A 108,972-nucleotide genomic window follows, 5' to 3' on the forward strand; every position below is an offset into this window, starting at 1 on the left:
AAGGTGCCGCCAAGCAACAAAAATTGCTCTGGCATTGCTTGATCGTGGTGGATGAATTGCGGAAACAAGGCAGTATAAAATGCAATGGCTTTTGGATTACTCACGCCAACAATATAGGCTTCGCGAAATAGCTTTTTGCGACTGATTGTATCAAGTTGGGGGGGAGCATCGTTGCTTAAACTCAGGGTTCGGCTGGCAAGCCAAGACTTTAAGCCAAGATAAATAAGGTAGATCCCGCCGACGACTTTGATCGCCGTGAACATCACTGTGGATGCTAAGATAATTGCGCCGAGGCCCGCCGCCGATAAGCTGGCCAAGCAGAGCATCGCGGTGATATTGCCCAGGATCCCACTGAGGGAATAATTCACACCATAGTTGGCGGCGTTTTTTACCACCAACAATACTGCGGGACCGGGTGAAAAGGTAGCCGCCAAACAGAGTAATAAAAATAGCCAATAATCCATATTGTTTCTCCTATATTGTGCTCTTCGGTGGTGCTGAGTTGACAGCGCTGATTAAGCGCGCTGACTCAACAACATACCGCCGCCCATGGTGATCAGCAATCCGCCGGTTACTTTAGCCACCCGTCGCTCAAAGTTCTGGAAAGAAAAGCGCTTGCCTAAATAGCCGATGGCGTATGCGTAGCTCAGGTGAACACTGGTCACAATGCAACAAATGCTGATAAACATCAGATAAAACTGCCCTTCGGTGGCTTGTTCGGTATTCAGAAATTGTGGGAGGAAGGCCGATAGAAAAATTAAGGTTTTCGGGTTACTGGCGGACACGCTAAAGGCTTCGATAAACAAGGCCCAGAGAGAGCGTTGACTCTGTGGCTTGGGGCTTGGGCTGGTATGGCTTGAAACGTTAAGGGATCTGAGGCTTTTGATCCCGAGATATATTAAGTAAATACCGCCCAGCAGCTTCATGACCATAAACCAAAAAGGAAGGGCTTGGATCAGTTGTCCAATACCAATGGCAACTAAATAAACGATGATCGCTTGGCAGCTTAAATTCCCGAGAATGGTGATGAAGGCCGATTGCCACCCCCGTTGAATGCTGTTTTTTAGCACTAATAATACATTGGGTCCCGGCGACAGGGTGGTGATCAAATAGGCCAGACAGAACATCAGCCAGAGATGTAGATCCATTCGATTATTCCTAAATAACAGGATGACTTTTAAGCATTGAACCACCCCCTTCGCTCAACTTGTGTGTTGCTGAGAAAATGTGCAAATTCACGAGGGTATGCTTGCATTAAATGCCAAGGCGAGAGTGATAGCAAGTGCTTATTTCGCTAAAATAATCAAAGAGTAAGCACTTGTTTACCAACAAAAGCGGAGCCTTTGGCGAGACTGACTATGATTGCTTGTTTTGGCAGTTTTTTATGTTTTAGCGGCAACTTTGTCAGCGCCAAAGCAGCGCAATCTCGTTTAAGACAAATTGCGCTTATCAGCTTTGGTAGAGTGACAGCTTGAGGACTCTCGCCTTTGATTCGCCGTAACAATGTTTTGTAGTAAGGCGACAGAGTCAGTTTAGCTTGCCAAAAACTCCAAGGCTGGCGAGGTTTTTGTTGGAATAAATTCAGTCACCTCATATTCAGCTAGTTGATGGATCTTGAAAGGGTCCTCGGCCAAGATCGCATCTAGGGCGGTGCGGCTATCGGCTTGCGCGAGGATCACTCCACCGGTGCGCGGTACTTTGCGACCAGACGCCAGAAATACTCCGGCGGCGTAGTGGCGATCTAAATATTGGATATGGGCATCTAAGTGTGTTTCTACGTCTGCTAAATCGCAGATGTAGTTCAGTGAAACAATAAACATCTTGCTCCTTTGCGGGTGCGGTTGGTGATGAGTAAGGACGCTTGAAATGTGCGTGATTTCAGCTTCAATTTATTACTTTCAAGCCTAAGTTTCAAGCGCTTGCAGTGATATAGCTCCGCTCTGCTTTGACTCAGTTAAGTTTGATTTATTTGAACACTTGGCAGCGTATTTTCCTGATGCTTTCTCTGCTAGCTACTGTTTTGTGACTCGATTAAATTTATTTTAAGCAAATGAGGTGTCATGCAGTCGGCAATATTGCCGCTATTTACGGTTTTGGCGGACTGACAACAGTATTAATTTCACGACGGCTTGTTTATGCTAGAGCCATCTTATGTGACTGGTAGCTATCTATGTTTAAAAAATTCTCTGTTTATAGCGCAATTTGTTGTTTGTTTTGGGTGATACCCAGTTTGGCAGACCAGCTTCAGCCGGAAAAAGTCGCCACCCTTGTTCTCGAAAATGGCGCACGAGTGCAACTCAACGACGATTTCACTTGGGAGTATGTGTTTGTAAAGTCTGCTAATGAGGTGAGTGGCCAAGCGACAAAGAGTGCTGCTTTAGCGACTGTAGAAGCTGTCGAAAAGCCAGCCGCTGGGTCGGCTACGGAGCTTTCTGCTCCCTCGGTAAGTTTGAGTTCGGCGGCCATCGCTCAGGCCGATCTATTGAAGTCTACGGCTAAAAATGGGGTGAAGGTGAGTTTGCTGAGTAGCCAGTGGGATGCTCAGGATCGCCTGGGTTTAAACTTTGAATTGGTAAATACCGGCAGTAAAAATTATGTGCAGGTTGCACTAGCAGTGAGCCTATTTGCAGATTCGGGTGATTTGCTGAGTAAGCAAGAGCTAAAGGTTTGGCAAGCCATCTTTAGACTGCCCGAGAGTTATTTGCGTAAGGGACAAACTCGCAACAGTGACACCATCTGGTTGGAAGGTGTTGATAAAGCGCAGTGGCAAAAACAATTGCTGACGCTGAAAATAACCGAGATGGACTCTCGCTGATTTGATGATTTACAACTCATGCTATGAGATTTGCTTGTTACTGGCCTAGCAGGTCATATCAATCCTTTATCGTGAATTACTTGCGCTGATGCTTTTGAAAACGCCAGAGCTTGTTACTTTTTTGAGTTCAGCCTATGTCCATGTCGACTCCTGATCGGCGAGCCTCGCCTGAATAAACAAGCTGTGCGAGGCTTCACTTGTGCTAAATCATCTGCTGATGGGCTGCGATGAGCTTCAGTATTTCGGTTTGCCTTTAGCGTCCCAATAAACTTCATGTTTCGGTCATATAACTGACACTTTTCCAGCCTAGTCTTGAATTCGAAATTGCACGCGAGTGCAAAGCATCGATCACTAGAATTAATCAAGACAAGGAGAATCCAATGTTCCAACGGACACTAATGGCCAGCACCCTGATGCTCGCTTCGCTGGCTGTAAATGCTGATGAGCTGGTGATTGCAGCTCGTGATAGTAGTTATGGAGACGCCATGCAGTATGTGGTGGACCAGTATGAGAAAGCCCACCCAGACACCAATATTACTCTGGTCAAGCGTCCCAGTAAGGGCTTGTACGAAAGTGTGGTGCTGTCGATGCGTGAAAAAACCGGTCACTATGATGTGATTCTAATGGATGACACCTGGGCGCCGGAGTTTTTTGCAAACCAGTGGCTAAGCCCGCTATCCGATGCCGTCGCCGATCCGGATTTTGTTCAGGCACCGTTCAATATTGGCCGTTATCCAGATGCCAAGGGCTCGGTCTATGCCTTACCCATGGTGGGGAATGTTGCCATGTTTGCCTGGAACCGTGCGTTGTTTGAGAAAAATCATTTGAGTCAGCCCCAATCTTGGTCAGAGGTATTGGCGGCGGCGAAGACGATTAGTCAAAGCGCAGACGTGAAGGGCTTGGTTTTCCGAGGTGTGAAAGGCAACCCGATTGTGACCGGTTTTTTACCGATCCTTTGGGGCTATGGTGCCAATGTGGTCGATTCATCAGGCAAGGCAAGCTTAGACTCGCCGCAAGCCAAACAGGCCTTAGAAACCTTCCTTGCCATGAAGCAATACGCGCCGCGTGGTGTTGAAGTGTATAACGCCGATGAAGTTCGTGATGCTTTACAAAAAGGCAGCGTCTCCATGGCTATTGAAGTGTGGCCTGCCTGGGTGCCAAATCTGGACAATGCAAGCGTGTCGAATGTGGTGGGCGAGATGGAAATTATGGCGCCCCCTGCAGAGGTAGGTCAGCCTTCCCCGATGTTGGGGATTTGGCAATTGGCGATTCCTGCTGATGCCAAGCATAAATCACAAGCCGAAGCCTTCCTGAGGTTTGCCACCAGCGCTGATATTCAGAAAGATTTGGCGCTTCACTACGGTATACCGCCTACCCGTACCAGCACGTATTTCGATAAAGATGTGGTTGCTAAATATCGTTGGTACCCACAACAAGCCGCAGCATTGAAAACCGGTAAAGCACGTCCACGCATTCAAAACTGGGCAGAAGTAGAGAGTGTACTCGGTGATTTCTTGCAAATGGCGATGATGGGGCAAATGTCGGCCGAACAAGCCTTAAAGCAGGCGCAACGTCGCATTGAGCGAATGATTAAAGGTTAATTTTGTTGGATACAGGCCTTGTAAGCTGTGCTGGCAAGGCCTTGTTGGATCGGGTGTATGTTATTTGAAAATCGTAAGCAATTAGCTCTGTTGCTATTGCCAGGCTGTATTATTTTGGGCTTGTTAACCATTTATCCGCTGGCTTCGGTGTTGCTGAACGCCTTTGGTCATGCCGATCCGCACAGCGGCAGCTTCCGCTTTGTGGGTTTGGCAAATTTTGCTGAATTATTTGACGACTTTTTCTTTATTGGGGCGATTAAAAATACCTTTGTTTTTACACTGGTGGCCTCGATTTCTCAGGTGCTATTGGGCTTGTTCTTAGCCTTATTATTTCATCGACAGTTTCCGGGCCGCCGCTTTGCTTTACCAATGATTATCTATCCGATGATGTTATCGACTTTAGTTTGCTCATCCATTTGGCGTTCTTGGTATCACTATGACTATGGTTTACTTAACCATTTGCTGGTGATGGTTGGGCTTGCGCCTCAAGAGTGGTTGTTCAATCCGGATCTTGCCCTGTACTCAATTGCGCTGGTGGATACCTGGCAATGGACGCCGATGGCATTTTTGATCATTTTGGCGGGCCTACAGTCGATCCCCAAGGATATTGGTGAGGCTGCGCGGGTGGATGGTGCGAAAGGTTGGCGTTCGTTGCTTTACATTACCTTACCGCTGATCCAAAAACAGCTGATGCTGGCATTTTTGCTGCGCTCCATCGATACCTTTAAATTGTTCGATAAAGTTTATGTGATGACTGGCGGCGGACCGGGCAATGCCACCGAAACCCTGTCGATGTTTGTTTATAAGTATGGTTTTCGTTTCTTTGATTTAGGGATGGCCAGTGCCTCGGCGCTGGTGATGTTGAGCATCTCCTTAGTGATGACTTTGCTTTATGCCCGAAAAGTCATGCAAGGAGGAAAGTGATGAATACAAAGTTTCATGGCGTGCTGGTTTGGTTCATCGTATTGCTGTTTATCATGCCGGTTTTGTGGATGTTTGGCACGGCGTTGAAGCCACCGGGTGAAATCCTGCGCGCCAGTGCCAGCATTTTGCCAAGGCAGCCGAGTTTTAGCGCTTTCGCGGCGCTTTGGCAGGGGGATTTACCGCGTTTGGTGGCCAATACTTTATTGATTTCGGTGTCGGCCACGGTGATATCGCTGGTGGTGGCTTTTACGGCCGCATATGCACTGGTGCGTTATCGTTTTCCTGCCAGCTTGGATAAGTTGTTCTTGTTTGCGGTTTTGGTGATCAAGATGATGCCGCCGATTGTGGTGGCGATCCCGCTGTATTCTTTGATGAACCAGATTGGTCTGCTAAATAGCAAATTGGGCTTGGTATTGGCTTATCAGGTATATACCTTGCCATTTTGTATTTGGATGTTGCTTGGCTTTGTGCGCGATATTCCCATAGAAATTGAAGAGGCAGGCGCGATGGACGGTGCCCGTTTGCTCAAACGCCTTGCTTATATTGTGTTTCCGCTGTGTGCGCCGGGTTTGGTGGCAACCTCGATATTTGCCATGATTTTAGGTTGGAATGAATTCTTGTTTTCCTTGTTGTTCATTCATACCCCAGACAAGTTCACGCTCCCTTTGTTTATTGCCAATTTTATGACCGAGGACGGCACCGCATGGGGGCCGCTGATGGCTGTGGGAATTGTTTCTTCGTTACCGATGCTGGCCTTAGCCAGCTATATGCAGCGTTATTTATTGCGTGGCTTTTCAATGGGCTTGAAATAGGAGGCACAACATGAAAAAACTAGAGTTACATCAAGTGAACAAAGCCTATGGCGATAACACGGTGCTGCCCAATATCAATCTTACGGTAGATGAGGGCGAGTTTGTGGTATTTGTAGGGCCTTCGGGTTGCGGTAAGTCGACTTTACTAAGGATGATCGCTGGTTTGGAGTCAATCACTGACGGGCAAATTAGCCTCAACGGACGAAGTCTGAATGGGGTGCATCCCGCCGATCGCAAAGTCGCCATGGTATTTCAGTCTTACGCTTTGTACCCGCACCTGTCGGTAGCAAAAAACATGGCTTTTCCGCTGAAGATGGCCGGAATGGATAAGGCCAGTATCGCCCAGCGGGTGAGTGACACTGCCGACAAATTGCAGCTGACGCCATTGCTCGATCGCTTACCGGGAGAACTCTCTGGTGGGCAGCGTCAGCGAGTCGCCATTGGCCGAGCCATCGTTCGCGATCCGCAGTTGTTTCTATTTGATGAACCGCTATCCAATTTAGATGCGAAATTGCGGAGTGAAATGCGGATCCATCTTAAACAGCTCCATCAAAGCTTACAGTCAACCATGATTTATGTCACTCATGATCAGGTGGAAGCGATGACGCTGGCGGATAAAATTGTGGTGCTTAATCAGGGGAGAATAGAGCAAGTCGGCTCACCGGAGACTTTATATCATCAGCCCGCAAATAAGTTTGTTGCGACTTTTATTGGGTCGCCGATGATGAACTTTATCCAGCGAGACGATTTTCAGAGGATTAGTCCTCACACCGCGCTGCCTGCTTCGGTGACAAGCCTGGGGCTCCGACCCAATCAGGTGTTGATAGATGCGCTTGCCCCAGACTGTGAAATGCAGATCGAGCTGATCGAGCCGCTGGGGCATTCACGCTTATACCATGGCCAATTGAACGGTCAGCCATTTTTGGTGGAAAGTGATTGTTATTATCGCTTAGCTGACTATTTACCACTTAACTTTGCGAATTCGGTGTTGCATTGCTTCGCTAGTGATGGGCAACGAATTGCAGGCTTGAATGACGCTCAAGCGGTTGGAGCCTTCGATGCCGCATAGTTTTCAACTGGAAGTATTGGGTATCGGCAATGCCTACGACGGTGAGCGAACCAGTGCTAGCCTATTGCTTGAAGAAAATGATTTTCGACTGTTGCTTGACTGCGGGCCAACGGTACCGGCAGCGATTTTTCATCGAAACATGGATCCTGATGCCATTGATGCGATTTATATTACCCATACTCATCCGGATCACTGTTTAGGCTTGAGCTGCTTATTAAATTGGATGGATGCTAAAAAACGCAAGCGGCCATTGCTGTTGATTGCCCAAGCGGAACAATGGCCAGTGCTGGAGCCATTGTTGGCATTCTCCCATTGGCCAGAACCTACGCTCGGATTTGTGATTGAGCGGCAAAATAGCGAATCGCTGTTGGCGATTGGTCCATGGCAAATTGAAACGTCTGTGACCCGTCACGCGGTTGCAAACCTGAGCTTGCAGCTGCGAACTTCGTGGGGGCATCGTTTGTTTTATTCGGGCGATGGTAGCTTGTCTCACAAGGGGCAGCAGTTGGCTGCGCAGAGTAATTGGGTTTTCCTTGAGTGCGAAACACTCAGTCCTCACCCCAGTCATGGGTGTTGGCTGGATATTCAAAAGCTTACTCATAAGCCGGGTAGCCAATGGCGTTTGTATCATATCGACCCCCAATATCGACCTCAGTTGTCGGCCTTGGTGCGTCATATTGCGCACCTAGACCTTGCCGAAGAGGGACAACAGTTGGTGAGCGAAAAATCTGGAGTTATAGATGTTGCCTGAACAATTCGACCATCAATTAAAGGTCGCTTTATCCATCGCCGAACAGGCGGGAGCGATTGCGCTGCAATGGTTTGCCCAACGTGATGCACTAATTATTAGCAGTAAGGGACATCATGATTGGGTTTCACAAGCCGACCAATTGGTGGAACAGCATATTCGAGAAGCCTTGCAGACTGCCTTTCCCGAGCAGCATATACTCGGTGAAGAGAGTGGTGGCGAGTTTTGCTTGCCTTGCTGGGTGGTCGATCCGATTGATGGCACCACTAATTTTTTATATGGTCAGGCTGATTTTGTGGTGAGTATTGCCTTGGTTGATCAGCAAGGGCCGGTGCTTGGGATTATTTATGCGCCGGTGCATCAGCGGATGTTTTATGCTGTGCGAGGGCAGGGGGCTTTTGAGCGTAAAGCGAGCCAGCTGCTGCCTTTGCAGAGTCGGGCGGCAGCTCAGCAGCAGTTGGTGATTGGTTTAAATCTTAATTACCAGGCAGGGATCCCGGAGCGTTATCTGCGACATAGCCAACAAGTGATCGCGCAGGGGCATCAGGTGCGAGTCAGCGGCTCAGCAGCGTGGACGCTCACTCAAGTCGCTTGTGGTGAGTTAGATGCTTGTTATATGGGACAGGTGAACATTTGGGATGTGATGGCAGCTCAGTTTATTTGTGAGTTAGCAGGGCTTGAAATCGCGCCCTATTTAAGCAAGCAGATGACTGGCCCTGTGTGGGCTTGGCCCAAAGGCTCACCCCTCGCGACTTGGCTAAACCATGAAGACATCATTCATCCGGACTGAGAGCTGCCTGAATATGAATAAAAAAGTAACCGCTGCGGATGTTGCAGCACATGTTGGCGTATCTCGCTCTGCTGTTTCTCGTGCCTTCACGGCGGGGGCCAGTGTTCATCCGAAAAAGCGGGCGAAGATTTTAGCAGCCGCTAAAGAACTTAGTTATCAGCCTAATTTTTTTGCGCGCACCCTCAGTACCCCTGTATCGCGTCAGCGCTCGAACTTGGTGGCGATCCTGATTAGTGATTTTTCGAACCCTTATCAGTCGTATTTGTTTGAACAACTATCAACCGCATTACAGCAAAGTGGTAAGCAACCGATGTTGTTAAATGTGAAGCAGGCTGAAGATATGGATGCGGCGATTCTTCGCCTATCGGGTTATCAGGTTGATGGTGTGATCGCGGTGATGGGCTCGTTACCTGCGACTAGTTTTAACCAGTGTCTTAAGCTGTCACTGCCCTTGGTGACTTTAGGTCGTGCTGACGAGCGGGGCTTGATCCCTTCGGTTCAGACCGACAATTTAACCGCGGGTCGCTTAGCGGCCCAGCATTTTGTGTCGCAGGGTTTAACCGAGCTTGGTTTTGTCGCGGGGCGTGCCGATGGGCAAGCATCGCTCGAGCGTTATCAAGGTTTTAAAGAAGCCTTAACGGAACATGGCATCCCAGCACCGTTATTGCTCGAAGCTGGACGTTATGCTTATGCCGCCGGTTATGCCTTAGCGGCGCGCGAGCTTACATCGTTACGGCAATTAGCGGGCGTTTTTTGTGCCTCAGATGCTTTAGCGATGGGTTTAATGGATTGTTGTCGAGAGCATGCTGACTTGACCATACCTAAACAACTTAAAGTGATCGGCTGTGATGATGTTCCACAAGCCGCATGGCAAGGGTATCAACTGAGTACGGTTGCTCAGCCAGTGGAGCAAATGGTGGCGCAAGTGTTACTGTTATTGCAACGAATGTGGGATGGTGATCAGAAGATTTGCAGTATGAATCGATTGGCGCCGAGTTTAATCATCCGCCAAACTTAAGTTTTATCGCGTTGAGCAAGCACCTACGATGGCTTAAATCTGATAGGTAGAATCAAGGTTGATATCAAGCATGAAGCTATCAGGTTCTCGATTTTTCCTGATAACTTCATGGCTTAGTGCGTTGATGAATTGCGTTTATGCGCTGGGAGGCGTGTAGCCTTCGATATCTACTTCGCCATCTTCAAAGAGGTATTTCACCATTTCAGCTTGTAATAACTCTCGATCATCCAGATTCATTAAATTTAACTTTTTCTCGTTGATCAGCATGGTTTGCTTTTTCTGCCACTGGGTCCAGGCTTCTTTGCTGATGTTGTCGAAGACTCGTTTGCCAACTTCACCGGGGATCAATTGAAAATCTAAACCTTCGGCTTGTTTTTTTAAACGTTGGCAAAATACAGTTCTGGCCATAATTATCCCTTATTGTTTGCTACATGGCGGCTTACGCGGCCCTGAGGCGTTTTTGTGATCGCGTTTGCGCCAAGCTTTGGTGGCTTGCTGCATGTTATACCAAAGTTGCCGTCTGGCTGCCATGACTAGTGTGCAGGTGCTGGCGCAAAACCGCTATTGATGATTGAACGATAGTGGCATTTACTTTGAGTCGTTTGCATCGTTTTGACAGAAATGACTCAGCTATAGAAAAACCTATACTTTTTAGGGGGGAGTCTCATAATGGCTTTATGATTGAAACGCGGAGATATTTCATCTAGATGGCGATTAAAACGGGCAGCTTAGGTCAGGCTTTGAGTCATAAATCGACCAGCCTGAGTAATGAAATCCTTGCCGCTATTCTTAATAGTGCCGAAGATTTAATTACCGGGCAAGGTTGGCTCGATAAGGTCAATGTTCTCTTGGAAGAGTTGGGAAAGGTGACTTCTGTGAGTCGGGTATGGATCTTTCAAACGCTTGACTTACAAGATGATTACATTCTGCAAGATTATGTTTTTGAATGGGCTGCTGCCGAAAAGTATGTGCAAATTAAGCAGTCTCGGTTTAATTATTTTAAATCGATGTTAAAAGAGCCGGAGTATTCAGAGCTAGTTGAAAGCCGCAAACGGGGTGAGTATCAACAGGTGCTTCCTAAATTACTGCCTGAGTCTTGGTTGAAAAGTCACCTCGAAAGTCAGCAAGTCTTATCGATGTTAACCATTCCGATCATTGTTGAAAATCGCTGGTGGGGAACCTTGGGTTTAGATGATTGTGAGCGCGAATACGACTGGTCTCTTAACGAAATCACCTTGCTTAAAACCGCCAGTTATTTTATCTCTAGTGCGGTGGTTCGGGATAATTTTAGAGCCAAGAAACATCAGCTGGATATCTTAAAACAGAATATGGCTTGTAGTAGCTGGGAGTTTGATCGTCGGCGTGGCTATTTATGGTGTAGCTCTGAGGTCTTAAGTAGCAGCTCCGAGGTTGTGCGTAATCAACATTTTACCCCGCGGGAATGGATGAAGCGGATCCACCCCGCTTACCGTAAGCAGTTTCTGAAAGATGCACGCGAGTATTTTAGATCACAAGGGCGTACCTTACGTTGTGATCTAAAGATTATGAAGAATGATGGCAGCTACTGTTGGATAGACATCTCCGCCAATTTATCGACCGATAGCACTCTACATGATAGTTCTATCGCTGGTATTTGTTGGGATATTTCCGAGCGAAAACAGCAAGAACAACAATTACTTTTACAAGCGACGACCGATCCGCTCACCGGGCTGATGAATCGTCGTAAAATGGAGTCGCAGTTGCAGATCTTGATGTACGATAATGCGCAGCGGCAACAAAATTTTTCCTTGGCGGTACTTGATATCGACCACTTTAAGCTAGTGAATGACCGCCATGGGCACAGCGTTGGTGATCAGGTCTTACAACACTTTGCGAAAGTCTGTCATCAATCGCTGCGTAAGCAAGATTATTTTGCGCGGGTCGGTGGAGAAGAGTTTGTCGTGTTACTTCCCAATACTGGTCAGGATGATGCCGATTCTATCTGTCAGCGGATCTGTGAAACGATCCGCAGCACGCCCTTTGCAAACGAGCAGGGAGCGATTCAATACTCGGTGTCTATTGGCTTCACCACCCTCAGCGATGCCAGCCTAAACGCTCAGCAGATGATTGATGCGGCAGACCGCGCGCTTTATCAGGCGAAACAAACCGGACGAGCAAAAGTGGTGAGCAGTCAAGCACTAGAGCTTTAAACGGCTGGACTTGCTTTGGGTGCTCCGTCGATGGAATAAGCAGCGCATGGATTGACGGTGCTTGGGCCATCTTAAGTTGAGAGCCAAACTAATCCAGCATAGGGTTTTGATTTGATGGCTTCAAGACGACTGGATAAATTGCCCACATGAATTTCTAATTTGTGCCCATCAGGGTCAAGGATGTAGCGTGATTGGCCTTCACTCTTGTTTACTTTCCATTGTGTTACCGCATGGCATGCTAAGCGTTTACAAAAAGGCTCAAAGTCTGATGAAGAGATATCAAAGGCAAGATGTGTGTAATCATCTTTCGGGCATGGCTTATCCGATGAAAGACAAAACCATAGGTCTCCAAGGGAAAGGTAAGCGCCATCATTCCATTTTACATGTCCTTTGAAGCCGAGCACTTCAATATAGAACTTTAGTGATTGTTCTAAATCGCTCACCGCGAGCGTGATATGGTTCAGGCCTAAAAGCATCTGTTACTCCCACAACATAAGCGTCTTCAGTTCGCGCAAGGTATCGCACTGTAGTGCTCAAGTAAAACTGGCCACGGTTTTATAGTTTTTCCAGTACAACTTTTCCGCCTGATCCGGTGGCAACATCTTGTTGTGCTGATGTGGCCTGACTAGGCTGAAATATCCTACGATATAATCCTTTATTGCGTGCTTGGCTTCTAAAAATGCTCGGTAGCCTAGCTCTGGTATCGATTCTGTTTTCAAACTTCTAAATAAATACTCCATCAGTGCAGTATCCTAACCATTTCCGCGGCGACTCATGCTCGGTTTGATTTGGCATCGGTATTTGTAGTTAGGCAAAGCATAGGCTGATAAATGCTCGTATGGAGGCTGGTAATGTATCAATTGGTCTTCTAAGACCGAGAGCTTGCGAAGTTCGAGATACAGAATGCTTGAAGTTAAAGTTTTGGCAAACATCCATTCCAGAAGAGGAGTCTATTTCTATCCACAAATTAAACTTATGTAAACGGAGAAGAGCCGAAAAACGAATCAATTTTGGCGTTGCCGATGAATCTACTGGCAACACCAAATCTAAGCTCAGCGGTTTGCTTTAATTTGCCGCTTCTATGGTGCCTTTGAAGGTGGTGTTTAAGAAGTCCTTTATCTCTTGAGAGTGATAAATCGAGATAATCTTTTGAAATACTTCCTTGTTTTTGTCTTCATCTCGCGCGGCCACAACCATCACGGCTAAAGGCGCGTCTTTTGGCTCCAAGTAAATACCTTGTTTCTTAGGATCTAGTCCTGCAGACATCACGTAGTTCATGGTAATTACCGCAGCATCTACATCGTCAAGTGTGCGTGGCAGTTGAGCGGCATCGACTTCGACAAATCGAATACTTTTTGGATTGCTGATAATATCTTGCAACGAAGCACTGAAGCCAAGGTTTTCTTTTAGCGAAATCAAGCCTGCATCTTCGAGTAGTAATAGCCCACGGCCGCCATTGGTTGGATCGTTTGGAATCGCAATTCGAGCATGCTCTGGGATTGCGTCAAGCGTTGTGTACTTGTTAGAGTAAACGCCCATACGCATCAAAATGGAACGACCAATAGAGACTAAGTGACTATTGTGACTGTCGTTAAAGTTATCGAGAAACGGCTGATGTTGATAGCTATTAAGGTCGATGCTTCCATCGCTTAGCGCGGCGTTAGGGGTGATATAGTCTGAGAACTCAACTACTTGAATGTTGATCCCTTGTTTTGCTGCTTGTTTGGCGACCGCTTCAACAACTTGTGCATGTGGGCCAACTGTTGCGCCAATTTTGATAAGCGATTCGTCTTTTTGCCCACATCCTGTTACGCCGAATACGAGTGTTAATGCCAACAGCGATGTTGTGATTTTTTTGTAGCTTTTCATGATAATCCCATTTAAATAACAAAAGACATTCAGATGTCTAGACGCCCATAATATCGATTAACGTGATTTGGTCAATAGCTTTTTAAAAGTGAAGTCAAATTGAGCTTATTACGATGTAAAATGCGTTTGTTTGCTAGGGGTTTACGCGACAAAAAGAGAGCTACTGATATAACTAGAAGAGCTAAACGAGCTTAGCTTGAAGGCTAAGAGTAAAGCTCCTTATGTAACAATCTTAATCATATTGATGCTCCTAAACTTATCCATAAGATAAGGTCTTCTTGCAAACTATGGAGCAAAAACGTGTTTCGCTATAACACGCTTCTGGACAAAAGCTTGCTAGAGCATTCACTTATTCAATTGGTAAGGCCTGAACCTGAAAATCAATCCGCAGCCGTCATGGGAATGCAAAGGCGCTAATCGACCGTTGTATTTTAAACACTTTCAGGAAGCGCCCTGTGCGGAGCCGCATGCAGGGTGTTGTATGGGGGGAGGCTAGAGACCCCCGGCTACCCGATTAGGTGAAGTCTGCAAGTTGGTACTTTAACTTTGGTAACATTCTTTTTTGCGGGATACTTTTCACCTCACCAATTCTCACGGCACCTTTATGAAGGTAAAACCCTTCGGCATCAGGATCTGATATGATGCTGAACTCCTAATCTTCAAACGATTACACTCTCGAAGTATCTCTTCAAAAACTAGATTTGCTATCCCTTTTCCTGCAATCTCAGGTCATAACCATAGATGATCTAGTTCATCAGAGTTGGCTCTTTTAATAGCAAAAAAACCAACTGTTTTAGAGTCTAGTAAAACAACCTTCACAAAATTCTCTGCAATATATCCTTCTTCAATCCTAAGGTCTTTCGCCAAATCTCTAACTGCTCTCTTGAATAGCCCCAATAGCCTTTGGACTCAATTGCTATATCGCTTAATAGCTGTGACTGTTCAGGAACAGCATCACTAAACTCAATCATTTTCCTCCATATTATCTAACGCCTCATTACGACCTTTTACGCACAGGAAATATGTCCATGCAAGCAATATTATTTGCAGGGGCGCACGAATTAGTAAATAAACAGGCCCCCATTGATGCCCACCAAGACCAATACTATTTGATGCCGCATAAATATTTGCTGGAAAGAAAATAACAAGAACTACAATAGCAAGCTTTGCTGCAATAGGTTGATATCTTGGGAAAAAAAGAGCAATGGCTATCAATAGCTCAAGAAAACCAGTGATATAGACTAATGCTAGGCGGTAAGGAACCCAAGGCGGTAGCATTTCCACCATTCCTTCCGTTTTAAGAAGGTGGCCAAAGAAGAAGAATGTAAATGCTATTCCCAATCCCCAACTGGCATGCTTGGTAACATTCAAAGGCCTGTCGTTAAACTTTGAATAAACAAAGGCGATGCTCAACGGACAGGACAACAGCAAAAGGGTGATTATTGGAGTTACCATCGTTCCCTCATGAGGTCATAAAGCCTAAATAATGGTCAAATATCAGTTGGTTAAAATAAGCGCCGTAGGAGTAAAAACCAACTGTTATGTGTCCTGATTAATTTGCTTATTATGTGTTCCATGTAAATATGCTTGCGTGAAAATATAAGAGACATACAGATATAGCAATGACACAAGCTGACTGTTGATTTTTACCAAGTTTTATTACTTTAACAGCCTCAAGAATACTTGCAACTAAACAAAGAGCTACCCCTGTGCCAATTAATATATAAGTTGAATTCTTATCTATTAAATAGAATGGGGTTGGCTCAGCGCCCACACCCGAGGTAGCGTTATGAAAGGAGCCAGAAATAAGCTCAGAATACTTGCTATTCATTCTGCTGAATCGGCATTCTCGAAACCTGAGTTGGTTAAGAGAGTTACGAGAACAGTCAGAATTATTAGCACAACACTAGATACTTCATCCGATCGGACTTAGGTGCGGTGGCGCAAAATTAGCAGCCGTCATTGGAATGCAAAGGCGCTAATAGGCCATTGTATTTTAAACATTTTCAGGAAGTGCTCTGTGCGGAGCCGCATGCAAGGGGTTGTGGGGGGGAGGCTAGATACCTCCGGCTACCCGATTAACTGGCTAAACTTCAAATGTGAGAAAGTGCATAAGTAAATCAATATCAACTTGCTCAGACTGTGTGTAATTTCCCCCAACTAAACCAAAAATTGCAGACTGCCAAAACTTCAGAGCGGCTTCATTGCCAATTAGCACTCGGATTTGCCATTGACCTGAAAACTGCGCTGTCACCAATTTCAGAGCTTGTTTTCCGACACCTTGTCCCTTGAACTTTCGTAGTACAAAGAACTGCTCAACATCGTAAAATTGCCTGTTAGTTGGGTACTTTCGAACCAGAACAAAACCAGCTAACTCAGTATCAGCGTAAATAAAGTATGGAACATGATCTTCCTGCTTCCAATATACATCCAAGCTGCTTTTATTAAACGTAAAGTGACCATTCTCATTCGGAGACCAGCCCATATGCTCAGACATATCATAAATATAATATGGGAACAGACTCTCAAGAATATGACGAGATTTTGCTCCAATTTTTGCTAGAGATACTTCCATTTTAGTCCTTGCCAGTTAGGCATAATGATTACCCTGGTGAAAGTGTCGACGCTCCTGCGTTTATCGTGGGTTTGTCAAACTAGAGCCACACTGTTAGATACAAGTCATAACAGAACAGGAGATCGATATGTTTAAATCTAACTCGTTTTTCATTGGACTAGACGTTCACAAAGAAACCACAGATGTCGCTTATTGTATTGATAACTCGAGAGATGAGCCTATTTACCATGGCACCATCCCCACCAATATTCGTTCTTTCAACAAACTTATCAAAAAATACAAAGGCTTGGCTACTCATCTTTGTGTAGTTTATGAAGTAGGACCCTGTGGATTTTGGCTTTATCGTCATTTGGTGAACCTATCTAAGAAAAGTATCCCATGAGACTGCGATAAATACGGGAGAATCCGAAAACAGGCGGGAGAATTTGATTTACTATTTGAAACGTCCTTTAACATATTGAAAATGCGATGTTTATGAACTTTTTTGTCGAATATAAACTTTTACCGCATGAATTAAGCAGATAGTGACAATAAGCAAAAGACCTAATGGTACTGAAAAGAACAACCACTTCACCGACCTGTCAAAAATACGAGTCATGAAGTTAGACTGCTCCTGAATCGTAGCAACCCAGTTTAGAGCTAAAAATGCTAGAACTGTAAAAATGGCACCTACTAATGCTCCGGCCTGCCAAAACATGTTGAATAGCGCCTTGATACCTTCCTTCTCATGTTTATTCACAGCAATCTCCATTGGGGATTTTGACAATTATTTTCATCAGCACTATACATAGTGACAATTAAGTAAATATACAACGTAGGTGTGTATGGACAACAACGTAATGGTCGTTATCTACAAATGTGCCAGTTTATTAAGTGGTACAGGGCTTTGTTGGATGGGCTATAGCCTGTTTCTCAAAGGAATAACTAAGAGCGCTGGCGACTTTGATGGAGAGTATAAAGACGCAAAGGTAACACTAAGGAATGGAGCCCCCGGCCTTTATTTTGCTATTTTAGGAACCGTAGTCTTAGGATTAACTTTATATAGAGGTGTGAAATTAGAGTCATTGTTGATCACTGAAAATAAGCAGCTTGAACAACTTCAACAAAAACTAACTAACAATGATGAAGCAACCTTAGCCACAGCAACAAAGCTAAACCAGTTAGCCCAAAACTATAAAGGTATATCGACACAGGTGATAACTATGTCAACCACCTTATCAGCAACCAAACTCCCTGAAACGTTTAACCTACCAAAATTGGAGCCTAGGAATTTTTCTGATATTAAGCCTGTACCCAAAGATCTACTAGACCGACTAAACTCGTCTGAATCAATCCCCAAATAGCCCTAGCTGCATTTTGTCTTTGATGCGCTTTTGCATTTGTTTGGTTACGGAGTAGATCCATTGTTCGGATACACCGTATTTTTTGGCTAAAAATTTGTGATTCTTGCCATTAAACTCGCGGAAGATGGAATGGTGAAGAATAAACTAGACACCCATTCTAAAAACAAAAACCTTTCACTCTCTCGATAGCCAAGATTACGCTTTTAACTCCCATCATCTTCGCCGAGTAGCGCAAATGAACAAGGGAGCAAAGTTGAAGTCTGTTTGAGCGTAGTGTTTACTTCAACGCCCTTGTGAGTGAGCAACGGAGGATCTAAGAAGATGCAGGGTGGCCTTTCTTTTGTATACTAAGCTTTAGCCAAGCAAGCTTAGTATATCGCCGTCAGGGCGAAACCCTCACTAACAGATCTATCCAAAACTAAATGATAAAAACGAGACTAACAGCTCCCCAAAAAAATAAGTTAACTCACTTTGGGGCAGAAATTTTTCAGCCCGATCAGGCTGAAATAAAGATGGACATTTCCGAGTTACAAACTAAAACACAATCTGACTGTTCGGTTCACCTCTGATATTGCAAACCATGCGCTAAACAGACATGAATGTGGACCAATTCACTTATACACTGATTGACAAACAAAGCGGCAAGTGCCAACCTGTATTTATGAATATGACGCCTAACTTCCAACGAATTATTATCATCATTTCTTAAGAAATGGTGGGATAGTTAGTGCAACTAAATTTTAAGACCCGCCTAAGAGGCGGGTTTTTTGTACTTACCTCTTAGGATCTTAAGTTAAGAGGTAAATATGAGTTCTAAACAAAAACAGGCATCTCCATCAACAAGTTTTTCTTTTGTGGATGCTGAGCATGACATGCTGCAATTCTGGGAAACGCACAGCGTATTCCAGGCATCTCTGGAGCAGTCAAAAGATAAACCTAAGTTCGTATTTTACGATGGTCCTCCCTTTGCTACAGGGTTACCCCACCACGGCCATTTAGTTGCTTCCACTATCAAAGACATAATCCCTCGCTATCAAACCATGCTTGGACATTACGTTGAAAGGCGATTTGGCTGGGATTGTCATGGTCTTCCTATCGAGCATGAGATAGACAAATCATTGGGGATGTCTGCTAAGGAAGCGGTAGAGAAGTTTGGTATCGCTAAATATAACGACGAATGCCGTGGTATCGTTCAACGGTATACACAGGAGTGGGAGAAAACAATAACCCGCCTAGGCCGTTGGGTAGATTTCGATAATGACTATCGAACTCTGGAACCCTGGTATATGGAATCCGTATGGTGGGTGTTTAAGCAGCTGTGGGATAGAGGTTTGGTTTATCAGGGGGAAAAGGTTGTCGCCTACTCAACAGAACTCGAAACCGTGTTATCAAACTTTGAGGCAACATCGAACTACAAAGATGTGCAAGACCCCGCAATTTCGGTACTGTTTAAACTAGAAGACGAAGATGGTTATCTCGCAGCATGGACGACAACACCTTGGACCTTACCTTCAAATCTTGCTCTCTGCGTAAATCCTGACTTTGATTACGTTAAGGTGTTCGACCAGTCTGTAGGTAAAAAGTTTTGGATTGCTAAAGAGTTATTAGAGAGTTTTACTAAAGGACATTCAGTCGAAGTGCTCGCTACCACTAAGGGGTCAGATCTTGCAGGTAAATCCTATACGCCTATCTTTCCTTACTTTGTACAGAACAAAGCCAAAGGTGCGTTTAAAGTCCTCGCGGATACTTTTGTATCGCAGGAAAGTGGTACTGGTATTGTCCATATCGCCCCCGCTTTTGGTGAGGAAGATCAACGAGTCTGCCGTGAAAACGGTGTCGAGGCTAGTGTGTGTCCGCTGGATAGCCGAGGTCGCTTTACTGGGGAAGTGAGTGATTTTGCCAACGTTTATGTGAAAGATGCTGATAAATCGATAATTCAGGCCATTAAGGAACGAGGGCTGTTGTATCGGCATGACACGTTAATGCACCGTTATCCCTTTTGCCCTCGCTCTGATACACCAATCATCTATCGAACGGTGCCTTCATGGTATATCGGTGTAACCCAACTGAGAGGCAAACTTGTTAAAAACAACCACCAGATCAAATGGGTGCCAGAACATATCCAGCAGGGTCGAATGGGCAAATGGCTGGAAAATGCGATTGATTGGGCGGTTTCAAGAAATCGATATTGGGGGACGCCACTGCCTATCTGGATAAATGATGTTACAGAAAAACCATACTGTGTTGGATCTATCGAAGAGCTGACGTCTTTAACCGGGGCTCAAATTGAAGACTTGCATAGGGATCATATCGACCATTTAACTTTTACTTTAGCCGGAGAGGATGGTGTATATCGTAGGATACCGGAAGTCTTTGATTGTTGGTTTGAGTCAGGCTCAATGCCCTATGCGCAGGTTCATTATCCATTCGAGAACAAGCAAGAGTTTGAAGCAAGTTTTCCTGCATCGTTTATCGCTGAAGGGGTAGATCAGACTCGAGGATGGTTCTATACCTTACAAGTGTTAAGCGAGTGTCTGTTCGGTAAACCCGCTTTCACCAATGTCATTGTTAACGGCATTGTGATGGCGGAAGACGGTAAGAAAATGTCTAAACGGCTAAAAAACTACACAGCTCCCGATATCCTAATGGAACAGTACGGTGCCGATGCGTTGCGATTGTACCTGATCAATTCTGGTCTGGTAAAAGCCGAGGAACAGAAATTTTCTGATAAAGGCGTTCAGGAAATGGTGAGACAGGTACTGCTCCCTTGGTATAACGGATTTAAGTTCTTTAAAACCTATGCTGATATCGACGGATGGAAAGTCGAAGGCTCCGCGCCGAGAAACAACGTACTTGATCAGTGGATTGTTTCTCGTTTGGAAAGTTTGAAAGAAAAAGTGAACGCTGAAATGCAGGCGTACCATTTGTATGAAGTGGTACCACCTTTGTTTGAGTTTTTGGAAGATTTAACCAACTGGTATATTCGTCTGAACCGTTCGCGTTACTGGCAACCTGAAATGAATAAGGACAAGGAGAGCGCTTACGCCACCCTTTATCATTGTCTAGACACGTTTACGACGTTAATGGCACCGTTTGCCCCTTTCTTGTCGGAGTTCATTTATCAACAGCTTAAAGAGTATGACGAGAATGCGCAGCGACCATTGTCGGTACATTTGCGTCGTTATCCTCAAACAATCGAGGAGCTCAGGGTGCCCGATCTCGAGACAAGTGTTCAGAGTTTTCAACATTTGATCATCATGGGCCGACAAATGAGAAATGATATTAAAGTAAAGCTAAAAACACCTTTGAGCCAGGCAACGGTGCTGCACCGAGATAAAACAGTGCTGGATGACATTCGACGTTTGTCTGATTACATAAAAGCGGAGCTTAACTTTAAGTCCTTAAGTTTTAGTACGGAGGAAGGAAAATTTATCGACCTTTACGCGAAGGCAAACTTTCCAGCACTGGGAAAACGTCTGGGTAAGCAAATGAAACACTATGCCAATCTGATTGCTAACCTTGTACCGACTGATATTGTTCAACTTCAGCAAGTTGGGTTTCTGGAAATTGATGGACAACGCTTTTCCGAAGAAGAAATTGTCATCTACAGAAAGGCGAAGGAGGGGGTAAACGCGGTTTCTAACCGTTATATCTCTATGGAGTTTGAACCTAACCTCACAGAAGAGTTGGTTGCAGAAGGGATGATTCGAGAAGTTGTGAGCCGTATTCAGAAACTGAGAAAGTCCTCCGGTTTTGGTGTGACGGATAAGATTTCGGTGTCTATGAACACATCAGATCACGTAAGAAATTGGATAGAAAAGTACTTAAGATATTTGCAGACAGAGACTTTAGCTACACATGTGGATTTTCAGTTACCTACAAATACAGGTGAACAGTACGTTTTAGAGATGGGAGCAGTCAGTATTTCAGTCGCAAAAATCAAAGTTGACTAGCGTCTACAACCGGAAAAGTGCGGCGTTTGCAATAACGCCGCCTTTCAATGAATCGATAGATAATTTCGAGGTAGAATTACGGAAAGGTTCTGTATAAGTTCCCAAAGTACAGATTAGATTAATTTGGTCTACTGCTGTACTGGCTAGGTGGTCAGTTCGTTGGGGCTAAGAAGGTTTGGGGCAGAAGTTCGTTAGATCAATATATCTGTTCCGTGCGATGACTGCCTGACTAATCTATCTAATTGGAATCACCAGACGAATCACGCAGGGGCCCTTCAATTTGGAATACCGAAACGCCAAATGGTCGAGCTATAAATCGCACCGTTAGACCCTGTAAATAATTCTGTGTAACTGCTTTGGGTTACAAGTAATCAGTAAGTCGGTCTTCAAACATAATCATAAAGCGATTGAGAGCCTGTCGCCAGTTTCTTATTGGCATCGACCAGCGTTTCGATGCATCCATAATTGCAAGATAGACAACTTTCCTCGCTGATTCATCCGTGGGGAATAGCTTACGCTTCTTTGTCGCTTTGCGTATCACACTGTTCAAGGACTCTATCGCATTCGTCGTGTAAATGGCTTTACGAATGTCCTGAGGGTAGCTGAACAATGTATTTAAATTATCCCAATGCGCTGTCCAAGAGCGGCTTATCTGTGGGTATTTATCATCCCACTGGTCACCAAATTGTTCGAGGGCCAGAAGCGCTTCTTCCTCGGTATTCGACTGGTAAATACCTTTGAGATCTGCCGTTACAGCCTTGTAGTCTTTCCAAGGGACATACTTCATTGAATTGCGCACCATGTGGACGATACAGAGCTGTATTTGGGTTTTTGGGAATACGGCATTAATAGCATCTGGAAAGCCCTTCAAGCCATCAACACAAGCGATAAGAATGTCGTTGATACCTCGAGTCTGGAGTTCAGTGAGAACGCTGAGCCAGAACTTCGCACCTTCCGTTTCAGATATCCACATCCCTAAAAGTTCTTTCTGACCTTCGATATTTACGCCCAGAGCCAAGTAAATCGCCTTATTGACGAGCTGTTTGTTTTGGCGGATTTTCACCACGATGCAATCAAGGTAGACGATGGGATAGACTGCATCCAGTGGCCGTGATTGCCATTCAACAACCTGCTCTAGAACTGAGTCGGTAACTTTAGATATGAGGCTTGCAGAGACATCAGCATCGTACATTTCTTTGAACGTAGCGACGATTTCACGAGTTGTCATGCCTTTGGCGTAAAGGCTTAATATCTTGTCATCCATCGATTGAAATCGAGTTTGATGCTTACGAACAAGCTTCGGTTCAAACGAGGCATCTCGGTCTCGAGGTACATCCAGTTCAATCTCACCATCGTCGGTGATCAAGGTCTTGGATGAATAACCATTACGACTATTCTTATCGGGCTTTTCAGCGTGTTTCTGATAACCGAGGTGGTCATCAAGCTCAGCATTTAACGCTGTCTCAACAGTCACCTTGGTTAACATTTTACGAAAGTCATCTAGATCTGAAGGGGTCTTGATTGACTTAGCGGCTTCACGAGCAAATGCTTCGAGAGCTTTCTTATCCATGTTGCTTATCCTTAGCCTGTTCAGGCCTAATTATAAGCAATTACACAATTTAATTTACAGGCTCCACCGTTAAGATTTAAAACAAACAATCTGTACGGAGATACATTCTGTTCACCGTTTTTAACGGTAATAATTGTCCCAGCCACGAGTATCAAATGGAATTTGTTTACCTTGCACATCTATATGCAAATAACCTAGCTTTGCGCCAACAACCGTTTTCGAACGAGCAATTGGCATCACAATCGCGTCTATCATCTTTTGAGCATCAGATTTTGAAGCGGGTTTATATACCAAAGCTACTTTATTACCTATCTTCATGCACTTACGGCTATAGGTTATATCTTTATCACCAACTTGACCACAAGCCTGACTTCTAAGTTTGTCTTTCGCTCTGAGAAGGCTTTGCCCCATGTGTGTTGGTGAAATTTTTGACCTATATATTTCGACTACGTCAGTTCTATCCTTCTTGTTTGAAGGCTAGTCAAAAGGTGGTGAAAGGAAACTCCCATTTTCTTTCGTCTTATAAGTTAACTTATTTAATGTTCGCTCTGAATAACCATTCATTGTCAACTAGCTATTAATTGTTGCGAAATGTCTCTAATCACAGGAAAGACCGATAGCAATAACAATAAAGACATAGACATGTTAAACCAGCGTAGAAAGTTATCGTTCTTCAGTTTTTGTTGGAGGAAAGAACCAAACAGTAACCAAACACCTACGCATGGTAATGAAACGAAGAAAAAGGTTGTAGCAATGGTTATGTTTTGGATTGTGTATTGCTCTCCTATGGTTGTGAATGTAGAAATTGCTCCAATAGCAACTACCCATGCCTTGGCATTGACCCACTGAAAGGCCGCTCCTTTCAAAAAAACCAGCGGCCTGGCCTGTTGATCGCCAATATCAACTGAACCAGTTCTGGCTATAAGCCAGGCCAAATAAAGCAAATATGTTGTCCCAATTATCTTTATGATTAAGCTCAGTTGGGGAAACAGTGTAAAAAGACGACCGAACCCCAATCCGACTACTAGGAGCATAACTGTAAAACCGATACAAATGCCTGTCAGTAAAGGCACACTCTTTCGTACGCCAAAGTTTAGTCCCGATGTCATGACCAGAATGTTATTGGGGCCTGGTGTAACTGAAGAAGAGATAGCAAATAACGCTATAGAAATCATGTATTCCAATTTAATTTCCTTTTAATGTTTAGTGTTCGCTTTCATTTTATCAATTACGACAAATTCATAAGCACTTTAATGAACGATGGTTTTTTATATTGAACGAACAAGCGTGAGCTGTCAAAAAAACGTACGTTTGATATAATGAACATAAATTTTACGGCTAATCTGTCCTATGAATAGAAATGACCCACCTATTGCACAAATTGCAGCTACGTTAAATTCAGAAAGAAGACGTTCTGGGCTAAGCATTGCGGAGGTTGCCAGACAGGCAAAAATTGCAAAATCAACGTTGTCTCAATTGGAAAACGGCTTTGGGAATCCAAGTATCGAAACGTTATGGTCTATTTGTAACGTACTTGGTATCCCAGTCTCGCACTTGCTTGAATCACCGAGGCAAAAAACCAAAATCATTCGCTATGGTGAAGGAGCGACGGTCGTCTCAAAGCGTAAAAATTATCAAGCTACTTTGCTTGCAGCATGTCCGCCTAATGTAAGTCGAGATATATACTGGATTGAAGTTGAACCTGGAGAGCCCCATTACTCGGAGCCTCACAATCAGGGCGTAATCGAACACGTTGTTATTACCAAAGGGAAGGCTCAGCTCGGCTTGGTTTCAGAAAGTTACGAACTTAATGAAGGCGATTACATTTCTTACCCTGGAGACTTACCGCATTTGTTTGAAGCCTTACAAGAAGGAACAAGAGCAATGCTGATTTCAGAGCACCGATAAAACGTCTACTTAAGGGGAGTATTAGCCACTAGAGAGACATGCTGTTAAGTAGCATAAAAATTCAATCGTGATTTGTGGTTCTCGGATAGATTGTGCTGACTTTTGCCCATTTTCTCCCACATTAGACACTGCAATAAGAGGCGCCTGATTGCATTTTGGGGTACTAACAGCTATTCGATGATATCTAAATTAGAAGAATCGCTGGCAGGTCTTTGTCCAAGAGTGAGTCAGTGGTATTGGCAAAACCGTGGTATTGTCGTTTGTTATGCATTTTCTACAGACACCCACATAATTTCGGTATCTATACCTAAAAACTCGTACGCCGCCATTGTTTTTTTAACAAAGCTCTCATCTCTTGAAACTAGAACTTTTGCAAATGAACCTATCGAAGCATGTCCTTGGTCACTCATCGCTGCAGTGAAACGTCGCTCTCTATGTGTTTTTGAATCAGGATAATACCCGATGATATTTAAATGGTTATATATCGCGGTGACTTTTTGAAAGTTGAAATATGGCTTCTCTGGATAAATCGGGTTCGTTCTGATAGAGAAGAAATCCTCTAAAGTCCAATTTAAGTCTTTGTACTCATTTTTGTGCTTATAAAGCTCCCATATTTGCTCAAGAACCTTTGGTGGCGATATGTTGTTTAACTCTTTTGGTCCAATGCCCATAGCATATCTGAACGCTTTAACGCCGGACCAGTCTTCTTCATTTTCAACGTTTGAAGACATAATACTTGTAGATTGATCTAAGGTCGATTCCATATGGATTTTAGACAAGGATGAATATGCATCAATTGATTCAGCTACTATCGGATTAGCCTGTCTGATAACATCTGCTTGTTCTTGAAGGTGATCTAACAGACCAGAAAAGGCACCCAACTGTTCATTTTTTAGAACCTCAAAATCGTCCCCTTTACGACCACCGTGAGTTTTGAGTAAGCTTTGCATCATTGACTGAATCAGCTCTTCGTACACAGGCTCTTGACTACAATACTCAGCATAAGCCTCGTAAGGGTCCCTTTTAGAGACCGTAGCCTCATCAGTAACTTCAAATGCGCTGGTCATCCTTTGCTTTATCTGAAAAGCATCAAGCTCTACTAAAACATCAAGAAACTTTTTTGCATAGTCGCCAGAGCGCTTAATTTCTTTTAGAGTCTCATCGGAGTAAACTATTTGATAGTTGTCCTTAATCGAGTATGCAAAGTCGATCATTCCATGTTTTACAAAAATATCGAGAATGTTTTGATCGAGATAGGCAAGTGTTTTTCCTTGATACCTTGGATAGTCTGTCATTTGTCCTCCGAATGCATAACGCCTAAATCAGGTGCGCCTTAGGCGTCACCTGAATTACTTGTGTACGCCGAGCATGGGCATGAACTAATGAGGTGAAAGTCCTCTGTAGGAAGGTCACCGTTTAATAACACTTTGATTATTAAACGCTAACTACTAGCGAATGGCAAGGGCATAACTGCGAGGGAATGTCTGAAGGAAGCCGGACGCCTTTTTATCTAAAGAGAGGGCGAGCTGATGAACAAGAACATTAATAAACTAGACCCCCATTCTAAAAACAAAAAACTTTCACACTCTCGATAGCCAAGATTACGCTTTTAAATCCCATCATCTTCGCCGAGTAGCGCAAATGAACAAGGGGCCAAAGTTGAAGTCTGTTTGAGCGTAGCGAGTTACTTCAACGCCCTTGAGAATGAGCAACGCAGGGTTTAAGAAGATGCAGGGCGAGCTTTCTTTTTGCTTCGTTTTTCTTTGCTCGTCAAAGAAAAATGACGTCGCCGTAGGCGAAAGCTTTTACCCCGTTGCTAACGCAGAACGGGGCTGCTATGAGATAGCTCATTATAAGAAAAGCGATGTCTTGACAATCTGGTGAATTGAGCTAACTCACTTTGAAGCAAAAACCTTTCACTCTCTCGATAGCCAAGATTACGCTTTTAAATCCCATCATCTTCGCCGAGTCGCGCAAATGAACAAGGGAGTAAAGTTGAAGTCTGTTTGAGCGTAGCAAGCTACTTCAACGCCCTTGTGAGTGAGCAACGGAGGATCTAAGAAGGTGCTGGATGGCCTTTCTTTTGTATACTTTTCTTTGGCCAGCAAAGAAAAGTATATCGCCGTCAGGGCGAAACCCTCACTAACAGATCGATCCAAAACTAAATGATAAAAACGAGACTAACAGCTCCCCAAAAAAATAAGTTAACTCATTTTGGGGCAAAAACGATTTAGCACAAAAAAGGTCGGTTAATCGCTGCTGCTTCTCATTCTTCCTGCTGATTGCTGAGTCAGCCATAAGTTTCATGAATCGTTATCACCTTGGGTGAAAGCGGTGAAGAATCAAGCAAAAGCCCCATCATCAACGAGTGCTTAAGGGCTACAAGCATTCACGCAGATTTTCTCTTAAGCTGGGTTGCTGTTATTGCGACTGACCCAATAGGCGTGACTGAATCAATGCATTGCTCAGAGCAATTAAAGGGCGGTTTTTTCCTGTCTATTTTTATGCGGTTTAGGGGATTTGAATTTCGCTTCAGCGTTTAAGTATTGTTTGAGCTAAAAGCGCTTGCCGATACTTAGGCGTAATAAATCGGCGTCGTCTTGGTGGCCTTGATAATCCATCACCCGGCTAAGGCTGAGACCAAAGTAGCCCGAATCAAAAAAATGCCAAGCAGGGAAGTAGTTCACGCCAAAGCTAATTATGCCTTTCAAGTCGTAAGCGCTGCGGTGTTCTATTTTGTCTTGCGCGAGGTAGCCGCCCGCCCCAATTCGCCCTTCGAAATGACTCCCTAGCGGGACTATTTTCCAAAGCTGACTGGTAAAGCCGTGTCGACTGCTGGCCCCGTTGTTACCGCCTTCATCGATATAAGCCAAGGATAAGGCAAGATGATGATTAAAGTGTTTTGCCATATCGATACTGTAACCAATGGTGGTGGTTGGTCCGCCATGGTTAATTTTGGTGTTAACCAGAGATATCGACAAATCGTTGAGCCACGCGGAAGAGGCTGGTCTGCTTTGGTGATTTGCGTTATCTATATCAAAGCCCAAACCAATCAGCAAGGAATTGCTATGTGGGCGATTTGGCACCAAGTAACTATTAAGTTGCAAACGAAGTTGGGCGCTTTGGCTTAAATAGGAAAGTGGATAGATAACGCTAAGGGTGCTCATTGCACCGAGTCGTTTTTCGTTTAGTTCAAGGCCTGAGTGATCAACGGTGGTATTAAAGGACATGTAAGGGCCTGCACCGATCTCGAAGCGGAAGCTATCTGTTGGAACGTAGATGTAGCTGACATGAGTTGAAAAACCATCTCGGTGGTGATTATAGGCGTGGCCTTCGTTGGCATGAACGAGATCGACTCGCCAACTTTGAGCAAAGTGCTGGGCGAAGCGAATATCAAAGGAACGGAAGTGCTGTTTTTTTTGCTCGTCGGTCACGTCATCCTCTAGGTAGGTGATACCACTGCCACCTGCCATTGAAAAGTAGCTCTCTGCGCTGTGGGCGCTTCGTGTTTTTGCGGTGAGGGGCAATGAGCACAGCATGAGCCACAGGCTTATCATGAGTGGCTTGCTGGTTAACAGTTGAACAATGGCGTGGCTAGATAAAATCATGGATCATTTTTGTAAGTGTTTTAATTTAATTAAAACAGCCGCTTGGCTACTATTAGACTGAAATTCAGCTTAGCTTTAATTTGATGGTTTTGTCACTGAAGAAATTAAAGAAATTAAAGATGAGTTACTTTTCACTGTGCTCGGCCGATGTGGGTCGTGACGGTTTGGTGCATCATTCGCGGTGATCTTGTGTCGTGCGGTTTTAGTTCTAGAGGGTCAGTTTACGAGTGGCGCAGACTGACCTACTTTATGCATCTAAGGTTTACTGGGGCTCATTTAGCGCTGATTTCACCACGACTCTTATCGTTCCTCTTCCCGCAGCGTGAGCACCTCATAGTCTACAGGGGTGACTAAGATGGTGTGTTCCGATTGTGCAGAAAGTTTTTTGTCACGGGTGACGACGGTCCAGCCATCTTTTTTGGTTTTAACTTTTGCGGAACCTTGATTGACCATCGGTTCGATGGTGAAAATCATGCCCTCTTTTAGCTCAAGGCCTCGGTTTGGCGTACCGTAATGCAGCACTTGTGGTGCTTCGTGCATTGCTTGCCCTATCCCGTGGCCACAGTATTCTTTCACGATACTATAGCCACGGCGTTCCGCATATTGTTGAATCGCATGGCCAATATCGCCAAGTTTAGCGCCTGGCTTCACTTGTTTAATTCCAGCCCACATTGCCTCATAGGTGGCTTGGGCCAGCTTTTTAGCTGCCGGTGACGCTTCTGGCATGAGATACATCTTGCTTGAGTCTGCAATAAAACCATTTTTCTCTAAGGTAATATCTAAGTTAATGATGTCGGTCCTTTTTAATCGCTGACTAGGCGTTGGAACCCCATGACATACCACTTCATTGATTGAAGAGTTTAAAACATATTGATAACCATATTGGCCTTTGCTCGCTGGCCGAGCATTAAGATCATTGACAATAAAATGTTCTACTTTGTCATTTATTTCTAGGGTAGAGAGGCCGGGTTTAAGGTAGCGGTCTAACATCTGAAAGACCTGTGTCAGTAGGTGCCCGGCATGGCGCATTAATTCAATTTCACTTGCCGATTTAATCTTTACGCCATTATTCATCGGTATGCGCTTCTTGTATGGCGACTTTGGCGACAGAGACCTCTGCTGATTTGAGTAGTTCTGAGACGATTTGATTGAATGAGCGTTGCGGATGAAGCTCGGCTAGCATCCCAATGCGGATCCAGAATTCAGCTTGTGAATTGATCGAGCGTGACATGACAGAACTGGCTTTTCGGATTTCTTGATGGAGTTCTTCGGAAATTTTAACAATACCCATTTTATATGATTCGCTTGCGAAACGTATACGAATCATATATCTATTTCGTCATGAGTCAAGATCATTGGGGGTGAGTCATTGGTGGCGGCTTGCTAAATATTGTTCTCTATTAAAGGGTAAGCCGCTGAATCACAGGCCGACCACTAAGCATTGAAGTTAGCTTGAATGAAGCGCCCAAAATACCAGCACTTAGTGAAATGTACTGGCATTTTGAGGCTTGATGCTTTGACTCTATTTACATATTTTTTAAGATGAATTTTTTGATTGGGGTGGGTAAGCCGCGCGCTTCGAGTTCACTTAATGAGACCCAATGTTGTTCCAGATGTGGTTCATTTATTTGATCAACGGACCAAACCTGCGCCTCTAATTTATAGTGAGTAAAGGTGTGTTTAAAGTTTCCTTTTAATTCAGCGCCGATCAACACTGGGTCTAGATGGACCTGCGGTAGGCACCACAGCGCCCCCCAAATCCCCCCTTCACCACGCCGCTCTAGCAAAATCTTTCCCTGCTCTTCTACCCATAAAAAATGACCGGGTTTGGTGGGGATCACCTTTTTCGGTTTTGCGGTGGGTAGCTGGTCGACTCGTTGGCTTAGAAATGCTGCGCAGCAATCGATAAAGGCACAGTCTTCACAAAGTGGTTTCTTGGGTTTACAGTGGGTTGCCCCCATGTCCAGCAGGCCTTGAGCAAAGGCGCGATTGTGTTGTTGAGGGGTGTAAGTTTCGGCAAGCTGCCACAGTTGCCGGTCAACTTTGCTGGTGCCGGGGACGCCCTCTATTCCAAATAGGCGGCAGAATAGGCGTTTTACGTTGCCATCGACAATTGGACCGTAACGATTATAAGCAAAGGAAGCAATGGCTCCGGCGGTGTAACGACCCACACCGGGGATCTGTTGCAAGGTGTTCACATCTTCTGGGAATTTCCCCTGGCATTCGCTTTGAATATAAATGGCGGCTTTGCGCAGGTTACGAGCGCGAGAATAGTAGCCCAATCCTTGCCAATGGCTCATTACTTGGTCTTCAGTGGCTGCGGCTAAGATCTGCACATTGGGGAAACTTTGCATCCAGCGCTCAAAATAAGGGATCACCGTTTTCACCTGGGTTTGCTGCAGCATAATTTCCGAGACCAGCACCCGATAGGGGCTTGGATCTTGCTGCCAAGGTAAATCATGACGGCCGTGCTGCTTTTGCCAAGCGATTAATCGTTGTTGAAAGTCATCTGAATTCAGCGGGGGATTATTCATTGCCATTGTTTCTCAGTCGCTAGCTTGGAGTCTGAAGGATTAAGGAGCAAAGTGCCTCGGGCTTGATTGAAGCCCCAAGTTTTATGTTTGCGAAAACCGGTTAGCTCATATAGTGGGTCGGTAGAGCGGTGGTACTTTTCATCACTTCCATGGAAAAAGCCGAACTGACGTCGGTAAAAGCCAGCCGCTCGATGAGCTTTTTATACACTTGATCGTAATCATCGATGCTGGGTACCACCACTTGCAGTAAATAATCGACGCTGCCACTCATTCGATGGGCCTCGATAATCTCTGGAATATCCTCGATGGCCTGTTTAAAGAGTGCCAGCCATTGAGGGTCGTGTTGGGCGGTGCGAACACTGACAAACACCGTGACCCCAAGGTTTAATTTTTGGCGGTCGAGCAGTGCCACCTTATGGCGAATAAAACCGGCATTTTCCAATTTTTGTACCCGTCGCCAGCAAGGCGTTGCGGATAAACCGACCCGTTCGGCGATCTCATTTAAGGGAATGCTCACATCCCGTTGCAATAGATTGAGGATTAACTTGTCTTTACTATCTAGTTTCATTTTTCGTTTATGGATGCAAATTGGAAATGAAATACTATTTTCTCCCGCTTTTATCGAACAAACAACCCTTTTATTTATAAGGCTACTGCTCGAAGATTTTAAAAATACTCGCTGGGGCAGAGCAGAATCGATGACCTTGAAAGCGGTGACATACTCTCGGCTCATTGCACTCGTTTAAACTTTCTAACGCCAGATCTCTCCAAGTGTTTCTGAGGTTCCGCTCTCTCACATATGCTGAGTGATGCTTTGTCGACTAAAGGTATTAGAGCGATGCTATGGGCTCTTAGGTTTGTAGCTTTTAAGTTGCTCTGTAACAGCCGAACTTAGGATTTTTGTTTGGTGAAATGAATTAGATCAAATAACATCGGTTCATAAGTACGAGGCATGATAGGCGATTAACGGGGAAACTGCATATTGGAAATTAAAATTGCTAAAAAAGAAAATGCTGAACTGATACTTCATTTTATAAAGGCCTTGGCTATCGCCGAAGGGTTTCCCTTCGAAGTCACGGTGACTCAAGAGGACCTGGAAAATAATCTATTGAGTTCAACGTCTAATGCTGAGGCCATTATTTTTTATGTTAACAATAAACCCTGTGGATTTGCAGTGTATTACTATACATTCTCGACAACCACAGGACAGCGCGGTTTACATTTGGATGATTTATATATTGAACCCGCTTATCAAGGTCAAGGATTTGGCAAACATGTTCTGGTTTACTTGTCACATTTAGCCATCGAGAATCAGTGTGCTCGTTTCGAATGGTGGGCCTTAAAAACAAATGATGCCGCGATAAAGTTTTATAAAAATATAGGTGCCCACAAACTTGAAGAAATCAGCGTTTTTCGCTTAGATCTTCAGGGGATTTTGAGTTTGTCTGATGGTGAGCCAATCAGCAATCAATGAGTGACAAGTCACCGTTCATCGATGGGGCACGTTAAAGCGAGGCATCTCAGAAATGTGCGTTTACGACATTCCCCCCTCACCGAGCGTCTAGGAAGTTTAAAATGAAACCCTTATTTCAAGTAGCTAAAAACAAGGATTTTGCCGAGCGTTTGACTCGTCAAAATATGCAAGCTTATTACCAGCAACTTGGGATCCTCTGGGATCAGGCAGCCTTCGATATAAATTGGCATGAGTTTGAAAATTATGAGATTGCTGTAAATCGATGTCCTGTAGGTATGCTTCGTATCAGCCACGATGAGCTTGCTTATTATATTCGAGACCTTCAAATTGAGCCGACTTGGCAGGGGCAAGGTTTGGGCTCTCAAGCGCTCAGTTATGCAATTGAGCTTGCTAGAAAAGCTGATGTCCGATTGCTGAGGTTGTGTGTGTTTGAGACGAATCCGGCGCTTGCTTTATACCAGCGTAAAGGATTTCGGATCTGCAAAACAGAGAGGTATATCCACTATATGGCACGCGAGCTTAACTAAGCCAAAATAATCCCACCGCTCCAGTGACTTGTTTGCTTATTCACAGGCGATACGGTTGGCTTGGCTCTCTTGGCTGAGCATGATCACTTCCCCATTCAGACTAAGGGCCATTATTTAGTGCCACCCGCCTAAAGTTCGCTAATGGAGAATGTGGCTGTCTTTGCTATCTATTGCTGGTCATTCTTTTTTGTTCGCTGATGCGTTCTTGAAGGCGGGGCTTGTTTATTAATATTCATACTCATCAAAGCGATAATCAATACAAATTCAATCTTTATTTATATTAATGGTTTTGGTTTTTATTTAGGGTTGATTTAAATTCTAGTTTAAAATGTTTTGGTTTAAGAGTAATAACTTAAAGCGCAAGTTTTGAATTCATCTCAACTATTTATCTATATTTAACATGTTTTTATCTTAATGTGTCTCTTTACTTGATAATGAAATGATGTTCTTTTTTGTATTCTTGAATATAGGTGCTATTTATTAAATTCATGGTCACAAAAATTATAATTAATATCTTTTTATCTTGTTTCATATTCAGTGAAATAATATCGTGGCCTGGTTCGGGCAAGTTTTTCTTCGGGTCTTAAACCCTTTGTTTTACGGTGGGTAATTAAAATAAACGTATTGAGGTTCTATGCTGAAAACAATCTATTTCCTTTGTTTTATCTCTCTGGCGAGCTTTGCAAAACCACTGAGAATTCCCGATACATCAGCGGGCAATATCTTTCCTGCGGTATTGGCTCAAGAAATCGTCAAGCGGAGTGAGCTTTACGACAGCGTTGCCTACCCTTACGGGGCTGTCGGCGATGTCGTCATTACCAAGGCAGTGGCCGATCTGAATGATGGGGGATTAGATTTAATATGGACGGCCACCTCTGCTGAGCGAGAGCAGGAATTAACTGCGATTTATTTCCCTATTTTCCGCGGCATCATCGGGATGCGCCTAGGGATTATTAAACAGCAAAATCGCCAGCGCTTTAGTCAGGTTAACAGTTGGGATGAGATGCGGGAGTATATTCCGTGCCAGGGTAAGCTATGGGCCGACACCGCCATTTTGGAAGCAAATGGGGTGAAGGTGGCCAAAAGTTTGGGTTATCCGAATATCTTTGCGATGGTCGAAGCGGAACGCTGTGATTATTTTCCTCGGGGAATTTTTGAACCTTGGGGAGAGCTGCAACGGGAAGCTCAGTATAATTTAACTGTCGATCCCTATGTGATGCTGCGTTATAAAATGCCACTGTTGTTCTTTGTAAAAAAAGACAATCAGCATTTAGCGGAGCACTTATACGGCATTTTACAGCAGATGTTTGAAGACGGCAGCTATCAGGCCTTATTTCTCAATCACCCAGACGTGAAAAATGCTTTGCAGCAAGGTCAGTTGGCGCAACGCCGTATCTTTGATTTAGACAACCCTTACTTAACTGAAAAAGTGCGAGCCATCCCCCAAGAGTTTTGGTTTGACCCCGTTGTTGGAAATTAATTTATGAAAACTATTACCGCTAAACTCTCTAGTTTACTTGTTGCGACTATCCTGATTGTGGGCCTGCTGGTTGTGGGCGTGTTGTACTGGAATAGCAATGCCAGCCTGACTCAGCAATACGAGCATCAAAAACAAGCCCTAAGCAAACAAATGAGTATTATTCTAAATGAACCGATATTTGTTTATGACTTGGATGTCATTCAAGCGATTATTAATTCTTTCAGTGATGATTCAATGATTGTCGGCATTAAAGTCAGCGATCAACGTGGTAAGTTGATGGCGAAAAGTGTGACTCGTCAAGCCAGTGTTGATGATAATTTAATCATACCGATGGCGTGGGACGGCAAAGCCACCGGTCAAATTGAAGTTGCAGTGACGCGTCAAGTCATGGACTCCGCCTTAATCCAGAAATTACATCAAGAGATTCTCACCATCGTTGTCATGGCGGCTCTAATTCTAATATTAATGATCGTATCGCTGCGTCAGTTAGTGATCCGTCCCTTAGCGGATGTAAATATCATGCTGGCCGGAATTGCCGAAGGTGATGGCGATTTAACCGCCCGGATCCCACTCCAGAGTGATGATGAAATTGGCCAGCTAAGTCGCAGTTTTAATAGTTTTATTCAAACCGTGCAACACATTGTGCAGGATATGGCGGATGCAGCCAGTCACTTAGAGCTGGTATCCGAAAATGTGCGGATGATTAACGATAAAAGCACCGCCAATACCATCGAGCAGACTGAGCTCACCAGCACCTCTTTGGGCAATCTTCAGCAACTGGGAATTGCCACCAAAGACATTGCCGGGAATGCCGCAAATACTGCCAGTAAAACGCAGCAGGCGTATCAACTTTCCATCGAAGGACATCGGGCCATTGATGATAATATTGCTCAGGTAACAGCGCTGGTTGATAACTTAGATAAGACTGCTGAAGATGTAAGTAACCTGAAACAAGTGAGTGATAATATTGGTAGTGTATTAGATGTGATTAAAGGCATTGCCGAACAAACCAACCTCTTGGCCTTGAATGCGGCCATTGAGGCCGCACGGGCAGGGGAGTTGGGACGTGGTTTTGCCGTGGTGGCCGATGAAGTAAGGGCGCTTGCCAGAAAAACCCACCAATCAACCACTGAAATTGAACAAATTATCGGTAATCTGCAAACTCAGGCCGAAACTTCTTATCAAGCCACGCGAGCGGGCAAGGTGATGGTGAGCGAAACCATCAAGTCGGCGCAGGGCACGGGTGAGTCTTTGGTTCAGATTAAGCAAGAAATGAGTTCGGTGAATGACATGGTGAACATGATAGCCAGCGCCAGTGAGGAGCAAGCCAATGTGACCAATGCGGTCACCAAGGATGTGGAATCGTTGAGCCAAGGTACGGCGTCGTTGAGTCAGGACAGTAAGCAGTTACAACAAGCCACTGAAGACTTGCTTGAGGTGAGCGTTCAAATGGTACAACAGGTGAATCGTTTTAAATATAAGTAAGCTGCGTTGAGCGAAGCATTGTGCTGTTTATGCGGATATCTCGCTGAAAGGGGGCATCGATAGGCCCCCTTTTATATGTCTATGAGCTGTTAATCGAACTCGCGGTATGTTTGGCCATATTTATGCGTCACCAACTTTGCAGCATTGCTGCTCAGCCATTTGAGGCGCAATGGTGATCTTACTGTTCGTTGCCTGAGGGATTACCGATGAACGCCAAGACCTTGCTTGAACGTTTTTTAATCATTGAAGACCTTCGCCAAGATTGAAAAACTAAGCCAAAATAGTCGCGCCGCTCCAGCTTGTTTGCTTATTCACAGGCGCTACGGTTGGCTTGGCTCTATCGGCAGAGCATGATCACTTCCCCATTCAGACCAAGAGCCATCATAAAGTGCCACCTGCGTGTAGTTCGCTAATAAGGCTGCAACTAAGCCAATACAAGCGGTAATGCCGGAGCCACAAGAGAACACCAGTGGCTTGGAAGTATCTTGTATTACTGCAGAGAACAAGGCTTGTAGCTCGCTTGAACTTTTGTACTTATGCTCATCAAGGGTTTGCTCGAAAGGCAGATTGAGCGACTTGGGAATATGTCCGCTTCGAACGCCTGGTCTTGGTTCTTGCGCTGCGCCAGTAAATCGCCCAGAAGCGCGAACATCAATCACACTAAAGTCTTGGCGAGTAAGATTAGCAAGGACTTGTTGCTTGAAAACCAGAGCATCAGTCGAAAAACTTAATGGGGGATAGCTTCCTGAGTGAGCCTTCGTGCGGTATTCCGTGGCGCTTGGGTAGTTGTGTTTCAGCCATTCAGGGAGACCACCGTCTAGTATATAGACCTTCGCGAGGCCAAAAGACTTGAGGATCCACCATGCCCTTGGCGACGAGTAGATCCCTTGGTTATCATATACTACGATGGTGGTGTTGGCGGTGATCCCAAGACTCTCCATCAGCTTCGATACTTGCGTGGATGATGGAAATGCGTGGATCTGCGGACTTGAATGGTCGACTAGCTCGTTAGACAAATCCACATAGTAACTGTTGGGAATGACTGATAATGTCTCATAAACGATAGCTTCTTTCCCAACCACGGATTTCATGCTGACATCGATAATCCTCAGATCATCATCAGCGAGTCGTTGGTATAAACTGGCTGCCGAAATTAATAGACGGTCCATCCTTCCTCCAAAAAAGTTAACGCCACAAGTCTGGTTGTTTCATATCGCTGGCAACAAAGCCCATCAAGCGCCACTCAGGATGGGATATGCGAACGACAAATCTTACAACACCAGCCTGCATAAATGCACAAAAATACTTTAACTTTCTTATGCTTGAAACCAAAAAATAATGTGCTGGTCCAGTCTTGCGGATGCTTGAATGGCGGTCGATAGTAAGCGCTTAGGCTATTCGTGACTGATGTTTAGCAGGATTGATTGTTGGCTTGAGAAAATGAGCCTTCAATCCCGGCTTTGTTCAACGGGGGCATTTGCTGGTCGAGGAGCAATTAATATAAAACGGGGCTGAGGGTTCTTGAGCGATCGCTTTCAGAGCGGGGTCAATGTCGCCTCGCTTCAAATGGCGGGCGTGCTGGAACAAGTGCTTGCTTGAGCGTATGGTTATTGTTTATCAAGTTATTAGCGAATAAAAGGAAGTCAGCTGATGCCGCAGATCCAATCCATCGGGGTGATCCATTCTCCCTACCAGTGTTTAGAAGATATGCCGATCCAACCCAAGGGGGCGAGTGAGGTCAAAGGTGAGATCGTGTTAGACCCGCAATACGCCGAGGGGCTGGCCGATCTGGAAGGATTCTCGCATATTTACCTGATTTATCACTTTCACAAAGCCATTCGCACCGAGTTGCGGGTGACGCCTTTCATGGATACTCAGCCCCGCGGGGTGTTTTCTACTCGCTCACCGCTACGACCTAATCACATTGGTATGTCGGTGCTTGAGGTGAGTCAGGTGGTGGGCAATCGGATCTATGTACAGGGTATCGATATCCTCGATGGCACGCCCTTATTGGATATTAAACCCTATATTGCCAAGTTTGATGCGGTAGCACAGAGCCGCTCGGGTTGGCTGCAAGCTAGCGAGCAAGAGATTGTTAATAAGCGTTCTGACCAGCGCTTTGTTTAATTAAGAGCGCGTGTTCGAAAATGAAAGGAGTGGATATCTTAGAATTCAGACCTCGCTGCGAGCATTGTCTTGTTCGTCTATGCTCGTCAGCGGAAGGTTTGTCCCATTTTGTGGAAGTGCTTGCGTCTGGACAGCTCCGACTCTCGCGGGATGAGATTAGAGATATGATGTGCTTGATGCTCCGATGAGTCTTAGGTTTGTGTTTAAGCCAGTCGGGCCGCATCTTCAGCAGCAGTTGTTTGTGTTGCTCTGAGGAAGGCCGTTAATGGGGCTCTAGGGTGAGGTCGTGCTCAAGCGCACACTCAATCGGCTAAAAAAAATCTAAACGTTTGGCGATTTCCTGCCAGCGTTTGATCCGCTGTTCACTATTGGGGGAGCGCTTAGCAACCGCATCTACCAGCATATTGGTGGTGAGCACTATTCCCCAAGTGGATTCTAAAAATAACCCAGATTTAGATTTTGAATAAATAATATGGGCTCCATATTCAACTGCCCAATGGCAAAACTCATCGGTGATGATGACAATTTGGATCCCTTCTCTTTGAGCTTCTTCACAGAGTTTGCGACTTTCTGCTGCGTAAGGCACCACATCTAAAATCACTAAAGCATGGTAGCCTTGTTGGGAGTGCGGCACCTCTGCAAGCCATTCTGCCAGCATACTATCGTGAGGTGAAAGGTATTGCACCGAGTCGCGAGCCAAAGATAAGCGACGACTAAAGTCTTCCGCTGCGCCGCGTATAGATTGAAACCCGGAAACATAAACTTTGCTGGCTGCACTCACGCAAGCAACTAGGCTTTGCCAATGTTCGGTTTCAAATTGCTCATATAAACGCATCATTGCTTGCAGCTCATGTTTGAAATTTTCTCGGTAAAAAGAGTCAACGGGTAGGCGTTGGTTGTCACTTTCTTGTATCGGGATCACTTCTTTTTGCAAGGCTTCCTTGAGGGATGCGATCCCTTGATAGCCAGCCCGCTTTAGAAAACGACTCACGGTAATTTGGCTCACGGCTGCTTTCTCGGCGATGGAAGCCCCAGTCTCGTAACTGATTCGGTCTAGGTTTAATAGAATGAATTGTGCGACTCTCGCTTCTGACTTGGTGGCTTTAGGGATTAAAGCTTGTATTTTTTGAGCGGTGTTGTTGGCGATAAACTCGGGTTTTGAAGAAAAAGTATTTTTCAAAATATTGTCTCCTGTGTCATTAACAATTTATTGCATCATCTCTGTGCGAAACCAAGGCCGATATATCCAAGTTAGTGCATAAATATACAGTTGAACAGTGCTTGCTAGAGAGTTGTTTTTATAACCTATTGATTTTCAAGTTAAAATAATATGTTACGAATCTAACATATATTGATATTGAAATAATCATGCCTAACCATAGAATGAAGGGGTGGTGTTTTTATAAACAAATTAACTGTTTTTCAATCAACAAAGGTGAGCTCATGAACTGTTCAATTTCTAGAAAAAGAGGTCATATGCTGAAAACTGCTTTGCTTGCGACAAGTCTCGCATGCGCTGCTTTTAGCTATTCCCAAGTTGCGTCGGCAGAAGAGACCTTAAACCTTTACAACTGGGGAGAATATATCAACCCAGAGGTGCTCAGCCGCTTTACTGAATCGACTGGAATTAAAGTGAAGTTAGACACTTATTCTTCTAATGAAGAGTTGCTCGCTAAATTACAGGCCGGTGCGACGGGCTACGATATTGTGTTTCCTTCGGTACACATGCAAGACATTATGGCGCAGCTTCATTTACTCGAAAAAACTCATATTAATCAGTACTCGGGTTTTAAGCATATCGATAGCGCTTTTCTTACCGCAGAATCTGACCCCAAAGGAGAATACTGCTTGCCTTACGCTTGGGGTACCGTGGGGATCCTCTATAACAAGAAGTTGGTTCCAGAGCTGAATTCTTGGGATGATTTCTTCGCGTTACCCAAGCAAGGTAAAAATATCGCCATGTTGGATGAGATGCGCGAAGTTATTAGTGTAGGTTTGATCACTCATGGTAAAAGTGTCAACAGTACTGACCGAGATGATTTAAAAGTAGCGCAAGACTATATCATTCAACAAAAAGGTAATATTTCAGCCTTTACTTATGACAGCATTCCGATGGTGCAATCCGGTGATATTGCTGCTGCTCAATGGTATGTCGGAGCAATGTTATATGTATTTGAGAATCCCGATGAGCTGGCGTATGTGATCCCCGAGGAAGGTGCGACCAAATACCAAGAGAATATGTGTGTGCTTAAAAGTGCTCCGAATAAAGCGAACGCCCAAAAATTCTTAGAATTTTTTACCCAGCCTGAAATTGCCGCCTTAAATGCCAAGCAGCAAACCAACGGCACGATGAACAAAGATGCGATTGAATTGTTGCCTGACTATTTACGTAATAATCCGAGTATTAACCCACCGGCTTCGGTGAGAGCCAAACTACAAATGTTTAAGGAATTAGGTAAAGGCATTAAGTTGTATGACAGAGCTTGGACCAAAATCCGTACTTCTTCTTAATCGTTTGCAGCATGCGGGCTTGCCCGCTTTTCTTATTTTTTGAGGTTGTTTATGTCTACTGCGGTACCAGTCCCTGAATATGTCCGAATTCGTCGCGCTCATCGTCAGTTCATTACGCCCGAAGGGGGAGTGATACATGCTTTGGATTCGGTGGATTTGTCTATTGCCCAGAGTGAATTTATCACCTTGCTTGGTCCTTCTGGGTGTGGGAAAACGACCTTATTGAAAATAGTGGCTGGTTTCGAAGAGATCGACAGTGGCGATATTCTGCTGGATGGTCAATCGATTATTGGCAAGCCTGCGCATAAGCGGCCGGTGAATACCGTGTTTCAGTCCTATGCTTTATTTCCTCATCTGTCGGTGGGAGACAATGTGGGTTATGGTCTGGATGTCGCAAAGGTGGCAAAAACCGAGCGTAACCGACGTGTGGCAGAGGCCTTAGAGATGGTGGGTTTAGCTGGGATCGAAAAACGTAATCCAGCACAACTGTCTGGTGGCCAGCAGCAGCGAGTCGCCTTAGCTCGAGCCATCATTAACCGTCCTAAGTTACTGTTGTTAGATGAACCCTTGTCAGCCTTAGATAAAAACTTGCGTTTAAAAATGCAAATTGAATTAAAAAATCTACAAACAGAATTAGGGATCTGCTTTATTTTTGTCACCCATGACCAAGAAGAGGCCTTGACCATGTCTGACCGTATTGTGGTGTTGAACGGTGGCAAGGTTCAGCAGGTTGGTACGCCAGATGAGATATACCATCGCCCGAAAAATAACTTTGTGGCGACCTTCATTGGTGAAAGTAATATCTTTACCGGAAAAGTCGTCGAGCAAGACCAGCAGGGCATTCAAATTGATTGTGGTGGCTTGCGAATACACAGTACAGACGCTGAGGCATCGTTAGGCCAACCGATGACCTTATTGCTTCGTCCCGAGCAAATGTCGCTAACGCCACCTCTTGATTCGCAACAGCTTGCGAGTTTAAGCATGACCCTTGATCAAGTGGTATTTATTGGCAGCGATTATCAATTGCATGGGCACTTGTCGAATGGCTTTCAGTTATCGGCCTTAGTGCGCCAACATGCCACTCCTTTGGCACAAGGTGATCAAGTTGTGCTTTATTATCAGCCCAAGGCAGTGCATACCATTCCTGAATCAGCCGTTGGGAGTAAGCCATGAGTGTGTTTATTCGAGCACGCCAGCGGCTGATGTTAGCTGGTTTGCTGGCTCCAACGACTTTGTTTCTTGGGATATTTTTTCTGATCCCACTCGGTATTATGTTGCTCTATAGCTTCTTGGAACCGGGCCTGTATGGGGGCGTGGAGTGGAATTTTTATCATTGGAATTACGGTCGGGTTTTTGGCTGGGCCGATGGTGTTTATGAAGAGTTTGACTCGGTTTACCTTGAGATCTTATTACGTTCGATTGGGCTCGCGAGTGCAACGGTGATTTGCACCCTGGTGATTTGTTATCCCGTTGCTTTTTGGGTCGCTACTTTAACGGCAAAACAGAAGTCGTTCTTTATCTTCCTTATTACTTTGCCATTTTTTGCAAGTATGGTGGTTAGGTTATATGCCTGGGTACTGATTTTGCGTAATTCCGGTTTTGCCAATCAGTTCTTACAGGCGGCGGGCATTATTACTGAGCCCTTAAATCTGATGTTTTCAGGCACCGCGGTCATCATTGGCATGGTGTATATCTTTATTCCATTTATGTTTTTACCGATTTATTCCAGTGTTGAAAAACTAGACATGAGCTTGTTGCAAGCATCCCAAGATTTAGGCGCGACCCCATTTACCACCTTTAGACGAGTGGTCCTTCCGATGACCATTCCCGGGATTGTCGCAGGTTCTATCTTGGTCTTTATTCCTAGTCTCGGCAATTTTGTGGTGCCTGACTTATTGGGCGGCGCCAAGGTGATGATGATTGGCAACATGGTGGAGCAACAGTTTTTATATGCTCGCAATTGGCCCTTTGGCGCGACCTTGTCGATGGTGATTATCTTCTTGATGCTGGCCATTCTGTCGTTTTATTTGTTTGTCTCCGCCAAAAAAGTACAGCAACCTTAGGAACTGATGATGAAGAAGCAAACTGCATTAGGCCGTTTATTATCTGTATATAGTACGTTCTTCTTTGTATTTTTGTATGCCCCCGTGCTGCTTATTGTGATTTATTCATTTAACTCAAATCCGATTAATATCATGATTTGGGACGGCTTTACCTTTGATTGGTATCGCAGTATTTTTGGCGCGCAGACCCACTTAGCGGATTCAAATAGCTATGTGAATTCAACCGCACAATTATTGAATGCCCTGAAAAATAGTTTACAAGTGGCTTGTAGCGCCACATTGATCGCGACCCTATTGGGGACTAGCGCAGCCATCGCCATTTCACGTTTTCGTTTTAAATTACAAGGATTTTACCGGTTACTGTTATTTGTTCCGATGGTGATGCCTGACATTGTATTAGGCATTGCGTTGCTGATTTTCTTCGTTGGTGCCGGTTTCACGCTGGGCAATACGACGATTATTATTGGCCATTGCACCTTTTTGAGCAGCTATGTGTTTGTGGTCGTAAGCGCTCGCTTAGCTGGCATGGATCCGAAGATAGAGTCGGCCTCTGCCGATCTGGGGGCAAATGAATGGCAAACTTTTCGCCGTATCACCTTACCTCTCATTTTACCGGGTGTTATTGGCGGTGCCATGCTTAGTTTCATTATTTCGATGGACGATTTGGTGATTACTTGTTTTATTAGTGGGGTGGACTCCACGACTTTACCGGTATTTATCTTAGGTATGATCCGTCGCGGGATTAAACCCGAAATTAACGCCATTGCTACTTTGATGCTGTTGTTTTCTGTTGCTATCGCCTCGATCGGTATTTATTTCAAATCTAAGAACTCAAGTGATTAAGGAGAGTATGGGCAATATGATGTCTAAACGACGAGCAAGAGAGTTAGGTCTTCCCTTTCCTGGACGTACTGGCCCTAACAATGCGATTACCGATGTTGCAGGCGTTTTAGTTGGTTATCAAACCATCAGAAACGAACAGCCCCTCTCTCCGGCATGCACCGGGGTTACGGCTATCTTGCCACATGGGCGAAGTCATACTCCAAGGCCTGTATGGGCTGGCATGTATGCCTTAAACGGGAATGGTGAAATGACCGGGACTCACTGGATCCAAGATGGAGGTTACTTCACGGGTCCGATTATGATTACCAATTCGCATGGTGTGGGGATGACCCACCATGCGGCGGTGAAGTGGATGATTCAGCAGTATCAAGCGGTGTGGCAGGGGCATCACCTATGGGCAATGCCGGTTGTCGCCGAAACCTTTGATGGTATTTTGAATGATATTAATGCGCTGCATATTACCGAACAGGATGCGCTGGCTGCTTTGAATAATGCCGCGGCTGGAAAAATTGCCGAAGGAAATGTTGGTGGGGGAACCGGAATGATTGCCTATGATTTCAAAGGCGGCACCGGAACATCGTCGCGTTTGGTCGAAGTGGATGGGCAGACTTACACGGTAGCCGCTTTAGTGCAGGCAAATCATGGCATTCGTCCTTGGTTTAATGTACTCGGTGCGCCATTAGGTAAAGTGATGACCGAAGATCGGATCCATAGCAAGCATGAGCAGGGCTCAATTATCGTGATTTTGGCAACCGATGCACCGATGTTACCGCATCAGCTGAAGCGGATGGCGAAGCGGGCGGCGATTGGCATTGGTCGCAATGGTTCTCCGGGAGGAAACAATTCGGGGGATATTTTTCTTGCCTTTAGCACCGCAAATCAACAAGAAATGCCGCAATTATCCGGGCCCATGCGCACCATGCATTGTTTAAACGATGAGGTTTTTGATGATTTTTATCTGGCCAGTGTCGAAGCAATCGAAGAGTCGGTGATTAATGCGATGGTTGCTGCTGAAGACGTACCAACCTTTAAACAACCTGCGGGGCAAATTTGCAAGGCGATTGATCCCCAGCGTTTGACACAGTTAGTTAGAAGTTTTCACGCCACTGGTATAAATCTGAGCTGAGTATACTTTTATCTTCCTTAGATAAATGCCACCGGGTGCCTTGATTTAGCCTTTTCAAAATTCAGTCGACTTGAGTTTTTCAATGGGCAAAGCTTGCACAAAGGCCAGAACTTTGGATAATGCCAGCCCTGTTCTACATTTAGAACGTCCCTGCAATTTCTTAGTCTGGAATTATCATGAGTGAGCAAGATCAAAACCCGGCTCCTGAGGCCCCTCAAGAGCAAGCCGAAGACAAACGACTTCGTAAAATTCGTAGCTTTGTAAAACGAGAAGGTCGTTTAACCAAGCGCCAGGAAAATGCGCTCACCGAGTTTTGGCCAACCTTGGGTCTGGATCATCAGGCCGCAAACTATTCGCTGGCGCAGGTATTTGGTCGCGATGCGAAAACTGTACTCGAAATTGGTTTTGGTATGGGCGCCTCTTTGGTGGAGATGGCGAAGCATGCGCCTGAGACTAATTTTATTGGCATTGAAGTGCATCGCCCTGGGGTGGGTGCTTGTTTGGCCGATGCAGTGGATGCGCAGATCGACAATCTGCGGGTCTTTGAACACGATGCAGTAGAAGTTTTAAACGATAGTATTCCAGACAACAGCCTCGATACGGTGCAACTGTTCTTTCCCGACCCTTGGCATAAATCACGTCATCACAAACGGCGCATTGTTCAGCCAGAATTTGTTGAATTGCTGCGTAATAAACTCAAAATTGGCGGTGTATTTCATATGGCGACCGACTGGCAGCATTACGCCGAGCATATGTTAGAAGTGATGCAGGCGGCGCCAGGCTATCGCAATACTTCTGAAACTAACGATTATGTACCGCGTCCGGATTGGCGTCCCTTAACCAAGTTTGAAAACCGCGGCCATCGTTTAGGCCACGGGGTGTGGGATTTGATCTTCGCTCGCGAAGCCTAAAGCCTAATTTAATCGGTAAAGCAATTCAGTAGGTCGTTTAGAAATAAACGGCCTTTTTTTGTGACCTGCCAGCTAGTGGCATTTTCTTCCAGCAAGGTTTGTTGCTTGGCACTGTCGAGTGAGTTTTCCAACGCGCTTAAACTTAAGCCTGTTAAGTTCACAAACTCGCTTTTCGGGATGGCTTCAAACAGGCGCAGCCGATTTAAGAAGTACTCAAAGGCTAAATCTTGGTTTGCCACTGGCCATTGTTTATAGAGGAATTCCCGCTGCGGATCTAAGTAGCCTTTCGGGTGTTTTAGCTTCTCGGTTCTGAATAAATGCTGAGTCTGCAAATCAGTGATTTTGCCGTGCGCTCCGCAACCAATACCTAAGTAATCGCCAAAGCGCCAGTAGTTGAGGTTGTGTTGTGAGCGATCTCCATCGCGGCAATAGGCCGACACTTCGTATTGTGCATAGCCAGCCTGAGCTAATTGCTGCTGTCCCTGCTCGAAAATATCCCACAACAGATCTTCGTTGGGTAAGGCGGGCGGTCGTGATGCAAAGGCGGTATTGGCTTCAATGGTGAGTTGATACCAGGACAGGTGGCTGGGGCCAAGCGCAAAGGCTTGCTGTAGATCTTGCATCGCTTGCTCAAGGCTTTGCTTAGGCAGGCCATGCATTAAATCGAGGTTGATCCGTTTAAAGCCAGCTTGCTGCGCATATTCGAAGGCCCGCAGCGCCTCTTCGCCGCTGTGGATCCGCCCCAGTTTGCTTAAATGGCTTTGTTGAAAGCTTTGTACGCCAATCGACAAACGATTCACGCCCGCTTGAAAGTAGCCTTTAAAGCGGTCTGCTTCGGCGGTGCCCGGGTTGGCCTCCATGGTGACTTCGGTGTCGGGCTCAAGCTGCAAATGTTGCTTGATTCCCTGCAGCAAGCGCGCAATCGCTTCGGCAGACAGCAGGCTTGGTGTGCCGCCACCAATAAAGATACTGTGTAAGGGGCGCCCTTGTAGTGTGGGGAAACGTGCTAAGTCTTGTTCAAGGTCAGCCAGAAGCGCACTGATGTATGCCGCTTCTGGTAAGTCTTGCTTTAAGCCATGGGAGTTGAAATCACAATAGGGGCATTTTTGAACACACCAAGGGATGTGAACATACAGACTTAATGGCGGCGCAAGACTTAACATACGCAATGATTAAGCTGTGCTAATAATTCTCTAAGGGCTTGGCCTCGGTGACTTAAGGCGTTTTTCTCTGCCTTGCTGAGCTGGGCGGAGGTGGACTGGTGTTCGGCAACCCAAAATACCGGATCATAACCGAAGCCGCCTTCACCGTGGATCTGCTCGGTGATTTGGCCGCGCCATTTACCATGACAAATCAGCGGGGCTGGGTCATCGGCATGGCGTAAATACACCAATACGCAGTGAAACTCTGCACCGCGTTGCGACTCGGGCACGTCTTTTAGTGCTGCGAGTAATTTTAGTACGTTGTCGTGATCACTGGCGTTGCTGCCAGCATAACGTGAAGAATATAGTCCCGGCGCACCATTAAGATAATCCACTGCTAAACCAGAGTCGTCGGCAATAGCGGGTAAACCGGTGATTTTTGCCGCATGGCGGGCTTTAATAATGGCATTTTCTACAAAGGTGGTGCCGGTTTCTTCGGCGTCCACAATGGCAAATTCACTTTGCGCCACAATTTGTTTTTGTAAGGGTTTGAGTAACTCGGAAAGTTCGGCAACTTTACCGGGATTACCGGTGGCCAAGACAACTTTTTGCATGGGAAACCTTTGTCTGTGTCGATGTGAGCCTAAGTGTAATCGAAGGGCTTGCTTGCCAAAAGCCCTAATCGCCTGCTTGATCGATATTGGCTTATTCTACATAAAATTTATGATTGAATTTAAGCCGCTGCTGTTTAGGGCCTTCACCAATCAAGATCTCAAAGCGAAAGGTTTCCTCGTTGCTAAAACGCAGTTGCGCAAGGTAGTAGACTGAATCGCCTTCACGAACTTCTTGGAATTCTAATTGATTTTGATTGCCAATTAAGTTTTGCGCGGTTCCCGATATTTTGACCGCTAGAGCTGGCTTCCCTTTTGCTTTTGCATCTAACACTGTGATGTTAATTAAGCCTTTGTAGCGACTACGTTCCAGTTGGTACACCTTGGCGACTTCGGCGGGAATAAAAGTGGAGTTTAGGGCCATATAGTGGACTTCATAGTCACCTAACAAGACTTTTTGTTCAGCCTGGCTGGGAAAGGCAAACAGTAGCAGGCTACTGACAAAGCTAAACAATAGATACTTACGCATGATGCTAACCTTTTAAAAAACTTTGGTTTTAGTATAGAAATAAAATGTGGGTCATTGCTTACATTAAGTTGGCAATTATTTCAGGAATAATTTGTGGCGATGTTACTTCAATGGTTTTGTGTCGGCCCAAATCACCGCGAATAATGCTTACTTGCGACTTCGCCACCTTGCATTGCTTGGCAATAAATTTACTCAGGTGCTGGTTGGCTTTACCATCGATAGGGGGGGCCGTAATGGCGATTTTAAGTTCTTCGCCATGTAGACCGACGATGGCATCGCGACTCGCTTTGGGTTGCACGTAAACCTGCAAACGCAGGTTTACGCCTTCCATCGACACTGCTGGCATTTACAGCAGGCTCCAAAGCGGGATCCAACCACTAATCAATAAGTTTAAAAAGTTCAAGGCAACAAACAAGACTAAGACCGAGAGATCGAGTCCGCCGATTGCTGGAATAATCCGGCGAATGGGCGAGAGCATCGGTTCTGTGAGTTGCCCTAGTACATATTCTACCGGGCTACGACCTTGGCTCACCCAACTTAAAATCGCGCGGAGTAGCAGCACCCAAAAGATCATATAGCCGGCTTCTTTCAGAGTATTGAGTAGCGCAATGAGTGGCAGTTGCGGCCAGCTAATCCCGCCAGACATTTGCATTAAAAGAGCCCATTTCACTGCGGCAACAAATACTGCCAATAATACTGCTGCCCAATCAACACCAGCAAATCCGGGAATAATTCGACGGATGGGGACCACGATAGGGTTGGTGGCTTTAACAATAAACTGGCTCAATGGGTTATAAAAATCAGCACGAGCCATTTGTAGCCAAACTCGCAGCAATACCACCATCAGGTAGAGGTTGAATACAACTTCAATTAAATAACTAAACGCTTGCATAAGATCCTCTGATTAATTAAAACAAACTTTCCATTTCACGCCCACGCGCAATGGCGGCGTCCATGGCTTGACCGACGATACGCGGTAATTGCTGTTCTTCAAACACGCGAATGGCTTCGGCAGTCGTGCCTCCCTTAGATGTAACATTGGCCCGAAGGGTCGTTAAATCAAGGTCTGGATTAGCCGCGACCAGTTCAGCGCTACCTAAAGCCGATTGTTGCACCAATTGGCGCGCCTGCTCAGGACTAAAACCTAAGTGTTCGGCATGTTGTTGCATGGCTTCCATGAACAAGAAAAAATAAGCAGGTGCACTACCAGCTGCGGCAATAATGTGGTTAATTTGATCTTCTTGTTGTACCCAGCAAGTCTCTCCAACCGCTTGCATCAGTTGCTCTGCTGCTGCGCTTTGTTGGGCGCTTACATCGCTAGGAGCATACAGTCCAGTCATGCCTCGGCCCACTAAGGCTGGTGTATTCGGCATGGTTCTTACAATGGCGGTTTTTTCACCGAGTAGGTTTTTTAAACGTGCGATACTGATACCCGCTGCGATGGAGATAAATAGTTTGTTGGATAAATCGCCGCTTTGCTTGGCCAGATCTTCACAAACGATCGCCATGAGCTGTGGTTTTACCGCTAAAACAATCACATCACTTTGGGCGGTGGCTTGTGCATTATTGTCGGTCACTGGTATCGCAAACTCTTGTTGCAGCTTCTGCTGTTGTTCAAGGTTTGGATCACTGGCGGTGATATTACTTGCGTCGGTGCCATTAGCGATCAGGCCGCCAATTAAACTACTGGCCATGTTGCCGCCACCGATAAACGCAATTCGAACTGTCATGTTGTTGTTCCTTGTTGTTTAGCCACGCTGGCCAAATATAGCACTGCCTATACGTACCATGGTACTGCCATGGTTAATCGCATCTTGCATGTCGCCACTCATGCCCATGGAAAGGGTATCGACACTAGCATATTGCTGCTGTAGTTGAGAAAACTTTTCAGCCATTGCTTTAAATTGTTGGTCTAGTCGCTGATCATTATCGAGTTTCTGCGGAATGGCCATTAAGCCTCGTAAAGTCAAATTGGGTAAGCTGGCAACATAAGCTGCCAACTCATCCACTTGCGTGAGGCTTAGTCCCGATTTTGCCGATTCTTGACTAATATTAACTTGTAAGCACACTTGAAGCGGTGCCATTTTGTTGGGACGTTGTGCATTCAGGCGCTCGGCTATTTTGTCCCGCGCTAGGGTTTGCATCCAGTCGAAGTGTTCTGCAACCAAGCGAGTCTTATTTGATTGTAAGGGGCCAATAAAGTGCCACTCTATCGGATCTTTTAGCCAAGTTTGTTGTCGACTTTGAACGATTTTATCGACGCCTTCTTGGACATAGTTTTCACCAAATAAGCGTTGTCCAGCTTGGTAGGCTGCAGCAATGTCGCTCAGCGGTTTGGTTTTACTGACCGCCAGCAAAGCTACACTATTTGGCGGACGATGTGCTTGAGCTAACGCTTGCTGAATTTCTTGGTTAACAAATTGAAGTGCTTGGGTAATACTGCTCATAGTCTCAACATCGGGGAAATGAATAAATGGATGTTACTGAATTACTAGCCTTTAGTGTAAAACATAACGCGTCTGATCTACACCTATCTGCGGAATTACCACCAATGATTCGAGTGGATGGGGAAGTCAGAAAGATTAATTTGCCCGCCTTAGAGCATAAACAGGTACATAGTCTAATTTATGACATCATGAATGATAAGCAGCGTAAAGAATATGAGGAAAACTTGGAAATCGATTTTTCCTTTGAAGTTCCCGGTATTGCGCGCTTCAGGGTGAATGCATTTCAACAGAGTAGAGGCTCGGCGGCGGTATTTCGGACGATTCCCTCCGAGGTGCTGACTTTAGACCAGCTGGCTGCCCCCGCAATTTTTAGACAAATTTCTGAACACCCGCGTGGATTAGTGCTGGTGACTGGCCCCACTGGCTCAGGTAAATCAACCACCTTGGCGGCGATGATTGATTATATTAATGAGCAGCGTCATGAACACATTTTAACCATTGAAGACCCCATTGAATTTGTCCATAAAAATAAAAATTGTTTGATTAACCAACGTGAAGTACATCGAGATACCCATAGTTTCACTAATGCCTTACGTTCAGCCCTACGTGAAGATCCAGACATTATTTTAGTCGGTGAATTAAGGGATTTAGAAACCATTCGCTTAGCGCTGACTGCCGCTGAAACTGGGCATTTGGTGTTTGGTACGCTGCATACCACCTCGGCGGCGAAAACCATTGACCGGGTGATTGATGTCTTCCCTGCAGCAGAAAAAGACATGGTTCGCTCGATGTTATCTGAATCTTTAAGGGCGGTCATTGCGCAAACCCTACTGAAAAAACTTGGCGGTGGGCGAGTGGCTGCCCACGAGATTATGGTTGGTATTCCAGCGATTCGGAACTTGATCCGCGAAGACAAGGTGGCACAGATGTATTCGGTGATCCAAACCGGTATGGCCCATGGAATGCAAACCCTTGATCAAAATTTAAAAGAATTAGTCAATCAAGGTTTGGTGGCTTATAACGATGCGAAAGCGAAAGCGGCTGATCCCAATAACTTTTAGGAGCTTCGATGTTACTTGATCAATTATTGCGAGAGATGTCGGAGCGCAAGGCCTCCGATTTGTATATATCGGTAGGCGTTCCTCCTAGCGCCAAGATTAGTGGGCGTTTACAGCCGCTCAGTGAACAACCAGTGAAGCCTGAACAAGTAATGGCAATGTTGTCCAGCATTCGGAGTGAGTCGCAGCTGCAGGCATTTCTGCAGGAGCTCGAAGCTAACTTTGCAATTGCTCGTCAAGGTTTGGGCCGTTATCGGGTGAGCGCATTTTTCCAGCGTGAACAGCCGAGTATGGTGATCCGCCGGATTGAAACTGAAATCCCCAGTTTCGAACAGCTACAATTGCCTCCAATTCTGAAAGAAGTTGGCTTGTCAAAACGAGGCTTAATCTTATTTGTAGGGGCAACTGGTGCGGGTAAGTCGACCACCCAAGCCAGTATGATTGATTACCGCAACCATCATTCAAGTGGACATATTTTAACCATTGAAGATCCGGTGGAATTTATGCACAAACACGCTGGCTGCATTGTTAATCAGCGTGAAGTGGGGATCGATACCCCTTCTTTTGAAGAGGCCTTGAAGAACTCTTTGCGTCAGGCGCCGGATGTTATTTTAATCGGTGAAATTCGAACCCGTGAAACCATGGAATTTGCGCTGCAATTCTCCGAAACCGGTCATCTGTGTATGGCGACCTTACATGCCAACAACGCCAACCAAGCTCTGGATAGAATCATGCATTTAGTACCAGAAGAGCGGCATCGGCAATTGTGTTTTGATCTTTCTTTTAACCTGCGAGCGATTGTCGCGCAGCAGCTGGTTCCGGTGAAAGACGGGAGTAGCCGCCGTGGCGTATTTGAAATCTTGTTAAATACGCCGCTCGCTGCCGACATTATTCGCAAGGGTGATATGCATAAACTGAAAGACCTCATGAATCGGTCGCGAGAGCAGGGCATGCTGACCTTCGATCAGAGCCTGTTTGATCTCTATGAAAGTGGCGTAATTGGTTACGCCGAAGCGATTGCGCATGCCGATTCGCCAAATGATTTAAGGTTGATGATTAAATTGCAAGGCAGTGATAAATCTAATAACTTAGACAGCGGAATGTTAGACGGTGTGACCGTCGATTATTAGGACAAAGGAGCATTATGTTAGCGGTTATTTCACCAGCTAAAACCTTAGATTTTAGTTCAGCAGTACCTTGCACTAAAGCCACCCGCCCAGCGATGTTAGCGCATAGCGCAAAGTTGATTGAGGTGGCTCGGCAATTGAGTCCTGCGGAGATTGCTAGTCTAATGAAAATTAGTGATAAGTTGGCGGGGTTAAATGCGGCACGCTTTGCAGAGTGGTCCGCTGATTTACCGGAAGACCTCGCTCGGCAGGCAATTTTTGCCTTTAAAGGTGATGTTTATACTGGTTTAGATGCTTATCGTTTAGATGCGTCGCAACTTGATCATGCGCAGCAGCATCTGCGGATCTTATCTGGCCTATATGGTTGCCTCCGCCCCCTCGATCTGATGATGGCCTACCGTTTGGAAATGGGGATTAAGTTGGCGAATGAGCGTGGTAGTAACTTATACCAGTTCTGGGGAGAGCTAATTACTGAACAGTTAAATTTAGCCCTGGAACAGCAAGCAGATAATGTTTTGCTAAACTTAGCCTCCAACGAGTATTTCAAAGCGGTAAAACTTAAATCACTGAATGCTCGAGTGGTGACCCCTGTATTTAAAGATCAGAAAAATGGTCAGTACAAGATCATTAGTTTTTATGCTAAAAAAGCGCGAGGTTTAATGGCCCGTTATCTGCTGGAACAAAAGCCTAATAATCTCGAGCAACTCTGTGCTTTTAATGCTGATGGTTACTATTTTGATGAAGCGAGTTCCGATGCTAACCATTTAACGTTCTTACGTGATCACGCTTAATTTGCTTTAAACTTAGGGCTTATGTATCGCGAGAGTTTCGGCGTTTTTATTGATTCACTTGTTATCTTGGAAAAGCCCTGCCAATATTGAATATAACTGCCATGAAGAGCAGTTTTTGGTAATAGCTAACTTATTTTTGCTCAAGGTTGTCGACAGAGAAGTCGAAAAAGTCCATATGGAGAGAGTATGAAAAATAAGATTGTAGTGGTCATGGCATTGTTGGGTGTTGCAACATTGTCAGGTTGTTCGAATGCACCTAAAGGGGATGCTGGGATTATTTGCCCAGCCATTGGTGGCGGTCTTGGTGCCTTGATTGGTGGTGGTGCTGGCGCTGTCGGTGGCGTTATTACTGGGGCGATGTTCTGCGCCAATCCAGATCAAGATGGTGATGGAGTCATTAATAGTCAAGATGAATGTCCAGATACCCCCGCCGGTACTGTGGTTGATGAACGCGGTTGTGCTGCAGTTGAAGAGGCCGTCGTTGAACAAGCTGTTGTAGAAGAAGCTGTGGTTGTAGAACAAGTAGCGGTGGTCGCGGCTGCTGCAGTGTTGATCCCAGAAGGCTGTGAACAATATGTGATGGTTGATGGCGATAAAGTGATGGGCTTCAAACACGTTCTTTTTGGTTTCAACAAAGATAAGTATAGCCAAGCAGAGCAAGCTAAAGTAGATTGTATCGCCGATACAATTATGGCTAACGATCTGACGATTGATGCCGTGGGTTACACCGACAGTGTCGGTAATGCCGATTACAATATGGCTTTGAGTCAACGCCGAGCAAATAACGTTGCCGATGCATTGCGAGCCTCAGGGGTAAGCGCCAGTACGACTATCGAGAAAGGTAAAGGGGCTGCGGCACCAGTTGCCAGTAATGCAACTGAAGCGGGTCGCGCAGACAATCGCCGAGTTGAAGTTCGGGTTTATCACTAAGTAACAAGCAACGAAGAGACAATGAAAAGCCACGCATTGCGTGGCTTTTTTGTTGTCGTGGGTTACTTGGCTTTTTTGGCTAGTTTTTTTGCGCGCCCTTTAGCGCGTTTTTTCGCCAATTTTTTATCGACAACGGTTTTTGGTTTTTTCTTTTTCGCCGGGGCCGCAGATATTTTATGAGTGGGGCGTAGACCTTCGATCACTCGACGCTTAATCGGCTCTTCGGTGTAGCGTTCGGCCTTGGCTAAGGCGCTCATGTCATGCGCCTCGACTAAGTTGATCGCTATCCCTTTGCGGCCTGCACGCGCAGTACGTCCTATTCGGTGCACATAAACATCTGGGGTGTGTGGCAAGTCGTAGTTAAATACATGACTAATTTCAGGGACATCAAGTCCGCGTGCTGCAACATCGGTGGCAATCAGGAATTTCACTTCGCCATCACGAAAGGCTTGCATTGCTTGATTACGTTTATCTTGTGCCATTTCACCACGTAAATAGGACGCTTTAATATCATCACTTTGTAGGCGCTCGGCTAAGGCGTATAAACGTTCTCGGGTTTTTACAAATACTACGCTACGTTCGATGTCTTCATTTAATAGGTAGTGGCGCAATAGTTGGTATTTGTGTTCAGCATCATCACAGAAATGAACAATCTGTTGGATCTTGGCTCGTTCTCTGCGTGGTGGCTCAACTTCGATCTGCTGAGGATTGCTCATTACTTTTTCAGCAAAACGTAGCAGCCCGGCACCTTCTAAGGTGGCGGAAAATAAAGCGGTTTGGCTACGTTCACTGGTGGCATCGCTGATGGTCTCCATGTCATTAATGAAACCCATGTCTAACATGCGATCAGCTTCATCGAGGATCAAGACTTCAATGGCTTGGCAATCAAATACTTTGTAGGTGATGTATTCCATTAAACGGCCAGGAGTCGCTATCACAATATCAATGTTGCCCTTGAGCTGTTCGGCGTGGACGTCATATTTGACCCCGCCGGTAATATCCATGATGCTTAGTCTGGTATGCGCGGTTGCTTGGCGAGCTTGCTCGGCCACCTGCATTGCGAGTTCTCGGGTCGGAGTTAAAATTAACACACGACCAGGACCTGCTTTACGGCGCGGATAATCCAGCAGATGCTGAATTGCCGGCAGCAAAAATGCCAAGGTTTTGCCGGTGCCAGTGGGGGCACTGGCTAATACATCTCGACCGTCTAGCATCGCTGGGATGGTTTGTTGTTGGATTGTGGTGGCTTTAGTTAAGCCCATATCTTCAACCGCGTGTAAAATTTGTGGGTCGAGGTCGAGGTCTTCAAAGGTCATTGGAAAATCTGCCAGTTTGTGAGGCGCCATCGACTTGAACCAAAAGCGCGGGTCATTTACATTCGCGGCATAGTATAGCGCCAAACTAAGGCAAGCAAGAAGTGATCAATCATAATCAATGTTCGGGTTTCACTTTTAAGCAGTTTCATGTGGCTCATGATCGCTGCGCGATGAAGGTGGGAACCGATGGGATTTTACTCGCGGCATGGCTAACTCTGCCAGCGGAGTGTCGACTGCTCGATGTAGGATGTGGCACTGGCTTAATCAGTTTGATGTTGGCGCAACGTATGCTGGGCAATGTTCAGATTGATGCCATCGACATTGACGCAGATGCTTGCCAGCAGACTCGACAAAATGTTGCCCATAGTCCTTGGCCAGAAGCGATTCAAGTTTTTCATCAGAGTATGCAACAGTTTAGTTGTGCGCAGCCCTATTCGTTAATTGTATCGAACCCGCCTTATTTCCCCGCTGGACAGGTGTTTGAGCATAAACGTCAGCAAGCTCGGCATGATGGCGACTTGAGCGCAGAGCAGTTTTTTAGCGCGCTCCAGTCATTGTCTGATGTGCAAACTCGAGTTGGCTTAATTTTGCCTTGTACCGAGGCACCACGCTGGTTGACTTGTGCGGCAACCAAAGGCTGGTTGGTTGAGCGTAAGGCAATGGTTCGTTCATTGCCGCATAAGGCACCGATCCGAATGTTGTTATTATTGTCGAAACAGGTTCATATTCCGGCTCATAGTGAACAAATTCTTATCTATCAAGAAGATAAAAATTATAGTCCACAATATGTATCGCTTTGTAGAGATTTCTACCTAAACATGTAGAGTTTTTGGTTATTGCTAGAGATCAAAGTTCACCAATTCAGCTTGATTCACTGCTTTTATGTTTTATTTGCGTAATATATACTCCGCGGTTAATTGAGGATGCGGTGATTAACACGGGGGATACACATGTCCAAAGCACTTGGCTCATGGAACACGATGAGTTTAGGCTTAATGCTTTTTGCTTTCTTTTTAGGGGCCGGAAACTTAATTTTTCCGCCGATGGCCGGCATGTTAGCGGGAGATAATTTGCTGTTATCGATGTTGGGCTTCTTAGTGACAGCTGTAGGGCTTCCCTTGTTAGGTTTGTTAGCGATAGCCAAGGCAGGTGGTGGAATTGTGCAGTTGGGTCGCTACTTGCCAAGTCAAATTGCTAATTTAATCGCGCTCTCGATTTATTTAGTCTTGGTTCCCATGTTCGGGATCCCCCGTACCTGTTTGGTTGCCTATGAACTTGGTTTTGTCCCCCTGGTTGAAAATGCTAGCCAGCTAACGCTGATGGCTTATTCTTTGTTTTATTTTATTGCTGCATTATTTTTTATTTTGCGTCGTGGCGGGTTAATTGACTCGGTTGGTAAAGTGATTACTCCGCTGTTGGTTATTTGTATTGCAGTGATTGGCGTTACGTTATTTAGCCACCCTTTTGCCGAGATAGCGCCAGCCCAGCAGGGCTTTGCCGAAATGCCATTTGGTCAAGGTTTTATCGATGGTTATAACACCATGGATGCGCTTGCCGCTTTGATGTTTGGGGTATTGATGGTCGATGCCTTAAATAACAAAGGTGTGACTGATCAACGTCAGCAATTTGGCTATTTGGTGAAAGCCAGCTTGATTGCTGCTTTAGGACTCTCTCTGTTTTATGTGGTGTTGTTTTACTTAGGGGCTACCGCGACGGGGGTGGCGCTGGGTGCGAACAACGGCGGTGAAATTATTGTTGCCTACGTGAAAGTATTATTTGGTCCTCAAGGCCAATGGTTGTTGGCTGCCGTGGTGAGTCTTGCATGTTTTACTACGGCTATTGGTGGGGTGTCTTCTTTCGCGACTTACCTGAGTGATAATACCAAGATCTCTTATAAATATATTGCAATTATGAGTGTGGCTTGTTGTGCCTTGGTCGCCAATATTGGACTCAATCAGTTATTGCTGGTATCGATCCCCATCTTGATTGGGATCTATCCGGTGGCGGTTGCTTTAATTGCTTTCAACATGCTGGTGACTTGGTTTAAGCGTCCCAAAATGACGGCGCGATTGATGGTTGGGGTCGCGGCATTGTTTGGGCTTCTCGACGCCATTAAAGCGACAGGGGTGAATATGGACGCATTTAATATTCTACCTGGATTTAGCCAAGGATTTGCATGGCTACTGCCTACGCTCGCAGCTGTGATTGTGAGCCTGTTGGTCGGGCCTCAAAAGGAACGGCTTGCGGAAACGGCCTAATACAGCTGTTTGGTGTAACAGGCCACTATGATTGTGGCCGATACCCGAAGTTTGGTTGTAATTTTAAGCGTTCGTCATGCTTTGTGCTTGTGTGGCAACCATGCAAGCCGCTGCAATGCATGTTACTCAAACGATATTAAAATAGTTGCTTAGCGGTCTACCAAAGTACGGAGATAGTCTTGGAAATTGACTTTGCTTTGTCAGTATCTATAAGGTTTGGGTGAGTTTAGTCAGAAACATATCCTAAAATTCGAAGAACAATCATTTGCCCTATTTATCAGAGATAACTCGAGTGAGTGATTGCTGGTTTAACGGGTGTTATTTTGTCACCTCAATTCAAATCAGGTTTCTTTAGTTGTCTGCTCTTTGAGAAATCACCGCATCGTTAGTCTGCTATTGGCTCAAGTTGAGAGCGAAGCTAAGCGCAGCGATATTCCAAATGTTATCGTCGATACTTATACATTCTAGGCCCCACATTTTACGAGTCATTTGGGTTTGTAGACATAGGGCGCTATACCGATTATTTAGTGAAAGGTGTAGACAAAATTTTTACCAAAGGCGCTTAGAAAACAACTAACGAATCAGCCGATGTTCCTTTCTTTAGTCAATCTGTAATATGCTTTTTACGGGCCAAAGCTTGCGACTGTTATCAAGGTGAATCGCCCCGACAAATTCGCAGGCAGGTTTATTTGAGTTATGCTGCCCGAGTATCGGGCAACTGTCGATAGTAGTTTTCTTCGTATTCTGCTGGCGGTATATCACCAATCGAACTCAGCAGCCGTCTGTTGTTGAACCCGTCAACCCAGTCCTGTGTAGCCAGTTCAACCTGCTCCAAAAAAACCGGGTACTGGTTTATTGAACATAATGGAAAAATCGTAGGAGGAGCTTCACCGCTGCCTGCTGAACCAGATGTATGTGAATTGTAAAAACTGTATTTTTTAGCACCAATAGAGGACATGATTTCACTAAGTGAAGGACGGTTCGTACAGCTCTTTAAACAAACCAAAGCGCTCGCTTATCCACCATTAATTTAATGGCTGGCCCTCAGTATATTGTTGATCGGGCCAAGTAAATCACAAGTGGCAGCAGCCTCATAAGTTTTGCTTAGCCCTACATGACGGTGCTCGATGTGAGTGCAGTAAGGTCTGGTTAAGCAATGCCTAATTGTTGCAGTTCTTGGCTTAATTGCTGGCACCAGCTGGCAATGCGCTGGTCGCTGAGATCATATTGATTTTCGTCATCTAAAGCTAAACCATAGAAAAACTCTCCATCTTCTGTGAGCGCTTTAGAGACCTCGAACTCATAGCCTTGGTTTGGCCAAAAGCCGATAAAATTCGCGCCAGAAGGGGCGAGTTGTTCAAACAACATGCCCATGGCATCTAAAAACCATTCGCAGTAACCCACTTGATCACCTAAGCCAAACAGAGCGATGGTTTTATTTTTCAGGTCGAGTGTTTCAAGATTGTCCCAGACGGCTTCCCAATCTTCCTGTAATTCGCCATAATCCCAAGTAGAAATACCCAGAATAAGTACCGAATAATCGCTCATTTTCTGAATATCACAGTCTTTCACATTAAATAGATCTACTTGGTCTTCGCCAAATTCAGCTTGAATTTTTTCGGCGGCCATTTCGGTATAACAAGTAGATGAGCCATAAAAGAGGCCAATACGCATGGGTAAACGTCCTTTCGCGTTGGTTTGCAGCGCGGGCAGTGTAGCAAAAGCTTTCAGCAACACCAATATACTCATTTGCAGATTAGTAATCACAGTGAAGCAATATGCCAAGTAAAAATATTCCTGATAGTTCGATGGTTTATCTAGACCGATTTATTGAGCAGTTATGGTTTGAATATAATTTAGCTGATAATACGCTGCTTTCTTATCGTAACGACCTCCAGCAACTGGCGTTATTTTTGACCAAGCAAGGCCTGTTTCTAGAGCGAGCCTCGGCTTTAGATTTACAAGCATTTATTAGTGCACGGTATGAGCAAGGGCAAAAAGCTAGCTCTGCGGCTCGGCAATTATCAACCTTGCGCCGTTTTTATCGTTTTTTGTTACAGCAGCAGCTACGCGAGGATGATCCCACCGCACTATTGGTACAGCCAAAGTTGGCTAAGCATCTGCCAGGAACACTCAGTGAGGCCGAGGTGGACCTTTTGTTGGCTCAGCCACAGCTTGATGATCCGATCCAGCATCGAGATTTAGCCATGCTGGAAGTGTTGTATGCCACCGGTTTACGAGTGACTGAATTGGTTGGCCTGCAAATGGAGCAAGTAAGCTTGCGCCAAGGTTTGGTGAGAGTCGTTGGCAAAGGCGGTAAGGAGCGTTTGGTTCCCTTAGGTGAGCAAGCGGTGGACTGTTTAGAAGGCTATCTACGTCAATCACGGCCCTTATTACTTAAAACTGAGAGTGATGTATTGTTCCCTAGTGCGCGAGGCTGTCAGATGACGCGGCAAACCTTTTGGCACCGGATTAAACGTTACGCAGGCTTAGCTGGCATATCCGAGGGTTTATCGCCACATACCCTGCGTCATGCCTTTGCCACTCACTTGCTGAACCATGGTGCAGACCTAAGGGTGGTTCAAATGTTGTTAGGGCACAGTGACCTATCCACCACGCAAATTTATACGCATGTGGCTAACGAGCGTTTACGTTCGGTCTATGATCAGCATCACCCGCGAGCGTGAGCAACAAGTTTGCATTTATTCAATAGAGACGGTAAGTTTTGCAGAGTTTACTCGGTCTGCTACTACAAGTTCTAATTCGGAGAAGATCTAATGAAGTTATCAAAGGCCCTGGTATTGTCGCTAAGCTTACTTGGTTTGAGTGTTAGTCAAGCTTGGAGCAATAGCAGTACTGAAATAAGTGGTGGCGAGCAAAGCAAAGCGCCTAGTCGTGTATCGGCTCAGTTAGATTTGACTAAAATCCAGCAACTGATCGCTGCTCGTCTTGGGGTTAATATTGACTCTATTGCCGAAACTCCCTTGGCGGGAATTTACGAAGTCGTCAGTAGTCAGGGGATTTTTTATGTGAGTCAAGATGGTAACTACTTGTTGCAAGGCAGCTTGTTTGATTTGGTGAATCGAGTCAATTTAACTGACCAAAGTATGTCTGCGGTACGACTTAAGCAGTTAGCCAATTTTGAAGATGATATGATCACCTTTAAGGCTAAAGATGAAAAATATGTGATTACCGTATTCACTGATACCAGCTGTGGTTATTGTCGTAAGTTGCATAGTGAGTTATACACTTATCAAGAGAAAAATCCCGATACCAATAAGATTGAGCAGTTACCGGGTTATACCGATTTAGGCATTACGGTACGTTACTTAGCCTTCCCGCGGGGTGGTTTACAGTCACCTGCTTACCATACGATGCAAAATGTATGGTGTGCCGATGACAAAGCTGCAGCCTTAAGCTCGGCTAAACAAGGGGGGGCGATTGCGCAGGTTTCCTGTAAGGAAGATGTGATTGAGCAATATCACTTAGGTGAGGCTTTTGGTGTTCGTGGGACACCAGCGATGGTATTGCAAGATGGCAGAATGCTACCTGGTTATCGTCCGCCAGCAGCCCTGCTGGAATTATTACAACGTAGCTAAGTATTGTAGGCTCCTTAGGAGCCTTTTTTATGAGTCCTATTTTGCCCCCTATGTAGAGTACAAAATTACGTGTTATTACGTCGTCGAGAGCAGCTAGATAGCCAGGCTTTACCAGCCGAATGGCCTGAATTACTGAAGCAGATTTATTTACGTCGTGGGGTGCGCAGCGCCGCCGATGTGGAGCGCCGAGCTCAGGCATTGTTACCGTTTAAGGGCTTAAACGGTATGAATGAGGCGGTCAAGCTATTGATTGATCACTTAGCCAATGGCCGTAAAATTTTGGTGGTGGGTGATTTTGATGCCGATGGAGCCACTAGTACTGCCTTACTTATGGCTGGCTTACCGTTGTTTGGCTTTCAATCACTGGATTTCATTGTGCCTAATCGCTTTGAATATGGCTATGGTTTAAGCCCTGAAATCGTCGAGCTTGCGGCGGCTAAAGGTGCGCAGCTGATCATTACCGTAGACAACGGTATTTCAAGTATCGCGGGGGTGGATAAGGCGCAAGCTTTGGGGATCCCGGTCTTAATCACCGATCATCATCTACCTGGCGAACATTTGCCAAAGGCTGCGGCCATTGTGAATCCCAATTTGTCGGCGTGCGCCTTTCCCAGTAAGAACTTAGCGGGTGTTGGGGTGGCATTTTATTTGTTGATGGCTTTACGCAGTAAGATGCGTGAACTTGATTTATTTACTCAACAAGCGATCGCAGAACCTAATATTGCGAATTTACTCGATTTGGTTGCCTTGGGCACGGTGGCGGATGTGGTGCCGCTAGACAGCAATAATCGCATTTTGGTGCATCAAGGTTTACAGCGGATCCGTGCCGGAGTGTGTCGGCCTGGGATCCAAGCCTTAATTGAAGTCTCGGGGCGTAACAAGAGCAACATGGTGGCTAGCGATCTCGGTTTTGCGATTGGTCCGCGTTTAAATGCAGTGGGCCGCTTAGACGACATGAGTTTGGGGATTCATTGTTTGTTGAGTGATGATATTCACCATGCTCGGCAATTAGCGAGTGAAATGGATAGTCTTAATAGTGAGCGTAAAGACATTGAACAAAGTATGCAGCAAGAGGCACAAGTGATTGTTAATCAACTGCGTTTAGATAGTGAGAGCTTACCTAAGGCGCTGTGTTTATATCAGGCTGACTGGCATCAAGGAGTGGTTGGTTTAGTCGCATCACGAATTAAAGAGCAGTATTACCGTCCGGTATTTGCTTTTGCCGACGGTGACAAGGGCGAAGTAAAAGGCTCGGGGCGCTCAGTCGCAGGGGTTCATTTACGTGACTTATTGGAGCGAATTGACACTCAGAATCCGGGCTTGATTAGTAAATTTGGCGGCCATGCAATGGCGGCTGGTTTATCTTTACCTCAGACTCGCTTGGCCGAATTTAAAGCTTGCTTGGAGCAAACCTCTAGCGATTTTGTTGATGAGGATTGTTTAACCCATACTCTATGGAGTGATGGTGAATTGCCAGCTGAATATCAGGTATTGTCGTTTGCCGAGATGCTTCGCGAAGCTGGGCCTTGGGGACAAGGTTTCCCAGAACCGCTATTTGATGGCCATTTCGAACTATGTAGCCAGCGGGTTGTAGGGGAAAAGCACTTGAAGATGAGTGTGAAATTACCTGGAATGTCACAGGAAATTGATGCGATAGCTTTTAATGTGGATCGTAGTGTGTGGCCAAATGCTGCGTTGAAGCAGGTGCAATTAATTTATAAACTGGATGTAAATGAATTTCGTGGGCGACGTAGTTTGCAGTTGCTGGTCGAGCATTTACAAGCGCTATAGGCTCTGTTTAGAAAGCCTTGAAATGAAAGAAAGAGGAAAACCATGAGTGCAGCGTTAATAGTTATTTGTCCCAGCTGTCAAGCGGGTAATCGTGTTCCTCAAGCACGTATGTCCGAGCAAGCGAAGTGTGGTAAATGTTCTCAGGACTTATTTGCGGGGAAAGCCATTGAGGTCGATGAAGCCGCTTTGGCTCGTCATTTAAAGGGAGACTTACCGGTGCTTGTCGACTTTTGGGCGCCTTGGTGTGGCCCATGTAAGAGTATGGCTCCGGCCTATCAGCAAGCGGCTCAGCAGTTTGCGCATCGAGCTCAGTTTTTGAAAGTGAACACTGAAATATTGCCAGTCTTGGCGCAGCGTTATCAGATCCGCTCTATCCCGACCTTAATTTGTTTTAAAGGTGGTAAATTACTGGCTCAGCAAGCCGGGGCTTTGCCCGCGCAAGCGCTGTCACAATGGATAGAACAGCAGTTGTAAATAGCCAAGCCTGATGATCCCTGTCATAACTTAGTGTGGGGGTTCCGCTTCGGTTTGTCTTTCATTAACATGAGGGTGAGTAGGATCTTACTGGGCACCATTAGTAATAAGCCTGCACCGATGATCCCGGCGATAATTTGTACCCCTTGAACGCCCCTGTCAACACTGATGCTGGTAAACATAGCCAGCGCGACGCCTAACAGTACTAGCGTTAAGCCAAGCCCAATACTGATGTACAATAGCCACTTCCAGTTTGTTTCACTCATCACTTTGTCCTTTTCATCATCAGCTGATTTTATTATTCAGACATAGCTCGCGATTAACCTTGCGTTGGCGCAGTTTATTGGAGATTTTTTGTTACCAGCCTGTTTTATTATTTTGGCTTGGTATTGGTATCGTTAGCGATTCAGTTTGTATTGGCGCTTCTTATTGAGGCTCAGTGGCGTTTTGTCATACTTCCTTTAGCGACGAGGGTGTCGAGAATAGCGATGTCACCTTGCCATTGGAGTTTGCCGCTGACTCGCCAGAGAGAACCGATGGCTGGTGGCTGGGGGAGGTTTGCCAAGATTTGTAATTCAAGAGCGGAACCATCGGTGGTGATGGCCTTCAAGTTGTAGTGGCTGGGGGATGTTTTCCGACTCGCTAGTAGGCGAATATTGCCACGACTCAGCCCTTGAAAAGTCTGGCTCAGGGCCTGTTCTAAGCGGGGGAGCTGAGAGGTTTGAAACGGGCTATCAGGTGACCAGGTGTAGTAACAAAATACACCAATAAATAAGACCATCACCAAAGGTAAGCGTTTATCGATATGTCGGGGATCTTTAGACATTTTGGGGTCCTCGTTGTGATGCTCAAGGTGCAGGCTTAGACTCGCAGCTGATTAACTGAAAGGCTAGCGCCCGTTGGTGATTTAAGCTACTTCTCTCTGCGAGGTTAACTTACCCACTAGTGATCCGTTTTGTTCAAAACTTTACGAGCAGTGGACTAGTTTATAGCATGTTTAGGCTATAAATTATCCAGTTAAGTGGCCTGATATGGGCATCTCATTAAGCTTAATTGTCACTTTGCTGGGATGCTTCTCGATTGCTGGTTAACGAGTTATTACTTCCTAAATGCTAGGTGTGTACATTTAAATTTTATATGCTTATCTAAAAAACCATCTACGGCATTTTGTCACCAATTAATCATCTGCTTTGGGGGGAGCGATTCAGCTATTCATTCTAATCTAAGGGCTTCTTCTGCTATGTTGAAATTTTATGGGCGTTATTTATTTTCTGAAAGAGAACTGCGTCTGCCTTTACTAAAGACTAAGCTATTTATCTGATTTGATAGACTAAATTTAATTTATCCTTGTTTTATTTTTTGTTTTTGATTTTGATCTTTACGTTTTTTGTTTGTTATTTAAAGTCTTGTGACTTTTATTTTGCCTTCTAAATTTAAACGTTTTTCAGATGAGTTTAAAAGTGGCCCCTAAAAAACCGATGATTAAATTCAAGGTCAATCATTGATTGCGAATCTTCTTGATGAATTAAGTGGCTCATATATTTCATTATATATCAGTGTGTTGGGGGTTTTGTTGTGGTTGTATTAATTGGGGGGGGGGATTGTTTTTTATTATGTGATGTAAATCATTTAGACCTTTTTCTCTTAATGATTAATTTATAGTCACCTGTTTTATCCTTGAGTTACTCGTTACTTTTTGTTTAGGAATGTTTTATAAAATCATTAGTGTGAAATAGCTCAACATTCCCAAATTACCCTGTTGATTTCCTACTCACTTTATACAACTATTGATTATCGAAATAACGGTTTGTTTTTTTAGATCCGCTATTTTGTTTTGTATTTTTTTTGTGGGTGATAGGTTTTTAGTTCTTGTGGGAGGTTGTATTTAATCCTAAATATATAAGTTTTAAATTGTTTTTTATGTATTTTTATAATGGCTTTAAATCTGTTGGGTGTGTTCATTAAAATAAGATCATAAGAAATGATATTATCAAGTTGTAGCATGATGTATATGCAGATTTGTCATTCCTTTACATGAATTTGAATAGGATTTGAGATGATAATGCAAGCGAAGAAATATTCTTTATTTACATTGAAGGCGACAGCGATTGCTGTGTCTTTGTATACAGCGGGGGCTTTAGCCAACGGCGGTTTTGCTACTCAAAATGGTGGAACGACTGGGGGACAAGGTGGTGCGGTTGTTTATGCCAGTACCGGTACCCAAATTCACGAAGCCTTATGTAATCGAGCCTCTAGTGATACGCCTATTATTATTAGAGTTGAGGGCACTATTAATCACGGTAATACCAGTCAAGTATCTGGCGATAGTTGTAATACAGCAGCAGATAAAATTGAACTAAAAGAAGTCAGTAATATTAGTATTATTGGGGTCGGTAGTGGCGCTTTATTTGATGAGCTCGGTATTCATCTACGAGCGGCATCAAACATTATTATTCAAAATGTTCACGTTCGGAATGTTAAAAAATCAGGCTCACCAACCTCTAATGGTGGGGATGCCATTGGTATGGAGAGTAATGTATATAACGTCTGGGTGGATCACGTCACATTAGAGGCCAGCGGCGGAGAAAGTGACGGCTATGATGCCTTATTTGATATGAAAGCCACCACCAAGTATGTCACGCTATCTTACAGTATATTACGCAATTCTGGACGGGGTGGTTTGGTTGGCTCTAGCGATAGTGATGACACCAATGGTCCAGTGACCTTTCATCACAACTATTACCAAAATATTAACTCTCGCACTCCCTTGCTTAGACACGCAACGGCTCACTCTTACAACAATTACTATGATGGTTTAATCTCTTCGGGAATGAATCCTCGAATTGGCGGCCAAATTCGTGCTGAAAATAACTATGTGAAAGATTCTAGCGATCCTTTAGGGACTTTCTATACCAATGATATGGGTTATTGGCAGGTGAGTGGCAATATATGGGACAACGTGAGTTGGTCGTCTGACGATGATAAGTCACACCCCGCTGGACCGAACCCTGTTTCAACCACTTCTATTAGTATTCCGTATAGTTACTTGATGGATGACGCAAGTTGTGTTCCTGCCTTGGTGTTAGCGGCTGCCGGGGCAAATAAAGGCCTGGCTGTGTCTGACGGGAGCTGTTCACCGACGGATCCGACTGACCCAACCGATCCAACTGACCCAACCGATCCGACCGATCCTACGGTTCCTGGTGATGGCGAGAATCTTGCTTTAAACGCTGCCGCAGATGGTAGTTCTAAAGCCAGTGGTACCAGTTACGGTAATGTGATTGATGGTGACACCGCTACCTATTGGGCCCCTTCTGGCTCAACCGGTACCATTAACGTTAAAAATCTAAATACCACTATCAACGCCGTAAGAATTGTTCCATCTTCAGGCACCGAGGGGCGGATTAGTTCTTGGGCATTAGTGAACTATGACACGGGTGAAACTTTGGCAAATGGCGGTACGGTGCCAGATGTAATTACTTTCTCTGACGTCAGCTTGAACAAGCTGAGCTTTGTGATTCAGGCTGCGAGCGCAAGCCCGCAAATCGCCGAGTTTGAAGTTTATAATGGCTATACCAGTGGGGGTTCCGATGGCGGAAGCTCGGTGGTGAATGGTACCGTGAATGGCACCTACAAAATTTCACCATTGCATAGTGCGAAAGCGCTTGATGTTGCCAACTGTGGTAGCAGTAATGGAACGAATGTGCAGCAATTTAGTTGGTTAGCTAACGATTGCCAGAAGTTTGTTATCTCTAACGTGGATGGTATTTGGCATCGTATTTCGCCAGTGAATGCTTCAACGAAAGGGGTAGAAGTGGCTTCTTCTTCAACCAGTGCAGCAGCCAATGTACAACTCTATGATTACTGGGGTGGTGCGAATCAACAGTTCCGCTTCCAAGCTGCAGGTTCAGGTAAATGGAGAATCATTAACCGAAATAGTGAGTTGTGTTTAGATGTGGCGTCTAAGTCAGCGGCTGATGGTGCTAATATCATCCAATATACTTGTAAGGCGGGTGCTGAAAATCAGATGTTTGTTTTAGAGCGTCAGTAATTCTTTAACTTGAGTTTTAGCTTGTGCTTAAAAGCCGCTCTGTGAAATAACAGAGCGGCTTTTTTTGATGTCGCAAATCGACATGGGCGAAACCATCGCGTTTCGGTAACTCCGCGTGTCAGTCAAGGTTTGGCTTGCTTAACTGTCGTCATCTTCACCATCGCTACCTTTTTTAAACATCGATAAATTTAAAGATTGGGGAGTTCCTAGCCAATAGGCGTACTCGGTATGATCGCGTAAGTTATTACCGGTTTGGGCATGCACCAAAATGTTTAAGTCTTGGCGTTGTGCTTCTAACCAAGGAATGAGCTGTTCAAAATGTTGTTCTGAGAAACTAAGCTGGCAACTCCAATGTGGGTGAGGGCCAACTAAGGTTTGATGCACTCTCCCCATTTTAATCGCGCATTTTTGCGCGGCCTGTTGGCATAGCTGTGTCGCAAATTCGAGGCTCGTAGCATCGAAATACACGTGGGCGTGATAGTGTTTATGGACATTTTGGGGAAAGTAGGGATTCAAGTTGAGCGATCCTTCGGTGATGAATGACATGATTACATTGTTGTACTAATTGATGAGACTTGCTATATAATTGCTCACTTCGTCGCCAAGGGCGGTGTTGTAACACTAACTAATGAGGTGAACATGAGTCACAAAAACAAACGGGCTAAGCAGCTTGCCCATGCGCATGGCCGAGGCCAGATCAATGATAATGCGCTTAAAGCTTTAGTCACCAGTCCACTGTTTAAAAGCAAAGTGGAGCGGCCTAAAAAGGGTAAAGGTTCATATAACAGAAAGGGGCATCAGCTGAAGGGCGATGCTCCTTTTAACATTTTGACTTGCAACTTACTTAAGCAGTCATCAGTAGGTGTTGCAGTTCTTTAAGTGAATTCACTTCGTGCTTAGGCGCAATCCCTTCAGGTTTAGCATGACCATGTCGGTTCAACCAACAAGTATCAATACCTGCGTTAATCCCGCCTTGAATATCCGAGTGCAGATTGTCCCCCACCATTAAAATAGAGTCTTTTGCAGGATGCTTCATGTGCTTAAAGGCATGATTAAAAATATCAACATGCGGTTTAGCGATACCGACTTGTTCGGAAATAACCAGTGGGAAAAAATAGCTTTTTAAACCAGTGCGTTCTAAACGGATCGTTTGTAAGGCGGTGAACCCGTTGGTGATGATCCCCATTTTGACTTTGCCCGATAAAGCATCTAGAAGTTCTTTGGCTCCCGGTAATAAGCTGCAAATGTCGGCCATGGCATTTAAAAAGGCACTATTTAGTTGTTGTGGATGAAGTCCTAACTTGGCCGCCCATTGGCTAAAGCGCTGCTGCTGGAGTTCGCGAGCGGATATTTTTCCGGCCTGATAGTCGACCCAAAGCGGTAAATTAACGGTTTGATAGTGTTGATAGTCTTGCTCATTAAAGTTAACCCCATAGCGTGAGAACATCAGTCTGAGCCCCGCAAAGGCATCAAAGTTGAATAGCGTTTCATCAGCGTCAAATAGGATCCATTGGTATTTCATTCTCTGCGCACCTTACAACTTAACAGGCGACTTATGCTGGGCTAAGTGACTCATATTGTCAAAAATGTTTTACAGAACAAGGCGATTCAGTTGATGGCTGAGGGGCTTCGACTTCACCAGAAAATCTGCGATTCTTAACGAAGCCTTTAAACCTGCATCCATTGCTGATTTAACTCCGTTTAAGCTGGCCTTATAACTTGCAATTAACCCAAAAAGGAGTACAATTCCGCGGCTTCAATTAGCGGGACTCCCATTTAGGGACCTTAAATTTTTTAACTAGTATGAGGACGATATGGTTACCATTCGTTTGCAACGTGGCGGCGCAAAAAAGCGTCCATTCTATCAAGTAGTTGTTACTGATAGCCGTAATTCACGTGACGGTCGTTTCATTGAAAAATTAGGTTTTTTCAATCCGATTGCTCGTGGTCAAGAAGAGCGTATTCGCTTAGAACAAGACCGCATTGATCACTGGGTTGGCCAAGGCGCTGCGGTTTCTAACCGTGTAGCTAAGCTAATCAAAGATTCAAAAGCAGCATAATTCAGTCTTTTTTAGTGGAGTTAAGATGAGCAATAAAGAACAGCCCATCGTGATAGGTCGCTTAGGTGCCGTTTACGGTATTAAAGGGTGGCTTAAAGTTAACTCGTTCACTGAAGATGCGGAAGCTGTTTTTAACTATCAACCTTGGTTGATAGGTCGTTCTGGTGACTATACTTCGATTGAAGTGACAGAATGGCGGCGACACAGTAAATCTTTCATCGTGAAGCTTGCGGGCTTTGATGTGAGAGAACAAGCTCAGAGTTTAACCGGGATGGATATTGCGGCTTCGCCGGAGGTTCTACCGGAGCTATCTGATGATGAATATTACTGGCGTGACCTGATGGACATGAAAGTGGTGAATCGCAGTGGCTATGACTTAGGACATGTGACCGATTTAATGGAAACAGGTTCGAATGATGTCTTGGTTGTGAAAGCCAATTTAAAAGATGCCTTTGGCAAAAAGGAACGGTTAATCCCGTTCGTAGAGTCTCAGATAATTGATAACATCGATCGCGAGTCTCAAACTATTACTGTTGATTGGGATCCTAGTTTTTAGGTTCCTTTATGGCTGAGCAGACACCACAGTTGTGGGTGGGAATAGTGAGTCTATTTCCGGAAATGTTTCATGCTATAAGCGAGTACGGTGTGACTGGGCGTGCGGTAAAACGTGGCTTAGTTAAGATTGAGTGTTGGAATCCGCGTGATTTCACTCATGATCGTCATCGTACGGTGGACGACCGGCCTTACGGCGGTGGCCCTGGTATGTTAATGATGGTACAGCCCTTACGGGATGCGATTCATGCTGCTAAACAGGCTGCTGGTGATGGGGTTAAGGTGATCTATATGTCACCGCAAGGGCGTACCTTGAAGCAAGATGGAGTAATGGAGTTAGCTCAACAGCAAAAGCTGATTATAGTTGCGGGTCGCTATGAAGGCATTGATGAACGCTTAATTCAAGCCGAAGTTGATGAAGAATGGTCGATTGGTGATTATGTGTTAAGTGGTGGTGAGCTGCCAGCAATGAATATGATAGACGCCGTCTCGCGGTTAATTCCGGGAGTTTTGGGGGATAAAGCTTCAGCTGAGCAGGATTCATTCTCTGATGGATTGTTGGATTGTCCACATTATACTCGTCCAGAAGTTTTGGATGGGCAGGCGGTACCTCCGGTACTGCTCAGTGGAAACCATAAAAAAATTGAAGAGTGGCGCTACAAACAAGCACTTGGGCGAACCTATTTGAGGCGACCGGAGTTATTGGAGAATCTAGCTCTGACTGACAAGCAAGAAAAGATTCTTGCTGAGTTCATCCAAGAGCAAACGCCCTTGGATAATAAATAAAGATTCAGTTAATTCTAGGAAATAGTAATGAGCAATATTATTAAACAGCTCGAAGAAGAGCAATTGAAGCAAGACGTACCTGCGTTCGCTCCTGGTGACACAGTAGTTGTACAGGTAAAGGTAAAAGAAGGTAATCGTGAGCGTCTACAGGCGTTTGAAGGCGTAGTAATTGCTAAGCGTAACCGTGGTTTACACTCAGCATTTACGGTTCGTAAAATTTCAAACGGTGAAGGCGTTGAGCGTGCATTCCAAACTCATAGCCCGCTAGTTGAGAGTATTACTGTTAAGCGTCGTGGTGACGTTCGTCGTGCTAAACTTTACTACTTACGTGAACTTTCTGGTAAGAAAGCCCGTATTAAAGAAAAGTTGGCGACGAAGTAAGTCTACTTCTTCGAGAAAAAAGCCCGCGTATGCGGGCTTTTTTGTGCGCGAGTCTAGGCGATTTCTAAGACTGAGTTGTCACCACCAACACCACTGTTCTGATAGCTATCTGCGAGCCAATCGTTGTCATAGGTTTCGGTCCCATCAGCTAAGCACAGTTTATATTTAAACTGATAGCTTGCTTGTTGGTCCGTGGGAACATTGACCACGACTTTAAATTTGCCATTTTTGAGTTTGGTTAGCTCTATCGGCTGCCACTCATTAAATTCGGCAATTAAATAGATCTGCGCGGCGTCTTGGGTGGCTTCCTTTTCAATTTCAAAGGTGACCTTTACTTCAGGTTTGGACTTTAGATATTGCTTTTTTAAGGGCATGCTATTCTCCTCCGAGAGATAAAATAAATCCGTATACATTGTGACCAATAGTGATTCTTTCAAAAAAGTGAGAGCTTGGTCAATAGTAGATTGGTTTTTTTAAAGTTGAAAGTATTGTCGAAGGATCTCTTGAGTAAACACAGTTTTAAGGTAATAACCTCGAGGAAGTACTTGAATTAGGCTGCCATTGGGTCCTATGGCGGCAGTTCTTGCCTTGTTATTTGCGGCCTTAGGACGTAATTGTAGTACCTGTCCTTGGCGTGCCGTTATTTGTTCAATTTGGCCGAAGCTAATCATCTCCATTTGCTCTTCCCAATCAGCTTGGAGTTGCTGGTTTTGCTCTGCTGAAGGGCTCCACAAAATTGGGTTTGCGACAATCCGTTGCGGGATAGGGATGCTTCGTTCTGCCAATATGGGGATCCACAATACTCGCGAAAGCTTATTGTAGACATTGCTATGATGCCAAGTCAGCCCTGCCACATTAGTGAGCGGCGTAATACATACATAAGTACTTTCCAGAGGTTTACCTTGTGCATCAATTGGGATCGTTTTTAATTCGATGCCTAGTTCGGGAAAGTCTTGAATCGGCTTGCTGCCAGCGCTTGCCCCTAGGCACCATTCAATCAGTTGACCCCCCCAGCCTTTTTGACGTTTAAAGTTAGCGGGAATGCTAAAGCCTTCACGTAATGCTAATTCACCAAGACTCAGTCCGGCTAAGGATTGGGCGCGAGCGTAGAGTTCGGCTTCACTATTTGGTTTGCTGATCATGGCTTCGTTAACTGTGGGTAAAAGGCTATTGTATAGAAGCTGCGCAGTAAATGCAGCCGCTTATCCAATAGCCATAACTATAGTGTAACTTATTGATTATTAGCGGCTTTATTTTTTCTCTTTGAATCGCTTGGTGGATAGTTAAACGTTATTCATAGCTAATTTAGACTTACAAACAACCTTATCCACATTATCTATGGATAACTATTGTTAATTGTTATTAACTAGTATTTTATACACAGAAAGTCTCTATTTAACTCAGGATGTCTATAATTAAGGCGATCTGATGAGAATAAACACGTTTTATGGAGATGTGTTGGTTTTTTAAACAATTAAAGTTATGAACAGTGCGAATCTAGATAAACTTGAAAAATCATTTCCCATTTTAAATTAAGTTTTTGATTTTTAATGTTATTTTGTATTTTATGTATATTGTTTTTTAGATTTTTATTGTTTGAATATGTTAGTTTTGGGCTTTATCCCAAGTTATACACAGTTTTTCTCACAGATAAATCGAATAACTTTGCTTAAGCGGGTGTTATTACAATTTTGTTCCTTTGTGATAAGCGTATTTGCCGAGCTTGACGATCTGTGAAAGAATCACTTATCTATAGTTTTTAGCTGAAGGTTGTTTCAGTGATTGATGGGGATGGTTATCGCCCCAACGTCGGCATCGTTATTTGTAATCAGCGTGGTCAGGTATTGTGGGCACGTAGATATGGTCAACATTCATGGCAGTTTCCCCAAGGTGGCGTTGATGAAGGGGAATCGGCTGAACAAGCGATGTATCGTGAGTTGCATGAAGAAGTAGGCTTGCTGCCGCAAGATGTAAAAATTTTGGCAACAACCAAACATTGGCTGCGTTATAAATTACCGAAGCGCTTAATTCGTTGGGATAGTCCGCCAGTTTGTATCGGACAAAAACAAAAGTGGTTTTTACTGCGTCTAGTGGGTCAAGAATCTAGTATTAAATTTGATTGTTGTGGACACCCAGAGTTCGATGATTGGCGCTGGGTGAGTTTTTGGTATCCGGTTCGGCAAGTCGTATCATTTAAACGAGAAGTATATCGTCGTGCTCTCAAAGAGTTTGTGATTTCGGCAATGCCTTATCACCGTACAGATAAGGTACCAAATAAAGATAAACGGCGACGTTTTAAGAAACGTAAAGGAGCTTAAGAAGTGTTAGCAGAGTTACGTGCCATTGTTGAACAGGTAAGCAATGCCGATACTCTCGACAGTGCTTTGGCTATTTTAGTTACGAAGATCCGTTATACGATGCAAACCGATTGTTGTTCGGTATATGTCATGGATCATCAACAAAAACGCTTAGTTCTGCGAGCGACAGAAGGCCTAGCCGCCAGCGCTATTGGTAAGGCGGCAATGCCCCTTGGCGAAGGCGTGGTTGGTCAGGTGGCCTTACGCGAAGAGCCGATCAACTTGGCCGATGCTCGGCTTAATCCGCATTTTAAATATCTTCCTGAAACTGCGGAAGAAGGGTTCTTTTCTTTCTTAGGTACGCCGATTACCCATCAGCGTAAGGTACTGGGCGTATTGGTCGTCCAGCAATCAGAGGCGCGAAGCTTTGATCAGAGTGAAGAGTCATTCTTGGTGACTTTGGCGACTCATTTAGCGGGAGTCCTCGCGAATTCTGATCTACACGCGGTGCTTAATGCGCCCTCCAAGAAAAAGAAATGGGCCGAGGCGATTAAGGCTGGTTCCAGTTCGAGTGGTATTGCGATTGCTAAAGCTTGGTTAAACCGTTCAACCGGGGCGCTTGAACAGCAACGGATTGAGCAGTGTGAAGATGTTGATATTGAGTTACAACGTTTTAATGGTGCCTTAGATATTGCTCGGGATGAGTTTCATAGTCTGGCGATTAAATTGTCTGAGCAGTTACCAAAAGACGTCGCGTCAATTTTTGATTTTTATCAACAGATGTTAGCTGACGCTAGCTTGGCCGGAGATATTCGTGCAAAAATAACTCAAGGTTATTATGTCGAATCAGCTTTGCGTTTGGTCGTTGAACACTATGTTAATTTATTTGCCGAGATGAACGACCCCTATTTGAAGGAGCGGGCAATTGACGTTAAAGACGTTGGTTTACGTTTATTACACGCTTTGCAAATGGGACCTAGTGCTGGCTTGTTACCCTCGGAACCCGTGATTGTGGTTGCTGAAGAGGTGACCGCGACAATGTTTGCTCAGGTGCCTCGGCATTTACTCGCTGGCGTCGTGTCGCAACGCGGTGCGGCGAATTCTCATGCTGCTATTCTGGCTCGAGCCTTGGGGGTGCCAGCCTTAATGGGCTTGAGTTTCGATGTGAATAAGTTGCAAGACTGTGAATTATTGCTAGATGGTTATTCGGCGGAGTTATTTGTAGAGCCAGACCAACTCTTAAAAGACGAGTACAATAAGCTTCTTGCCCAAGAAGATCAGCTTAATAGTCTGGTTCAGCAGAAATTGGATAAACCAGCAGTCACTCAAGATGGCTTAGCCATTGAGTTATTAATTAACGCAGGTTTGAGTGCTGACAGCGATATTGCAATTAATGCGGGTGCCGATGGCGTCGGTTTATATCGCACAGAAGTGCCATTTTTGATGCAAGATCGTTTTCCTTCTGAAGAAGAGCAATTTGTTCGTTATCGCGATATCTTAAGCAGTTATCAAGGTAAGAATGTTTGTATGCGTACCCTCGATGTGGGGGGCGATAAACAGTTACCTTATTTCCCTATTGTTGAAGAAAACCCATTTTTGGGATGGCGTGGTATCCGACTGACGTTAGATCACCCTGAAATTTTCTTGGTGCAAGCGAGAGCGATGTTTCGAGCTGCCATCGAATGCGGTAATTTGTCGATCATGTTACCCATGATTAGTAGTTTGAACGAAGTCGATGAGTCTTCTCGTTTGCTGGAACAAGCCTGGGCAGAAGTGGTTGAAGAACTTAGTTTAGAGGAACCGCCAGAACCGCCGAAATATGGGGTGATGTTGGAAGTCCCTTCGGTGTTGTTTTTGTTGCCAGAGTTAGCGCAGCGCGTTGATTTTTGGTCGGTGGGCAGCAATGACCTAACCCAGTATTTATTAGCGGTGGATCGTAATAATACCCGAGTCGCTGAATTGTTTGATACCTTTCATCCGGCGGTCGTGAGAGCGCTGAAGCACATAATTGAACAAGCCAATTTGTATGATGTTCCAGTGAGTTTTTGTGGTGAACTGGCAGGGGACCCTGTGGGCGCTTTATTGGTGCTGGTTCTGGGGTATAGTCGTTTAAGTATGAGTAGTTTTAATCTGGCTAAAATTAAATACATTGTTCGTCATGTGAAGCAGGCCGATTTTGCTCAGTTACAAGAAAAGGTATTGGCGAGTCAAACGGGGTCGGCAATTTACCAGATACTTTATGACTACTTAGATAAGCAACAGTTATCGCAGTTTGTTCGTGTAAGTAAACATTAATGGATAAGCTTGCTTGATACGCTTGTTTCATCTTGTGATTCACTGCAAAATGCCCTTTCTTTATATTCGTTAAATAGAGCTACTTATTGTGTCTACTCCTTTGGTGTTTCCTAAGATTGATCCGATTGCTATTAGTATTGGCCCATTAGACGTGCGTTGGTACGGCTTAATGTACTTACTTGGATTTATGTTTGCGATGTGGTTAGGTAATCGCATGGCTGATAAAGCTGGCAGCGGCTGGACTCGCGCCGAAGTTAGTGATTTGTTATTTTATGGTTTTCTCGGAGTGATTCTTGGCGGACGGGTTGGTTACGTGATGTTTTATCAGTTACCACTATTTTTAGACAACCCACTTTATCTATTTAAAATCTGGGAAGGTGGAATGTCTTTCCACGGCGGTTTACTCGGCGTGATTACCGCGATGTTTTGGTTTGCGCGACATACCAAACGTCATTTCTTTACCGTCTCCGATTTTATCGCGCCTTTGATCCCGTTTGGCTTAGCGACTGGGCGGATCGGCAATTTTTTAAATGGCGAGTTATGGGGACGACCAACTGATATGCCTTGGGGCATGATATTTCCCTCGGGCGGATTAGTCGCTCGTCATCCCTCGCAACTATACGAGTTTGCTCTTGAAGGGATTGCACTACTGCTCATCTTATTGATTTACGCAAAACGTAAGCCACCCATGGGGGCTATTTCTGGAGCATTTCTACTCACTTATGGCTGTTTTCGTTTCACTATAGAGTTTTTCCGTGAGCCCGACAGTCAGCTCGGTTTACTCAGTTTTGGGATGAGCATGGGACAATTGTTATCTCTACCGATGGTGATTGTTGGCGCATTATTTATCACCTGGGCCTATCGACGTCACTCTAATGAGAGCAAAGCATGAAACAGTATTTAGACTTATGTCAACGGATTGTTGAACAGGGAACTTGGGTTGAAAATGAGCGCACCGGTAAGCGTTGTTTGACGGTGATTAATGCTGATCTCGAATATGACGTAGCAAATAATGAATTTCCCCTGGTGACCACTCGTAAGAGCTATTGGAAGGCGGCCATTGCTGAATTGCTCGGCTATATTCGGGGTCTGAATGATGCTGCCGAGTTTAAAGCCTTAGGTACGCCAACTTGGTTAGCCAATGCCAACGAAAATCAGGCATGGTTAAACAACCCTGCTCGCAAAGGCGAAAATGATATGGGGCGAGTATATGGTGTTCAGGGCCGTTCTTGGCTTAAACCCGATGGTGGAGAAGTTGATCAACTGCGTAAGATTGTGGATGACTTAAGCCAGGGGATTGATGATCGCGGTGAGATCTTATCGTTTTACAACCCAGGGGAGTTTCATCTTGGTTGTTTGCGTCCTTGTATGCATACTCATACCTTTTCCTTGCTTGGAGATAGTCTTTACTTAACTTCTAGTCAGCGCTCTTGTGATGTGCCTTTAGGACAAAATTTCAATCAAATTCAAGTCTTTACTTTTTTGGCTTTGATGGCGCAGATTACCGGTCACAAACCTGGTAAGGCTTACCATAAGATTGTTAACGCTCACATTTATGAAGACCAACTGGCGTTGATGAAAGAGGTGCAACTGAAGCGGGAGCCCTTTGCGGCTCCAAAGTTGCATATTAATCCGAAGATCAAAACATTGGAAGATTTGGAAACTTGGGTCACTCTTGATGATTTTGAGGTCAGTGGCTATCAGTATCATGACCCTATCGCCTACCCATTTTCGGTGTAATCAGCGACTGCTATTGGTTGTTATATGGGGGCGGCCTTAAGTTTGGCCGCCGCTATTTTTGCAAGTCTCCTTTAAGTCTTTAACCTGCCATCTCGCACCTATTTGAGCGTATGAGCCATTTTAAGTTCTTTTCTCTTTCTGCATTTAATTTTCCTTCTCTTTCGGATCTAGCGCTCAGCTAAATCTCACTCGTCATCTACAGTCAAAATAGATCTTTATGCCGAACATTGCTGTATAAACTACAGTCTATCTTCTTTATTATCGGAAATACCGATGCTTAGGCTCATTAGAAGTGAATATCAATTACTTGCTCGCTGGGTAAAATAACCATTCTTTTTTTAGTGGGCTGTTATGAAACAATTTATTGATCGTTTTTTAAGATTAGAAGCTGCTGGTGGTATTTTGTTGATGGTGGCTGCGGTATTGGCTTTAGTGATGGCCAATACCGCTTGGTTATCTCCTGTCTATTTCTCTTTTCTCGAGACTCCTTTGCAGCTGAGGATCGCTGAATTAGATATCAATAAACCTTTGCTGTTGTGGATTAATGATGGCTTGATGGCGATTTTTTTCTTAGTCATCGGTTTAGAAGTTAAACGCGAACTCATCGAAGGAGCGCTTTCTTCGAAAGAACAAGCATTGTTGCCAGTGGTTGCTGCGGTTGGTGGCATGCTGGTGCCAGCGGCGATTTATTTAATATTTAATGGCACTGATCCGGAGTTGGCGAAAGGTTGGGCGATCCCTGCGGCAACCGATATTGCTTTTGCCCTAGGGGTCATGGCTTTATTAGGTAAACGTGTTCCAGCGAGCCTAAAAGTATTCCTCTTGGCTCTGGCGATCAGTGATGATCTTGGCGTGATTGTAGTCATCGCACTATTTTATACCAGTGAATTGGCGATTATTCCGGCGCTTTGGGCGTTAGCGGCAAGTGCTGGTTTGTTATTGTTGAATCGTCGAGGTTACGGAGGCTTAAGCGCTTATTTACTGCTCGGCGCTGTGCTTTGGGTGGCGGTATTAAAATCTGGGGTTCATGCGACCTTAGCTGGGGTCATTGTTGGCTTTATGATCCCCTTGAAAGCGAAAACCGGTGGTTCACCGCTAAAGACACTTGAGCATGCCCTACATCCAGCTTCGAGTTTTATTATTGTGCCTATTTTTGCTTTTGCCAACGCAGGTGTCCCTCTCACTGGCATTAGCTTGGCGAGTTTTCAAAGCCCGCTTGCTTTAGGGATTATTCTGGGCTTGTTGGTGGGTAAACCTTTAGGCATATACGTTTGTTGTCGTTTAGCCATCAGGGCTGGTTTTGCAAAGTTGCCCGCTGGTGCGAATAATCAACAGTTATTTGCGACAGCTGTGTTATGTGGAATTGGCTTTACCATGTCAATATTCATTTCCTCACTTGCCTTTAACGGGCAAAGTGAATTGATAGCTTTATCCCGTTTAGCTATATTGTGTGGGTCGGTACTTGCTGCATTGATTGGCTATGGCTTATTACATGGCTCGACTCGTAAAGAAGCTAAAAGTTTGCGCAACTCTGCGCAAACTAGGCTGGGTCAATCATGGGAAAATTCCTCCATTTAGCAAGGGGAAAGGTCATTTAAAATCATCAACGCAATCCCCAGAGGGGATTGCTTTTAGGTCATACATGTCGCATTTAAACTATAACCACCTTTACTATTTTTGGATGACCTGCAAACGAGGGTCGGTGACGGCTGCCGCAGAAGCCTTATTTATTACACCACAAACCGTTACCGGCCAAATTAAACAACTTGAGCAACGTCTTGCTGGGGAATTATTCACTCGGCGCGGTCCGAAAATCACTCGGACCGAGCTAGGTCAGTTGGTTTATAAATATGCTGACCGAATGTTTAGTTTAAGCTACGAAATGCTGGATATTGTGAATTATTCACAACAAGAAAAGTTGTTATTTGAAGTCGGAGTGGCCGATGCATTATCTAAGCGTTTGGCGAGTCGGATCTTATTATCTACGGTGCCGCCTGATGGTGATATTCGTTTACGTTGCGTGGAATCGACTCACGAATTACTGCTGTCGCAACTCGCTGAACATAAGTTGGATGTGATTTTATCCGACTGCGGCTTAGATCATGCGAAGCAAGAGGGGGTACTCAGTAAAAAATTAGGCGAAAGCAGTATTGCTTTTTTCGCCAACGAACCCTTACCTTTGTTGCCTTTTCCAGCCTGTTTAGAGCAGCGTAGCTTGTTATTGCCTGGTCGCCGAAGTGCTTTGGGTCGTAAATTATGGGCTTGGTTTGAGCAATTGGGTTTAAAGGTATCGGTATTGGCTGAATTTGATGATGCCGCGTTAATGAAAGCATTTGGCGAATATACCGATGGTATTTTTATTGCTCCTGCAATTTACACTGGAGATATGTTGGCCAATCCTAATACCCGTTTACTAGGCGTTACCGATGATCTCAAAGAAGAATATCATCTGTTATTTGCCGAACGGATGATTCAACATCCTTCGGTGAGGCGCTTATGTAATACCGATTTTTCGCAGCTGTTTGCCGATGAAAAACATCAACATAGTCTGGATGTAATACAGAGCCTCGGCGGTTAAAATTTAGGTTTTACAAGATAATCCTCTTCTCAAAAAGCAATCTTTACCATTCCTCAAATATAAATGATAGCTTTCGTGATAAATATCAAATTTATCACTAAGTTGTTTGTGTTTATTTGATGTTTGACGAGTTTATCGACTTCGTTGCTTCTTAATTGAAGGTATACCCGCTAGTGTTGCTAAAACTATAAAGTAACGTCGAAGGTTCGCTTACATCTCAAAGCGAATTCCGGTTTATATAATAAGTGTTGGCGTCAAGGCGACTAGCATACTGAATGTTTCTGATAACTCTGCGTAATGGCTTAATCACTTCGCCTGTTCGCTTTTGAGCTGAAGTACAGAAGCCTTGTGGAGTAGAGTCCATCTCAACTTCTACTTCACAAGTGATGCCTTAGGCATCAAATACGCAGGATCCAACCGTTATAGGGCAATTAAATATAATCGGCTTAACGGCCTACAAACCCATGTTTGGCTTCTGCATTTTAATCAGCAAGTAAAGCGTATCGAATAGCTATGTCTATGGCTATGGTGCGGGAAAGGAAGCAAATCATGAAAAAGATGTTCGCCATCACGATGGTGGCAGCGTCGGTCTCTGCGCATGCAGAAATCGCTGCAACTCATATTTACCATAATCACATGCCCAATTTCTGGCCTTATTACGATGTCAGTGAATACGATAATCTTGCGGTCGGGGAGGCGGTTCGCTATGCCTACGACGGTCAAGTGATTAACTTAAAACAAAACCCGCCAGCAAATTATAGTTTTTTTATTCCAAGCTCCGGGGCGCCGATGCCTCATGATGATTTGGTCTCGTATTATCAGCATCATGCTAAAACAGGCGCCTACCTGAGTTGGCCCATGGATACCGCGAAGTCTAATCATGGTAATCATCCACAGAGCCAAACTCATGTCACCATGTCGGCCGCGGTGATCAATAACGTACAAAGTTTTGCCGAGTTGGCTAATTTAGACGGATATAACCTAGGTTGGGGAGCGCATTGGCGAGAGGTTCAAGCGAATACTAAAACCTCAGGCGGTTTTAATGCATTAGATACCATTCACTTCTCTGGTCACCATACAATGGGGCCTTTAGTGGGTAATGAGTACTTTCTAAAAGATTTGATTTATCAAAATGTAACTTTAGCGCAAGATTATTTTCTAGGTGACGCCTTTAAGTCATCGAAAGGTTTCTTCCCGACTGAGCTCGGCTTTTCCGAGCGGATCATCCCAGTGTTAAATAAACTGGGGATTGAATGGTCGGTATTGGGTAATGTGCATTATTCCCGAACCCTACGTGATTATCCCTATTTAAATGATCCGGGGGTCGATACTTTAATTTCTCCACCGAATCGAGCGGACTTACAGAATGAAAGTAATATCGGGGCGTGGACCGAGTTGCACATGTTTAATGAACAGCAAAACACCATTAATAAATTTCCCTTCGCCTCGATCCCTCATTGGGTGCAGTATGTCGATCCTGAAAGCGGTGAGCAATACAAAGTTGCCGGTATTCCGGTTGAACAAGCGAGCTCTTGGGAAGAAGGATATCAGTGTAAAGTGACCGCTGATGTCATTAAACCATTTGTTGATGATGCGGCAAGCTTAGGGCGGACTCAGTTCTTTACCATTGCGCACGATGGTGATAATTCTTCTGGCTGTGCTGGTGATGGAAACACTTGGGCGAATTCGGGGAATGTAACTTATGCGGATACTACGGTTCGAGGTATGGGGGTAGAGGAATATTTGGCCGCGCACCCGATCCCTGCCGAGGATGTGGTACATGTTCAAGATGGCTCGTGGATCGATACTCGAGACTCTTCCGCAGATCCAACTTGGTATCATTGGCATATTCCAATGGGGGTTTGGAAGGGGCAAATGGCGGACTTTAACACCGCCAATGGCACCGACTTTGTCGCCACGCGTGAGCATATGGTCTCACTCGAATTGGGATATCATTATTTAGAACGTAATTTTGCGTTGCTTCAAGCCGCGGAGAACTATGCCAAGACCGCTGAGCAAATTTGGTTGGATAATAACCCTAATTATTGGAGCCCAAGTACCGAACGTGACCATCAAGTGACCTACCCAGGTAATCAATTGAATCCCTGGATGATGTCGTTTCCGCTGAAAGGAGATCCTGCGAACAATTACGCGGGTGGGGCTAATCCTGCGGAGCTAGGCTGGTACTTCTTATTAGCATCGATTGATTCGGGCTTTGGTTATTATGATGAGAATATTGATGATGGGGTGAAACCCACAGTGTCGTTTAATCAATCGCTACACTTCTCTGTTCCCTATGTGGAAGCAAATCTGAGTCAGGATAAAACTGGGCCTTCTTTATGGTGGCCGCAGCGCTACCCTTATAATCCAGGCAGCGCCAACGCGAGTAAGGCCGAGGGTTGGGCGAAGGTTTACGCCGATACTAAATTTGCCATCTATACCTATGGCTACGATGTGAGTGATATTCAAGACATCAAGGTAAAGGTTCGGGTACATAAGGATAAGTGGGCAACAGCCACCGATAAAACCTTTAAATTATACGATCCGAGTGCCCATAGTAGCGATCCAAATGTTGACCCTTCACGGGTTGGCGAGTGGCAGACTTTTGCGATGAGTGAACGGGATTTAAGTGCCGATATCAACGGCGTGAGCTGGCAGCCATCGGGCAAGGAAATATTTGAGGTGGTTCCGGCAGACAAAATCGGCAACATGTACTTCAGCTATATCGAGGACTTTCAAGAGCAGCTACTTGATTACTATATTGAAGCGCGCGATAGCAAAGGTAATATCACGCGTTCGGCTATTCAACAAGTTTATGTTGGCGCGGGTCAGTTCAGTCACGTCGATGGTAAGCTGGTGGAAGATGTCAACGGTAGCGTTGCAGGTGAAGCAATGTTCTTTACCGATGATGTGATTATTGGAGATGCTCGTCCAGTTGCTGATATTGATGCAAGTGATGCAGAGGTCGCACATGGGACAGTGGTTACCCTAAGCGCTGCCGGTTCAACGGATAGTGAAGGCCCTATTGCGAGCTATCTTTGGAGCACTGGTGAAACGACGCCGACAATTACACTCACTCTGAATGAGCGGACTACCATTTCAGTCACCGTGACCGATAGTGTGGGGCAAAAAGCGTCTACCAGTGTGAGCTATCGGATCATTGGACAAACTGTCACTTCCAGCGTGTACTACCAGGACAGCAATGGTTGGGGACAAGTGTGTTTGCATTACAGTATTGATGGCGGATTAACTTGGACAACGGCACCGGGAGTGGCAATGCAAAGTCTTGCTGATAATTGGTATCGCTTAAGCATTGATTTAGACAATGCTGATCAGCTTGAATTTGTCGCGAACAGTTGTAGTGGCGCTTGGGATAATAATGGGGGGGCTAATTACAGTGCAGGTGAAGGTGATTGGCAGGTTGCCGGTGGCGTGATTTTAGCAGGGATCCCCGATGGCGTTGACGGTAATATCGCCCCAGTGGCGGTGATATCTCCTGCTAGCCATACGGTGGCAGTCGGCACCGAGGTGACTTTAAGTGCTGCGGGGTCTAGCGATAGTGACGGAAGCATTAGCAGCTATGCTTGGAGTACTGGTGAAACCAGCCAAAGCATTACACTTACGGTGACTGAAACGCAAACTATTACGCTGACCGTGACCGACGATGCCGGGAAAACGAATACCGCTTCGGTGACCTTAAATGTTGCTGAAAATGTATTGCCAATTGCGGTGATTAGTCCCGCCAGTCAAACCGTGATTGCCGGTAGTGTGGTGACCTTAAGTGCGGCAGGTTCTTTCGATGAAGACGGTCAAGTGCTTAGCTATTTATGGAGCACTGGCGAAACCACCGCGGAGATTGACGTTACTGTTAATCAAAGCATGACGGTCGGGCTTACGGTCACGGATAATGATGAGGGGCAAGCCTCAACAGAAGTGCTCTTGAGTCTTGCGACGGAAAATTTCGCTGCTAATTTTGAGCAACTTTACTTCCGTGGCACTGCGAATGGTTGGCAAAGCTCAGCGATGAGCCTCATCGCGGATCATACTTGGCAAGTATTGGTTGATTTTGATGGCCAAACAGAGCAACGCTTTAAGTTTGATGTTAATGGTGATTGGAGTCAAAACTATGGGGATAACAATAGTGATGGCGTGTTAGAGCAAAGCGGCGGTGATATTTTCACTGCGGTCTCTGGCGTTTATTGGGTTGAAGTGAATGATCAAGAGCTTGCTTATCGCATTGTTGAGCAGAATGTAAATCAAGCACCAACTGCGGTGATCACTGCGTCTGCAACACAAATCGATATTGGTCAAAGCATTAGCTATAGTGCCGCAGCCTCTAGTGACAGTGATGGCAGCATTACCGGTTACTTGTGGAGTAATGGTGCAAATACTGAAACCACGACCATCACTTACGATGCCGTAGGCTCTTATGAGCTTAGCTTAACGGTTACTGACGATGGCGATAAAACCGGTCAAGCGTCGGTGTTCGTGACAGTAGTGGACCCCAATGCCAACTTCGTTGCTAATTTCGAGAACTTGTATTTTCGAGGCACCGCTAATGCTTGGCAAAATACCGCAATGAGCTTAGTCAGAGATAACATCTGGCAAGTGACTATCAGTTTTGATGGGCAAAGCGGACAGCGTTTCAAGTTCGATACGGTTGGAGATTGGTCTTATAACCTCGGTGATAATGAAGCCGATGGTATCCTGGAAGAAGCGGGGGCCGATATTTATACCGATGTTGTTGGCGATTATTTACTGGAATTAGATGATTTGAGTATGACTTATTCGCTCACTGCTTTGTAACGGAGTCGGAACGATAAATGAGCCGCTTTCGAGCGGCTTTTTTATGTTCAATACCGCGGCCATGGCGACTCCATTGCTCGATCCAGCTAGCTGAATTTGGTCATTTCACGTATAGTTTGGATAATTAATATTTTAGAGTTTGCAGATGAATATACAAAATATGCAGAAAAATGCTGAACCAGCATTGAAGCTACTAAAAGCCTTGGCGAATCAGAACCGCTTGATGATTTTGTGTCATTTGTTAGAAGGGGAGTTAACAGTTGGTGAATTAAATCAACGAGTTGAATTAAGCCAATCAGCTTTATCTCAGCATTTAGCTTGGTTAAGAAAAGATCAGTTGGTGATGACTCGTAAAGAATCGCAAACCATTTATTATGCTTTAGCGAGTAAAGAGGCAAAAGCAGTTCTGGTTCAGCTTCATGATTTATACTGTGCGGATTAAGTTTCTTCTTAATTTCACCAATAAAAAAACCGACTTAAAGTCGGTTTTTTTGTTCAAGCACCTTAAATTAAAGTGCGTTGATTTTAGCCACAATGCGGCTCTTATGGCGAGCTGCTTTGTTTTTGCTGATCAAACCTTTAGACGCGTAACGGTCTAGGATAGGTTGAGCAACAGTGTATGCTGCTTGAGCTGCATCTTTATCGCCTGCGTCGATAGCTGCAATAACTTTTTTCAAATTAGTGCGCATCATGGAGCGACGGCTAGCGTTATGTTGACGACGCGTTTCAGCTTGGATAGCGCGTTTTTTAGCTGACTTAGTATTAGCCAAGGTTAACTCCTGAACTTTGTCTTGGAATTATGAATTTAAAGGCCGTGGAATATGCCCGTTTTTCATGTTTATGTCAAACAATTTTTAACCAACTATAAAATCCAAGCAAGTAAAACCTAACTAAACGTTATGGTCGTAGCATCGATCTCTATAGGCGGGTAAACTGTGGCGCGATTCTACCAGCATTTTTAATGTTAGGGCAGAGGAATTTGTATAAATTGGCTACAGGACAGTGCATTGAGTAGAACCTTGTTAAAATCGGGCGCCATTGTGAGCGGTATGACTTTGATTTCTCGGGTGTTAGGTTTGGTTCGTGATGTGGTGATTGCGAATTTGATGGGGGCAGGCGTTGCCGCTGATGTATTTTTCTTTGCGAACAAAATACCAAACTTTTTACGTCGATTATTTGCCGAAGGTGCGTTTGCTCAAGCCTTTGTCCCGGTGCTGACCGAGTACAAACAAAATAATCGTGAAGATGAAGTGCGTTTGTTGATTGCCAAGGTAAGTGGCACGCTAGGTTTAGCGGTTACCATTGTGACTCTATTTGGCATTATTGGCTCGCCATTAATCGCGGCCTTGTTTGGCACGGGATGGTTTATTTCTTGGCTACAAGATGGGCCCGATGCAGCAAAATTTGAATTATCGGCTTTTCTTTTAAAAATTACTTTTCCTTATTTATGGTTTGTCACCTTTACTGGTTTATCTGGGGCCATTTTAAATGCCTTTGGCCGTTTTGCCGTGGCTGCTTTCACTCCCGTGTTATTGAACGTCGCAGTGATTGGTTTTGCGCTTGTTGTGTCTCCGCATCTTGAGCAGCCGGAAATCGGTTTGGCGATGGGGGTCTTTTTTGGTGGTCTGATCCAGTTCTTGTTTCAGCTGCCTTTTTTGTTGAAACTAAATTTATTGAGTAAACCTCAATGGGGCTGGAAGCACCCAGGGGTGACGAAGATCCGAACCTTGATGATCCCTGCTTTATTTGGGGTGTCGGTGAGTCAAATCAACTTGCTATTAGATACCTTGATCGCGAGCTTTTTGGTTACGGGCTCAATCTCATGGTTGTATTACTCCGATCGTTTATTAGAGTTTCCTCTCGGCTTGTTCGGCATTGCTATTGCCACGGTGATCTTACCAAGCTTGTCGCAACGCCATGTGGATAGCGATCCAAAACAGTTTCAGCAAACCATGGATTGGGCTGTACGTATGGTGTGCTTCTTGGGGATTCCGGCAACCGTGGGCATGGCGCTATTGGCACAACCCATTCTACAGGTGTTATTTATGCGTGGTGCCTTTGACCCTCAAGATGTCCTCAACGCATCCTATAGTCTGGTGGCTTATAGTGGTGGCTTACTATTTTTCATGTTGGTTAAAATTTTAGCGCCAGGCTATTACTCCCGACAAGATACTAAAACCCCTGTTAAATATGGCATCATCGCGATGGTCAGTAACATGGGGCTTAATTTGATTTTTGCGATCCCCTACGGATATGTTGGCCTTGCCATTGCGACCGCTTTATCTGCAGTATTGAATGCTAGTCTGTTATATCGAGGTTTACACCTTCAAGGGGTGTATCAGATGAGTCGCGCCAGTGCTTGGTGTATTGCTCGCATTCTCCTTGCATCGATTGTGATGGGGGCTGCGATTGCTTGGCTGTCACCAACAACAGAACAATGGTTTAGCCTCGCTTGGCATAGCAGTATGTTGCATTTGCTCAGCTATATTGGCGTTGCGGTCATCGTATATCTTATTTTACTGTTTGCTTTGGGGATCCGATTAGCTCACCTGAAAAGCAGTTTCGGGGCTGTAACTGGCGGCTAAACAAGCTATAATCCGTCGGTTTTTGATGAAATAGGCGCCGGAATGGAGTTAATTCGCGGTATATGCAATATAAAAGCACGTCATTATGGCTGTGCTTTGAGCATTGGTAATTTTGATGGTGTTCATTTAGGTCACCAGCAAGTCATTAAACGTTTAGTCGAACAGGCTCGCCAGCGAGGTCTGCCCGCTGTGGTGATGATTTTCGAGCCCCAGCCCTTAGAGGTTTTTGCTAAACGCCAAGCGCCCGCTCGAATTAGCCGCTTTCGTGATAAATACCAACAGTTGAAAACGTTGGGTGTAGACCGGCTACTTGTGGTCCGTTTCAATCAAGTATTTGCGGAACTGAGCGCCGATTATTTTGTACGCCAGTTGTTAGTTGAATTGCTGGGTATTCAATACCTTGCTGTTGGCGATGATTTTCGCTTCGGTAAGGCGCGTGCTGGTGATTTTTCGAGCTTACAAGTTGCGGGGCAACGTTACGGTTTTGATGTAACGGCAACTCACTCGTTTTGTATTAATCATCAACGAGTCAGCAGTACTGGTTTACGTCAGTATTTAGCAGAGTCTGATTTTAATACTGTTGGGCAGTTATTAGGACGAAAGTTTAGTTTTAATGGCAAAGTCATTCACGGTCAAAAGTTAGGACGTCAATTGGGGTTTGCCACCGCTAATTTAAAAGTGGCTCGTCATGTATGCCCTATTCACGGGGTATTTGCGGTTAAAGCTTATGTTCAGCAGCTGCCTGAACATCGATTTTCTGGCATTGCTAACATCGGTTGGCGGCCGACTGCAAATGGTAAAGATTTATTGGTAGAGGCCCATTTATTTGAGTTTGATGCCAACCTGTATGGCCAACGTTTAGTGGTTGAGCCGCAGTTGAAAATAAGAGATGAACAAAAATTTGATTCGCTTGACGCACTGAAAGCTCAGGTGAATCTCGATATTAAGCGAGCAAAAGCCTACTATGGCCTTGCAGAGTAACCGACTGGAAAAGTAATTCGATGAGCGACTATAAAGATACTCTTAATCTACCCAATACCGAGTTCCCAATGCGTGGTAATTTGGCAAACCGTGAACCTGCAATGCTAAAGCGTTGGAGTGAAAAGGATCTATACGGCCAAATTAGGCTGGCCAAAAAGGGTAAGAAGAGCTTTATTTTACACGATGGCCCTCCTTACGCGAATGGCAATATTCACTTGGGCCACGCGGTGAATAAGGTGCTAAAAGATATTATCGTGAAATCGAAAACCCTGTCTGATTACGATTCGCCTTATATTCCTGGCTGGGACTGCCATGGTTTGCCTATCGAGTTACAGGTTGAGAAAAAAGTCGGTAAGCCGGGTAAAAAAGTGACGGCAGCCGAGTTTCGTCAAAAATGTCGTGAATATGCCGCTAAACAAATTGATGGTCAGCGTCAGGATTTTATTCGGATGGGGATTCTTGGCGATTGGGCTAATCCTTACCTCACCATGAATTTTGATACCGAAGCGAACATTATTCGTGCCTTGGCAAAAATCATTGACAATGGGCACCTCATGCAAGGCTCTAAACCAGTACATTGGTGTACTGATTGTGGTAGCGCCTTGGCAGAAGCGGAAGTGGAGTACGAAGATAAAAATTCTCCTGCGATTGATGTGCGTTTCGCTGTGGTTGATGAAGCGGCGTTGCTGGCAAAATTTGATCATCCACAAGGTGCCGATGGTGAAGGTCCAATTTCTGCGGTGATTTGGACCACTACGCCTTGGACCTTGCCTGCGAACCGCGCCGTGGCTGTGAATGCACATCTTGAATATGTGCTGGTTCAAATTGAAACCGAGGATGGCAAACAGCGGGTTATTTTGGCGCGTGAGTTAATGGAGCAGTGTGTTGAGCGTTTTGGCGCAATTCACTTTCATGCGCTTGGGTATTGCCAGGGGGCTGCGCTTGAACTGATTCAAGTGAAGCATCCGTTCTACAATTTTGAAGTGCCGATTATTCTCGGCGACCACGTGACCACTGAATCGGGTACTGGTTGTGTACATACCGCTCCTGGCCACGGTCAAGAAGATTTCGCAGTCGGTCAAAAGTATGGCTTAGAAGTTGCAAATCCAGTAGGTGACAATGGTGTGTTTCTTGCCGACACCGAGTTTTTTGCAGGTCAGCATGTATTTAAAGCCAATGACAATGTTGTAGAAAAGCTGAAAGAAACGGGTGCTCTATTACACCATCATGCTTATCGTCATAGTTATCCACATTGTTGGCGCCATAAAACGCCGATTATTTTCCGTGCTACTCCGCAGTGGTTTGTCAGTATGGACCAAAATGGTTTGCGCAAGCAGGCGATGCAAGAAATTAAGAATACTCAATGGATCCCTGATTGGGGCCAGAGTCGCATCGAAAGCATGGTTGAGAATCGTCCCGACTGGTGTATTTCTCGCCAACGTACTTGGGGCGTTCCAATTGCCCTATTTGTGCATCGCGAAACTAACGAGTTGCATCCTCGCGCTGTCGAGTTGATGGAAGAGGTAGCGAAACGCGTTGAACAGAACGGTATTCAGGCTTGGTGGGATTTAGATGCAACTGAATTATTAGGGGATGAAGCGGCTAGTTATCGTAAGGTTGAAGACACTCTGGATGTATGGTTTGACTCTGGCTCTACCCATTCAAGTGTGGTTGCTGCGCGTCAAGAGTTTAATGGCCATGCCGCCGATATGTACCTAGAAGGTTCAGATCAACATCGTGGTTGGTTTCAATCATCATTAATGATTTCGACTGCCATTAATGGGAAAGCACCATACCAACAAGTGTTAACTCACGGTTTTACGGTTGATGCCAACGGTCATAAGTTTTCAAAATCATTGGGGAATGGTGTTGCACCGCAGGACGTATGGAACAAACTTGGTTCTGATATCTTACGCTTGTGGATCGCATCAACTAACTACACTGCAGAAATGAGTGTGTCTGATGAAGTATTTAAACGCAGCGCCGATGCCTATCGACGTATTCGGAATACTTCACGCTTCTTGTTAGCAAATTTAGCTGGTTTTGAACCTGAGCAACATTTGGTCGCTAGTGAAGATATGGTGGCTCTTGACCGCTGGGTGGTGGGGCGTGCCGCTGCAGTTCAACAAGAAATCGTTGAAGCTTACGAGCAATATCAGTTCCATGTGGTGTATCAAAAATTAATGCACTTCTGCTCAATCGAGTTAGGTAGCTTCTACTTAGATATCATTAAAGATCGTCAGTATACTGCTAAATCCGATGGTTTAGCGCGTCGTTCGTGTCAAACCGCCTTGTACCATATCGCGGAGGCATTAACACGCTGGATAGCGCCTATCTTGAGCTTTACTGCCGATGAAATCTGGCAGGCTCTGCCTGGTCAGCGCAACGAATTTGTGTTTACCGAAACTTGGTATCAAGGTTTGAGTTCTTTAGCGCAAGATAGCGCGATGAACGATGATTTTTGGGCGAAGTTAATCACCATTCGTGATGAGGTAAATAAAAACCTTGAACAAGCGCGTCGTGATAAGAAGATCGGTGGCACCTTAGAAGCGAAAGTAAGCCTCTATGTTGATACTGAATTGGCGCAACTATTAAGTTTGCTGGGTGATGAGTTACGCTTTGTATTGTTAACCTCTGAGGTTAGCTTACATACCCTAGAATCTGCTGGTGCAGAAGCCGCGAGCACTGAGTTAGCGAATATGAAAGTGCAGATTGAAGTTGCCGAAGCTGAGAAATGTGAGCGTTGTTGGCACCATCGAGAAGATGTTGGTCAAACAGAGGCTCATCCACATTTGTGCGCACGTTGTGTGAGTAATGTGGCTGGCGAAGGAGAGTCTCGTCACTATGCATAAGCAAGCTGCTATGACTGAAGTTTCAGCGACCGGCTTGCGTTGGCTGTGGTTGAGCGTATTGGTTTTTGCGCTTGACCAAGCCACTAAGTATGCAATCGCAGCTAACTTTAATTTGTATGAGTCGCTGCCAATTACACCGTTTTTCAATTTGGTCTCGGTGCGTAATTACGGTGCAGCTTTTAGTTTTCTCAGTGACGCTGGTGGTTGGCAGCGCTGGTTTTTCACTGCCATAGCGATTGGGGTTAGTGGCCTGTTGCTATGGTGGATGAAGAAAACTTCGGTAGCCCAAAAATGGCAGGCGATTGCTTATGCTCTGGTGCTTGGCGGTGCCGTTGGTAACGTATTTGATCGCTTGGTTTTTGGTTATGTGATCGACTTTCTAGATTTTTATATCGGGAGTTACCATTGGCCATCTTTTAATGTTGCCGATTCAGCCATCTGTGTTGGCGCAGTGCTATTGGTACTTGATAGCCTATTTAGTTCTCATTCTAAGGACACTAAATGATCCAGCAAGGTAGTACGGTTGAGTTGCATTTTGTGTTGAAATTGTCAGATGGCACTATCGCTGAAAGTACTTACAATTATTCCAAACCCGCGCAACTAGTGCTGGGGGATGGTAGCTTAACTGAAGGTTTCGAAACCTGTTTGCTAGGCTTGAAATCAGGGGATAAACGTGAATTTGAACTGCCAGCAGAGCAAGCTTTTGGCCTGAGTAATCCTGATAATATTCAGCACTTTGAACTCAGTAAATTTGGTACCGATGCGCTGGCAGAAGAGGGCAATATCATTGCTTTTGCTCAGCCAGATGGGAGTGAAATTCCAGGAATTATTAGAGCCGTTACTGGTGACTCAGTGACGGTAGATTTTAATCATCCTTTAGCGGGTCATACAGTGATCTTCGAAGTGGAAATTTTGGCGGTTCATTAAGGAACGATAATGGAAATAATCTTAGCCAACCCTCGGGGATTTTGTGCCGGTGTTGACCGGGCCATTTCTATTGTTGAGCGCGCTCTGGAAATGTTTGGTGCGCCAATTTACGTCCGTCATGAAGTTGTGCATAACCGCTATGTTGTGGATGGCTTACGTAAACGAGGCGCAGAATTTGTTGATGAACTGAGTGATGTTCCTGAAGGCAGTATCTGTATCTTTAGTGCACATGGTGTTTCACAACAAGTCCGCGCGGAGGCAAAACGTCGAAACTTAAAGATTTTTGATGCCACCTGCCCGTTGGTTACCAAAGTTCATATGGAAGTTACTCGGGCTAGCCGCAAAGGCATTGAGTGTGTATTGATCGGCCACCAAGGTCACCCTGAAGTGAATGGGACAATGGGGCAGTATAATAACGATGCAGGCGGTATCTATTTGGTGGAAACCGTGGCCTGTGTTGAAAAACTTACAGTAAAAAAACCGACGCATTTATTTTATTGTACTCAAACCACGCTGTCGGTGGATGATACTTCGGCGATTATCGATGCCCTGCGGCTTAAGTTCCCAGCCATTCAAGGACCACGCAAGGATGATATTTGTTATGCGACCCAGAATCGTCAAGACGCGGTAAAAAATCTTGCTGAAAAGTCTGATGTGGTGCTGGTGGTTGGTTCTAAAAATTCGTCTAACTCTAACCGTTTGCGTGAAAAAGCTGAAAAGTCTGGAGCTCAGGCTTACCTTATTGATGGTGTGAGCGATATTAATGCAGCTTGGTTTAAATCTGATAGTCGGGTGGGGGTGACCGCTGGCGCTTCTGCTCCCGAAGTACTGGTACAAGAGGTCGTTGCTGGTTTAAAAGATATGGGAGGGGTTCGTGTTATAGAGAATCCCGGTCGAGAAGAAAACACTATTTTTGAAGTCCCTGCAGAGTTAAGACTGATCTAGTCTAGCGCGTTCAGCATTCTCATATTCTATAAAAAAGAAGGCATGTCCTTCTTTTTTGCGCTATACACTAAATAACTAGGTTGTTAGAGGTTCGCTTCTGGCTGTTGCTCATGGATTCGGAGCGACATAGAGACTTGGCCTATTCGCGGCACGCTGCTATGGCGGCTTTAGGCAAGCGTAATTACACTTCTCGTCATCTAAGTTCAAATTATTGGATGTCGAAGTATGCCATTTGAGGCCGATTACTGAGGGACTTAGGCAAGCGCGATTCTTGGTTATCGTCATTTCAAAGTCGTAAGCTATAGCGGGATCTGCGTGACTGAAATGAGCTCGCTGGTTTTCCTGATTGACTGAATATTGGCACAAAATGGCATTAAGCATCATGGATGGGTCGGTTAAGATGCTACATCAATCATATTCTCGAAACCTCGGTTTTACGCTGATCGAGGTCATCATCACTTCTTTTATTTTGGCCGTGGGTTTACTGGCCGTCGTCGCGATGCAGGCGGTTGCTAAACGTTCTAGTTTCGAATCTCATCAACGTACAGTTGCTATGTTATTAGCTGAAAATTTGGTGGAACGGGTGCGGTTAAATCATTTGGCTTGGCAAGCTAATAATCCAGCTACAGTGACTGTTGGCGAGGGCCAAGTTGCAAGGGTTAAGCCTGCCTGTGCAGAAGACAATGGTTTACTGAGCAACTGTAGTTTTGCTGACCTAGTGAACGATGATTTATATCACTGGGAATATGGTCTTTACGCCAAGTCTGCGGGCGGTAAAGGCGGATTAGTAAAACCTAACGGTTGCGTGCAGCTGAAGGCCGATGGGGAGCTCACGGTGGTGGTTACATGGCAGTCTCGACAATCGTTAGTTGCTTTGAGTCACAGTAATCCTCTTGTTGCTAGCTGCGGCGTGAATGCAGACCAACGTCGCAAAATGGTACTCACTACACGAGTTGGCCTATGAGCCATTCCACTCAACAGGGCTTTACTTTAATTGAATGGTTGATCGCGATTGTGATTGGTTTGTTTTTGACTGCAGGGATCGGGAGTTTTTTGGTTGCCTCGCAGCGTACTACGGAAGCGACCTATCATAGTGAACAAATGATGGATAGTGGCAGAATCGCCACCCATTTAATTACTCGAGATCTAAAAATGGTTGGTTTTTTTGGCGAATATACCGGTAAGCCTATGGTGAGAGGTGCTGGGGTCACTTTAGTTACAAGCGATATTCCGAGTGCTAACGATTGTTTGACTGACTGGGTTGGCGCGACCCCAGAAGGCTCTTTTCCATCGGCTGGAGGGCGTTTTAGTCCTTTGTTTGTTGGTCAAGTGAGTAACAGTAACTCTTTAAGTGGCCAGTATGCTTGTGTGAGTTCGCGTAGCAACTTGGTGCTTGACTCCGATGTTATTGGTATTAAGCGGGTAATTGGCTCTCCAAAGTTAAGCGCCGCAGACTTAAATTCCAAGCGTTATTACTTTGCGGCAAATTCCGCCCAAGCGGAGCTCTTTACTAGTAGCGATCCTTGGCCAAGTGAAGCTGATATGCCGGGGCGGCAAGTTTGGGAATATCAACACTTTGTTTATTACTTAGATGTGAGCGCGCAATCAGGCTTGCCTGTTTTACGCAAGTTGTATCTCCATAATGATAGTGGAATGCAGGCCATCAATGGCCCTTTGGTGGAAGGTATTGAGAGAATGAGGTTATTACTGGGGGTGGATACTGATACCAGTGTAGATGGGGTGATTAATGAATTTATTGCCGCTAGTAACGTGACGTCGCTGCAGTGGAGTGAAGGGCGAGTGATTGGCGCTAAGTTATATTTGTTAGTCCGTTCCTTAACTGAAGATCAAAACTATACTAATAACAATAGTTATGAATTGGGCGATGTTGCTGTTGCTGCTGCAAATGATCATTATCGCCGAACGTTGTTTGAATCGGTCATCTTTTTCAGAAATATGGTGTATTGATGAGTATTCACTTGAAATTGAGGAAACAGTCTGGCGCGGCATTGTTTGTGGCTATGTTGTTTTTGCTGATTTTAAGCTTTTTGGGTGGGGTGTTACTGAGCAGTGCCAATCAAGGTTTAAAAGTCGTTTCAGCGATGGGTGATCGGCTTGGCGCTGAGAATGTATTGGAAGGCGAGATGGATCAGTTGATTATGGCTCCTCGCTTACAAAGTTTAATTGGCTCGATGCCTGCGGCGTCTTCAATGTCTGCATCCAGTGTGGTGCCAGGGGTCGACGGTACCTTGAGTCACACCGTCGACAACGTCTGCTCGAGAAGCATTAATGCTAGCAGCAATAATGCCATTAGCCAATGTCGTTATATTAGAGTTGTGGCGGATAAAAGTTATGGTAAAGGGGCACGGGCAGCAACTTCCTTAGCGGCCGGGATTGAGCAGCCATTGTTGTAAATAACGGCTTAAATATAAGTAGAGGCTGCTGACACATTTTAGGAGAGAGCGAATGAACGGGCGATTAAAAGCGGGACTATTTGCTTGCTTGTGTTCCGCGGCGGTGACGGTTCCGGTATGGGCAGACGATACAGAGTTATTTCTTTTTGATTTTAATAGCCTCAATTCTGCAGATCCTAAAGTTTTAATTATTTTTGATACTTCAGGCAGCATGGCATGGAATATCACGACCCGCCAAGGTTATAACCGCGATAGTCAAGGTAACGAGAGTTACCAAAATTATCCTATTGGAATCAGCTCGCAAAATAGTCTCGATAACGATTTTATTTATTTTACGGTTAATGGCGTCGATGGTTCTTATATTCCGGTTGGCGCCAATGATGATCGCCGCTTTATTTGGGATATTAATAACTGCGCCGCCTCTTATGAAGCATTAGCCAAAAATGGTGTTTTCACTGGGTATTTTCGAGAACACCGTATTCAAGGAGGTAGCGGCTCTTGGGACGATGTTCGGCTAAATAATGGCGCTAATTATACCGTATTGGATTGTATTGATGATTATGAATTAAGCAGCGACCCGAGTGATGGACGTTTACTCGATGCCAATGGAGACCCGCGCTCATTTACTGTAAAGCTCCAAGATGATGCCGGTAATTTTTATGACAAAGTGGTCTCTACCATTAATCCGGGTCAGTACCGGGAAAGCAATAACGCCTATGTTCCCGCTCCACAGGGCCACCCCATTAATGGAGCGGCGCGTAATACCGAAGATTTTTATACTTTAAATAAAGCAGATGCGGAGCGAACCACGAAAGATACCTTCGATGATGGTTACTTGATAACGTTGTATTCAGCTAATTATTTACGTTGGTACCACTATGCAGATTCGACAACGTCAAGACCTCGAATTGAGATAGCCCAAGAAGCAATGGAGAATGCCTTAGATACCATTAATGGGGTTAAGTTTGGATTGATGGTTTTTAATACTACCAATCATGGTGGTCGGATCATTCGTCGTATTCAAGCCTCCGATGATAATCAAGATTTAATCACGAGTATTGTTGAATTGGATGCAAATGGTGGAACCCCCTTGGTTGAAACCTTAATGGAGGCCAAACACTACTTTGCGGGGGAACCGGTGGTATATGGCTTGGAAGGTTCACGTCGAAGCCAAAGAGATACTGCTGCAGAGTCTTCTGGGAGCTATATCTCCCCCTATGATGTGGGCTGTGATGCTTCGATTAGCATTATTTATATTACCGATGGAACGCCGACCGTTGATGATGAAGAAAATGGTAATGTAACCGCCTTGCCAATTAATACCAATAACGTGCAAGGCTGCGATGAGAACGCAAGCACTGTCGCGGATTGTTCTTGGAAAGATCCGGTTGGCTTTGGCACCGGAAATGAAACCAGCTATTTACCGGTATTAGCCAAGTGGATGAACACCAACGATATCAACCCAGACGTAAGCGGTAGGCAGTATGCTAAAATTTCGACCATTGGTTTTGGTGAAGATGTTATTCAAGGTGGCTCAGCAATGCTTATTAAGACCGCTGAAAACGCTCAGGGACGTTTTTACCCCGCAGAGGATGGCGTTGAATTAGAATCAGCCTTTCGCCAAGCCTTGATTGGAATTTATGAAGAAAGCTCTTCCTTAGTCTCTCCGGCAGTAACCAGTAATAACTTTGACCGAACCCGCACCCTGGATCGGGTGTATTACGCGATGTTCAAACCCTCGTTAAGTCCGCGTTGGCGTGGCAATTTAAAAAAATTACAGCTCTCGTCGGCTGGTTATATGAGTGATCAGAACGGAAACCCTGCGATTGGTGCCGATGGTTCAATTATCGATGAAGCAAAGACTTATTGGTCCTCAGTTAAAGATGGCAATAATGTCGAATTAGGTGGTGTATCTGAAAGCCTTGTGAGCAATCAAGCTCGAGTGGTGTATTTTAATCAAAGTGACCGCGGCAATTTTGCTACTTTATCTTCGACTAACCTCACAACCAAAGCAGGCTCCGCTGCAAATTTGGCCAATCATTTGGGCGTGAATGAAGATGCGCTGACTGAGCAAGTAAATTGGATCCTTGGATTGGATGTTGATGATGATGATGGTGATAGCAATACCACCATTCGTAATGACTTGATGGGAGATCCGCTGCACTCTCGTCCGCTCGTGATTAATTATGGCTTGCGCTCTGGTGCAGCCAGTACCAGCGCCGACCCGAATGATATGGATATTCGTATTCTGGTTGGCACCAATGGTGGTGCCTTGCATATGTTTAAAGACTCGGGTGCGACGGTAGCGGAAAGCTGGGCATTTTTTCCTTATGAGCTGTTAGGTCGCCAGCTGGCATTACGTAATAACGTTGCAAGTTCCCAGCATATATACGCTATTGATGGTACCCCAAGCGTTTTTCTAAAGGATGTTGATAATGATGGTAAGTACAGCACTTCGGGAGATCAGGTGCTTGTATTTACCGGTTTACGTCGTGGGGGCGATGCCTATTATGGGATGGATTTAACCGATCCTGATTCACCTAAAATGCTTTGGAGGCTGAATAGTTCTTCAGCTGGTTTGTCGGAGTTAAGTCAAACTTGGTCACAACCGTCAGTCGCTTATGTGCCAGGACATAGCAACCCAGTGGTTATTTTTGGCGGTGGTTATGATGTGAATCAAGATTCGATGAATCCTGTGAGTGACAGCAAAGGAAGAGCGATATTCATCGTTGATGCAATGACTGGTGAACGTGTTTGGAGTTTAACAAATACTGGCGATAGCCGTTTAACACATAGTATTCCAAGTAAGATAGCGACTTTGGATAGTGATGGAGATGGCAAGATTGACCGTCTATATTTTGGCGATATGGGGGGGCGGGTATGGCGAGTCGACTTATACTCAGAGGATCAAAGTAAATGGGAAATGACAGCCTTAGCGAGCATCAGCGATAGCACAACCGTGACCGAAAGACGTAAATTCTTTACTGAGCCAGTCATTGTTCGAACCTATCTTAAAAAACTGACTCAAATCACCACTGGTGAAGGTGCAGAGCAAGTAACCATCACCGACTCACAGCAAATTCCCTACGATGCAGTGTTGATTGGCTCAGGAGACCGGACTAAACCCGTGACCGATAAAGACCCCAATGGTGTGAATAACAAATTTTATATGTTTCGAGATTATAATGTCCAATCGACAGATTTCACTACAGTTTCAGAAAAGCCCACCGCAATTACTTCTGATGAGCTATACAATATTACCAGTGATCCTATCGGTAGTTTAAGTGATGAAGCGGCGATTGAAAATCAGTTGCTCGCTTTGGGCTCTGCCAAAGGTTGGGTTTATGATTTACTCGATGATGGTGAAAAGTCTTTAGGGAGTGCTTTAGTACTTGGAGGAGAAGTTTACTTCACATCCTTTATTCCGGAAACGACAAATTCGGCCACCTGCACCATTCCTACAATTGGTAAAGGCCGAACTTACGCGGTGAGTATGCATATTGGTACTAACGTGAATAACCAGCGATATTATGATGTGGCAAATAAAGTCCCCGATGACTTGATTATTCATTCTGGTGAAGATGAGCAAGGAGAGTCGGTGATTCGCGTATTTGGCGGAGATCCGGGTGAAGACTTGGTGTTTGATGACCAAAATGATGAGCAAGAGCATACCTGTGAAGAGGATGGTGCTTGTAAGCAGGGGTCTCGTCAGGCAAATGTCGATATGAGTCCAAAACAAATTTACTTTTATTTTAATGAGGACTAGATGAGCAGAGCGATGCGAGGGGTCACTTTAATTGAACTGATGATTGCGGTTGCGATTGTGGCTATATTAGCGGCGGTGGCTTACCCTGCTTATACTTCCTTTGTGGCTGAGTCGCGGCGCAATGAGGCGAAGAAAGAACTCAGTACTTTGGCCGTTTTGCAGGAGCAGTATTACGCAGATAATGCGAGTTACGCCAGTAGCTTAGCTGCATTGGGGCTGACTGCTGCTGGAGTTACGACTTATAACTCTGAGAGTGCATATTACACGATAAGCTTAACCGCTTCGGCTGCGGCAAGCACTTACACTGTCAAAGCGACCGCCATAGGTTCTCAGTTGAACGCTGACAGTGATTGTCGAAGCTTTACGATTAATGAGCAAGGGGCTAAAGCCGCAGTGAATGCCTCGGGAAGCTCTAATCCAGAATGTTGGTAGGATGATGAATAGACTATTATGGTTGTTGTTAGTATTGATGTTGCCTATTTCGGTGAGCTCTGCTCAGACGGTAAAGTGTTATATGCAGGGGGAAAAAGGCATTGACCAGGTGATTATTGCCAGTCCCGGTAAACAAAAATCGAAGCCGCAGCCTTCTATCGGGGATATTCGAGCAGATTTGTATCAGCGTTATGTGAATGACCGTAAAACCATAAAAAGGCTGGGTCACTTGCGTACTTTCGAATGTGTTGATTTTAAAGATAAATTCAGTTCAGAGCAGGCCAATCGCGCCTTTACAGAATTAAACTATTAAGCTCATCGCTAGATGGGACAACTGGTTTTTTCGCTGTCAGTGATAAAGCGAATATTGCCACCTAAAGAAACTTTTACACCTTCAATATAGTGATTGTTATCAGAGCAAAAATAGAGGCTTGCTGAGCTACCATGGCCGAGGACTAAACCGTCACTACCAAAATGTATAGCATTTACAGAACCATAAAAGTTTATTTTGCCAGCTTGGTTATAGGGGGCCGCTGCTTGTAGTATTTGTTCGTTAGCATCGAGTTTTCCATTGTTGTTATTGTCAGCAAAAATCGTTAAACCGTTATTGACGGTGCCTCCGCAGTCACTGCCGTTGGACTGTAATGCACAAATTACCACCCGTTGATTTAAGTTGATTGCCTGCGCTCTGGCAAAGCGGACTTCGCGCATTAAGCGATTAACCGTGGCATCAGCAGACATCGATTGGAATAAATTCGATAAGTTAGGGACTCCGACCCCCAAAAGAATGACCGCAATAGCGACAGTGACCATTAGTTCTAAGAGAGTAAAACCTAGCTGTTTCATTGTGATACTCAATATTGGACTCTATTTAAGCTTATACCTTTTTCTTGAACTTACCGTTTTAATCATTCAATCAAGTGCTGATATGCTTGACACAATGATAAGCAGCAAGTCATTTTGTTAAACTTTTCAAGGTGAAGGTGGTGATAGAAACATTGTTAGTTGCTTAAGCTTGGCTTAAAGTAAAGAGCATAGTTAATAAAATGATGAACATAAGGAAGTACAAATGAAGCAAGTAACAGCCATTATCAAACCATTTAAGATGGATGATGTACGCGAAGCCTTAGCTGAAATTGGTATTACTGGTATGACGGTGACAGAAGTGAAGGGCTTTGGTCGTCAAAAAGGTCACACTGAACTATACCGTGGTGCAGAATACAAAGTGGACTTTTTACCCAAAATGAAGCTAGAGCTAGTGGTGCAAAAAGATGATTTAGAGCGTTGTATTGAAGCGATTGTTCAGACTGCTCAAACGGGAAAAATTGGCGACGGCAAAATTTTTGTGCGTGATGTAGACCGTGTGATCCGTATTCGTACTGGTGAAGAAAACGAAGACGCTATTTGATTTCATAAAAAAGCGAGCTCCATGAGCTCGCTTTTTTAAATGTGTTATTGATTAGTTCGCTTGAATTATTTTTTGAGTCTGCTCGGCCATTTCTTCTACGCCCAAAGCTTTGTAACCTTTTTCCATGACGACCAAAGCTTCTCTAGCGGAGGGGGTATCTGGAAAGTTTTCTACAACATAGCGAGCGCGATTTATCGCCCCAATATAGGCTTCTCGTTTAATATAGTAATTTGCCACAGAAATCTCATTCCGAGCGAGGTTATCTTTTAGGTAAACCATTCGCTGCTGAGCATCTGTGGCATAACCGCTGTGAGGATAACGAGTGATTAGAGTATTAAAATCACTGAAGGCTTGACGAGAAAAACTTGGATCGCGGTCGTAGCGATCAATTCCGACCAAACTTTGAAATAAATTATGGTCAGCCGCCATATTAATTAAGCCACGCATATAGTAGACGTAATCTAGAGAGCTATGAGTGGGGTGATTGCGAATGAAACGATCAGTGCTTGCTAAGGCCATGGCCGTATCGTTGCGTTTATAATATACATAGATTAAATCGAGTTGAACCTGACTAGAATATGGCCCAAATGGGTAACGGGTATCTAGTGCTTCAAGGCTATCCGTGGCATCACTAAAAGAACCATTATTAATCGCAGTCTGCGCATCGGCATACAGCTCTGATGCTGGCTTATCAGGGATTTTAGGTTTCTCTTTGGTGTTCGAAGAGCAAGCGCCTAATATAAGGCCAAGTAGTATGATTGAAATTGTTTGCTGATAAATGCGCATAATTTGGCTAAAAGTCATCTTGGTAATAAATGTGATAGTAGAAAAGTAACACGGGCCACAATGGACACGGTAAGTGTTAAACCAATCACCTCAAATAATGGGCAAACAGTATCCTCTATGCTACTTAAACCGTCAATCATCGAGTGAGATATATGATAGGAAGATGATCCGGTAAACAATTTTCTTCTATGCTTTAGCCTGAGAATGATTACAATAGCCGGTTTTGGCCTTCCTGTCAGAGGTAATACCTAAGATGAGTCAACAATTAGAGTTGCGTGCAATCGTCGACCAAGAACTTGCTGGGGCCCGCCTAGACCAAGCTTTAGCGGCCTTATTTCCCGATTATTCTCGTTCTCGGATAAAAGAATGGATATTGGGGGAGTGTGTTCGTTTGGATGGCGAACTTAAGGTGAAACCGAGGGAAAAGGTTGTTGGTGGAGAAGAGATTATCTTAAACACCGTATTAGAAGATGTAGTTGAAGCGCAAGCAGAAGACATCGAACTGGACATCGTTTACGAAGATGATGACATCTTGGTAATCAATAAACCTATTAATATGGTGGTTCATCCAGGTGCTGGTAATCCTAGTGGCACGATCCTGAATGCCTTATTATATCGCTATCCAGCGATTGCCGAAGTGGCTCGAGCAGGGATTGTTCACCGTCTTGATAAGGATACTTCCGGCTTAATGGTGGTGGCTAAGACGGTTCCCGCTCAAACGCATTTGGTGGAAGCTTTACAAGAGCGCCGTGTGACCCGTGAATATGAAGCGATTGTTACCGGCACCATGACTGCTGGTGGTCTAGTGGATGAACCTATTGGTCGCCATCCAAATAAGCGAACTCATATGGCAGTGGTTCAATCGGGAAAGCCCGCGGTGACTCATTATCGTGTTGCCGAAAAGTTTCGTCAGCATACCCGTATTCGTTTGCGTTTAGAAACTGGGAGAACCCACCAAATTCGGGTTCACATGGCGCATATTGGTCACGCCTTGTTGGGCGATCAAACCTATGGCCGTTTACGTTTACCAAAAGGGGCGAGTGAGGAATTAGTCACCGTAATGCGTGCATTTAAACGCCAAGCTCTACACGCAGTGATGTTACGTCTAGAACATCCCATCACCGGTGAAATGATGGAATGGCATGCACCGGTCCCTCAGGATATTTTAGATATCGCAGAGGCTTTACGTGACGACCACAAACTTAATCCAGATTTAGGTTAGGTTTTGCCAAGTCACCTTGTTGAATGGCCTTGTCCGCCAAATGTTCGAGCCATATTTAGTGACCGTCTTGGTGGCGTGAGTCAAGCGCCCTTTGACTCCTTTAATTTAGGGGATCATGTTGGCGATGCTCGGAGAGCGGTTCAGCAAAATCGTGTCGCTTTTCAGGCTGAGATGCCAGACCAGGTCTGCTGGCTAAAGCAGATCCATAGTACTCAAGTGGTTGATGCGAGTTTGAGTGGCAGTCAAATGGCAGAGGCTGACGCCAGTGTTAGCGACCAACCGGGGGCAGTTTGTGTGGTGATGACCGCAGATTGCTTGCCGATCCTATTATGTGACAAACAAGGTCGAGTGGTGGCTGCGGTTCATGCTGGTTGGCGTGGTTTAGCCAATGGGATCATTGAAAATACCATCGCTAAGATGAAAGTTGCCCCGAAGCAAGTGATGGCATGGATGGGCCCAGCGATTGGCCCAAGTGCCTTTGAAGTGGGTGAAGAGGTCAAACAAGCGTTTGTCGATAGTCACTCAGAGGCATATTTAGCTTTTACTCCAAGCAATAAAGCCAATAAGTATTTTGCTGATATCTTTATGTTGGCCGAGCAACGTCTTACCCAAGCGGGGCTTACCGCAGTCTATTCTGAGCGGTGCTGCACTTATCGTTCAGCACAGCAGTTTTACTCATATCGTCGTGAGGGATTAACTGGCAGAATGGCCGCTGCGATCTGGTTGGAAGAATAACTGGAAACAGTTCACAAAGTTTACCTTTAGCTTGAAAATTAAACATTATTGAGCTTGAAAATTGGCCGTTCAACACCAACATAATAGGTAATAAACTATTTCATGTGGAGGTGTTAGATGCGCCTAGATCGATTCACAAGTAAGTTTCAATTAGCCATCTCTGATGCGCAGTCACTGGCATTGGGTAGAGATCATCAATTCATTGAACCTGTGCATTTAATGTCTGCGATGTTAAATCAAGATGCAGCTTCATTACGTCCATTGTTGGCGGAAGCTGGTATTGAAGGCAGCGCATTACGCTCTCAATTATCGCAGGCCTTAGAGCAACTCCCTCGAGTAGAAGGTACTGGCGGAGATGTTCAACTTTCTAACCAACTGGTGGTTTTGCTTAATCTTTGTGACAAGTTAGCGCAAAAGCGCAAAGATAAGTTTATTTCTTCAGAAATCTTCTTCCTAGCCGTCACCGAGGATAAAGGCAAACTCGGCGATATTATGCGTGGCTTAGGTGCTAATAAAGACAATATTAATAAAGCAATCGAAAAGCTACGTGGGGGTCAGAAAGTCGATGATCCGAATGCTGAAGATCAGCGTCAAGCATTAGAGAAATATACGATTGATCTAACCGAGCGCGCCGAGCAAGGTAAGCTTGATCCAGTGATTGGTCGTGATGATGAAATTCGTCGAACGATTCAAGTGCTGCAACGCCGGACTAAAAATAACCCGGTGTTAATTGGCGAACCTGGTGTTGGTAAAACAGCTATCGCAGAAGGTCTCGCGCAACGCATTATTAACCATGAAGTGCCTGAGGGCTTAAAAAATAAGCGGGTTTTATCCTTAGATATGGGCTCATTGGTGGCGGGGGCCAAATATCGAGGCGAGTTTGAAGAGCGCTTAAAAGCGGTACTCAATGAATTGTCGCAAGAAGAAGGTCAGGTGATCTTATTTATCGACGAGCTACACACTATGGTCGGAGCGGGTAAAGGCGATGGCGCAATGGATGCAGGCAATATGCTTAAACCAGCTCTTGCTCGGGGAGAGTTACACTGTGTTGGCGCCACAACTTTAAATGAATACCGACAATATATTGAAAAAGATGCCGCTTTAGAACGGCGTTTCCAAAAAGTATTGGTGGAAGAACCTAGCGTAGAAGACACCATTGCGATACTACGCGGGCTAAAAGAGCGTTATGAATTGCACCACTCTGTAGAAATTACCGATCCGGCGATTGTGGCGGCGGCAAATTTGTCAAATCGCTATATTTCCGATCGACAATTACCGGATAAGGCTATTGATCTGATCGATGAGGCAGCATCAAGCATCCGTTTGCAAATTGATTCCAAGCCTGAAGCGCTCGATAAATTAGAACGAAAAATTATTCAGCTGAAACTAGAAAGTCAGGCTTTGCAGAAAGAATCAGATAGCGCCAGTCAAAAACGCTTAATGTTGTTAGATGAAGAGCTGACCGATAAAGAACTGCAATTTAAAGAGCTTGATGAAGTATGGAAAGCCGAAAAAGCCGCGTTATCTGGCACTCAACACATTAAGTCTGATTTGGAGCAAGCTCGTTTAGATATGGACGTAGCACGCCGAGCTGGTGATTTGAATCGGATGTCTGAATTGCAATATGGACGAATTCCTGAGTTGGAGCGACAGCTAGATTTGGCGTCTCAGGCGGAAATGCAAGACATGAGTTTACTGCGCAATAAAGTAACCGATGCCGAAATTGCCGATGTGCTCTCGCGTTGGACGGGAATACCAGTAAACCGGATGCTCGAAGGCGAGCGTGAGAAACTGTTGCGCATGGAGCAAGGGTTACATACCCGAGTGATCGGCCAAAGCGAAGCTGTGGTGGCAGTATCAAACGCTATTCGGCGCAGCCGAGCAGGTTTGTCTGACCCAAACCGCCCCATTGGATCGTTTCTATTTTTAGGGCCCACAGGGGTTGGTAAAACTGAGTTATGTAAAGCGCTTGCTGAATTTATGTTTAATACCGAAGACTCAATGGTCCGCATTGACATGTCTGAGTTTATGGAAAAACATTCGGTTGCGCGTTTAGTCGGTGCACCTCCCGGTTATGTGGGTTATGAAGAAGGTGGTTATTTAACCGAGGCGGTGAGGCGACGCCCATACTCGGTGATATTACTAGATGAAGTTGAAAAGGCCCATCCAGATGTATTCAATATCTTACTGCAAGTGCTTGATGATGGGCGGCTAACCGATGGACAAGGGCGTACCGTCGATTTTCGTAATTCAGTCATCATCATGACCTCTAATCTTGGTTCCGATATTATTCAAGAGCGTCATGGCCAAATGACTCATGAGGAAATTAAAGTGGCACTCATGGAGGTTTTATCGCAGCAATTTAGACCTGAATTTATTAACCGTATTGATGAAACCGTCGTGTTTCATCCTTTAGAAGCTGCTCAGATCCGGGAAATCGCGCGAATTCAAGTCCAGCGGCTGGTGCCTCGTTTGGAAGAGCAGGGCTATAAGTTTGAGTTTAGTGATGCGGTGTTGGATAATCTTTGTCAAGCTGGCTTTGATCCGGTTTATGGTGCTCGCCCGCTAAAACGAGCGATTCAACAACGCTTAGAGAACCCGTTAGCCCAAGCGCTTCTCGCAGGTCAGCTTGAACCGGGGAAAACCATTGTGATTGAGTTTGTCGATGGACAACTTCGTTTTGGCTAACCGAAGTTCGCAATCAGCAAGCATCTAACTTTTTGGGTGAAGTGCTTGCTTTAATTGCTGCTTCTCTTTTTGTTTAAGTGTGAAATAGTTTTGAGTTTGTTTGGCATCGAGTAACTTTTGAATCTCGATGTCTTTTTGTTTTACTAAGTTTCGCATGGCTTTCCACATTTGTTTACGGTCACCGTCGAAACTAAAAAGTTCTTCCATTAAACGGTCATAAAGTTGTTCTAAGTGAGCAAACTGTTCAACCTGTTCATTATCCAATTGTAATTGCTCGGTCAATCTACCTATATTCATTGCGATACTACCAAGTTTATGCGCTCGCGATATTTAACGAAACGTAATACAGCGGTCAGAGTGTATTAGTCTTAATATATAGCTCATCGCTGCTTATTTGTCAGTGCAACGCTATTAACAACTAGGGTGATATGCTATTTTTAGCCCACGTTTTTTAGGCAGTTTTATAGAGTAACTAAATGACAGAGCATAAAGTGGGAGAGGGAGCGAGACAAAAAGGTATCTTTTTACTCCCGAATTTATTTACTACCGCGGGTCTTTTTTCTGGATTTTATGCGGTTGTTGCGTCCATGAATGGTCAATTTGAAGCCGCTGCGATTGCTATTTTTGTGGCGATGATCTTTGACGGTGTTGATGGTCGTGTCGCTCGGTTAACCAATACCGAAAGTGCTTTTGGTGCCGAATATGATTCCATGGCGGATATGGTGTCTTTTGGTATCGCACCTGCGTTGGTTGCCTACAATTGGGCATTACATGACTTAGGTAAAATTGGCTGGTTAGCTGCATTCGTTTACACCGTTGGTGCAGCTTTACGTTTGGCGCGCTTTAATACTCAGGTTGGAATTGCCGATAAACGGTTTTTTCAAGGTTTAGCTAGTCCCGCTGCTGCGGCGGTTGTAGCCGGAATGGTGTGGTTTGCCCAAGATATAGATCTCTCCAGAAATAGTGCCGATATTGTGGCTTGTGTTGTGACGGTTATCAGCGGTTTGTTGATGGTCACTAATTTTAAATATCATAGTTTTAAGGGGATTGACCTTAAGGGGCGTGTGCCATTTTTTGCTGTGTTACTGGTGGTATTAGTATTTATTATTGTCGCGGTTAAACCTGCACTCGTATTGTTTACCTTGTTTGCGGCTTATGCCATTTCGGGCCCGATTTACACGATTCGTACAGTGAATAAGCTTAAGATTGAACATGTCGTCGGTGATGAGGAAGATCTTGACTCTAATCATAGCCACACAGAATCAGATTTGAACTCCGTTGAAAAAACATCTACTGAGACTAAAGATGTAAAGTGAGTAATCGTAAGGTATATTCATCAAAAGGCGCTTAATTAAGCGCCTTTTTGTGTGTTTGTTGTACGTTTTTAGATGTATCTACGGAAAAGTCGATAAAGTTTGAAATAATGGTTGCTTTCCTACATTGCTTCCCTATAATGCGACTCCACTGACACGGCGGGCAGCACGCAATAGCGCAGCAGCAAGCGGTCAGGGTTGGTAAGGCCTGAGGCTTTATCAGCGGCGGTTAAACGCTTCAAACTTTCCTTAGAAAAGTTCTTCGGAAAAGATTGAAAAAAGCGGTTGACAGTCACCGAGGATGGCGTAGAATGCGCACCTCGCTTCGCAAGAAGCAACGCTCTTTAACAATTTATCAAGCAATCTGTGTGAGCACTCACAGAGCACTAAGCGAAAAAAATTAGCTTAAGTGGACTGGAGTGACAC

The 108,972-nt window shown here is 44.9% G+C and carries 106 protein-coding genes and 2 pseudogenes (1 of these 108 only partly in view); 66 read left to right on the top strand and 42 right to left on the bottom strand.

Going from position 1 to position 108,972, the window contains the following annotated elements:
• The 3 genes from ACRRS0_RS04500 to ACRRS0_RS04510 all read right to left on the bottom strand — a co-directional run.
• Window positions 1-464, bottom strand: partial view of a LysE family translocator gene (locus ACRRS0_RS04500; RefSeq protein ID WP_432454406.1) — the 5' portion only. The gene continues 163 nt to the left of window position 1, outside the view; 464 of the gene's 627 nt are visible here — the first part of the coding sequence; the start codon lies at window positions 462-464; the stop codon falls past the left edge of the window.
• 51 nt (window positions 465-515) lie between these two features.
• The gene (locus ACRRS0_RS04505) at window positions 516-1,148 is read right to left on the bottom strand and encodes a LysE family translocator (protein ID WP_432454405.1); all 633 of its coding nucleotides are present in this window, start codon (window positions 1,146-1,148) and stop codon (window positions 516-518) included.
• Window positions 1,149-1,532: 384 nt separating this feature from the next.
• Window positions 1,533-1,820 carry a YciI family protein gene (locus ACRRS0_RS04510; protein WP_432454403.1) on the bottom strand — a complete coding sequence of 96 codons (288 nt, stop codon included), beginning with the start codon at window positions 1,818-1,820 and terminating at the stop codon, window positions 1,533-1,535.
• 350 nt (window positions 1,821-2,170) lie between these two features.
• On the opposite strand from ACRRS0_RS04510, the gene ACRRS0_RS04515 reads away from it, so the two are divergent.
• The 8 genes from ACRRS0_RS04515 to ACRRS0_RS04550 all read left to right on the top strand — a co-directional run bounded on the left by ACRRS0_RS04515 (window position 2,171) and on the right by ACRRS0_RS04550 (window position 9,777).
• The gene (locus tag ACRRS0_RS04515) at window positions 2,171-2,815 is read left to right on the top strand and encodes a DUF3157 family protein (RefSeq protein WP_432454402.1); all 645 of its coding nucleotides are present in this window, start codon (window positions 2,171-2,173) and stop codon (window positions 2,813-2,815) included.
• Window positions 2,816-3,195: 380 nt separating this feature from the next.
• On the top strand, window positions 3,196-4,416 hold the full coding sequence (locus ACRRS0_RS04520) for an ABC transporter substrate-binding protein (RefSeq protein ID WP_432454400.1): 1,221 nt from the start codon (window positions 3,196-3,198) through the stop codon (window positions 4,414-4,416).
• A 57-nt stretch (window positions 4,417-4,473) separates the two neighbouring features.
• A complete protein-coding gene (locus tag ACRRS0_RS04525) occupies window positions 4,474-5,340 on the top strand; it encodes a carbohydrate ABC transporter permease (RefSeq protein ID WP_432454398.1) in 867 nt (288 codons plus the stop codon).
• Entirely contained in the window at window positions 5,340-6,152 is an 813-nt protein-coding gene (locus tag ACRRS0_RS04530) for a carbohydrate ABC transporter permease (protein ID WP_432454397.1), read from the top strand. The genes ACRRS0_RS04525 and ACRRS0_RS04530 overlap by 1 nt, the downstream gene beginning before the upstream one ends.
• Window positions 6,153-6,162: 10 nt before the next feature.
• Window positions 6,163-7,221 (top strand): ABC transporter ATP-binding protein, encoded by a 1,059-nt coding sequence (locus ACRRS0_RS04535; protein ID WP_432454396.1) that lies wholly within the window; start codon window positions 6,163-6,165, stop codon window positions 7,219-7,221.
• Complete coding sequence (locus tag ACRRS0_RS04540; protein WP_432454394.1) at window positions 7,211-7,972, top strand: MBL fold metallo-hydrolase; 762 nt, start codon at window positions 7,211-7,213, stop codon at window positions 7,970-7,972. The genes ACRRS0_RS04535 and ACRRS0_RS04540 overlap by 11 nt, the downstream gene beginning before the upstream one ends.
• A complete protein-coding gene (locus tag ACRRS0_RS04545; protein ID WP_432454393.1) occupies window positions 7,962-8,759 on the top strand; it encodes an inositol monophosphatase family protein in 798 nt (265 codons plus the stop codon). Before ACRRS0_RS04540 ends, ACRRS0_RS04545 begins: the two co-directional genes overlap by 11 nt.
• 13 nt (window positions 8,760-8,772) lie before the next feature.
• Window positions 8,773-9,777 (top strand): LacI family DNA-binding transcriptional regulator, encoded by a 1,005-nt coding sequence (locus ACRRS0_RS04550; protein ID WP_432454392.1) that lies wholly within the window; start codon window positions 8,773-8,775, stop codon window positions 9,775-9,777.
• Window positions 9,778-9,912: 135 nt separating this feature from the next.
• Here ACRRS0_RS04550 and ACRRS0_RS04555 read toward each other — a convergent pair whose 3' ends face one another.
• A complete protein-coding gene (locus ACRRS0_RS04555; RefSeq protein WP_432454391.1) occupies window positions 9,913-10,185 on the bottom strand; it encodes an oxidative damage protection protein in 273 nt (90 codons plus the stop codon).
• A gap of 299 nt (window positions 10,186-10,484) precedes the next feature.
• Between ACRRS0_RS04555 and ACRRS0_RS04560 the strand changes: the two genes are divergently transcribed.
• The gene (locus tag ACRRS0_RS04560) at window positions 10,485-11,966 is read left to right on the top strand and encodes a diguanylate cyclase (protein ID WP_432454390.1); all 1,482 of its coding nucleotides are present in this window, start codon (window positions 10,485-10,487) and stop codon (window positions 11,964-11,966) included.
• Window positions 11,967-12,037: 71 nt separating this feature from the next.
• On the opposite strand, the gene fos is transcribed toward ACRRS0_RS04560, so the two are convergent.
• Complete coding sequence (fos, locus tag ACRRS0_RS04565) at window positions 12,038-12,442, bottom strand: fosfomycin resistance glutathione transferase (RefSeq protein ID WP_432454389.1); 405 nt, start codon at window positions 12,440-12,442, stop codon at window positions 12,038-12,040.
• A 335-nt stretch (window positions 12,443-12,777) separates the two neighbouring features.
• Between fos and ACRRS0_RS04570 the strand changes: the two are divergent.
• A pseudogene (locus ACRRS0_RS04570) lies at window positions 12,778-12,947 on the top strand (ISL3 family transposase); the annotation flags it as partial.
• A gap of 84 nt (window positions 12,948-13,031) precedes the next feature.
• Here the strand turns inward: ACRRS0_RS04570 and ACRRS0_RS04575 are convergent.
• The 4 genes from ACRRS0_RS04575 to ACRRS0_RS04590 form a co-directional block, all read right to left on the bottom strand.
• Window positions 13,032-13,835, bottom strand: a complete 804-nt coding sequence (locus ACRRS0_RS04575) for a MetQ/NlpA family ABC transporter substrate-binding protein (RefSeq protein ID WP_432454388.1) — start codon at window positions 13,833-13,835, stop codon at window positions 13,032-13,034.
• A gap of 815 nt (window positions 13,836-14,650) precedes the next feature.
• A complete protein-coding gene (locus ACRRS0_RS04580) occupies window positions 14,651-14,806 on the bottom strand; it encodes a hypothetical protein (RefSeq protein WP_432454387.1) in 156 nt (51 codons plus the stop codon).
• On the bottom strand, window positions 14,799-15,290 hold the full coding sequence (locus ACRRS0_RS04585; RefSeq protein ID WP_432454386.1) for a DoxX family protein: 492 nt from the start codon (window positions 15,288-15,290) through the stop codon (window positions 14,799-14,801). Before ACRRS0_RS04585 ends, ACRRS0_RS04580 begins: the two co-directional genes overlap by 8 nt.
• A 631-nt stretch (window positions 15,291-15,921) precedes the next feature.
• A complete protein-coding gene (locus tag ACRRS0_RS04590) occupies window positions 15,922-16,410 on the bottom strand; it encodes a GNAT family N-acetyltransferase (protein WP_432454385.1) in 489 nt (162 codons plus the stop codon).
• Between the two features lie 127 nt (window positions 16,411-16,537).
• Here ACRRS0_RS04590 and ACRRS0_RS04595 point away from each other — a divergent pair, with 127 nt between their 5' ends.
• Entirely contained in the window at window positions 16,538-16,792 is a 255-nt protein-coding gene (locus tag ACRRS0_RS04595; RefSeq protein WP_432454384.1) for a hypothetical protein, read from the top strand.
• 90 nt (window positions 16,793-16,882) lie between these two features.
• On the opposite strand, the gene ACRRS0_RS04600 is transcribed toward ACRRS0_RS04595, so the two are convergent.
• On the bottom strand, window positions 16,883-17,149 hold the full coding sequence (locus tag ACRRS0_RS04600) for a hypothetical protein (protein WP_432454383.1): 267 nt from the start codon (window positions 17,147-17,149) through the stop codon (window positions 16,883-16,885).
• Between the two features lie 85 nt (window positions 17,150-17,234).
• Between ACRRS0_RS04600 and ACRRS0_RS04605 the strand changes: the two genes are divergently transcribed.
• A complete protein-coding gene (locus ACRRS0_RS04605; protein ID WP_432454382.1) occupies window positions 17,235-17,753 on the top strand; it encodes a hypothetical protein in 519 nt (172 codons plus the stop codon).
• Here ACRRS0_RS04605 and ACRRS0_RS04610 read toward each other — a convergent pair.
• Window positions 17,739-17,894, bottom strand: coding sequence for a Mor transcription activator family protein (locus ACRRS0_RS04610; protein WP_439022899.1), 156 nt, complete (start codon window positions 17,892-17,894; stop codon window positions 17,739-17,741). The two genes, ACRRS0_RS04605 and ACRRS0_RS04610, sit on opposite strands and share 15 nt — an antisense overlap.
• A 665-nt stretch (window positions 17,895-18,559) precedes the next feature.
• Between ACRRS0_RS04610 and ileS (ACRRS0_RS04615) the strand changes: the two genes are divergently transcribed.
• Window positions 18,560-21,706, top strand: coding sequence for an isoleucine--tRNA ligase (ileS, locus tag ACRRS0_RS04615; RefSeq protein ID WP_432454381.1), 3,147 nt, complete (start codon window positions 18,560-18,562; stop codon window positions 21,704-21,706).
• Window positions 21,707-22,067: 361 nt separating this feature from the next.
• On the opposite strand, the gene ACRRS0_RS04620 is transcribed toward ileS (ACRRS0_RS04615), so the two are convergent.
• The 3 genes from ACRRS0_RS04620 to ACRRS0_RS04630 form a co-directional block, all read right to left on the bottom strand.
• Window positions 22,068-23,276, bottom strand: coding sequence for an IS256 family transposase (locus ACRRS0_RS04620; protein WP_432454380.1), 1,209 nt, complete (start codon window positions 23,274-23,276; stop codon window positions 22,068-22,070).
• A gap of 120 nt (window positions 23,277-23,396) precedes the next feature.
• Window positions 23,397-23,687 carry a hypothetical protein gene (locus tag ACRRS0_RS04625; protein WP_432454379.1) on the bottom strand — a complete coding sequence of 97 codons (291 nt, stop codon included), beginning with the start codon at window positions 23,685-23,687 and terminating at the stop codon, window positions 23,397-23,399.
• 155 nt (window positions 23,688-23,842) lie between these two features.
• Window positions 23,843-24,460, bottom strand: a complete 618-nt coding sequence (locus tag ACRRS0_RS04630; RefSeq protein WP_432454378.1) for a LysE family translocator — start codon at window positions 24,458-24,460, stop codon at window positions 23,843-23,845.
• Window positions 24,461-24,626: 166 nt separating this feature from the next.
• On the opposite strand from ACRRS0_RS04630, the gene ACRRS0_RS04635 reads away from it, so the two are divergent.
• Entirely contained in the window at window positions 24,627-25,184 is a 558-nt protein-coding gene (locus tag ACRRS0_RS04635) for a helix-turn-helix domain-containing protein (RefSeq protein ID WP_432454377.1), read from the top strand.
• A 263-nt stretch (window positions 25,185-25,447) separates the two neighbouring features.
• Here ACRRS0_RS04635 and ACRRS0_RS04640 read toward each other — a convergent pair whose 3' ends face one another.
• From ACRRS0_RS04640 to ACRRS0_RS04665, 6 genes are all read right to left on the bottom strand, one after another.
• Window positions 25,448-26,479: a hypothetical protein gene (locus ACRRS0_RS04640; protein ID WP_432454376.1), complete on the bottom strand. Its 1,032-nt coding sequence runs from the start codon at window positions 26,477-26,479 to the stop codon at window positions 25,448-25,450.
• Window positions 26,480-27,739: 1,260 nt separating this feature from the next.
• Window positions 27,740-28,657 (bottom strand): hypothetical protein, encoded by a 918-nt coding sequence (locus tag ACRRS0_RS04645; protein WP_432454375.1) that lies wholly within the window; start codon window positions 28,655-28,657, stop codon window positions 27,740-27,742.
• A gap of 435 nt (window positions 28,658-29,092) precedes the next feature.
• Window positions 29,093-29,866: a type I methionyl aminopeptidase gene (gene map / locus ACRRS0_RS04650; RefSeq protein WP_432454374.1), complete on the bottom strand. Its 774-nt coding sequence runs from the start codon at window positions 29,864-29,866 to the stop codon at window positions 29,093-29,095.
• Window positions 29,859-30,083: a ParD-like family protein gene (locus ACRRS0_RS04655; protein WP_432454373.1), complete on the bottom strand. Its 225-nt coding sequence runs from the start codon at window positions 30,081-30,083 to the stop codon at window positions 29,859-29,861. The genes map and ACRRS0_RS04655 overlap by 8 nt, the downstream gene beginning before the upstream one ends.
• A gap of 235 nt (window positions 30,084-30,318) precedes the next feature.
• Complete coding sequence (gene mutY / locus ACRRS0_RS04660; protein WP_432454372.1) at window positions 30,319-31,326, bottom strand: A/G-specific adenine glycosylase; 1,008 nt, start codon at window positions 31,324-31,326, stop codon at window positions 30,319-30,321.
• Window positions 31,327-31,426: 100 nt separating this feature from the next.
• Window positions 31,427-32,059, bottom strand: a complete 633-nt coding sequence (locus ACRRS0_RS04665; RefSeq protein WP_439022894.1) for an Lrp/AsnC family transcriptional regulator — start codon at window positions 32,057-32,059, stop codon at window positions 31,427-31,429.
• A 249-nt stretch (window positions 32,060-32,308) separates the two neighbouring features.
• Here ACRRS0_RS04665 and ACRRS0_RS04670 point away from each other — a divergent pair, with 249 nt between their 5' ends.
• The 4 genes from ACRRS0_RS04670 (at window position 32,309) to ACRRS0_RS04685 (ending at window position 36,292) form a co-directional block, all read left to right on the top strand.
• Window positions 32,309-32,800, top strand: coding sequence for a GNAT family N-acetyltransferase (locus ACRRS0_RS04670; RefSeq protein WP_432454370.1), 492 nt, complete (start codon window positions 32,309-32,311; stop codon window positions 32,798-32,800).
• Between the two features lie 101 nt (window positions 32,801-32,901).
• The gene (locus tag ACRRS0_RS04675) at window positions 32,902-33,327 is read left to right on the top strand and encodes a GNAT family N-acetyltransferase (RefSeq protein ID WP_432454369.1); all 426 of its coding nucleotides are present in this window, start codon (window positions 32,902-32,904) and stop codon (window positions 33,325-33,327) included.
• 634 nt (window positions 33,328-33,961) lie between these two features.
• On the top strand, window positions 33,962-34,807 hold the full coding sequence (locus ACRRS0_RS04680) for a hypothetical protein (protein WP_432454368.1): 846 nt from the start codon (window positions 33,962-33,964) through the stop codon (window positions 34,805-34,807).
• A 3-nt stretch (window positions 34,808-34,810) separates the two neighbouring features.
• Window positions 34,811-36,292, top strand: coding sequence for a methyl-accepting chemotaxis protein (locus ACRRS0_RS04685; protein WP_432454367.1), 1,482 nt, complete (start codon window positions 34,811-34,813; stop codon window positions 36,290-36,292).
• Window positions 36,293-36,612: 320 nt separating this feature from the next.
• Here ACRRS0_RS04685 and ACRRS0_RS04690 read toward each other — a convergent pair whose 3' ends face one another.
• A complete protein-coding gene (locus tag ACRRS0_RS04690; RefSeq protein WP_432454366.1) occupies window positions 36,613-37,461 on the bottom strand; it encodes a sulfurtransferase in 849 nt (282 codons plus the stop codon).
• 481 nt (window positions 37,462-37,942) lie between these two features.
• Here ACRRS0_RS04690 and tsaA point away from each other — a divergent pair, with 481 nt between their 5' ends.
• Window positions 37,943-38,419, top strand: coding sequence for a tRNA (N6-threonylcarbamoyladenosine(37)-N6)-methyltransferase TrmO (gene tsaA, locus ACRRS0_RS04695; RefSeq protein ID WP_432454365.1), 477 nt, complete (start codon window positions 37,943-37,945; stop codon window positions 38,417-38,419).
• A gap of 310 nt (window positions 38,420-38,729) precedes the next feature.
• Here the strand turns inward: tsaA and ACRRS0_RS04700 are convergent, their stop codons facing one another.
• Window positions 38,730-39,599 (bottom strand): MurR/RpiR family transcriptional regulator, encoded by an 870-nt coding sequence (locus ACRRS0_RS04700; protein ID WP_432454364.1) that lies wholly within the window; start codon window positions 39,597-39,599, stop codon window positions 38,730-38,732.
• A 296-nt stretch (window positions 39,600-39,895) separates the two neighbouring features.
• Here ACRRS0_RS04700 and ACRRS0_RS04705 point away from each other — a divergent pair, with 296 nt between their 5' ends.
• The 6 genes from ACRRS0_RS04705 to trmB all read left to right on the top strand — a co-directional run bounded on the left by ACRRS0_RS04705 (window position 39,896) and on the right by trmB (window position 45,873).
• Window positions 39,896-40,930, top strand: a complete 1,035-nt coding sequence (locus ACRRS0_RS04705) for a polyamine ABC transporter substrate-binding protein (RefSeq protein ID WP_432454363.1) — start codon at window positions 39,896-39,898, stop codon at window positions 40,928-40,930.
• Between the two features lie 51 nt (window positions 40,931-40,981).
• Entirely contained in the window at window positions 40,982-42,103 is a 1,122-nt protein-coding gene (locus ACRRS0_RS04710) for an ABC transporter ATP-binding protein (RefSeq protein WP_432454362.1), read from the top strand.
• Window positions 42,100-42,993 (top strand): ABC transporter permease, encoded by an 894-nt coding sequence (locus tag ACRRS0_RS04715; protein ID WP_432454361.1) that lies wholly within the window; start codon window positions 42,100-42,102, stop codon window positions 42,991-42,993. Before ACRRS0_RS04710 ends, ACRRS0_RS04715 begins: the two co-directional genes overlap by 4 nt.
• Window positions 42,994-42,999: 6 nt before the next feature.
• A complete protein-coding gene (locus ACRRS0_RS04720) occupies window positions 43,000-43,836 on the top strand; it encodes an ABC transporter permease (protein WP_432454360.1) in 837 nt (278 codons plus the stop codon).
• A 16-nt stretch (window positions 43,837-43,852) separates the two neighbouring features.
• Window positions 43,853-44,962, top strand: a complete 1,110-nt coding sequence (locus tag ACRRS0_RS04725) for a P1 family peptidase (protein WP_432454359.1) — start codon at window positions 43,853-43,855, stop codon at window positions 44,960-44,962.
• A gap of 176 nt (window positions 44,963-45,138) precedes the next feature.
• A complete protein-coding gene (gene trmB / locus ACRRS0_RS04730) occupies window positions 45,139-45,873 on the top strand; it encodes a tRNA (guanosine(46)-N7)-methyltransferase TrmB (RefSeq protein ID WP_432454358.1) in 735 nt (244 codons plus the stop codon).
• Between the two features lie 8 nt (window positions 45,874-45,881).
• Here trmB and hemW read toward each other — a convergent pair whose 3' ends face one another.
• From hemW to ACRRS0_RS04765, 7 genes are all read right to left on the bottom strand, one after another.
• A complete protein-coding gene (hemW, locus tag ACRRS0_RS04735; RefSeq protein WP_432454357.1) occupies window positions 45,882-47,036 on the bottom strand; it encodes a radical SAM family heme chaperone HemW in 1,155 nt (384 codons plus the stop codon).
• Window positions 47,030-47,629 (bottom strand): RdgB/HAM1 family non-canonical purine NTP pyrophosphatase, encoded by a 600-nt coding sequence (gene rdgB / locus ACRRS0_RS04740; RefSeq protein WP_432454355.1) that lies wholly within the window; start codon window positions 47,627-47,629, stop codon window positions 47,030-47,032. The genes hemW and rdgB overlap by 7 nt, the downstream gene beginning before the upstream one ends.
• A 91-nt stretch (window positions 47,630-47,720) precedes the next feature.
• Entirely contained in the window at window positions 47,721-48,155 is a 435-nt protein-coding gene (locus ACRRS0_RS04745; RefSeq protein WP_432454353.1) for a DUF4426 domain-containing protein, read from the bottom strand.
• Between the two features lie 58 nt (window positions 48,156-48,213).
• Entirely contained in the window at window positions 48,214-48,501 is a 288-nt protein-coding gene (yggU, locus tag ACRRS0_RS04750) for a DUF167 family protein YggU (protein ID WP_432454352.1), read from the bottom strand.
• Entirely contained in the window at window positions 48,502-49,047 is a 546-nt protein-coding gene (locus tag ACRRS0_RS04755) for a YggT family protein (protein ID WP_432454351.1), read from the bottom strand. It abuts the gene before it with no gap.
• Window positions 49,048-49,063: 16 nt separating this feature from the next.
• Complete coding sequence (proC, locus tag ACRRS0_RS04760) at window positions 49,064-49,885, bottom strand: pyrroline-5-carboxylate reductase (protein WP_432454350.1); 822 nt, start codon at window positions 49,883-49,885, stop codon at window positions 49,064-49,066.
• 18 nt (window positions 49,886-49,903) lie between these two features.
• Entirely contained in the window at window positions 49,904-50,602 is a 699-nt protein-coding gene (locus ACRRS0_RS04765) for a YggS family pyridoxal phosphate-dependent enzyme (protein WP_432454348.1), read from the bottom strand.
• A 26-nt stretch (window positions 50,603-50,628) separates the two neighbouring features.
• On the opposite strand from ACRRS0_RS04765, the gene ACRRS0_RS04770 reads away from it, so the two are divergent.
• The 4 genes from ACRRS0_RS04770 (at window position 50,629) to ACRRS0_RS04785 (ending at window position 54,508) form a co-directional block, all read left to right on the top strand.
• The gene (locus tag ACRRS0_RS04770) at window positions 50,629-51,663 is read left to right on the top strand and encodes a type IV pilus twitching motility protein PilT (protein WP_432454346.1); all 1,035 of its coding nucleotides are present in this window, start codon (window positions 50,629-50,631) and stop codon (window positions 51,661-51,663) included.
• 8 nt (window positions 51,664-51,671) lie between these two features.
• Window positions 51,672-52,790, top strand: coding sequence for a PilT/PilU family type 4a pilus ATPase (locus ACRRS0_RS04775; RefSeq protein WP_432454345.1), 1,119 nt, complete (start codon window positions 51,672-51,674; stop codon window positions 52,788-52,790).
• 14 nt (window positions 52,791-52,804) lie between these two features.
• A complete protein-coding gene (gene yaaA, locus ACRRS0_RS04780) occupies window positions 52,805-53,578 on the top strand; it encodes a peroxide stress protein YaaA (protein ID WP_432454344.1) in 774 nt (257 codons plus the stop codon).
• 186 nt (window positions 53,579-53,764) lie between these two features.
• Window positions 53,765-54,508, top strand: a complete 744-nt coding sequence (locus ACRRS0_RS04785) for an OmpA family protein (protein ID WP_432454342.1) — start codon at window positions 53,765-53,767, stop codon at window positions 54,506-54,508.
• Between the two features lie 62 nt (window positions 54,509-54,570).
• On the opposite strand, the gene srmB is transcribed toward ACRRS0_RS04785, so the two are convergent.
• On the bottom strand, window positions 54,571-55,824 hold the full coding sequence (gene srmB / locus ACRRS0_RS04790; RefSeq protein ID WP_432456097.1) for an ATP-dependent RNA helicase SrmB: 1,254 nt from the start codon (window positions 55,822-55,824) through the stop codon (window positions 54,571-54,573).
• Between the two features lie 149 nt (window positions 55,825-55,973).
• On the opposite strand from srmB, the gene ACRRS0_RS04795 reads away from it, so the two are divergent.
• Together ACRRS0_RS04795 and brnQ are read left to right on the top strand one after the other, a co-directional pair.
• Window positions 55,974-56,648, top strand: coding sequence for a tRNA1(Val) (adenine(37)-N6)-methyltransferase (locus tag ACRRS0_RS04795; RefSeq protein WP_439022895.1), 675 nt, complete (start codon window positions 55,974-55,976; stop codon window positions 56,646-56,648).
• A 126-nt stretch (window positions 56,649-56,774) separates the two neighbouring features.
• Window positions 56,775-58,082, top strand: coding sequence for a branched-chain amino acid transport system II carrier protein (gene brnQ / locus ACRRS0_RS04800; RefSeq protein ID WP_432454340.1), 1,308 nt, complete (start codon window positions 56,775-56,777; stop codon window positions 58,080-58,082).
• Window positions 58,083-58,776: 694 nt separating this feature from the next.
• Here brnQ and ACRRS0_RS04805 read toward each other — a convergent pair.
• Window positions 58,777-58,914: pseudogene (locus ACRRS0_RS04805) on the bottom strand (IS3 family transposase); the annotation flags it as partial.
• A gap of 317 nt (window positions 58,915-59,231) precedes the next feature.
• A complete protein-coding gene (gene fldB, locus ACRRS0_RS04810; RefSeq protein ID WP_432456096.1) occupies window positions 59,232-59,756 on the bottom strand; it encodes a flavodoxin FldB in 525 nt (174 codons plus the stop codon).
• A 104-nt stretch (window positions 59,757-59,860) separates the two neighbouring features.
• Here fldB and xerD point away from each other — a divergent pair, with 104 nt between their 5' ends.
• The 4 genes from xerD to trxC all read left to right on the top strand — a co-directional run bounded on the left by xerD (window position 59,861) and on the right by trxC (window position 63,946).
• On the top strand, window positions 59,861-60,769 hold the full coding sequence (xerD, locus tag ACRRS0_RS04815) for a site-specific tyrosine recombinase XerD (protein WP_432454339.1): 909 nt from the start codon (window positions 59,861-59,863) through the stop codon (window positions 60,767-60,769).
• 90 nt (window positions 60,770-60,859) lie between these two features.
• On the top strand, window positions 60,860-61,681 hold the full coding sequence (locus tag ACRRS0_RS04820) for a thioredoxin fold domain-containing protein (protein WP_432454337.1): 822 nt from the start codon (window positions 60,860-60,862) through the stop codon (window positions 61,679-61,681).
• A gap of 69 nt (window positions 61,682-61,750) precedes the next feature.
• Window positions 61,751-63,472, top strand: coding sequence for a single-stranded-DNA-specific exonuclease RecJ (gene recJ, locus ACRRS0_RS04825; protein WP_432454336.1), 1,722 nt, complete (start codon window positions 61,751-61,753; stop codon window positions 63,470-63,472).
• Window positions 63,473-63,514: 42 nt separating this feature from the next.
• The gene (gene trxC, locus ACRRS0_RS04830) at window positions 63,515-63,946 is read left to right on the top strand and encodes a thioredoxin TrxC (RefSeq protein WP_432454334.1); all 432 of its coding nucleotides are present in this window, start codon (window positions 63,515-63,517) and stop codon (window positions 63,944-63,946) included.
• A 23-nt stretch (window positions 63,947-63,969) separates the two neighbouring features.
• Here the strand turns inward: trxC and ACRRS0_RS04835 are convergent, their stop codons facing one another.
• Together ACRRS0_RS04835 and ACRRS0_RS04840 are read right to left on the bottom strand one after the other, a co-directional pair.
• The gene (locus tag ACRRS0_RS04835) at window positions 63,970-64,212 is read right to left on the bottom strand and encodes a hypothetical protein (protein ID WP_432454333.1); all 243 of its coding nucleotides are present in this window, start codon (window positions 64,210-64,212) and stop codon (window positions 63,970-63,972) included.
• 170 nt (window positions 64,213-64,382) lie between these two features.
• Window positions 64,383-64,772 (bottom strand): hypothetical protein, encoded by a 390-nt coding sequence (locus tag ACRRS0_RS04840; protein WP_432454332.1) that lies wholly within the window; start codon window positions 64,770-64,772, stop codon window positions 64,383-64,385.
• 1,230 nt (window positions 64,773-66,002) lie between these two features.
• On the opposite strand from ACRRS0_RS04840, the gene ACRRS0_RS04845 reads away from it, so the two are divergent.
• A complete protein-coding gene (locus ACRRS0_RS04845) occupies window positions 66,003-67,997 on the top strand; it encodes a pectate lyase family protein (protein ID WP_432454331.1) in 1,995 nt (664 codons plus the stop codon).
• A gap of 138 nt (window positions 67,998-68,135) precedes the next feature.
• On the opposite strand, the gene ACRRS0_RS04850 is transcribed toward ACRRS0_RS04845, so the two are convergent.
• Window positions 68,136-68,513, bottom strand: a complete 378-nt coding sequence (locus tag ACRRS0_RS04850) for a DOPA 4,5-dioxygenase family protein (protein ID WP_432454330.1) — start codon at window positions 68,511-68,513, stop codon at window positions 68,136-68,138.
• A gap of 123 nt (window positions 68,514-68,636) precedes the next feature.
• Here ACRRS0_RS04850 and ACRRS0_RS04855 point away from each other — a divergent pair, with 123 nt between their 5' ends.
• The gene (locus ACRRS0_RS04855; RefSeq protein ID WP_432454329.1) at window positions 68,637-68,876 is read left to right on the top strand and encodes an alternative ribosome-rescue factor A; all 240 of its coding nucleotides are present in this window, start codon (window positions 68,637-68,639) and stop codon (window positions 68,874-68,876) included.
• Here ACRRS0_RS04855 and yjjG read toward each other — a convergent pair.
• Entirely contained in the window at window positions 68,842-69,519 is a 678-nt protein-coding gene (yjjG, locus tag ACRRS0_RS04860) for a pyrimidine 5'-nucleotidase (RefSeq protein ID WP_432454328.1), read from the bottom strand. The genes ACRRS0_RS04855 and yjjG overlap by 35 nt on opposite strands.
• Window positions 69,520-69,811: 292 nt before the next feature.
• On the opposite strand from yjjG, the gene rpsP reads away from it, so the two are divergent.
• Genes rpsP through rplS form a run of 4 tightly spaced genes read left to right on the top strand, consistent with a single transcriptional unit; the run spans window position 69,812 to window position 71,776 of the window.
• Window positions 69,812-70,057: a 30S ribosomal protein S16 gene (rpsP, locus tag ACRRS0_RS04865; RefSeq protein WP_432454327.1), complete on the top strand. Its 246-nt coding sequence runs from the start codon at window positions 69,812-69,814 to the stop codon at window positions 70,055-70,057.
• A gap of 25 nt (window positions 70,058-70,082) precedes the next feature.
• Window positions 70,083-70,613, top strand: coding sequence for a ribosome maturation factor RimM (gene rimM / locus ACRRS0_RS04870; RefSeq protein WP_432454325.1), 531 nt, complete (start codon window positions 70,083-70,085; stop codon window positions 70,611-70,613).
• Between the two features lie 8 nt (window positions 70,614-70,621).
• The gene (gene trmD, locus ACRRS0_RS04875; protein ID WP_432454323.1) at window positions 70,622-71,395 is read left to right on the top strand and encodes a tRNA (guanosine(37)-N1)-methyltransferase TrmD; all 774 of its coding nucleotides are present in this window, start codon (window positions 70,622-70,624) and stop codon (window positions 71,393-71,395) included.
• Between the two features lie 27 nt (window positions 71,396-71,422).
• Window positions 71,423-71,776, top strand: a complete 354-nt coding sequence (gene rplS / locus ACRRS0_RS04880; protein WP_432454322.1) for a 50S ribosomal protein L19 — start codon at window positions 71,423-71,425, stop codon at window positions 71,774-71,776.
• A 53-nt stretch (window positions 71,777-71,829) separates the two neighbouring features.
• Here rplS and ACRRS0_RS04885 read toward each other — a convergent pair whose 3' ends face one another.
• Together ACRRS0_RS04885 and mutH are read right to left on the bottom strand one after the other, a co-directional pair.
• Window positions 71,830-72,150: an isoamylase early set domain-containing protein gene (locus tag ACRRS0_RS04885; RefSeq protein WP_432454320.1), complete on the bottom strand. Its 321-nt coding sequence runs from the start codon at window positions 72,148-72,150 to the stop codon at window positions 71,830-71,832.
• Window positions 72,151-72,249: 99 nt separating this feature from the next.
• The gene (gene mutH, locus ACRRS0_RS04890) at window positions 72,250-72,918 is read right to left on the bottom strand and encodes a DNA mismatch repair endonuclease MutH (protein ID WP_432454318.1); all 669 of its coding nucleotides are present in this window, start codon (window positions 72,916-72,918) and stop codon (window positions 72,250-72,252) included.
• A 636-nt stretch (window positions 72,919-73,554) separates the two neighbouring features.
• Between mutH and rppH the strand changes: the two genes are divergently transcribed.
• The 8 genes from rppH to ACRRS0_RS04930 all read left to right on the top strand — a co-directional run bounded on the left by rppH (window position 73,555) and on the right by ACRRS0_RS04930 (window position 85,934).
• Window positions 73,555-74,094 carry an RNA pyrophosphohydrolase gene (gene rppH / locus ACRRS0_RS04895; protein ID WP_432454316.1) on the top strand — a complete coding sequence of 180 codons (540 nt, stop codon included), beginning with the start codon at window positions 73,555-73,557 and terminating at the stop codon, window positions 74,092-74,094.
• 3 nt (window positions 74,095-74,097) lie between these two features.
• Complete coding sequence (gene ptsP / locus ACRRS0_RS04900) at window positions 74,098-76,368, top strand: phosphoenolpyruvate--protein phosphotransferase (RefSeq protein WP_432454315.1); 2,271 nt, start codon at window positions 74,098-74,100, stop codon at window positions 76,366-76,368.
• A gap of 85 nt (window positions 76,369-76,453) precedes the next feature.
• Complete coding sequence (lgt, locus tag ACRRS0_RS04905) at window positions 76,454-77,260, top strand: prolipoprotein diacylglyceryl transferase (protein WP_432456095.1); 807 nt, start codon at window positions 76,454-76,456, stop codon at window positions 77,258-77,260.
• A complete protein-coding gene (locus tag ACRRS0_RS04910; RefSeq protein WP_432454313.1) occupies window positions 77,257-78,108 on the top strand; it encodes a thymidylate synthase in 852 nt (283 codons plus the stop codon). Before lgt ends, ACRRS0_RS04910 begins: the two co-directional genes overlap by 4 nt.
• A 351-nt stretch (window positions 78,109-78,459) precedes the next feature.
• Window positions 78,460-79,686, top strand: coding sequence for a Na+/H+ antiporter NhaA (gene nhaA, locus ACRRS0_RS04915; protein ID WP_432454312.1), 1,227 nt, complete (start codon window positions 78,460-78,462; stop codon window positions 79,684-79,686).
• A gap of 64 nt (window positions 79,687-79,750) precedes the next feature.
• Window positions 79,751-80,686, top strand: coding sequence for a transcriptional activator NhaR (gene nhaR / locus ACRRS0_RS04920; RefSeq protein ID WP_432454311.1), 936 nt, complete (start codon window positions 79,751-79,753; stop codon window positions 80,684-80,686).
• Window positions 80,687-81,235: 549 nt separating this feature from the next.
• Window positions 81,236-85,492: a PKD domain-containing protein gene (locus ACRRS0_RS04925; protein ID WP_432454310.1), complete on the top strand. Its 4,257-nt coding sequence runs from the start codon at window positions 81,236-81,238 to the stop codon at window positions 85,490-85,492.
• Between the two features lie 145 nt (window positions 85,493-85,637).
• The gene (locus ACRRS0_RS04930) at window positions 85,638-85,934 is read left to right on the top strand and encodes an ArsR/SmtB family transcription factor (protein ID WP_432454308.1); all 297 of its coding nucleotides are present in this window, start codon (window positions 85,638-85,640) and stop codon (window positions 85,932-85,934) included.
• A gap of 67 nt (window positions 85,935-86,001) precedes the next feature.
• Here the strand turns inward: ACRRS0_RS04930 and rpsT are convergent, their stop codons facing one another.
• Complete coding sequence (gene rpsT / locus ACRRS0_RS04935) at window positions 86,002-86,262, bottom strand: 30S ribosomal protein S20 (protein WP_432454307.1); 261 nt, start codon at window positions 86,260-86,262, stop codon at window positions 86,002-86,004.
• Window positions 86,263-86,499: 237 nt separating this feature from the next.
• On the opposite strand from rpsT, the gene murJ reads away from it, so the two are divergent.
• The 12 genes from murJ to ACRRS0_RS04995 all read left to right on the top strand — a co-directional run bounded on the left by murJ (window position 86,500) and on the right by ACRRS0_RS04995 (window position 100,707).
• Window positions 86,500-88,077: a murein biosynthesis integral membrane protein MurJ gene (gene murJ / locus ACRRS0_RS04940; RefSeq protein WP_432454306.1), complete on the top strand. Its 1,578-nt coding sequence runs from the start codon at window positions 86,500-86,502 to the stop codon at window positions 88,075-88,077.
• Between the two features lie 42 nt (window positions 88,078-88,119).
• A complete protein-coding gene (ribF, locus tag ACRRS0_RS04945; RefSeq protein ID WP_432454305.1) occupies window positions 88,120-89,058 on the top strand; it encodes a bifunctional riboflavin kinase/FAD synthetase in 939 nt (312 codons plus the stop codon).
• A gap of 20 nt (window positions 89,059-89,078) precedes the next feature.
• A complete protein-coding gene (gene ileS, locus ACRRS0_RS04950) occupies window positions 89,079-91,910 on the top strand; it encodes an isoleucine--tRNA ligase (protein WP_432454304.1) in 2,832 nt (943 codons plus the stop codon).
• Window positions 91,903-92,415 (top strand): signal peptidase II, encoded by a 513-nt coding sequence (gene lspA / locus ACRRS0_RS04955; RefSeq protein ID WP_432454303.1) that lies wholly within the window; start codon window positions 91,903-91,905, stop codon window positions 92,413-92,415. The genes ileS (ACRRS0_RS04950) and lspA overlap by 8 nt, the downstream gene beginning before the upstream one ends.
• Window positions 92,412-92,837, top strand: coding sequence for an FKBP-type peptidyl-prolyl cis-trans isomerase (fkpB, locus tag ACRRS0_RS04960; protein ID WP_432454301.1), 426 nt, complete (start codon window positions 92,412-92,414; stop codon window positions 92,835-92,837). Before lspA ends, fkpB begins: the two co-directional genes overlap by 4 nt.
• Before the next feature lie 9 nt (window positions 92,838-92,846).
• Window positions 92,847-93,782: a 4-hydroxy-3-methylbut-2-enyl diphosphate reductase gene (gene ispH, locus ACRRS0_RS04965; RefSeq protein ID WP_432454299.1), complete on the top strand. Its 936-nt coding sequence runs from the start codon at window positions 92,847-92,849 to the stop codon at window positions 93,780-93,782.
• A 367-nt stretch (window positions 93,783-94,149) separates the two neighbouring features.
• Window positions 94,150-94,746, top strand: coding sequence for a type IV pilus modification protein PilV (pilV, locus tag ACRRS0_RS04970; protein ID WP_432454297.1), 597 nt, complete (start codon window positions 94,150-94,152; stop codon window positions 94,744-94,746).
• The gene (locus tag ACRRS0_RS04975) at window positions 94,743-95,750 is read left to right on the top strand and encodes a PilW family protein (RefSeq protein ID WP_432454296.1); all 1,008 of its coding nucleotides are present in this window, start codon (window positions 94,743-94,745) and stop codon (window positions 95,748-95,750) included. The genes pilV and ACRRS0_RS04975 overlap by 4 nt, the downstream gene beginning before the upstream one ends.
• Window positions 95,750-96,196 (top strand): hypothetical protein, encoded by a 447-nt coding sequence (locus ACRRS0_RS04980; protein ID WP_432454295.1) that lies wholly within the window; start codon window positions 95,750-95,752, stop codon window positions 96,194-96,196. Before ACRRS0_RS04975 ends, ACRRS0_RS04980 begins: the two co-directional genes overlap by 1 nt.
• Window positions 96,197-96,248: 52 nt before the next feature.
• The gene (locus ACRRS0_RS04985) at window positions 96,249-99,962 is read left to right on the top strand and encodes a PilC/PilY family type IV pilus protein (RefSeq protein WP_432454293.1); all 3,714 of its coding nucleotides are present in this window, start codon (window positions 96,249-96,251) and stop codon (window positions 99,960-99,962) included.
• Window positions 99,963-100,394 carry a type IV pilin protein gene (locus ACRRS0_RS04990; RefSeq protein WP_432454292.1) on the top strand — a complete coding sequence of 144 codons (432 nt, stop codon included), beginning with the start codon at window positions 99,963-99,965 and terminating at the stop codon, window positions 100,392-100,394.
• A gap of 1 nt (window position 100,395) precedes the next feature.
• Window positions 100,396-100,707 carry a hypothetical protein gene (locus ACRRS0_RS04995; RefSeq protein ID WP_432454290.1) on the top strand — a complete coding sequence of 104 codons (312 nt, stop codon included), beginning with the start codon at window positions 100,396-100,398 and terminating at the stop codon, window positions 100,705-100,707.
• Between the two features lie 8 nt (window positions 100,708-100,715).
• On the opposite strand, the gene ACRRS0_RS05000 is transcribed toward ACRRS0_RS04995, so the two are convergent.
• Window positions 100,716-101,240, bottom strand: a complete 525-nt coding sequence (locus ACRRS0_RS05000) for a GspH/FimT family pseudopilin (RefSeq protein ID WP_432454289.1) — start codon at window positions 101,238-101,240, stop codon at window positions 100,716-100,718.
• Window positions 101,241-101,463: 223 nt separating this feature from the next.
• Here ACRRS0_RS05000 and ACRRS0_RS05005 point away from each other — a divergent pair, with 223 nt between their 5' ends.
• On the top strand, window positions 101,464-101,802 hold the full coding sequence (locus tag ACRRS0_RS05005) for a P-II family nitrogen regulator (RefSeq protein ID WP_220718788.1): 339 nt from the start codon (window positions 101,464-101,466) through the stop codon (window positions 101,800-101,802).
• Window positions 101,803-101,853: 51 nt separating this feature from the next.
• Here ACRRS0_RS05005 and ACRRS0_RS05010 read toward each other — a convergent pair whose 3' ends face one another.
• A complete protein-coding gene (locus tag ACRRS0_RS05010) occupies window positions 101,854-102,588 on the bottom strand; it encodes an outer membrane protein assembly factor BamD (protein ID WP_432454288.1) in 735 nt (244 codons plus the stop codon).
• Window positions 102,589-102,841: 253 nt separating this feature from the next.
• On the opposite strand from ACRRS0_RS05010, the gene rluD reads away from it, so the two are divergent.
• The 3 genes from rluD (at window position 102,842) to clpB (ending at window position 107,233) form a co-directional block, all read left to right on the top strand.
• On the top strand, window positions 102,842-103,810 hold the full coding sequence (rluD, locus tag ACRRS0_RS05015) for a 23S rRNA pseudouridine(1911/1915/1917) synthase RluD (RefSeq protein WP_432454286.1): 969 nt from the start codon (window positions 102,842-102,844) through the stop codon (window positions 103,808-103,810).
• Between the two features lie 3 nt (window positions 103,811-103,813).
• A complete protein-coding gene (gene pgeF / locus ACRRS0_RS05020) occupies window positions 103,814-104,545 on the top strand; it encodes a peptidoglycan editing factor PgeF (RefSeq protein WP_432454284.1) in 732 nt (243 codons plus the stop codon).
• A gap of 117 nt (window positions 104,546-104,662) precedes the next feature.
• Window positions 104,663-107,233 carry an ATP-dependent chaperone ClpB gene (clpB, locus tag ACRRS0_RS05025; protein ID WP_432454283.1) on the top strand — a complete coding sequence of 857 codons (2,571 nt, stop codon included), beginning with the start codon at window positions 104,663-104,665 and terminating at the stop codon, window positions 107,231-107,233.
• Between the two features lie 24 nt (window positions 107,234-107,257).
• Here the strand turns inward: clpB and ACRRS0_RS05030 are convergent, their stop codons facing one another.
• Window positions 107,258-107,530 carry a hypothetical protein gene (locus ACRRS0_RS05030; protein WP_432454282.1) on the bottom strand — a complete coding sequence of 91 codons (273 nt, stop codon included), beginning with the start codon at window positions 107,528-107,530 and terminating at the stop codon, window positions 107,258-107,260.
• A 179-nt stretch (window positions 107,531-107,709) separates the two neighbouring features.
• Here ACRRS0_RS05030 and pssA point away from each other — a divergent pair, with 179 nt between their 5' ends.
• Complete coding sequence (pssA, locus tag ACRRS0_RS05035; RefSeq protein WP_432454281.1) at window positions 107,710-108,549, top strand: CDP-diacylglycerol--serine O-phosphatidyltransferase; 840 nt, start codon at window positions 107,710-107,712, stop codon at window positions 108,547-108,549.
• Window positions 108,550-108,972: the final 423 nt, after the last annotated feature.

It is taken from the genome of Agarivorans sp. QJM3NY_29 (assembly GCF_050870835.2).
Classification (GTDB): domain Bacteria; phylum Pseudomonadota; class Gammaproteobacteria; order Enterobacterales; family Celerinatantimonadaceae; genus Agarivorans.

Coding starts and splice junctions, on each gene's coding strand:
- ACRRS0_RS04505 (WP_432454405.1), bottom strand. CDS start 1,148: ATGGATCTACATCTCTGGCTGATGTTCTGTCTGGCCTATTTGATCACC.
- ACRRS0_RS04510 (WP_432454403.1), bottom strand. CDS start 1,820: ATGTTTATTGTTTCACTGAACTACATCTGCGATTTAGCAGACGTAGAA.
- ACRRS0_RS04515 (WP_432454402.1), top strand. CDS start 2,171: ATGTTTAAAAAATTCTCTGTTTATAGCGCAATTTGTTGTTTGTTTTGG.
- ACRRS0_RS04520 (WP_432454400.1), top strand. CDS start 3,196: ATGTTCCAACGGACACTAATGGCCAGCACCCTGATGCTCGCTTCGCTG.
- ACRRS0_RS04525 (WP_432454398.1), top strand. CDS start 4,474: ATGTTATTTGAAAATCGTAAGCAATTAGCTCTGTTGCTATTGCCAGGC.
- ACRRS0_RS04530 (WP_432454397.1), top strand. CDS start 5,340: ATGAATACAAAGTTTCATGGCGTGCTGGTTTGGTTCATCGTATTGCTG.
- ACRRS0_RS04535 (WP_432454396.1), top strand. CDS start 6,163: ATGAAAAAACTAGAGTTACATCAAGTGAACAAAGCCTATGGCGATAAC.
- ACRRS0_RS04540 (WP_432454394.1), top strand. CDS start 7,211: ATGCCGCATAGTTTTCAACTGGAAGTATTGGGTATCGGCAATGCCTAC.
- ACRRS0_RS04545 (WP_432454393.1), top strand. CDS start 7,962: ATGTTGCCTGAACAATTCGACCATCAATTAAAGGTCGCTTTATCCATC.
- ACRRS0_RS04550 (WP_432454392.1), top strand. CDS start 8,773: ATGAATAAAAAAGTAACCGCTGCGGATGTTGCAGCACATGTTGGCGTA.
- ACRRS0_RS04555 (WP_432454391.1), bottom strand. CDS start 10,185: ATGGCCAGAACTGTATTTTGCCAACGTTTAAAAAAACAAGCCGAAGGT.
- ACRRS0_RS04560 (WP_432454390.1), top strand. CDS start 10,485: ATGGCGATTAAAACGGGCAGCTTAGGTCAGGCTTTGAGTCATAAATCG.
- fos (WP_432454389.1), bottom strand. CDS start 12,442: ATGCTTTTAGGCCTGAACCATATCACGCTCGCGGTGAGCGATTTAGAA.
- ACRRS0_RS04575 (WP_432454388.1), bottom strand. CDS start 13,835: ATGAAAAGCTACAAAAAAATCACAACATCGCTGTTGGCATTAACACTC.
- ACRRS0_RS04580 (WP_432454387.1), bottom strand. CDS start 14,806: ATGATTGAGTTTAGTGATGCTGTTCCTGAACAGTCACAGCTATTAAGC.
- ACRRS0_RS04585 (WP_432454386.1), bottom strand. CDS start 15,290: ATGGTAACTCCAATAATCACCCTTTTGCTGTTGTCCTGTCCGTTGAGC.
- ACRRS0_RS04590 (WP_432454385.1), bottom strand. CDS start 16,410: ATGGAAGTATCTCTAGCAAAAATTGGAGCAAAATCTCGTCATATTCTT.
- ACRRS0_RS04595 (WP_432454384.1), top strand. CDS start 16,538: ATGTTTAAATCTAACTCGTTTTTCATTGGACTAGACGTTCACAAAGAA.
- ACRRS0_RS04605 (WP_432454382.1), top strand. CDS start 17,235: ATGGACAACAACGTAATGGTCGTTATCTACAAATGTGCCAGTTTATTA.
- ileS (WP_432454381.1), top strand. CDS start 18,560: ATGAGTTCTAAACAAAAACAGGCATCTCCATCAACAAGTTTTTCTTTT.
- ACRRS0_RS04620 (WP_432454380.1), bottom strand. CDS start 23,276: ATGGATAAGAAAGCTCTCGAAGCATTTGCTCGTGAAGCCGCTAAGTCA.
- ACRRS0_RS04625 (WP_432454379.1), bottom strand. CDS start 23,687: ATGGGGCAAAGCCTTCTCAGAGCGAAAGACAAACTTAGAAGTCAGGCT.
- ACRRS0_RS04635 (WP_432454377.1), top strand. CDS start 24,627: ATGAATAGAAATGACCCACCTATTGCACAAATTGCAGCTACGTTAAAT.
- ACRRS0_RS04640 (WP_432454376.1), bottom strand. CDS start 26,479: ATGACAGACTATCCAAGGTATCAAGGAAAAACACTTGCCTATCTCGAT.
- ACRRS0_RS04645 (WP_432454375.1), bottom strand. CDS start 28,657: ATGGCAGGTGGCAGTGGTATCACCTACCTAGAGGATGACGTGACCGAC.
- map (WP_432454374.1), bottom strand. CDS start 29,866: ATGAATAATGGCGTAAAGATTAAATCGGCAAGTGAAATTGAATTAATG.
- ACRRS0_RS04655 (WP_432454373.1), bottom strand. CDS start 30,083: ATGGGTATTGTTAAAATTTCCGAAGAACTCCATCAAGAAATCCGAAAA.
- mutY (WP_432454372.1), bottom strand. CDS start 31,326: ATGAATAATCCCCCGCTGAATTCAGATGACTTTCAACAACGATTAATC.
- ACRRS0_RS04665 (WP_439022894.1), bottom strand. CDS start 32,059: ATGAGCCGAGAGTATGTCACCGCTTTCAAGGTCATCGATTCTGCTCTG.
- ACRRS0_RS04675 (WP_432454369.1), top strand. CDS start 32,902: ATGAAACCCTTATTTCAAGTAGCTAAAAACAAGGATTTTGCCGAGCGT.
- ACRRS0_RS04680 (WP_432454368.1), top strand. CDS start 33,962: ATGCTGAAAACAATCTATTTCCTTTGTTTTATCTCTCTGGCGAGCTTT.
- ACRRS0_RS04685 (WP_432454367.1), top strand. CDS start 34,811: ATGAAAACTATTACCGCTAAACTCTCTAGTTTACTTGTTGCGACTATC.
- ACRRS0_RS04690 (WP_432454366.1), bottom strand. CDS start 37,461: ATGGACCGTCTATTAATTTCGGCAGCCAGTTTATACCAACGACTCGCT.
- tsaA (WP_432454365.1), top strand. CDS start 37,943: ATGCCGCAGATCCAATCCATCGGGGTGATCCATTCTCCCTACCAGTGT.
- ACRRS0_RS04705 (WP_432454363.1), top strand. CDS start 39,896: ATGCTGAAAACTGCTTTGCTTGCGACAAGTCTCGCATGCGCTGCTTTT.
- ACRRS0_RS04710 (WP_432454362.1), top strand. CDS start 40,982: ATGTCTACTGCGGTACCAGTCCCTGAATATGTCCGAATTCGTCGCGCT.
- ACRRS0_RS04715 (WP_432454361.1), top strand. CDS start 42,100: ATGAGTGTGTTTATTCGAGCACGCCAGCGGCTGATGTTAGCTGGTTTG.
- ACRRS0_RS04720 (WP_432454360.1), top strand. CDS start 43,000: ATGATGAAGAAGCAAACTGCATTAGGCCGTTTATTATCTGTATATAGT.
- ACRRS0_RS04725 (WP_432454359.1), top strand. CDS start 43,853: ATGATGTCTAAACGACGAGCAAGAGAGTTAGGTCTTCCCTTTCCTGGA.
- trmB (WP_432454358.1), top strand. CDS start 45,139: ATGAGTGAGCAAGATCAAAACCCGGCTCCTGAGGCCCCTCAAGAGCAA.
- hemW (WP_432454357.1), bottom strand. CDS start 47,036: ATGTTAAGTCTTGCGCCGCCATTAAGTCTGTATGTTCACATCCCTTGG.
- rdgB (WP_432454355.1), bottom strand. CDS start 47,629: ATGCAAAAAGTTGTCTTGGCCACCGGTAATCCCGGTAAAGTTGCCGAA.
- ACRRS0_RS04745 (WP_432454353.1), bottom strand. CDS start 48,155: ATGCGTAAGTATCTATTGTTTAGCTTTGTCAGTAGCCTGCTACTGTTT.
- yggU (WP_432454352.1), bottom strand. CDS start 48,501: ATGCCAGCAGTGTCGATGGAAGGCGTAAACCTGCGTTTGCAGGTTTAC.
- ACRRS0_RS04755 (WP_432454351.1), bottom strand. CDS start 49,047: ATGCAAGCGTTTAGTTATTTAATTGAAGTTGTATTCAACCTCTACCTG.
- proC (WP_432454350.1), bottom strand. CDS start 49,885: ATGACAGTTCGAATTGCGTTTATCGGTGGCGGCAACATGGCCAGTAGT.
- ACRRS0_RS04765 (WP_432454348.1), bottom strand. CDS start 50,602: ATGAGCAGTATTACCCAAGCACTTCAATTTGTTAACCAAGAAATTCAG.
- ACRRS0_RS04770 (WP_432454346.1), top strand. CDS start 50,629: ATGGATGTTACTGAATTACTAGCCTTTAGTGTAAAACATAACGCGTCT.
- ACRRS0_RS04775 (WP_432454345.1), top strand. CDS start 51,672: ATGTTACTTGATCAATTATTGCGAGAGATGTCGGAGCGCAAGGCCTCC.
- yaaA (WP_432454344.1), top strand. CDS start 52,805: ATGTTAGCGGTTATTTCACCAGCTAAAACCTTAGATTTTAGTTCAGCA.
- ACRRS0_RS04785 (WP_432454342.1), top strand. CDS start 53,765: ATGAAAAATAAGATTGTAGTGGTCATGGCATTGTTGGGTGTTGCAACA.
- srmB (WP_432456097.1), bottom strand. CDS start 55,824: ATGACCTTTGAAGACCTCGACCTCGACCCACAAATTTTACACGCGGTT.
- brnQ (WP_432454340.1), top strand. CDS start 56,775: ATGTCCAAAGCACTTGGCTCATGGAACACGATGAGTTTAGGCTTAATG.
- fldB (WP_432456096.1), bottom strand. CDS start 59,756: ATGCGTATTGGCCTCTTTTATGGCTCATCTACTTGTTATACCGAAATG.
- xerD (WP_432454339.1), top strand. CDS start 59,861: ATGCCAAGTAAAAATATTCCTGATAGTTCGATGGTTTATCTAGACCGA.
- ACRRS0_RS04820 (WP_432454337.1), top strand. CDS start 60,860: ATGAAGTTATCAAAGGCCCTGGTATTGTCGCTAAGCTTACTTGGTTTG.
- trxC (WP_432454334.1), top strand. CDS start 63,515: ATGAGTGCAGCGTTAATAGTTATTTGTCCCAGCTGTCAAGCGGGTAAT.
- ACRRS0_RS04835 (WP_432454333.1), bottom strand. CDS start 64,212: ATGAGTGAAACAAACTGGAAGTGGCTATTGTACATCAGTATTGGGCTT.
- ACRRS0_RS04840 (WP_432454332.1), bottom strand. CDS start 64,772: ATGTCTAAAGATCCCCGACATATCGATAAACGCTTACCTTTGGTGATG.
- ACRRS0_RS04845 (WP_432454331.1), top strand. CDS start 66,003: ATGATAATGCAAGCGAAGAAATATTCTTTATTTACATTGAAGGCGACA.
- ACRRS0_RS04855 (WP_432454329.1), top strand. CDS start 68,637: ATGAGTCACAAAAACAAACGGGCTAAGCAGCTTGCCCATGCGCATGGC.
- yjjG (WP_432454328.1), bottom strand. CDS start 69,519: ATGAAATACCAATGGATCCTATTTGACGCTGATGAAACGCTATTCAAC.
- rpsP (WP_432454327.1), top strand. CDS start 69,812: ATGGTTACCATTCGTTTGCAACGTGGCGGCGCAAAAAAGCGTCCATTC.
- rimM (WP_432454325.1), top strand. CDS start 70,083: ATGAGCAATAAAGAACAGCCCATCGTGATAGGTCGCTTAGGTGCCGTT.
- trmD (WP_432454323.1), top strand. CDS start 70,622: ATGGCTGAGCAGACACCACAGTTGTGGGTGGGAATAGTGAGTCTATTT.
- rplS (WP_432454322.1), top strand. CDS start 71,423: ATGAGCAATATTATTAAACAGCTCGAAGAAGAGCAATTGAAGCAAGAC.
- ACRRS0_RS04885 (WP_432454320.1), bottom strand. CDS start 72,150: ATGCCCTTAAAAAAGCAATATCTAAAGTCCAAACCTGAAGTAAAGGTC.
- mutH (WP_432454318.1), bottom strand. CDS start 72,918: ATGATCAGCAAACCAAATAGTGAAGCCGAACTCTACGCTCGCGCCCAA.
- ACRRS0_RS04910 (WP_432454313.1), top strand. CDS start 77,257: ATGAAACAGTATTTAGACTTATGTCAACGGATTGTTGAACAGGGAACT.
- nhaA (WP_432454312.1), top strand. CDS start 78,460: ATGAAACAATTTATTGATCGTTTTTTAAGATTAGAAGCTGCTGGTGGT.
- nhaR (WP_432454311.1), top strand. CDS start 79,751: ATGTCGCATTTAAACTATAACCACCTTTACTATTTTTGGATGACCTGC.
- ACRRS0_RS04925 (WP_432454310.1), top strand. CDS start 81,236: ATGAAAAAGATGTTCGCCATCACGATGGTGGCAGCGTCGGTCTCTGCG.
- ACRRS0_RS04930 (WP_432454308.1), top strand. CDS start 85,638: ATGAATATACAAAATATGCAGAAAAATGCTGAACCAGCATTGAAGCTA.
- ribF (WP_432454305.1), top strand. CDS start 88,120: ATGGAGTTAATTCGCGGTATATGCAATATAAAAGCACGTCATTATGGC.
- ileS (WP_432454304.1), top strand. CDS start 89,079: ATGAGCGACTATAAAGATACTCTTAATCTACCCAATACCGAGTTCCCA.
- lspA (WP_432454303.1), top strand. CDS start 91,903: ATGCATAAGCAAGCTGCTATGACTGAAGTTTCAGCGACCGGCTTGCGT.
- fkpB (WP_432454301.1), top strand. CDS start 92,412: ATGATCCAGCAAGGTAGTACGGTTGAGTTGCATTTTGTGTTGAAATTG.
- ispH (WP_432454299.1), top strand. CDS start 92,847: ATGGAAATAATCTTAGCCAACCCTCGGGGATTTTGTGCCGGTGTTGAC.
- pilV (WP_432454297.1), top strand. CDS start 94,150: ATGGCATTAAGCATCATGGATGGGTCGGTTAAGATGCTACATCAATCA.
- ACRRS0_RS04975 (WP_432454296.1), top strand. CDS start 94,743: ATGAGCCATTCCACTCAACAGGGCTTTACTTTAATTGAATGGTTGATC.
- ACRRS0_RS04980 (WP_432454295.1), top strand. CDS start 95,750: ATGAGTATTCACTTGAAATTGAGGAAACAGTCTGGCGCGGCATTGTTT.
- ACRRS0_RS04985 (WP_432454293.1), top strand. CDS start 96,249: ATGAACGGGCGATTAAAAGCGGGACTATTTGCTTGCTTGTGTTCCGCG.
- ACRRS0_RS04990 (WP_432454292.1), top strand. CDS start 99,963: ATGAGCAGAGCGATGCGAGGGGTCACTTTAATTGAACTGATGATTGCG.
- ACRRS0_RS04995 (WP_432454290.1), top strand. CDS start 100,396: ATGATGAATAGACTATTATGGTTGTTGTTAGTATTGATGTTGCCTATT.
- ACRRS0_RS05000 (WP_432454289.1), bottom strand. CDS start 101,240: ATGAAACAGCTAGGTTTTACTCTCTTAGAACTAATGGTCACTGTCGCT.
- ACRRS0_RS05005 (WP_220718788.1), top strand. CDS start 101,464: ATGAAGCAAGTAACAGCCATTATCAAACCATTTAAGATGGATGATGTA.
- ACRRS0_RS05010 (WP_432454288.1), bottom strand. CDS start 102,588: ATGCGCATTTATCAGCAAACAATTTCAATCATACTACTTGGCCTTATA.
- rluD (WP_432454286.1), top strand. CDS start 102,842: ATGAGTCAACAATTAGAGTTGCGTGCAATCGTCGACCAAGAACTTGCT.
- clpB (WP_432454283.1), top strand. CDS start 104,663: ATGCGCCTAGATCGATTCACAAGTAAGTTTCAATTAGCCATCTCTGAT.
- ACRRS0_RS05030 (WP_432454282.1), bottom strand. CDS start 107,530: ATGAATATAGGTAGATTGACCGAGCAATTACAATTGGATAATGAACAG.
- pssA (WP_432454281.1), top strand. CDS start 107,710: ATGACAGAGCATAAAGTGGGAGAGGGAGCGAGACAAAAAGGTATCTTT.